This window comes from Paenibacillus polymyxa, assembly GCF_001719045.1.
In the GTDB taxonomy this organism is placed as follows: Bacteria; Bacillota; Bacilli; order Paenibacillales; family Paenibacillaceae; genus Paenibacillus; species Paenibacillus polymyxa_B.
Genome location: NZ_CP015423.1, coordinates 5,493,014 through 5,608,356 on the forward strand (window position 1 = coordinate 5,493,014; position 115,343 = coordinate 5,608,356).

General features: G+C 45.1%; 73 protein-coding genes, 6 rRNA genes and 7 pseudogenes (1 of these 86 cut by a window edge). 65 read left to right on the forward strand and 21 right to left on the reverse strand.

Annotated elements, in window-relative coordinates:
- The first annotated feature begins 173 nt into the window (after positions 1-173).
- From AOU00_RS24620 to AOU00_RS24655, 8 genes are all read left to right on the forward strand, one after another.
- Positions 174-764 carry a TetR/AcrR family transcriptional regulator gene (locus AOU00_RS24620; protein WP_069291897.1) on the forward strand — a complete coding sequence of 197 codons (591 nt, stop codon included), beginning with the start codon at positions 174-176 and terminating at the stop codon, positions 762-764.
- An 18-nt stretch (positions 765-782) separates the two neighbouring features.
- Positions 783-1,409 carry an HXXEE domain-containing protein gene (locus AOU00_RS24625; RefSeq protein WP_069291898.1) on the forward strand — a complete coding sequence of 209 codons (627 nt, stop codon included), beginning with the start codon at positions 783-785 and terminating at the stop codon, positions 1,407-1,409.
- A 120-nt stretch (positions 1,410-1,529) separates the two neighbouring features.
- A complete protein-coding gene (locus AOU00_RS24630) occupies positions 1,530-2,225 on the forward strand; it encodes a DUF4309 domain-containing protein (RefSeq protein ID WP_069291899.1) in 696 nt (231 codons plus the stop codon).
- A gap of 151 nt (positions 2,226-2,376) precedes the next feature.
- Positions 2,377-2,904 carry a TetR/AcrR family transcriptional regulator gene (locus tag AOU00_RS24635; RefSeq protein WP_069291900.1) on the forward strand — a complete coding sequence of 176 codons (528 nt, stop codon included), beginning with the start codon at positions 2,377-2,379 and terminating at the stop codon, positions 2,902-2,904.
- Positions 2,905-3,107: 203 nt separating this feature from the next.
- The gene (locus tag AOU00_RS24640) at positions 3,108-3,698 is read left to right on the forward strand and encodes a sulfurtransferase TusA family protein (RefSeq protein ID WP_069291901.1); all 591 of its coding nucleotides are present in this window, start codon (positions 3,108-3,110) and stop codon (positions 3,696-3,698) included.
- Entirely contained in the window at positions 3,695-4,210 is a 516-nt protein-coding gene (locus tag AOU00_RS24645) for a DsrE/DsrF/DrsH-like family protein (RefSeq protein ID WP_069291902.1), read from the forward strand. Before AOU00_RS24640 ends, AOU00_RS24645 begins: the two co-directional genes overlap by 4 nt.
- Before the next feature lie 76 nt (positions 4,211-4,286).
- Complete coding sequence (locus tag AOU00_RS24650) at positions 4,287-4,553, forward strand: metal-sensitive transcriptional regulator (protein WP_013310304.1); 267 nt, start codon at positions 4,287-4,289, stop codon at positions 4,551-4,553.
- A gap of 289 nt (positions 4,554-4,842) precedes the next feature.
- Complete coding sequence (locus tag AOU00_RS24655; RefSeq protein ID WP_069291903.1) at positions 4,843-5,523, forward strand: YetF domain-containing protein; 681 nt, start codon at positions 4,843-4,845, stop codon at positions 5,521-5,523.
- Positions 5,524-5,763: 240 nt separating this feature from the next.
- Here the strand turns inward: AOU00_RS24655 and AOU00_RS27280 are convergent, their stop codons facing one another.
- The 5 genes and pseudogenes from AOU00_RS27280 to AOU00_RS27295 all read right to left on the reverse strand — a co-directional run bounded on the left by AOU00_RS27280 (position 5,764) and on the right by AOU00_RS27295 (position 7,264).
- Complete coding sequence (locus tag AOU00_RS27280; protein WP_231109500.1) at positions 5,764-5,955, reverse strand: GerAB/ArcD/ProY family transporter; 192 nt, start codon at positions 5,953-5,955, stop codon at positions 5,764-5,766.
- Positions 5,879-6,484 carry a GerAB/ArcD/ProY family transporter gene (locus AOU00_RS27285; RefSeq protein ID WP_231109501.1) on the reverse strand — a complete coding sequence of 202 codons (606 nt, stop codon included), beginning with the start codon at positions 6,482-6,484 and terminating at the stop codon, positions 5,879-5,881. Before AOU00_RS27285 ends, AOU00_RS27280 begins: the two co-directional genes overlap by 77 nt.
- Positions 6,485-6,521: 37 nt before the next feature.
- Complete coding sequence (locus AOU00_RS24665; RefSeq protein ID WP_061831676.1) at positions 6,522-6,791, reverse strand: Ger(x)C family spore germination C-terminal domain-containing protein; 270 nt, start codon at positions 6,789-6,791, stop codon at positions 6,522-6,524.
- Positions 6,751-7,144, reverse strand: a pseudogene (locus AOU00_RS27290) (spore germination protein); the annotation flags it as partial. The pseudogene AOU00_RS27290 and the gene AOU00_RS24665, both read right to left, overlap by 41 nt.
- A gap of 15 nt (positions 7,145-7,159) precedes the next feature.
- Complete coding sequence (locus AOU00_RS27295; RefSeq protein ID WP_231109504.1) at positions 7,160-7,264, reverse strand: spore germination protein; 105 nt, start codon at positions 7,262-7,264, stop codon at positions 7,160-7,162.
- A 57-nt stretch (positions 7,265-7,321) separates the two neighbouring features.
- On the opposite strand from AOU00_RS27295, the gene AOU00_RS27300 reads away from it, so the two are divergent.
- From AOU00_RS27300 to AOU00_RS24750, 17 genes and pseudogenes are all read left to right on the forward strand, one after another.
- Positions 7,322-7,729, forward strand: a complete 408-nt coding sequence (locus AOU00_RS27300) for a hypothetical protein (RefSeq protein ID WP_237166233.1) — start codon at positions 7,322-7,324, stop codon at positions 7,727-7,729.
- A 71-nt stretch (positions 7,730-7,800) separates the two neighbouring features.
- A complete protein-coding gene (locus AOU00_RS24680) occupies positions 7,801-8,961 on the forward strand; it encodes a trans-sulfuration enzyme family protein (RefSeq protein WP_061831679.1) in 1,161 nt (386 codons plus the stop codon).
- A gap of 462 nt (positions 8,962-9,423) precedes the next feature.
- A 16S ribosomal RNA gene (locus AOU00_RS24685) occupies positions 9,424-10,979 on the forward strand.
- 403 nt (positions 10,980-11,382) lie between these two features.
- Positions 11,383-14,309, forward strand: a 23S ribosomal RNA gene (locus AOU00_RS24690).
- A 151-nt stretch (positions 14,310-14,460) separates the two neighbouring features.
- A 5S ribosomal RNA gene (gene rrf / locus AOU00_RS24695) occupies positions 14,461-14,577 on the forward strand.
- Together the 16S, 23S and 5S rRNA genes form the textbook arrangement of a ribosomal RNA operon.
- A 484-nt stretch (positions 14,578-15,061) precedes the next feature.
- Positions 15,062-15,316: pseudogene (locus AOU00_RS26055) on the forward strand (zinc ribbon domain-containing protein); the annotation flags it as partial.
- A 550-nt stretch (positions 15,317-15,866) separates the two neighbouring features.
- A pseudogene (locus tag AOU00_RS27630) lies at positions 15,867-16,143 on the forward strand (GNAT family N-acetyltransferase); the annotation flags it as partial.
- A gap of 772 nt (positions 16,144-16,915) precedes the next feature.
- Positions 16,916-18,139 carry an ACP S-malonyltransferase gene (fabD, locus tag AOU00_RS24705; protein ID WP_069292114.1) on the forward strand — a complete coding sequence of 408 codons (1,224 nt, stop codon included), beginning with the start codon at positions 16,916-16,918 and terminating at the stop codon, positions 18,137-18,139.
- Positions 18,114-30,788, forward strand: a complete 12,675-nt coding sequence (locus tag AOU00_RS24710) for a non-ribosomal peptide synthetase/type I polyketide synthase (RefSeq protein WP_069291905.1) — start codon at positions 18,114-18,116, stop codon at positions 30,786-30,788. Before fabD ends, AOU00_RS24710 begins: the two co-directional genes overlap by 26 nt.
- A gap of 24 nt (positions 30,789-30,812) precedes the next feature.
- Positions 30,813-40,175: a non-ribosomal peptide synthetase gene (locus AOU00_RS24715; RefSeq protein ID WP_069291906.1), complete on the forward strand. Its 9,363-nt coding sequence runs from the start codon at positions 30,813-30,815 to the stop codon at positions 40,173-40,175.
- A gap of 12 nt (positions 40,176-40,187) precedes the next feature.
- Positions 40,188-41,441, forward strand: a complete 1,254-nt coding sequence (locus AOU00_RS24720) for an MFS transporter (protein WP_069291907.1) — start codon at positions 40,188-40,190, stop codon at positions 41,439-41,441.
- 602 nt (positions 41,442-42,043) lie between these two features.
- Positions 42,044-43,598: ribosomal RNA gene (locus tag AOU00_RS24725) — 16S ribosomal RNA — on the forward strand.
- Between the two features lie 286 nt (positions 43,599-43,884).
- Positions 43,885-46,811, forward strand: a 23S ribosomal RNA gene (locus AOU00_RS24730).
- A 151-nt stretch (positions 46,812-46,962) separates the two neighbouring features.
- A 5S ribosomal RNA gene (gene rrf, locus AOU00_RS24735) occupies positions 46,963-47,079 on the forward strand.
- A gap of 274 nt (positions 47,080-47,353) precedes the next feature.
- Positions 47,354-48,205, forward strand: coding sequence for an alpha/beta fold hydrolase (locus tag AOU00_RS24740; protein WP_069291908.1), 852 nt, complete (start codon positions 47,354-47,356; stop codon positions 48,203-48,205).
- 273 nt (positions 48,206-48,478) lie between these two features.
- Positions 48,479-49,204 carry a YjjG family noncanonical pyrimidine nucleotidase gene (locus tag AOU00_RS24745; RefSeq protein WP_069291909.1) on the forward strand — a complete coding sequence of 242 codons (726 nt, stop codon included), beginning with the start codon at positions 48,479-48,481 and terminating at the stop codon, positions 49,202-49,204.
- Complete coding sequence (locus tag AOU00_RS24750) at positions 49,201-49,746, forward strand: GNAT family N-acetyltransferase (RefSeq protein WP_069291910.1); 546 nt, start codon at positions 49,201-49,203, stop codon at positions 49,744-49,746. The genes AOU00_RS24745 and AOU00_RS24750 overlap by 4 nt, the downstream gene beginning before the upstream one ends.
- 133 nt (positions 49,747-49,879) lie before the next feature.
- Here the strand turns inward: AOU00_RS24750 and AOU00_RS24755 are convergent, their stop codons facing one another.
- Together AOU00_RS24755 and AOU00_RS24760 are read right to left on the reverse strand one after the other, a co-directional pair.
- Positions 49,880-52,156 carry an alpha-galactosidase gene (locus AOU00_RS24755; RefSeq protein ID WP_069291911.1) on the reverse strand — a complete coding sequence of 759 codons (2,277 nt, stop codon included), beginning with the start codon at positions 52,154-52,156 and terminating at the stop codon, positions 49,880-49,882.
- Positions 52,157-52,238: 82 nt separating this feature from the next.
- On the reverse strand, positions 52,239-53,225 hold the full coding sequence (locus tag AOU00_RS24760) for a LacI family DNA-binding transcriptional regulator (protein WP_069291912.1): 987 nt from the start codon (positions 53,223-53,225) through the stop codon (positions 52,239-52,241).
- A 177-nt stretch (positions 53,226-53,402) separates the two neighbouring features.
- Here AOU00_RS24760 and AOU00_RS24765 point away from each other — a divergent pair, with 177 nt between their 5' ends.
- From AOU00_RS24765 to AOU00_RS24835, 15 genes are all read left to right on the forward strand, one after another.
- Entirely contained in the window at positions 53,403-55,211 is a 1,809-nt protein-coding gene (locus AOU00_RS24765) for a sensor histidine kinase (protein WP_069291913.1), read from the forward strand.
- Positions 55,204-56,310 (forward strand): response regulator transcription factor, encoded by a 1,107-nt coding sequence (locus AOU00_RS24770; protein WP_069291914.1) that lies wholly within the window; start codon positions 55,204-55,206, stop codon positions 56,308-56,310. Before AOU00_RS24765 ends, AOU00_RS24770 begins: the two co-directional genes overlap by 8 nt.
- Positions 56,311-56,508: 198 nt before the next feature.
- Positions 56,509-57,810, forward strand: a complete 1,302-nt coding sequence (locus tag AOU00_RS24775) for an ABC transporter substrate-binding protein (RefSeq protein ID WP_069291915.1) — start codon at positions 56,509-56,511, stop codon at positions 57,808-57,810.
- A 78-nt stretch (positions 57,811-57,888) separates the two neighbouring features.
- Positions 57,889-58,767 carry a carbohydrate ABC transporter permease gene (locus tag AOU00_RS24780; RefSeq protein ID WP_061830977.1) on the forward strand — a complete coding sequence of 293 codons (879 nt, stop codon included), beginning with the start codon at positions 57,889-57,891 and terminating at the stop codon, positions 58,765-58,767.
- Positions 58,768-58,795: 28 nt separating this feature from the next.
- Entirely contained in the window at positions 58,796-59,638 is an 843-nt protein-coding gene (locus tag AOU00_RS24785; RefSeq protein WP_061830975.1) for a carbohydrate ABC transporter permease, read from the forward strand.
- Between the two features lie 487 nt (positions 59,639-60,125).
- Positions 60,126-60,827, forward strand: a complete 702-nt coding sequence (locus tag AOU00_RS24790) for a response regulator transcription factor (protein WP_069291916.1) — start codon at positions 60,126-60,128, stop codon at positions 60,825-60,827.
- A complete protein-coding gene (locus tag AOU00_RS24795; protein ID WP_069291917.1) occupies positions 60,824-61,810 on the forward strand; it encodes a sensor histidine kinase in 987 nt (328 codons plus the stop codon). The genes AOU00_RS24790 and AOU00_RS24795 overlap by 4 nt, the downstream gene beginning before the upstream one ends.
- A 101-nt stretch (positions 61,811-61,911) precedes the next feature.
- Positions 61,912-62,691, forward strand: coding sequence for an ABC transporter ATP-binding protein (locus AOU00_RS24800; RefSeq protein ID WP_061830969.1), 780 nt, complete (start codon positions 61,912-61,914; stop codon positions 62,689-62,691).
- On the forward strand, positions 62,657-64,669 hold the full coding sequence (locus AOU00_RS24805; protein WP_069291918.1) for an ABC transporter permease: 2,013 nt from the start codon (positions 62,657-62,659) through the stop codon (positions 64,667-64,669). Before AOU00_RS24800 ends, AOU00_RS24805 begins: the two co-directional genes overlap by 35 nt.
- A 210-nt stretch (positions 64,670-64,879) precedes the next feature.
- Complete coding sequence (locus AOU00_RS24810; RefSeq protein WP_069291919.1) at positions 64,880-65,986, forward strand: TolC family protein; 1,107 nt, start codon at positions 64,880-64,882, stop codon at positions 65,984-65,986.
- A gap of 35 nt (positions 65,987-66,021) precedes the next feature.
- Positions 66,022-67,494, forward strand: a complete 1,473-nt coding sequence (locus AOU00_RS24815; RefSeq protein ID WP_069291920.1) for an efflux RND transporter periplasmic adaptor subunit — start codon at positions 66,022-66,024, stop codon at positions 67,492-67,494.
- Positions 67,491-68,228 carry an ABC transporter ATP-binding protein gene (locus AOU00_RS24820; protein ID WP_069291921.1) on the forward strand — a complete coding sequence of 246 codons (738 nt, stop codon included), beginning with the start codon at positions 67,491-67,493 and terminating at the stop codon, positions 68,226-68,228. Before AOU00_RS24815 ends, AOU00_RS24820 begins: the two co-directional genes overlap by 4 nt.
- Positions 68,225-69,439, forward strand: coding sequence for an ABC transporter permease (locus AOU00_RS24825; protein WP_069291922.1), 1,215 nt, complete (start codon positions 68,225-68,227; stop codon positions 69,437-69,439). Before AOU00_RS24820 ends, AOU00_RS24825 begins: the two co-directional genes overlap by 4 nt.
- Positions 69,440-69,513: 74 nt before the next feature.
- Complete coding sequence (locus tag AOU00_RS24830) at positions 69,514-69,990, forward strand: RNA polymerase sigma factor (protein ID WP_069291923.1); 477 nt, start codon at positions 69,514-69,516, stop codon at positions 69,988-69,990.
- 177 nt (positions 69,991-70,167) lie between these two features.
- Positions 70,168-71,769 carry an alpha-amylase family glycosyl hydrolase gene (locus AOU00_RS24835; protein WP_069291924.1) on the forward strand — a complete coding sequence of 534 codons (1,602 nt, stop codon included), beginning with the start codon at positions 70,168-70,170 and terminating at the stop codon, positions 71,767-71,769.
- 364 nt (positions 71,770-72,133) lie between these two features.
- Here the strand turns inward: AOU00_RS24835 and AOU00_RS24840 are convergent, their stop codons facing one another.
- The 4 genes from AOU00_RS24840 to AOU00_RS24855 form a co-directional block, all read right to left on the reverse strand.
- A complete protein-coding gene (locus tag AOU00_RS24840; RefSeq protein WP_081330754.1) occupies positions 72,134-72,886 on the reverse strand; it encodes an HAD family hydrolase in 753 nt (250 codons plus the stop codon).
- A gap of 30 nt (positions 72,887-72,916) precedes the next feature.
- Positions 72,917-73,966, reverse strand: a complete 1,050-nt coding sequence (gutB1, locus tag AOU00_RS24845; RefSeq protein WP_069291925.1) for a 2-amino-2-deoxy-D-mannitol dehydrogenase GutB1 — start codon at positions 73,964-73,966, stop codon at positions 72,917-72,919.
- Positions 73,967-74,000: 34 nt separating this feature from the next.
- Positions 74,001-75,242 carry an aspartate aminotransferase family protein gene (locus AOU00_RS24850; protein WP_069291926.1) on the reverse strand — a complete coding sequence of 414 codons (1,242 nt, stop codon included), beginning with the start codon at positions 75,240-75,242 and terminating at the stop codon, positions 74,001-74,003.
- A gap of 113 nt (positions 75,243-75,355) precedes the next feature.
- The gene (locus AOU00_RS24855) at positions 75,356-76,564 is read right to left on the reverse strand and encodes an MFS transporter (RefSeq protein WP_069291927.1); all 1,209 of its coding nucleotides are present in this window, start codon (positions 76,562-76,564) and stop codon (positions 75,356-75,358) included.
- A 486-nt stretch (positions 76,565-77,050) separates the two neighbouring features.
- Here AOU00_RS24855 and AOU00_RS24860 point away from each other — a divergent pair, with 486 nt between their 5' ends.
- From AOU00_RS24860 to AOU00_RS26060, 9 genes and pseudogenes are all read left to right on the forward strand, one after another.
- The gene (locus tag AOU00_RS24860) at positions 77,051-77,959 is read left to right on the forward strand and encodes an AraC family transcriptional regulator (RefSeq protein WP_069291928.1); all 909 of its coding nucleotides are present in this window, start codon (positions 77,051-77,053) and stop codon (positions 77,957-77,959) included.
- Positions 77,960-78,077: 118 nt separating this feature from the next.
- On the forward strand, positions 78,078-79,142 hold the full coding sequence (locus AOU00_RS24865; protein WP_069291929.1) for a Gfo/Idh/MocA family protein: 1,065 nt from the start codon (positions 78,078-78,080) through the stop codon (positions 79,140-79,142).
- A 1,051-nt stretch (positions 79,143-80,193) separates the two neighbouring features.
- Positions 80,194-81,222 (forward strand): helix-turn-helix transcriptional regulator, encoded by a 1,029-nt coding sequence (locus AOU00_RS24870; RefSeq protein ID WP_069291930.1) that lies wholly within the window; start codon positions 80,194-80,196, stop codon positions 81,220-81,222.
- A gap of 137 nt (positions 81,223-81,359) precedes the next feature.
- Positions 81,360-82,154: an SDR family NAD(P)-dependent oxidoreductase gene (locus tag AOU00_RS24875; RefSeq protein ID WP_061830939.1), complete on the forward strand. Its 795-nt coding sequence runs from the start codon at positions 81,360-81,362 to the stop codon at positions 82,152-82,154.
- A gap of 25 nt (positions 82,155-82,179) precedes the next feature.
- The gene (locus tag AOU00_RS24880; protein ID WP_231109471.1) at positions 82,180-82,455 is read left to right on the forward strand and encodes a putative quinol monooxygenase; all 276 of its coding nucleotides are present in this window, start codon (positions 82,180-82,182) and stop codon (positions 82,453-82,455) included.
- Between the two features lie 525 nt (positions 82,456-82,980).
- On the forward strand, positions 82,981-83,508 hold the full coding sequence (locus AOU00_RS24885) for a GNAT family N-acetyltransferase (RefSeq protein ID WP_061830935.1): 528 nt from the start codon (positions 82,981-82,983) through the stop codon (positions 83,506-83,508).
- The gene (locus AOU00_RS24890; protein WP_231109470.1) at positions 83,505-83,900 is read left to right on the forward strand and encodes an SAM-dependent methyltransferase; all 396 of its coding nucleotides are present in this window, start codon (positions 83,505-83,507) and stop codon (positions 83,898-83,900) included. The genes AOU00_RS24885 and AOU00_RS24890 overlap by 4 nt, the downstream gene beginning before the upstream one ends.
- A gap of 363 nt (positions 83,901-84,263) precedes the next feature.
- The gene (locus AOU00_RS24895) at positions 84,264-85,031 is read left to right on the forward strand and encodes an S-layer homology domain-containing protein (RefSeq protein ID WP_069291931.1); all 768 of its coding nucleotides are present in this window, start codon (positions 84,264-84,266) and stop codon (positions 85,029-85,031) included.
- Between the two features lie 669 nt (positions 85,032-85,700).
- Positions 85,701-85,814, forward strand: a pseudogene (locus AOU00_RS26060) (SAM-dependent methyltransferase); the annotation flags it as partial.
- A gap of 254 nt (positions 85,815-86,068) precedes the next feature.
- Here AOU00_RS26060 and AOU00_RS24900 read toward each other — a convergent pair.
- Positions 86,069-87,454 carry an MFS transporter gene (locus tag AOU00_RS24900; protein WP_069291932.1) on the reverse strand — a complete coding sequence of 462 codons (1,386 nt, stop codon included), beginning with the start codon at positions 87,452-87,454 and terminating at the stop codon, positions 86,069-86,071.
- Between the two features lie 111 nt (positions 87,455-87,565).
- On the opposite strand from AOU00_RS24900, the gene AOU00_RS24905 reads away from it, so the two are divergent.
- Positions 87,566-88,453, forward strand: a complete 888-nt coding sequence (locus AOU00_RS24905; RefSeq protein WP_061830929.1) for a LysR family transcriptional regulator — start codon at positions 87,566-87,568, stop codon at positions 88,451-88,453.
- 170 nt (positions 88,454-88,623) lie between these two features.
- On the opposite strand, the gene AOU00_RS26065 is transcribed toward AOU00_RS24905, so the two are convergent.
- Complete coding sequence (locus tag AOU00_RS26065; RefSeq protein ID WP_172828316.1) at positions 88,624-88,896, reverse strand: helix-turn-helix transcriptional regulator; 273 nt, start codon at positions 88,894-88,896, stop codon at positions 88,624-88,626.
- A 77-nt stretch (positions 88,897-88,973) separates the two neighbouring features.
- Between AOU00_RS26065 and AOU00_RS26070 the strand changes: the two are divergent.
- A pseudogene (locus AOU00_RS26070) lies at positions 88,974-90,257 on the forward strand (glycoside hydrolase family 2 TIM barrel-domain containing protein); the annotation flags it as partial.
- Positions 90,258-90,410: 153 nt separating this feature from the next.
- On the opposite strand, the gene AOU00_RS24925 reads toward AOU00_RS26070, so the two are convergent.
- Positions 90,411-90,752 (reverse strand): winged helix-turn-helix transcriptional regulator, encoded by a 342-nt coding sequence (locus AOU00_RS24925; protein ID WP_061830921.1) that lies wholly within the window; start codon positions 90,750-90,752, stop codon positions 90,411-90,413.
- Between the two features lie 106 nt (positions 90,753-90,858).
- Between AOU00_RS24925 and AOU00_RS24930 the strand changes: the two genes are divergently transcribed.
- Positions 90,859-91,773, forward strand: a complete 915-nt coding sequence (locus AOU00_RS24930) for an arginase family protein (protein ID WP_061830919.1) — start codon at positions 90,859-90,861, stop codon at positions 91,771-91,773.
- Positions 91,774-92,006: 233 nt separating this feature from the next.
- The gene (locus AOU00_RS27310; protein WP_023988604.1) at positions 92,007-92,111 is read left to right on the forward strand and encodes a DUF6254 family protein; all 105 of its coding nucleotides are present in this window, start codon (positions 92,007-92,009) and stop codon (positions 92,109-92,111) included.
- 487 nt (positions 92,112-92,598) lie between these two features.
- On the opposite strand, the gene dapA is transcribed toward AOU00_RS27310, so the two are convergent.
- Entirely contained in the window at positions 92,599-93,477 is an 879-nt protein-coding gene (gene dapA / locus AOU00_RS24935) for a 4-hydroxy-tetrahydrodipicolinate synthase (protein ID WP_335582233.1), read from the reverse strand.
- Between the two features lie 78 nt (positions 93,478-93,555).
- Here dapA and AOU00_RS24940 point away from each other — a divergent pair, with 78 nt between their 5' ends.
- Positions 93,556-94,464: a LysR family transcriptional regulator gene (locus AOU00_RS24940; RefSeq protein WP_420488433.1), complete on the forward strand. Its 909-nt coding sequence runs from the start codon at positions 93,556-93,558 to the stop codon at positions 94,462-94,464.
- 355 nt (positions 94,465-94,819) lie between these two features.
- Positions 94,820-94,942, forward strand: a pseudogene (locus tag AOU00_RS26415) (NAD(P)H-binding protein); the annotation flags it as partial.
- Positions 94,943-96,060: 1,118 nt separating this feature from the next.
- On the opposite strand, the gene AOU00_RS24950 reads toward AOU00_RS26415, so the two are convergent.
- The 6 genes from AOU00_RS24950 to AOU00_RS27315 all read right to left on the reverse strand — a co-directional run bounded on the left by AOU00_RS24950 (position 96,061) and on the right by AOU00_RS27315 (position 101,387).
- A complete protein-coding gene (locus AOU00_RS24950) occupies positions 96,061-96,669 on the reverse strand; it encodes a TetR/AcrR family transcriptional regulator (RefSeq protein WP_061830913.1) in 609 nt (202 codons plus the stop codon).
- A gap of 161 nt (positions 96,670-96,830) precedes the next feature.
- A complete protein-coding gene (locus AOU00_RS24955; RefSeq protein ID WP_029515917.1) occupies positions 96,831-97,022 on the reverse strand; it encodes a hypothetical protein in 192 nt (63 codons plus the stop codon).
- A 29-nt stretch (positions 97,023-97,051) separates the two neighbouring features.
- On the reverse strand, positions 97,052-98,440 hold the full coding sequence (locus AOU00_RS24960; protein ID WP_029515916.1) for an Asp-tRNA(Asn)/Glu-tRNA(Gln) amidotransferase GatCAB subunit A: 1,389 nt from the start codon (positions 98,438-98,440) through the stop codon (positions 97,052-97,054).
- Positions 98,441-98,485: 45 nt separating this feature from the next.
- Positions 98,486-99,808, reverse strand: coding sequence for an MFS transporter (locus tag AOU00_RS24965; RefSeq protein ID WP_061830911.1), 1,323 nt, complete (start codon positions 99,806-99,808; stop codon positions 98,486-98,488).
- A gap of 14 nt (positions 99,809-99,822) precedes the next feature.
- Entirely contained in the window at positions 99,823-100,581 is a 759-nt protein-coding gene (gene aiiA, locus AOU00_RS24970) for a quorum-quenching N-acyl homoserine lactonase AiiA (protein WP_061830909.1), read from the reverse strand.
- 455 nt (positions 100,582-101,036) lie between these two features.
- Positions 101,037-101,387, reverse strand: a complete 351-nt coding sequence (locus AOU00_RS27315; RefSeq protein WP_061830907.1) for a hypothetical protein — start codon at positions 101,385-101,387, stop codon at positions 101,037-101,039.
- Positions 101,388-101,581: 194 nt separating this feature from the next.
- Between AOU00_RS27315 and AOU00_RS24980 the strand changes: the two genes are divergently transcribed.
- The 10 genes and pseudogenes from AOU00_RS24980 to AOU00_RS25025 all read left to right on the forward strand — a co-directional run.
- Entirely contained in the window at positions 101,582-102,094 is a 513-nt protein-coding gene (locus tag AOU00_RS24980) for a hypothetical protein (RefSeq protein WP_155729746.1), read from the forward strand.
- A gap of 146 nt (positions 102,095-102,240) precedes the next feature.
- A complete protein-coding gene (locus tag AOU00_RS27520; RefSeq protein WP_257785358.1) occupies positions 102,241-102,363 on the forward strand; it encodes a hypothetical protein in 123 nt (40 codons plus the stop codon).
- A gap of 485 nt (positions 102,364-102,848) precedes the next feature.
- A pseudogene (locus AOU00_RS24985) lies at positions 102,849-103,076 on the forward strand (NAD(P)H-binding protein); the annotation flags it as partial.
- Positions 103,077-103,249: 173 nt separating this feature from the next.
- Complete coding sequence (locus tag AOU00_RS24990) at positions 103,250-104,272, forward strand: NADH:flavin oxidoreductase/NADH oxidase (RefSeq protein ID WP_069291934.1); 1,023 nt, start codon at positions 103,250-103,252, stop codon at positions 104,270-104,272.
- 568 nt (positions 104,273-104,840) lie between these two features.
- Complete coding sequence (locus AOU00_RS25000; protein WP_013310356.1) at positions 104,841-105,251, forward strand: MarR family winged helix-turn-helix transcriptional regulator; 411 nt, start codon at positions 104,841-104,843, stop codon at positions 105,249-105,251.
- 74 nt (positions 105,252-105,325) lie between these two features.
- Positions 105,326-107,089 (forward strand): ABC transporter ATP-binding protein, encoded by a 1,764-nt coding sequence (locus AOU00_RS25005; protein ID WP_069291936.1) that lies wholly within the window; start codon positions 105,326-105,328, stop codon positions 107,087-107,089.
- The gene (locus tag AOU00_RS25010; protein ID WP_069291937.1) at positions 107,082-108,932 is read left to right on the forward strand and encodes an ABC transporter ATP-binding protein; all 1,851 of its coding nucleotides are present in this window, start codon (positions 107,082-107,084) and stop codon (positions 108,930-108,932) included. The genes AOU00_RS25005 and AOU00_RS25010 overlap by 8 nt, the downstream gene beginning before the upstream one ends.
- A gap of 118 nt (positions 108,933-109,050) precedes the next feature.
- Positions 109,051-109,359, forward strand: coding sequence for a hypothetical protein (locus tag AOU00_RS25015; RefSeq protein ID WP_061830895.1), 309 nt, complete (start codon positions 109,051-109,053; stop codon positions 109,357-109,359).
- 299 nt (positions 109,360-109,658) lie between these two features.
- Positions 109,659-109,829, forward strand: a complete 171-nt coding sequence (locus AOU00_RS25020) for a hypothetical protein (protein WP_155765266.1) — start codon at positions 109,659-109,661, stop codon at positions 109,827-109,829.
- A 1,975-nt stretch (positions 109,830-111,804) separates the two neighbouring features.
- A protein-coding gene (locus AOU00_RS25025; protein WP_069291939.1) for a non-ribosomal peptide synthase/polyketide synthase crosses the window boundary here: on the forward strand, positions 111,805-115,343 show its 5' end (the start). The gene runs 38,629 nt beyond the window's last position; only the first 3,539 of its 42,168 coding nucleotides appear in the window; the start codon lies at positions 111,805-111,807; its stop codon lies off the right edge, out of view.

Consider the following 115,343-nt stretch of genomic DNA (forward strand, 5'->3'; position numbering starts at 1 on the left):
TTTTCTATTCCCTAAATCTCAAATTGCTCCTTGTTTTGTGAAATATAAAGTGCTAAACTGAGTTCAAACAGTAATTTAAACAACGTTTTAATTATTGTTTGAAAAGTCATTTACATAAAATCGTCCCATTTCATTCATCCGTTATGATTGGACGAAATAGGAGGAGGAAAAACATGAATCACCCAGACAAAAAACAACAAACCAAAGAAAAAATCTTAGACGCTACGCTGGAATTTATTCAAAAGGAAGGTTTTGAGGCGGTTACAATCCGGAAAATTGCCGAGCTGTCTGCTACTAATATTTCTTTAGTTAATTATTATTTTGGCTCTAAGGAAAATCTGCTCAGTGAAGCTATTGAAGTGATATTAAATGGCTTTCAACATACCTTTTCTATTTTGGACAATACAACGATGCCCCCCCAAGATAGACTGAAACAATTTTTACTTAACTATCTGCAGGTCATTCGTCAATATCCAGAGCTTCTTTCGCGAATTATTGCCATGGGCAGCACGTCCTTTACATCTCAACAGGAATACGGAAGGTTTTTAAACATAATGGGATTTCCAAAGGTTCAGAGCACGATCAAGGAGCTGACAGGTGAGCAACAGCCGGAGCGCTTGTTAGCAATGATGCTGCAAATATTTGGAGCTATTTTTCTGCCTGCACTGATGAGTCCAATTCTTGAATCAGGGGCAGTTGTGGAAATACCTTCAATAGAGGAACAATTAAATCTGCTGTTCGAAAGATATTTTGATCAAAAATAAATCATAGGAGTGACTAATATGAATTTTTTGAGAAAATATTGGCAAGATGCAGGGGCTATAATCGGTGTGGTTGTATGTATTGTTTTACTTATGAATCCAGCTATCCTTTCGGATATAACAGGCATGTTATGGTTGAGTTTTGTGGCTATATTGTTTCATCAATTTGAGGAGTACCGCTGGCCTGGATATTTTGCTGGTTTATTTAACAATGTTATGTTTAAAAGTGACACACCGGATCATTACCCTTTAAACACTCAATCAGCGATGATTATCAATGTGGCAATTGCCTATGTGTTTTATCTGCTTCCCGTATGGTTTCCGCAAGTAATCTGGCTTGGACTCGCACCAGTTTTTATGGGATTCTTTCAGGTCGTTTGGCACGGCATCGTTGTCAATATTAAAGCAAAAACCTTATATAATCCTGGCTTGTTTACGGCACTTCTCCTGCATGTTCCAGTCGGAATCTGGTATATTCATGAAATAGTACAGCGAGACATCCCAACGGCAATAGACTGGATTGCGAGTACGATCTACTTTGTTTTTGCTGTATACATCTTCATCATTAAAGGGAATATATGGTTGAAGAAGAGTGACTCTCCTTACTCCTTTTCTAAACAACAGCTGGGAGCTTATGGTCGTAAATAGGGTATGTTAGAAAATCATCAATGTCCTTGTTTACAAGTTGGAAACAAGTAGAGGTATTCCGGAAATGAGGTTCGGTTACACTTGGTTTGTACCCAAGAACAAGGAAAGAGTGATCTTATAATGAAGCATACACATCAATCTTATGATCGTAAAAAGTTGGCTTACAAGCTAATCACCACTAGTGCTTTATTGGCTATAGGTTTTGCTGTGACGACAGGATGCAGCAATAGCGGGGAGGAAAAATCAACTGCTCCTACTAGAGCAGAAACAGTCACACCCCCTGCTAGTTCTACAGATCAAAACACGGATCTCAATACTAATGGGCAAGGCTCAACCTCTACCCATCAAGAACCTGCCAGTAGTACAGCTTCATCTCACGGTAAACACAGCTCCGCAGCTGCTATACTCAGTGCAGCCAAGCAGGGGACCTTACCGAATTTGCCTAAAGGTCTTGGCTTGGGAACTAGTAGCGATTTGTTATTCGAGCTGTGGGGGAAATCCGAGTCAGGTTCTACAGGTCCTATGAGAAGCTATGCTAAGTATCATACAGACATCATGCTGGATGGAAGTGATAATGTTACAGAAATTACATCTTCCGATCCAGACTATAAGAAGTTGCTTATCAAACAAGTTGTTGACGAATTGGGCAAACCTACGGAAACCGTTGACACCTCTAGAGACATACCTGACACAGCAGAAGCTAATTATACGATCAATAACACATCAGGACTTAGTTATTATTTAGTATTTTCCTATCAAACCAAAACGCAAAAGATCAATTATATCCGATTATATTTTAACTCTAAAACACCATAATTGGATGTATATAACAGAGTCGTTTCCGTCAGAATTGCGGAGGCGACTTTGTTCAAACTCATTGCATTTTTAGGGTATGTCGTTTATACTGATTTGTAATTGATTAATCACTAATCAGAAAAACTGTGCTAAATAAAAGGATGAAAAAACCATGGCTAAAGCTACGTCAACATCTATAAATCGCCAAAAGGAAATCATATCTGCTGCTATTGAAGTGTTTGCAGAGATGGGCTACTACCGAGCTACAACAGCCAAAGTTGCGGAACGGGCCAATATTTCTCAGCCCTATGTCTTTCGTTTTTTCGCTACCAAGGAAGCGTTGCTTGTTGAAGCCTTGAAGGTTTCATTTGCACGTATCATAGAATCTTTTCACAGCGTCATTCATTCGGCCTCATCTGAACAGCTCGAGCAAGAGCTAATTGCAGCCTATTCGCAAATGATGATGGAATACCGCAATGAAACACTTTTGCAAATGCAGGCGCAGACGATCCGCGAGGATGAGGTAGTAAGCGTGATGCAGCAAGGATTCCGTGAAATTCATACGACGGTTTATGATGCTTTCCGACGGGCTGGTATTGAACAAGCAATGGAAAGAACGATGCTTTTTCTTGCCAGAGGTATGCTGTGCAATATTTCGATGTCGCTGGATCTGCCAGAACTGATGAAAAAAGACGATTAATTTGGGTTTATGCATTAGAGTCGCGTTTTTGCGCGGCTTTTTTGCTTTTAATTTTATTTTGTTCAAGACAATGCTTCTGAGAAAAAACGGCCAAATAAGTTGACAAGAGAAGCGAGTCTCGTTATTCTAATACCCATAGGGGTATATGTATAAATAAATTTAACTAAGCTAAGCCCCCTCAAAAAACAGACGGAGGTACTACAATGTCATCAACTAACAATATCCAAGCAGATCATATTCTTGATTGCAAAGGGCTAGCTTGTCCGATGCCTATAGTAAGAACAAAAAAGGCTATGAATGAGCTCGTTCCCGGAAAGATTATGGAGGTTCAGGCGACTGACAAAGGTTCATTAGCCGATTTTCAGAGCTGGGCCAAAAACACCGGACATCAATATTTGGGCACTCTCCAAGAAGGAGATGTAATGCGACATTATTTACGCAAAGCAAATCCGGCTGAAGTGAAGAAGGAGCAAATATTTTCTTCTACGATAAGCCATGAAGAGCTACAAGCAAAATGTTCTGGAAAAGAGAACTTCATTTTGCTCGATGTTCGTGAACCCGCTGAATTTGCGCTTAAACATATCCCTGGATCTAAGCACATCCCTCTTGGCGAACTGGAGAACAGACTCTCTGAACTGAACTTGGAAGAAGAGATAGCGGTGATTTGTCAAGCTGGAGCACGCAGTGAAAGGGCTTGTCAGTTATTAGTTTCCAAAGGCGCTAATAAAGTCAAATCTGTACTTTCAGGCATATCCGAATGGGCTGGAGAGACTAAGGGAAGCGAATCCATATGAATACGACAGCAGGAATTTATACAAATAATCAAGAATATGCTCAGCCCAAAACAACGATTGTATTATTCAGCGGGGAGCTAGATAAGGCGATTGCTGCATTCATTATTGCGAATGGAGCGGCAGCATATGATCATGAAGTAACTATTTTCTTTACTTTTTGGGGACTAAATACGTTACGCAAGGATGAAGTCGTGAGCACCAATAAGGGAATGCTCGAAAAAGCCTTTGGCTGGATCATGCCTCGTGGACCCAAAAAGCTTGCACTATCCAAAATGAATTTTGCTGGACTTGGTCCACAGATGATCAAGCATGTCATGAAAAAGCACAATGCGCTTTCCTTGCCGCAGCTTATAGAGTTGGCACGAGAGCAGGGGATCAAGCTCGTCGCCTGTACCATGACCATGGATTTGTTAGGGCTGCAGCAAGAAGAGCTAATCGACGGTTTGGAATATGCTGGTGTAGCCGCCTACTTGGGGGATGCTTCGCAGGGCAAGGTGAATCTATTTATTTAGGGTATCCTATTTATTTTTTTGGTTTATAATATACCTATACGTGTATATGGTAAGTCAAAAAAGGAGTGCATTACTTATGGATTACAATTACAGTGATGAACTGAAAACGCGCCTGAGGAGGATTGAGGGACAGGTGCGTGGGGTACTTCGTTTAATGGATGAAGGAAAATCGTGCAAAGACGTCGTTAGCCAGTTATCTGCCGTACGTAACGCATCAGATAAAGCGATTGCCCAAATTGTAGCAGAGAATCTGCAACGATGTATATTGGAAGAGCAAGAGGCTGGAGGAGACACGGATAAGCTGGTTAAAGAAGCGATTCAGCTTCTTGTGAAGAGTAGATAATCCTGACTCCAGAGTCCAAGCTAGCGGGCAATGATGTCACTATGCACAAAATTACGGGAGCTGGAATATTGCCTTTAACCAGCCACATATATTGGACGTGGTTAAGAGTTTTTTGATAAACATCTGAAAGATTAAGATTATATAATAGCCGTAATTAGTAAGTTCGCTGCCTCTAGTTGGTAGCGGGCTTTTTTAATCGGACAATTTTAGGAATACCCCTCTGTTTATGCTGAGGTAGACAGGTGTAAATAACACATAAGGAAAACAACTTCTTCCGGGAGGCATACTTATGGAGGTATTTGTTACGATTGGTGTCAAATTGACCATCAGCTTTTTTGGCTTGTGGATCATTACTTTTATTACAGGTCGGAAAACACTCAGTCAGTTAACACCACTCGATTTCCTAACATCATTGGTGTTAAGCGAAATTGTGGGAAATACGTTATATGACGATAAGGTAACCATTGGGCAGCTATTGTTTGCTTTGGCACTATGGTGCGTGCTGGCCTACTTTTTTGAAAAGGCAACGACCCGTTTTGTGAAATTTGGCTATATGGCAGAAGGTCGAACAGTGCTGCTCGTGGATAAGGGCCAGGTCAATCAAGAGATGCTTGAAAAATATGATATAGAATTCACACAGTTGCTCTCCATGCTGCGCCAGCAAAATATTTTTTCTCTACGTGAGGTCTGGTATGCCACGTTAGAGACGAACGGTTCATTGTCAGTCATGCGCAAACCCGAATACGAGCCACCCGCCGCTCAGGATATGGGAATAGATGCACAGCCTGATCTTTTTTCTGTTACAGTCATTGATAAAGGAAAATTCCTGAACGAATCTATGCGTGGGAAGTCAATCGATATTGAAGAGATTAAAGCAAAACTGCGAGAGCAGGGATATGATAGTATCGATGAGATTGCCTATGCAGAGTTTAGCGAGGATGGAACACTTCACATCGTGCCGATGAAATAGAAAAAGCACAATAAAAGAGGCTGAATTACGAATCGGGCTGTTTTTTTAGCTTCTTTCTTTTTCTAATAACTATTACTATAAGAAGCAATAATGGGAGGATAAACTGAAAAATAGGAAACCAAAAAGTAACCACAGTCTTCCGACCCGTCATAATGTGATGAGTGTAGTTAGGGGATAGAAATGAAAGCCCATAAATGAGAGCTCCGAGAGGCAAAACCCATTTTTTAAATCCAATTTTAGTTATTTTTCAAGCCCTATCACGGCACCATTAAAAAATGCGACCATTTTGATAATTAAGCCAAGAAAGAGGAGCAAGGTGAAAAGTGCATCCATGCGTTCGAACACTTCTGCCAATTCAATCAATTGTACAGTTTCCAAAAGAGGCAGCGTGCTGCTTGCGGCGATCTTGGAACCCAGAACAAAAATAACCATCGTATTCTAAAATAGGAAGTATAAACTCAAAGTGAAAAAGGCCGGTGGCCGGGATAAATACAGTAATTACAGTAAATGCAATCGCAAAAACAGGTAAAAGAATTAAGCTAAATGAAAACAATACTTTGTATCCGTAACGAACCGTATTTGATATAACCATGACTGTAATCAAGGTAATGACCCATATTGGTGTTTGGTTCAGCAAAGTCATCACTGTCACCTCGCCTAAATCGCGTAAATTCCGGGAAGTTTCATATGCAAAATATCCAACAAACAACAGGTTGAAGAGTGTACCCCAATATTTCCCCATGTATCGCCGAAACAACATGTACAAATCTAAATTAGGGTCCTGATGGTGAATGGCTAGATGAAGCAGAAGGACAAATAGTCCTGCTAAAGCTCCTATTAGCATAGCTAACCAAGCATCTTGCTTAGCTTCATCACCTATTAAATACAGGGTTGTACTTCCCAACTCAAACAATGAAATACAGGCGATCAACTCTGATACCCGGAGTGTATTTTTACTCATGGCCTACATTCACCCCTCCCATATTTATTTCATGCATTTAATTATCATTTTCAGATTCCAACAGTTCTTTAAAAGATTTTTGAAATAACCCTGGGCGTTTAATGTTTACTTTTACATCTAGCTCCATGTCCATGCTTGCCAACTCTTTAGGCCACGTATCCTTTATTTTTTTCCAATCTTGAGGATATTTTTGGTGGATTTTATTCCCGATTCCAACAAGATCGATATTCCGTTTCTGAGCTGCTTCCCATCCTTCCCGAATTTTAGGGCATAAAATAATTAATGCCGAACGACCTGAGTGATACAAGGTGAACCAAAAGGGGGATGATCCCCATCAGAATACCGAATAGACCCAGTGCTCCTGCTAGCAGCACTGAGAGCAAAACGCAACAACCGGACTGCTGAGGCCATACTAAAATACGGAATTACAAAGTTAGATATAGCTGTGAAGGCAACAACGATAACCACTGCACCTGAAACCAGTCCGGCTTGTACTGCTGCTTGCCCAATAACCAGAGCCCCTACGATTGAAACGGCTGGTCCGATGACCCGGGGCATCCGTACACCGGCTTCACGAATCACTTCAAACATTAATTCCATCATGAATGCTTCCAATAATGCAGGAAAAGGGGTTCCTTCCCGTTGAGCAACCAACGAGATTTCCTCTGTAAATCCTTATTTAGGCCCCCTAATGACGGTTTGGGAACTGGGCTCCTCAACAGCTCTTCTGGCCCCGCCTGTTATGGAAATGGCCAAAGCACATACATTACCGTCAATCACAATGACAGCACTTCCGGACAAGATAGCTTGATATATCTGATTTTGCGAATTGATGATTTGAAGCAAGTTTTGGTCAATCAGTCCTTCAATATAACAAACGGCAAATTGGCCGGCATGGGTAGGACTTCCGGGAAAATCACGAATAATAAAGTCAGAGCTTTCCCAAGTTTTAATTTGAGCAAAGATAGAGTATGTGCTAATGATGGATTTATGGGTTCTGAAGAGGCTTGCTGTTTGGATTTTTCGATATCCTGTGTGTACCTTTTTCCAGGTTTCAGAACATTTCTAATCCAACGTGTTGACACATGTGAACCCCCTCTTTTTTTGATAAAGCATATCTTTGCCCTGCAACCTAAAATATACGTTATTTTTATGAATTGGATACTTATTGAAAAACATTTGGCTCATAATTTTCCGAATTTCGCAAATCAACCACCACAGGGTCTAGAGGAGTTTACATTATAGAATATTTGAGTTCCGGATTGAGGAGACTACCTCATACGGGTTTGAAATTTTTTAGAAAGTGGTGATCAGGTTTGAGTTTCTCGGATGATCAGCTTATCTGTCTCAAATTTGAGGGCGAACTAGGGTATTTTGCTAAGGCTGCTGCTCCTCCTATTTATGAGACTGCTCCATTTTTCTTTGATACTTACGAAGATTATGCTGAAGCAGCTAATAATGAAAAGGAGCATTATGTCTATTCGAGGGGAACCAATCCTACCGTTCAGATTGCAGAGCAAATGATTGCTGCGCTGGAAGGTGGGGCGGACTGCAAGTGCTTTGCTTCCGGAATGGCTGCTATCAGTGCCTCGCTAATGTGTAGCTTGTCCGCAGGGGACCATCTGATTCTGGTCGGACACATATATGAAACCTCCGTCAGCCTAGCCCAATATTTAAAGAGGTTCCATATAGACTATACAATCGTACATTCGACTTCAACAGAAGCAGTCGCTGGTGCCATCAAACCGCAGACCCGAGCTATTCTTATGGAGTCTCCTACCTCATTCACATTCGATATGGTAAATATTCAGGAGGTAACTTCGCTTTCCAAAGCGAAGGGTATACGCACAATCGTAGATAATTCATGGGCTACACCCCTTTTCCAAAAACCATTGGAATGGGGAGTAGATATCGTTGTTCACTCCGCATCCAAGTACTTGGGTGGTCATAATGATTTAATTGCAGGGGCAGTGATCGCTTCTAAAGAGATAATAAACCGTATGTATGCTGAAGAGTATGAGTTGATTGGCGGCTCGTTGGGCCCTTTTGAAGCCTGGCTACTCATTCGGGGGCTAAGAACACTCCCGCTCCGAATGGAAGCCCATCAGAGAAACGCTTTGTTGGTTGCTCGTTTTCTATCAGATCATCCGGCCATTTCCAAAGTGAATCATCCCGGACTCCCTTCTCATCCACAACATGAGCTCGCATGTAGACAGCTCAAAGGCTATGCCGGATTATTCAGTTTTGAACTAAAGGATTCGACTTATGAGGATATATGTAGAGTGATCAATAAACTGCGACTGATCCGGATCGGTGTATCTTGGGGGTCCATGGAGAGTCAGGTGATCTCACCAAACTACGGCTTCAATAAACAGAGTCTAAAAAAACAACACATGCCTGAATCGCTTATCCGCTTGGCTGTAGGGCATGAGCCTGCTGAACTTTTGATACAGGATTTAGCTACAGCTTTAAGCTAAGCGAACACTTCAGGATTTTTATCATAAAAGCTAAAGTAGCAGCTCATACAATACATAAAGAGCTTCTGCTTTTCTGATTTATGGCGTTTATACCTGATCAACTTTGCACTTCAAGTAGGAGATAAGAGAGTTTCGGTTATTACAGGTAAATCATCGTGTGTTGGAGTATTTTAATAAAAACTACACCGTGTAGAAATGCAAATTAGTAAACTGGTAAATATTACAACTTGCCTGGTAGGTATACACGTGATAAATTATATATCCAGCCAGTTAAACGGCTGTTGATTTGATCTTTGAAAACTGAACAACGAGTGAGTACGGATTTTGCTTGCAAAATCCAACGCTGAAATTTTGGTACATGCCGTCAGGCTGTATGAAATGGAAGCGAAAATGAGATATTATTATCTCGTCAGTTTCAACATGAGCTTATCGCTCTTTCGATAAACCAACTTCGGTTGGTCTTTAATGGAGAGTTTGATCCTGGCTCAGGACGAACGCTGGCGGCGTGCCTAATACATGCAAGTCGAGCGGGGTTATGTAGAAGCTTGCTTCTACATAACCTAGCGGCGGACGGGTGAGTAACACGTAGGCAACCTGCCCACAAGACAGGGATAACTACCGGAAACGGTAGCTAATACCCGATATATCCTTTTCCTGCATGGGAGAAGGAGGAAAGACGGAGTTATCTGTCACTTGTGGATGGGCCTGCGGCGCATTAGCTAGTTGGTGGGGTAAAGGCCTACCAAGGCGACGATGCGTAGCCGACCTGAGAGGGTGATCGGCCACACTGGGACTGAGACACGGCCCAGACTCCTACGGGAGGCAGCAGTAGGGAATCTTCCGCAATGGGCGAAAGCCTGACGGAGCAACGCCGCGTGAGTGATGAAGGTTTTCGGATCGTAAAGCTCTGTTGCCAGGGAAGAACGTCTTGTAGAGTAACTGCTACAAGAGTGACGGTACCTGAGAAGAAAGCCCCGGCTAACTACGTGCCAGCAGCCGCGGTAATACGTAGGGGGCAAGCGTTGTCCGGAATTATTGGGCGTAAAGCGCGCGCAGGCGGCTCTTTAAGTCTGGTGTTTAATCCCGAGGCTCAACTTCGGGTCGCACTGGAAACTGGGGAGCTTGAGTGCAGAAGAGGAGAGTGGAATTCCACGTGTAGCGGTGAAATGCGTAGAGATGTGGAGGAACACCAGTGGCGAAGGCGACTCTCTGGGCTGTAACTGACGCTGAGGCGCGAAAGCGTGGGGAGCAAACAGGATTAGATACCCTGGTAGTCCACGCCGTAAACGATGAATGCTAGGTGTTAGGGGTTTCGATACCCTTGGTGCCGAAGTTAACACATTAAGCATTCCGCCTGGGGAGTACGGTCGCAAGACTGAAACTCAAAGGAATTGACGGGGACCCGCACAAGCAGTGGAGTATGTGGTTTAATTCGAAGCAACGCGAAGAACCTTACCAGGTCTTGACATCCCTCTGACCGGTCTAGAGATAGACCTTTCCTTCGGGACAGAGGAGACAGGTGGTGCATGGTTGTCGTCAGCTCGTGTCGTGAGATGTTGGGTTAAGTCCCGCAACGAGCGCAACCCTTATGCTTAGTTGCCAGCAGGTCAAGCTGGGCACTCTAAGCAGACTGCCGGTGACAAACCGGAGGAAGGTGGGGATGACGTCAAATCATCATGCCCCTTATGACCTGGGCTACACACGTACTACAATGGCCGGTACAACGGGAAGCGAAATCGCGAGGTGGAGCCAATCCTAGAAAAGCCGGTCTCAGTTCGGATTGTAGGCTGCAACTCGCCTACATGAAGTCGGAATTGCTAGTAATCGCGGATCAGCATGCCGCGGTGAATACGTTCCCGGGTCTTGTACACACCGCCCGTCACACCACGAGAGTTTACAACACCCGAAGTCGGTGGGGTAACCCGCAAGGGAGCCAGCCGCCGAAGGTGGGGTAGATGATTGGGGTGAAGTCGTAACAAGGTAGCCGTATCGGAAGGTGCGGCTGGATCACCTCCTTTCTATGGAGAATCGTTTCCTGCAATGGAAACATTCAATTCAGCAGGTACAACGTACCTGCGACCGGATATTCAATTCGGTTCATCACGTTCGTGTGAATGAAATGAATATCCTTAACTTACTCACTCGTTGTTCAGTTTTGAGAGTTCAAACTCTCACATCGGATTTCCAAAATATACTTGTATTCAAGTATTGAGGAATTTGATATGATGTTTTTCCGGGGTTAAAGCCGGAGAGAATATTGCACCTTGAAAACTGGATACCGAAACGAAATTGCGTTTTAGAATATTCCTTTAAGCTGATCTTGTGTAAACAAGTGAAATAAAGGTAGCTGCCTTGAATTTCATTCACACATTCGTGTTGAACCAAAATTCAGAGCAAATCGTATTTACGATGTAAATACTAGGTTAAGCTACAAAGAGCACACGGAGGATGCCTAGGCGCCAGGAGCCGACGAAGGACGTGGCGAACAACGATAAGGCCTCGGGGAGCTGTAAGCAAGCTTTGATCCGGGGATGTCCGAATGGGGAAACCCGGCTGTCTTCATCGACAGTCACTTTCTGCTGAATACATAGGCAGAATAGAGGCAGACCAGGGGAACTGAAACATCTAAGTACCCTGAGGAAGAGAAAACAATTGTGATTCCGTCAGTAGCGGCGAGCGAACGCGGATTAGCCCAAACCAAGGAGCTTGCTCCTTGGGGTTGTGGGACGTCTCACATGGAGTTACAAAGGAACCGGTTAGATGAAGAGGTCTGGAAAGGCCCGCCAGAGAAGGTAAAAGCCCTGTAGTTCAAAACTTGTTCCCTCCGAGACGGATCCCGAGTAGTGCGGGGCACGTGAAACCCCGTATGAATCCGGCAGGACCATCTGCCAAGGCTAAATACTCCCTGGCGACCGATAGTGAAGCAGTACCGTGAGGGAAAGGTGAAAAGCACCCCGGAAGGGGAGTGAAATAGATCCTGAAACCGTGTGCTTACAAGAAGTCAGAGCCCGATCTATGGGTGATGGCGTGCCTTTTGTAGAATGAACCGGCGAGTTACGTTCCCGTGCAAGGTTAAGGTGAAGAGCTGAAGCCGCAGCGAAAGCGAGTCTGAATAGGGCGAATGAGTACGTGGACGTAGACCCGAAACCGGGTGATCTACCCCTGTCCAGGGTGAAGGTGCGGTAACACGCACTGGAGGCCCGAACCCACGCATGTTGAAAAATGCGGGGATGAGGTGGGGTAGCGGAGAAATTCCAATCGAACCCGGAGATAGCTGGTTCTCCCCGAAATAGCTTTAGGGCTAGCCTCGGAAAGAAGAATCGTGGAGGTAGAGCACTGATTGGGTGCGGGGCCCGCAAGGGTTACCAAGCTCAGTCAAACTCCGAATGCCATAGATTTAGTTCCGGGAGTCAGACAGTGAGTGCTAAGATCCATTGTCGAAAGGGAAACAGCCCAGACCATCAGCTAAGGTCCCCAAGTGTGTGTTAAGTGGGAAAGGATGTGGAGTTGCACAGACAACCAGGATGTTGGCTTAGAAGCAGCCACCATTGAAAGAGTGCGTAATAGCTCACTGGTCGAGTGACTCTGCGCCGAAAATGTAACGGGGCTAAACACACCACCGAAGCTATGGCTTGATGCTTGCATCAGGGGTAGGGGAGCGTTGAATGCGGGTTGAAGGTGTACCGTAAGGAGCGCTGGACTGCATTCAAGTGAGAATGCCGGTATGAGTAACGAAAAGATCTGTGAGAATCAGATCCGCCGAAAGCCTAAGGGTTCCTGAGGAAGGTTCGTCCGCTCAGGGTAAGTCGGGACCTAAGGCGAGGCCGATAGGCGTAGTCGAAGGACAACAGGTCGAAATTCCTGTACCACCGTAATCCGTTATGAGCAATGGGGTGACGCAGTAGGGTAGTGACGCGGACTGATGGATGTCCGTCTAAGCAGTGAGGCTGATGTGTAGGCAAATCCGCACATCGTTAAGGCTGGGCTGTGATGGGGAGCGAAAATTATAGTAGCGAAGGTCATGATCTCAGACTGCCAAGAAAAGCCTCTAGCCAGGAGAAGGTGCCCGTACCGCAAACCGACACAGGTAGGCGAGAAGAGAATTCTAAGGCGCGCGGAAGAACTCTCGTTAAGGAACTCGGCAAAATGACCCCGTAACTTCGGGAGAAGGGGTGCCTCGGTAGGGTGAATAGCCCGAGGGGGCCGCAGTGAAAAGGCCCAAGCGACTGTTTAGCAAAAACACAGGTCTGTGCGAAGCCGCAAGGCGAAGTATACGGGCTGACGCCTGCCCGGTGCTGGAAGGTTAAGGGGAGTGGTGAGCCCTTCGGGGCGAAGCTATGAACCGAAGCCCCAGTAAACGGCGGCCGTAACTATAACGGTCCTAAGGTAGCGAAATTCCTTGTCAGGTAAATTCTGACCCGCACGAATGGCGTAACGACTTGGGCGCTGTCTCAACGAGAGATCCGGTGAAATTTTAATACCTGTGAAGATGCAGGTTACCCGCGACAAGACGGAAAGACCCCATGGAGCTTTACTGCAGCTTGATATTGAATTTGGGTACGATCTGTACAGGATAGGTGGGAGCCGTAGAACTTTGAGCGCCAGCTTGAAGGGAGGCATCCTTGGGATACCACCCTGATCGTATCTAGGTTCTAACTTGGTACCGTGATCCGGTGCGAGGACAGTGTCAGGTGGGCAGTTTGACTGGGGCGGTCGCCTCCTAAAGAGTAACGGAGGCGCCCCAAGGTTCCCTCAGAATGGTTGGAAATCATTCGAAGAGTGCAAAGGCAGAAGGGAGCTTGACTGCGAGACCTACAAGTCGAGCAGGGACGAAAGTCGGGCTTAGTGATCCGGTGGTACCGCATGGAAGGGCCATCGCTCAACGGATAAAAGCTACCCTGGGGATAACAGGCTTATCTCCCCCAAGAGTCCACATCGACGGGGAGGTTTGGCACCTCGATGTCGGCTCATCGCATCCTGGGGCTGAAGTAGGTCCCAAGGGTTGGGCTGTTCGCCCATTAAAGCGGTACGCGAGCTGGGTTCAGAACGTCGTGAGACAGTTCGGTCCCTATCTGTCGTGGGCGTAGGAAATTTGAGAGGAGCTGTCCTTAGTACGAGAGGACCGGGATGGACGTACCGCTGGTGTACCAGTTGTTCCGCCAGGAGCACCGCTGGGTAGCTATGTACGGAAGGGATAAGCGCTGAAAGCATCTAAGCGTGAAGCCCCCCTCAAGATGAGATTTCCCAATTAGTAAGACCCCTTGAAGACGACGAGGTAGATAGGTTGGGGGTGGAAGTGCAGTAATGCATGGAGCTGACCAATACTAATCGGTCGAGGGCTTATCCTAAGAATAAAACGCAAATAAGTTTCGGATCCAGTTTTCAGGGTGTAACCTTGAAGGTATGTAGAAATACATACAACAAGCGCATGGCTATTCATTCACACGATAAGTGATGAACTGAATAACCGTACGGTAGAATTTACGATGTAAATTCATGTTTGGTGGCGATAGCGGAGGGGTTCCACACGTACCCATCCCGAACACGACCGTTAAGCCCTCCAGCGCCGATGGTACTTGGACCGCAGGGTCCTGGGAGAGTAGGACGTCGCCAAGCACGATAAAAGAGAGCACAGCCTTAATGGGCTGTGCTCTCTTTTATCTTCTCGGAATTAGATATTTAAACAGTTTAAAAATAGGATATGGAAACTAAGAAGGAATAACATAGAAGTAACCTAGTCCTGACGAAGAGTAGGCTTGATGGATGACGTAGTTCTTACATTGAAATAACAAAAACGGAATATGTATTAAAAATGCTTCGGCCATACCCTGCTGGATTAATGAACTCGTATCCCGTTTCTAAAGCTGTAGGGAATGTTCGCCATACAGACGCAAGTTTAATTGAAGAAATTCCTCTTAACTCAAAGTTAACTGTTAGCCTAAAGAGTGCTATTATATGTATGAGCATGGATATGTACTACGTCCATATGAAATAGAAGTAATCATAACAGAATGCTGGATTATTATGCTTGTTCCTGAAGATTGTCTCTGAAAGGTTTTAAGATATTTATTTTATGGGTGCTAACAAGGACAAAGTGAGAAATCAGCTTGCTAAAGCCACGATAAGTGAAGTATCTTGGAGCTTGTTCCGTTCGATGCTTGAGTACAGGGCGAACTGGTAAGGACGTGATCTGATTATTGCACCCAAAGCTAGTAGACAATTATGCTCATGTTGCGGTTACAAAAATGCAGACGTGAAGAATCTTGGCTTGCGTGAATGGACTTGTCCCAGCTGTAATGTACATCATGATCGGGACGTGAACGCTGCCAATAATCTACTGAAACTCGCATTGTAATTGCATCTATTGGGTTAGAGACTAACCTGTAAATTTGGAGTGGCGTGTAGTTCACTAAGTCATTAGATGAACAAATATAATTTTAAAGATAAACTTGAACAAATGAAATGCCGCATATAGTGTAAAGTAACCCGCTGTATTAAGGATTCAGTTCGGTTTCTAAGGATAAAAATTACTTTGCATGTTGCTATTTATGAGCAAATTTATTTGCTCCGACTACGCGGATGAGACACTCGCGCGTACCCGCTTGGGGGCACTTACGGGTGGTGAATAATTCCATTCGTATCTCGCAGGGAGATGATCTCTGCCGTTGCCACTATTATGTTAATAACGTGAATCGGCCTTGATTATTCAAGGCCGATTCTTTAGTTTAGGGGAAATGTTATGTACTTATCTGTTCATGAACTCATAGATTTAGAAGAGCTTCCTTCAGAAGAGCAATTGACGCTGCAGACCATTGCACAATTTTATGAGGAACACCTTTGTAACTTAATTTTTCATTATAAAATTCGTCATAAAAAGCGTGCCATCAGGTTGCATTTTAGAACTTTTGATCTTCCTCATGTGGTTCGCTGTAGACCCGGCTGCACAGGGCAAGGGTACGGGAGAAAACGAATTGGATAGAACACACGATTATTCGTGATCAGTTGGGTGCCCCTACGGTGACACTAGCGACAGCGGAGAAGCATCCATATCTGCTATCCATGTACGAGCGTTGGGAATATGAACGTATCTATGCTTTTGATCACGGAACAGGGGATGGGACGATGCATTTACTGCGTAAAGTGGTGAATCCTGAATTATTTGATACCTACATTCGTGAACGGCTAACCATAAATAGACCCGATCACCAAGAACGGACGAAGCAGATTCGTTCGCCGAAAGGGGTTGTGGATAAAGCCACGAACTTTCACGAAAAGGACATCCGCAGCTTCGTGTGGAACGACTGCAACGCATTACAATTTGGTTTGTCAAGCACCAGATATAGCACAAATTCCGTTTCTTACACTTACTACACAGAAATTTTTACAAAAATTCATTAAAAATTACAAACAATGCCTGATTTTTAGACAAAAAAGGGCATGGTTTGTGTGTATAATATATTTATACATTATATCGACATACTTTAATTTACTTTTATGTTTATATTGAAATAAAACCATTCATATATCGCATTTTTTTCTTATTAAAGGAATTTAAAAATATATTGACATTTTTCGAGTCCATATCTATTATATAAATAAAATATTTCTCATTTAATACTTACATCGAAAAACATCCTGTATAACCCCAACAATTTCTCTCACATTCATCTATGATGCTGAATTTTAGGTTCCAAGCCTGAAATTCTAGTATACCTCAAGGTTTTTACACTTCCAAGTCTACTCACACACCTGACTTTTGATCACAATCACACCACGAACGGAACCCTATTACCAATTCACTGCCATATGTCGATTACTGTTTTTTGGCAATCGAGTTCGTTGTTTTTTTTACTGTATTTTTCTCTACTTCTTAATGTCACCATATATATGTATTCATACATAAAATGTGATTTTTTTTGTTTATCCATATTTTTTTTGTGGAAAGGGGTTTGATATGAATCGCATGGCTTTGGTTTTTCCTGGGCAAGGCTCTCAGTATGTAGGAATGGGGGCTACGTGGCATAGCGGCTTTGCAGAAGCGGATCGCTTGTTCGAAGAGGCTGCTGATATTTTGGGATATGATCTGAAAGCTTTATGCATGGCAGGTCCGATGACCCAGCTATCCAGAACATTCTATACTCAGCCCGCACTTCTCACGATCAGTGTCATTGCATTCGGGCGTTATATGCATGAAATCGGAATTATCCCTGAATTTTCAGCAGGTCATAGCCTGGGTGAATATTCAGCTCTGGTAAGTAGCGGTGTTCTATCCTTTAGCGACGCTTTACGACTGGTTCAAAAGCGAGGACGCATCATGGAAGAAGCCGCAGTGGCCGGACTGGGCAGCTTGATTGCCGTTCGCGGAGCTGAGCCAGGCGCTGTGGAAGAATTCTGTCGTCTGCATTCTACAGTCGATCAGCCTGCTGTCATTGCCTGTTACAATTCACCTAACCAGTACGTCGTTTCAGGTCATCTCACTTCTGTTGCTGTGGTAGCTGGCGAGTTAGAACAGCGAGGGGCCCAAATTACCCGCTTGCAGGTCAGCGGCCCTTTTCATAGTCCGCTGATGCAGCATGCTGCGGATAGACTGGCCGCAGAGCTGCAAAAATACACTTTAAATGAGGCGAAGTGGCCCGTGATCTCCAATGTGACCGCTCTGCCATACCCCGATGTTGACAGCATCCGTCAAGGATTGATTTTGCAAATGACTCACCCGGTTCGCTGGATTCAAACCATGCAGTATATGGCGAATCGTGGCGTGAAACAAGGCATCGAGTTAGGTCCACGAACGGTGCTGAAAAATTTGGCGAAGGAAATAGACACTACCATTGAATTTCTGTCCATGGATAGAGACTTGGATCGCGTTGAACTGGAACGCCGCTTCTCAATCCGTGATTGGGTTGCTCGTTCCCTTTCACTGGCGGTATCTACCCCCAATGCCAATTGGAATGAAGATGATTATCGAAAGGGTGTTATTTTACCTGTTCGAAGACTGGAAGAATTACTTCGAAGCTCTGAATCAGGGAGCGGTTCACCTCCTGCTTTTGAGCAAAGACAGGAGATTTTGGAGTGTATTCGCCTGGTGTTGCAAACCAAACAGGTCTCCGAAGGAGAGCAGAAAGTAATGCTAGAGCAATTGAGGAGGGATCAGGATGGAACAGTTTCAAACTTTAATTGAAATCATTCAAGACCGTGCAAGCCGGGATGAGAACGGAATCACCTTTATTTCTGGTGATAAACAAGAGGAATACGTATCCTACTGTAAACTTCTGGAGCAAGCATCACAGGTACTTTATGAATTACAGGAAAAAGGGATACAACCTGGCGATGAGCTGATCATGCAGATCGACGACAATCATACCTTTGTGAATGTATTTTGGGGTTGCCTACTTGGTGGAATCGTTCCTGTTCCTGTAAGCATAGGGAATAATGATGAGCATAAAATGAAATTGCTTAAAATCTGGAATACACTTTCCCGCCCTTATATGATTGCAGATGACAAGGTATTGGAACAGTTAGAAAAATACTCGCACCAGCACGAACTGCTGGATTCCTTTGAGCCCGTTAAAAAAGCGACTTTTTCAAGCCATATATTCGATTATTCCAATCAGAGTAGAGGTGTTGTCCATATACCCAAACCGGAGGATTTAGCTTTTATCCAATTTTCCTCAGGTTCTACAGGTGATCCCAAAGGAGTCATGCTGACGCATGAAAATTTGGTTTACAATATTCGGGATATCGCAAATCAAACGGGCATGAGCTCCAAGGATGCTTATTTGGGCTGGATGCCGCTTACGCATGACCTGGGATTGATCGCATTTCATTTAACCTGTGTGATCGCTAATGCCAAGCACTTGATTATGCCAACGGCACTTTTTATCAGACGCCCGTCTTTATGGCTAAAAAAAGTATCGGAGCATAAGGTGACTCAAATATGCTCTCCCAATTTTGGATATAAATTTTTTCTCGATCAGCATAAACCCGAAACAGCAGCTAACTGGGATTTGTCAAGTGTCCGTATGATCTTAAATGGAGCTGAGCCCGTATCTGTGGAGCTTTGTCATGTGTTTATGGATGCAATGAGTGTTCACGGTTTGAATAAAAATGCGATGTTGCCTGTCTACGGATTGGCAGAGGCGAGCGTGGGCGTTTCCTCTCCACCTCTGGACAAAAGTACCTTTATCCCCATTCATTTGAATCGGCAGCAGTTACACGTAGGTGAACCTATAGAAGAAGTGGACAAGTCCGACAAGCGCTGTCTTACTTTTGTGGATTTGGGGTATCCGCTGGCTAGTACCTCTGTCCGCATTTGCGATGAACAAAATCAGGTGCTCGAAGATGGGGTGATTGGACACACACAGATCCGCGGCAAAAATGTGACATCCGGATACTATAACAATCCAGAGGCTACCGCGAAGGTCAAAACAGAGGATGGCTGGCTTATCACCGGCGATTTAGGGTTTATGCGGAACGGCCGCCTGACTATTACCGGTAGAGCCAAGGATATCATTTTCGTGAACGGACAGAATGTCTACCCGCATGACATCGAGAGGATTGCCGAGGAACTGGATGGCGTGGATCTCGGGAAAGTAGCTGTGTGCGGTGTACATGATGCGCAGACCAGGCAGGATCGTATTGTTGCCTTTGTGATGCACACGAAAAAGATAGAGCATTTTGTACCGCTTGTCCAAAAGCTGAAGAGTCATCTAAATTACCGGGGAGGTTGGCATATTCAGGATGTGGTTCCGATCCGGCGTATTCCTAAAACAACCAGTGGCAAGGTTCAGCGCTTCAAATTAGCCCAGAGTTATGAGCAGGGCGAATTTAATGAAATATTGACAGCACTGGCTGAGGCTACTCGAGTCATGCAAGCAGCTGAGCGTGTAGTCTTACCTCAAGGAGAGATAGAACAGAAGCTGATTGGAATCTGCCAGGATATTTTAAATGTAAAGTCGATCGGGACGGACGATAGCTACTTTGATATCGGAGTGACTTCCTTGCAGCTCGTTCAAATTGTGGACCTGTTGGAGGATCAATTAGGGATTCATATTGAGGTGACGGACTTCTTTTCCTATCCGACCATCGCCAAGCTTGCTGCATATATCTCTAGTCAGGGCATGAGCAGCGACCCGGCTGCAACAGCACAGTCCGAGGCCAAGGAGGAAGCAAATGTCCGGGATATCGCCATCATCGGCATGTCAGGCAAGTTTCCTCAAGCGGAAACATTAGAGCAGTTTTGGGCGAATGTGGCATCAGGGGCTGACAATATCGGCCCGTACAGCGACGAAAGAAGAAAAGATGCCGAAGCTTTCATTTCCCGTCTGAATACGGAAGGACGGAATATACAAATTGCAGAAGGCGGCTATCTGGATGAAGTAGACAAATTCGATTACTCCTTCTTTAAGCTGACTCCACGGGAAGCCTCACTCATGGACCCGAATCAACGGTTATTTCTACAAACAGCCTGGAGCACGATTGAGGATGCGGGGTATGGGGGTAAGCAACTGGCAGGCCAAAAGGTCGGCGTGTATGTCGGCTTCTCCAAAACCAGCTTCGAATACGAGCGTTTGTTGTCTGAGGTGGAACCGGGCGCGCTGCCGAACTTTGCCATTGGTAATTTATCATCCATTATTTCCAGCAGGATTGCATATTTGCTCGATCTAAAAGGTCCGGCGCTAACAATTGATACAGCATGCTCTTCATCACTCGTGGCAGTGCATTTGGCCTGCAAGTCCATCCTTAGCGGAGACTGCGACATGGCCTTGGCAGGTGGAGTGAAGACGATTTTACTGCCGCTGAAAGCGGGCATTGGCATGGAATCCTCCGATGATCGAGCACGCGCCTTCGACGACCAGTCGGACGGAACGGGCTGGGGTGAAGGAGTTGGAGCCGTTTTACTGAAGCCGCTGCGCAAAGCGGAACAAGACGGTGACAACATTTTAGCCGTGATCAAGGGAAGTGCCATTAATCAGGACGGCAACACGATTGGTATTTCCGCGCCGAATGCGCTGGCTCAGGCAGAAGTGATTTCGCAGGCGTGGCGCGATGCACGGATTGATCCTGAAACGATAAGTTGTATCGAAGCACATGGCACCGGAACCAAACTGGGCGATCCGATTGAGATTGACGGCATTACCAAGGCTTTCCGCAAGCATACACAGCGTAAGCAGTTTGTGGCCATCAGCACGGTCAAAACGAATATCGGTCATTTATACGAAGCCGCTGGGATTGCGGGTTTGATCAAATCCGTGCTATCCATGAAGCACCAGCAAATTGCGCCGCTTGTTCATTTTCGTACACCAAACCAGAAGATCCATTTTGAGGAGTCCCCGGTATATGCCAATACGAAGCTGAGGAAATGGAAGACGAACGGCTTCCCGAGAAGAAGCGGGCTGAGTTCCTTTGGATTCAGCGGGACAAACTGCCATGTGGTACTGGAGGAATATATTGCAAAGACGGAATCGGATAAATCCTCCACGGGCAGCAATAATGGATCATCACCGCTGCTGCTGACCCTGTCAGCGCGGAGTGAATCCGCTTTACGCGAGCTGGTCGGGCGGTACGCAGAACGGTTTAGACGGGCGGAAGAACTCGTGATGAAGGATGTATGCTATACGGCTAACACGGGAAGAAGCCACCTGAATCACCGGATTGCGGTGACTGCGGCAGGAGCAGATGCGCTGAAAGCAAAGGTGCTTCAGTTGCACGAACAAGGCAGAGCCGTCGATGGTGTATACACCGGGAAAGCGGATAGCGCTGGTGGCACAGAGACGGTCACTGGAAGCTTGGACACGTTGCAATCACTGGAGCAACTGGCTGCCAAGTATGTGCAAGGAGCGCAGATCGATTGGAATGCCCTCTATGCAGGTAAGCACTATAAAAAGGTTTCTCTGCCTACGTATCCATTTGAACGGAAAAGATGCTGGATTAACGTACCCGAACAGGTTCGAACGGAACAGAAGGTACCAGTTCATGAAAACTCAACAGTAAAGGAGTCTGGAATGATGGGGAACGAGTATTCAGCGCCAGCATCTGCTATCGATCAGCACAAATCATCTATTCTTCAAAAGTTAGCGAAAATGATCGGTAACGTGTCCCAGCTCAGCCTGGAGGAACTGGAACCGCAGACACATTTTCTCGAACTTGGGCTAGATTCCATTAATTTGTCCCAGGTTCGCCACAGTATCAAGGATACCTTCGGACTGGACGTTCCAATGAACGAATTTTTCGAATCGTTGACCACGCTGGAGCTGTTGGCCAGCTACGTAGCCGAACGGGCGAGCATTTCCACTTCTGCTGAAACCCCGGTTCAATCTGTGGAAAATCGTCCAGAAACAACTCTGAATCAGGTTGATCATGCAGCTTTCCCGTTAACCCAACCGTCTCATGAATCCGCTGTTCCGGCATCCGTTTATGCCATAGACACGGCTGGGCAAACACGGGCTCAAAGCTTTCCAAACGCTACAACTCCTGCGGCTGTAGAGCGAATTTTGGAGCAACAGCTACATCTGATGTCACAGCAGCTCGATGTTCTCCGGCATCAGCCATCTGCATCCGTAATAGCTTCCGAGCCATTTAACCTGGAAACGGGCGTTTTGCTATCGGCATGTAGTGAAAGTGCGCAGATCATCCGTACCGAATCCAAGCAGAAAGTCGCGGCTGCATTAGCACCAGCACCATCCGTAAAGGCTGTTTTCAAGCAGACAGGCAATGAAGCCAAGCCGTATACGCCTTATAAAAAGCTGGATGTTAAAGCACGTGAATTGCTTTCGCTCCGTCAGGAACAACACCTGCAAGAACTGATTGAACGCTACACGGCCCGTACGCGTAGCACCAAACAGTACACCCAGCAGTATCGCTCCGTATACGCCAATAACCGCAATGTGGCTGGTTTCCGGCCTGTTTTGAAGGAAATGGTGTATCAAATTGTATCCCAGCGTGCAGACGGTTCAAAAATTTGGGATCTGGATGGCAATGAATATGTCGACTTGACGATGGGCTTTGGTGTAAATCTGTTTGGACATAATCCAGCCTTTATTCGTGAAAAAATTGAGAAAGAACTGAAGAACGGCATGTGTATTGGCCCCATGTCCAACATGGCTGGGCAAGTCGCCGAGCGAATATGCAAGATGACCGGTGTGGAACGGATTGCCCTGTATAATTCCGGCACGGAAGCCGTCATGGTCGCGCTCCGTTTGGCACGTGCTGCCACTGGACGAGCTAAAGTCGTCATTTTTGCTGGCTCGTATCACGGTACATTCGACGGGGTGCTGGCACAGGGGAGCGCGGGTGATGACAAGGAGCATTCGACACCTCTAGCTCCAGGTATCTTGCAGCATATGGTGGACGATGTCGTCGTGCTTCATTATGGGGCGGACGATTCTCTGGATTATATCCGCACCCATGCGCATGAACTGGCCGCGGTTATAGTGGAGCCGGTACAAAGCCGCCGACCAGATTTTCAGCCTAAAGCCTTTTTGCAGGAAATTCGCCAGATAACGGAGCAGTCGGGTACTGCCTTCATTTTTGATGAAGTCATTACAGGCTTCCGGATTCAGCCCGGAGGAGCCCAAGCGTGGTTTGGGGTACAAGCCGACCTCGTGACCTACGGTAAAATCATTGGCGGCGGGCTGCCCATCGGCATCGTAGCCGGAAAAGCCGCCTTTATGAACGGGATCGACGGAGGCACGTGGAGCTTCGGGGACGATTCCTATCCGCAGCATGAGCAGCAGCGAACCTTTGTGGCAGGAACCTTCTGCCATCATCCGCTGGCAATGGCTGCATCCTTAGCGGTGCTGGATCATTTGGAGAAGCATGGCGAGCAACTGCAAAATCGCTTGAACAGCCGCACCTTGGCGTTAGCAGCGGAGTTGAACAGCTATTTCACTGACGAACGCGTACCTATGAAGGTCGTTCACTTTGGCTCCCTATTCCGCTTCGTGCTCAAAGGCGATCTGGAGTTGTTCTTCTATCACATGCTGGATAAAGGCATCTATATCTGGGAGGGACGAAACTGCTTCTTGTCCACGGCCCATACCGAGGAAGATATTGCGCGAATCGTACAAGCGGTCAAGGATAGCGTGAACGAGCTGCGTAAAGGGGGATTTTTACCGGACCCGCCCCCAAATGGAAACGGCCCGGGACCGGGAAAGCAACCTGTACCTGTAACCGTACCTCCAGAGGCTGAAGCAGCAGAAACTATTATTGCGTTAACTCCAGAGCAAAAGCAGCTTTGGTTCGCTTCTGTTTCAGATCGAAGTGACTCTCAATCTTTACACGAAACCGCCTTGTTGCGGTTTCGTGGTCCACTTCAGCAGCAGGCGTTCAACCAAGCTGTCCAGACCATTGTAAATCGTCATGAAGCCTTACATATCTTTATGAGCGGCGATGGGGAAACTCAGGTGTTCGCTCCTGTGATGAAAGCGGAAATCCCGCTTCATGATTTTACCAGTTATCGCCCAGATGAACAGGAACAACATATCCGGGCATGGATGATCAAGGACAGTGAAACTCCATTTGCCATGACGCCAGGCAAGCCATTATTCCGAATTCATCTGCTGAAAATATCGGATGAAGAGCATCTGGGTGTTTTTACGTTTCATCATTTTATCGCGGATGGCTGGTCAATCAGTGTATTCATTCAGGAACTGGAACACATCTATTCTGCGCTTGTTCGACATGCTGACTACAACCTTCCCGATCCAGTACCTTTTCGGAATTACGTTGTTTGGCAGCAAGATCAATTGAAAGCAGGGAAAAAAGAGGCCCTTGCTTTTTGGTCAGCAGTGCTAGAAAAGCAGCAGCCTGTCCTCCATCTGCCATCTCCGGTAAGGGGAATACAAATTCCGTCTTCCAGAGGAAGCAGACATACCATAATGCTCGAAGCGAAGCTCGTTAAACAATTGAGATCCGCCAGCATAAAGCTAGGCAGCAGTCTTTTTATAACGCTGCTATCCGCCTTTCAGATTTTTCTACATCGGCTGACAGGGCAGCAGGAAGTAACGGTGGGGGTTCCCACCGCAGGACAATCCCATATGGACGCCTTCTCTCTGATCGGCAACTGTGTCAACTTGCTTCCGATGATCAGCGAAGTGCGTCCTGATGCTACTTTTACGGAGCATGTTCAAACAGTCAAAAAGCGCATGAATGAACTGGACAGCTTTCAAAAGTACAGCTTTGCCGGACTCGCTGAGCTGGGGCTGAGGCATTTGCCTGTCATTAACGCTGTATTCAATATGGATCGACCGATTCCGCGTTTTCAATTCCATGAACTGGAAGTGGGACTCGTTGAGAATGAGGTATCATTCAGCAAATACGAGTTGTTTTTGAACGTGACAGAGGCGCAGCGACAATTACGTTTTGATTTCGACTACAATTCGGATCTTTTTCAGCCAAACATTATCGAAGCCTGGTCAGGATATTTCCTGAATCTGCTGCATTCCATGGTAGAGGAAGAAGGGGCTCGCGTTTCTACGCTGACTTTACTCCGTGCGCCGGAGAACGAACAACTTCGAGCTGCATGGGCAGCAAATACCGATGCCAACGGAAACTATCTTTGCGTCCTCGATGTCTACAAGCATTTGGCACCTGTTGGGACAGCAGGGGAGGTGTATCAAGCCTCAGTAGCAGGCCTGTTGGGAACGACCCGAGAATGGGCTTACGTGGAAAACGATGGCAAGCTGCGGCATATTGGCAATTTAAATCGGGCCATCCACATTCGCGGACATCAGGTTAATCTGGAGCAGTTGGAGAAACATCTACTGCAAACTTTCCAATTGGAGTCCTGCGTCATTACACCGCAAACGGACGAAGCTGGAAAAGTCTCATATATAACCGCCTATGTGGTCGCAAACGCATCGAAGCCATGGGAAGAAGACGCACTGAAAAAGGCTGTAATCGAAATTCTTCCAGATTATACGCAGCCTCGTTTTTGGATTCCTATGGATCATATTCCTCTTCTGCCGGATGGTCAGCCTGATCTACAGGCTTTGCCAGAGCCGGGACAAGCAAGCATATTCACTAAAACAGACACCGCTTCTGAGAACCACGGCGTAGAAGATCAACTCGTGAACATTTGGAAGGACGTTCTGAATGTAACGGATATCAGCTATGACGATAACTTTTTTCAACTGGGCGGTGATTCACTAAAAGCGACGGTCATTCTGTCGAGAGTCAATAAGGAACTGGGTGTACACATTCCACTTAGCCACATTTTTGAGCTGCAAACGATTGCAGAGCTGGCTACATATATTGCGGGTGGAACAAAGAAGACCTACGAACCGATTGTATCTGTGAAATCGCAAGCCTTCTATCCGGTATCTTCTTCCCAAAAGAGAATGTACGTGCTGGATCAGTTGGGAGGTGGAAAGGCCTATCATGTATCAGGTCAGCTTTTCATAGAGGGAGATCTGGAGGTTCCCCGCTTCATTGAAGCCGTTAGGGAAGTTATTTTGCGTCATGAATCCTTTCGGACGTATTTCGATCTGGAAGACGGAGAAGTGGTACAAAAAGTTCGGGACACGATTCCATTCGACATCCCGTGTACCCGCATTTCCAAGGAAGAAGCAAAACAGGCTCGGACCTTGTTTGTTCAGCCTTTTCACCTAGGAACAGCTCCTTTATTCCGCGCCGAACTGTACGAATTTATCGAAGGTGGCTTCATACTGTTAGTGGATATGCATCACATCGTGTCCGATGGTTTCTCCATGGCCGTGCTGCTGGATGAAATCATTCAACGGTATCAGGGCAGACAGCTTGCGAACATTCAGCTTCATTACAAAGACTTTGTTGCTTGGCAGAAGCAGCAGATCACTGACGACGCATTGCAAGCGCATGAATCATATTGGCTCCAGACCTTGAATGGCGAGCTTCCTATACTGAATATACCTACGGACTTTTCACGTCCACAAACACAAAGCTTTGAAGGTGACAGCTTGACCGTCACCTTGGAATCCAAACTTACTAACAGACTCTACAAATTGGCCCAAGATACCGAATCTACGATCTTTATGGTACTTTTGGCGGCTTATAATGTCCTGCTGGGCAAGTATTCTGGTCAAGAGGACATTATCGTGGGTACACCTGTTGCCGGAAGACGGCATGTGGATACGCAAACGATGATTGGCATGTTCGTCAATACGCTGGTTCTTCGCAATCAGCCGCGATCTTTTTTAACGTTCCAATCCTTTTTGCAGAAGGTTAAGCAAAACTCGCTGCTGGCACTGGAGCATCAGGAATACCCGTTTGATGAGCTTGTAGACAAACTGGAACTGGTGCGCGACGTAAGTCGAAACCCGGTGTTCGATACGATGTTCAGTTTGCAAAATGTCGGCACAGATGTTTTGGAAACAGGAGGCATTCGTTTTAAACCGGAAGAATTCAACGCGGGTATCTCCAAGGTGGATTTTTCATTGCATGTGACCGAGGAAAAAGAATGTTTGTCCTTCACTTTGGAGTATGGCACAAAGCTGTTTAAACCGGAGACCATCCGACGGCTGGGAGAGCATTTTGTGCGAATTTTGGAAACGGTGACGCAGGATGTCGGGGTGCGGTTGGCCGATATTATGATCGTATCTGATGAAGAGAAGCAATTACTGCTAACCGAATTTAATCATACCGTCGTACCTTTCCCGCACAATGAGACAGTTCACGGGCAGTTTGAAAAGCAGGTCGTACAGACGCCGGGTCATATAGCATTGGTGTTCGGAAATCAGCGTCTGACCTACCGGGAGTTGAACGAACGTGCTAACTCACTGGCACGGATACTTCAAGCGCATGGTGTAGGACCCGATAAGCTAGTCGGCCTGATGGTGCAGCGTTCGGCGGAAATGATTATCGGTCTGCTCGCCGTGCTAAAAGCGGGTGGCGCTTATGTGCCTATCGATCCTGAATATCCGTCAGCCCGTATTGAGTATATGCTGAGTGACAGTGAGGCTGCCGTGCTCCTGACCAGTCGCGATCTGGTAGGAGAACACCATTACAGCGCCAACACCCTGTTTATCGAAGATGAGGAAGTATATCAAGGGGAAAGGACCAATCTGGAAGCCACTGCTCAGCCGGAGCATCTGGCTTACGTCATCTATACTTCTGGCTCAACCGGAAATCCGAAAGGAGTTATGCTCCAGCATCGCTCGGTGCTGAATTTTATTACAGGAATGCGTGAAGTGATTGACTTTGCAGCGAACAAAACGATTTTATCGCTAACCACCATTTCGTTCGATATTTTCGTTTTGGAAACGATTCTGCCGCTGCTGGGCGGAATGACCGTCGTGTTAGGCGACCGCCATCATCAGGTCGATCCTCAGGCACTTGGCGAGCTGATTACTGCACATCATATTGACATGCTGCAAATGACGCCATCTCGGCTGCACATGCTGCTGAGTCATGAAGAAGGCTCCCGTGCGCTGCAAGGTGTACAGGAAATTATGGTTGGGGGAGAAGCGCTTCCGCCCAGGCTGCTGGAGGCAATGCAGAAATTGAACGGCCCCCGTATTTATAACATGTACGGACCTACGGAAACGACGGTTTGGTCGGCAGTGCAGGAACTTACCGATGCCAATCAGATTGACATTGGACGCCCCATTGCGAATACGCACATTTATATCATGGATGCGCAGAACAGATTACAGCCAATCGGTATACCGGGCGAGCTATGCATTGCAGGGGAAGGGCTGGCCCGTGGCTATTGGAACCGCGAGGAGTTGACGGCGGAAAAATTTGTGATTAATCCATTCTCCACAGACACACGAATGTACAGAACGGGTGACCTGGCTCGCTGGAAAGCAGATGGGAACCTGGAGTTTATCGGCCGAATCGATCATCAGGTAAAAGTACGCGGATTCCGGATTGAGCTGGGCGAGGTTGAACATGCCTTGATGAGCCATTCTGCAATTCAGGAGGCTGTTGTCACTGCCAATGAAAGCCAAAATCATGAATCAGTACTATGTGCCTACATTGTACTGAATACAGAAGAAGCACCCAGCCTGACGGCAATTCATGAACATGTCGCCAAGCTGCTTCCCTATTACTCGGTTCCGTCTCACTTCGTGTTTCTGGATCAGATGCCGTTGACACCGAACGGCAAAACTGATCGAAAAGCATTGCCGGAGCCTGAAGAGCTATTCCGACCGGGGGTGGCCTATGCAGCGCCACGAAATGATGTGGAAGAGGCTTTGGCCGCCGTATGGCAAGATGTTTTGGGACGCGAGCAGGTAGGCATTCAGGATAACTTCTTCCTGCTCGGAGGCGACTCTGTTAAAGCCGTTCAAGTCATCGCGCGTATGCGTCTTCACGGGTATTCACTAGATATCCGGCACGTATTGGAGCACCCGTCCATTGAAATCCTGAGCGGCTATGCAGAAGCACTGGCCCGTCCGATTGAGCAAAGCCCAGTAGATGGGGAGGCGCCACTGACACCGATACAACGACATCTAATCGATTGGTTTGAACTTTATCCAGCATCCGAGGCACTTCCTGCCGCAATGTCGGTACTGCTGTTGGCAAAGTCGGGCTTTGACGAGCAGCCATTGCGAGCCGCATTGAAGAAAATCGCAGAGCACCACGATGCTCTGCGCCTTGGCTTATTACAACAGGCTGACGGGGCGGTTACGCAAGCTCACAAAGGACTGCATGAGGAGCTAATCACGCTGGAGGTACTGTCGCTTACGGGAACGGAAAGCGAAGCACGCAGCCAGATGGAAGCTGAATGTCAACGGATTCAAAGCAGCCTGCGGCTGTTTGAAGGACCACGAGTTCGGGCAGGGCTTTTCCGTCTGGATAGCGGAGATCATCTTTTCCTTGCTGTAGACCCGCTAGTGGCTGACGCCATTTCATGGAATATTTTGCTCGAAGATCTGGCAACAGGCTACGGACAAGCTCTGGATGGGGAAACGATTGTCTTACCGGACAAAACGAACGCTTACCAAACGTGGGCAGAGCATCTTGAGCATTATGCGAATAGTAAAGAGCTGCTCAAGGAGCAGGACTATTGGAACAAGATAGAGTTGTCAGAGTGGAGAACGCTTCCCAAAGACCATGAAGTCATTACGGATTCTGGATCGGAGAGACAAACACATCAGCTCCACCTGCAATTATCAACAGACGAAACCCAGCATCTGATGACACAGGTCAATCATGCCTATAATACCGTGCCGGAGGAAGTACTGCTGTCCGTACTGGGGCAAACAGTATCCGAATGGTCAGGACAAGAACGGATTGCACTCTACGTGGAGAACCCTGGCCGAGAACAGGCTGAAACAAATTCGCTGGATATCTCCAGAACGGTAGGGCAGTTTACGTCCGTGTATCCAGTTGTTCTGGACATCAAATCTGCGGATGATATAGCGCTGTTGCTCAAGCGTGTGAAGGAAACGGTTCGGCAGGTTCCAAATCACGGATTGGGCTACGGTGCATTGAGATATCTGACCGAAGCCAGCAATCCAACAGATTCTAAACGTTTTCGTCATCCGGAAATTGGTTTCCGTTATATAGACTCCCCACACCCGGAATCGGTTTATTTTTCTATATCGCCGCTGCAAGCTGAAATTGGACCAGGTACCAAGGATGTGATTAATGGTTCATCTTATGCTCTTTATATGGATAGCCGGTTGGAGGACGGAAAATTAAGTATCCGTATATCCTATGACAGGAATGCATATGAAGAGCGCACGATCAAACAACTTTTCTCCCGCTTCGAAACACACCTGTTGAATACCATTCGTCATTGCCTTGATCAGTCCGGTCAGGAACTGACACCAACAGACGTAGGGGCAGATGATCTGGATTTGGAAGAGTTCGAAGAGATGAAGCATTTTTATGAAAGCCTATAAATATTCGATTGAGGGGGAAATCCGATGAGTAAAAGGCTTGAAATCGAAAAAGTGGCCAATTTAACGCCTTTGCAGGAGGGGATGCTCTTTCATACAGTCATGGAGCCGGAATCACAGGCGTACTATGAGCAAGTACGAATGACCATCCGGGGTGAACTGAACCTGGAGGCTCTGCAAAAGAGCTTCGAGACTCTGGTGCAGCGTCACGAAACGCTTCGTTCGAATATTTATCATAAAAGTGCTTCCCGTTCGCGGCTCATCGTGTTTAAGGAGCGAAATCCAACGCTTCGTTACGAGAATCTGACGAATATTCCCGAGGCAGAGCAAGCAGAGGCCATTCGCAGCTACGCAGACGCAGACCGAAACCATCGTTACGATCTGAGCAAGGATTTGCTCATTCGTCTGGCTGTGCTTCAAACCCAAACGAACGCATATACGCTGCTTTTAAGCTTTCATCATATTATTATGGACGGCTGGTGCCTCGGCATCGTTATGGACGAGCTGTTCGCGGCTTATGAAGCACTGAAAGCGGGGAAGCCCGTACAACTGCCAACACCGCAGCCCTATACTGGCTATGCCCGCTGGCTGGATAAGCAGGATAAGGAGGCGGCGAAGGAATACTGGCGGTCCACTCTGAACGACTATGATCAGCCAGCTGTGCTGCCAACCCTGCCTGTAGCCCATCCGCTCCAGCCAGATACCGGGTACTTGCTGCATGAGCATAAAATAACACTCACGGATGAAACAACCCGTCAATTGCGGACGGTGGCTGAACGCAACGGAACAACCCTTAGCAGTCTGTTTCTGGCTGCATGGGGAGTGGTGCTTGGAGGATACAACCAAAGTGAAGACGTTGTCTTCGGCACCGTTGTTTCCGGTCGACCGCCGGAGCTTGAAGGTGTTGGACAGATGTTGGGACTTTTCATTAACACCATACCGGTACGAATCAAATTGGATGCAGATCTGCCATTCTCAGGTCTGCTTCGTGAAGTGCAGCGCAGCGCGGTTCAATCACGGGCATATGACTATTTTTCACTCGCTGAAATACAGTCCCAGTCAGCGCTCAAGCAGCAACTCATGGATCATTTTGTTGTATTTGAAAACTACCCGCTGCAGGATATGGTTGGCCGGCCTGATCTGAAGGAACGACTTGGATTCGTCGTGGAGGACGCTCAGCTGTCCGAAGAAACACCTTACCACTTCAACATCGAAGTGGAGGACGGAAAAGCGTTGAGCTTTATGCTGTCCTACAACAACTATGTCTATAGCGATGAAGCGATGACACGGTTAGCTGGGCATTTGGAGCATGTACTCGTCCAAATTGCACGTACACCAGAACTCCTGCTGCGGAACATTCGTCTGCTGACCGCTACAGAAGAGGCGGAACTCACCAATATATGGAGCGGGCCGATTGCCGACTATCCTGCTGAAACGTTCCATGGAATATTTGAAGCCCAGACAGAACGTATCCCGGAACAGACCGCCGTCATCTACGAAGACACCGCACTGACCTATCATGAGCTGAATGAGAAGGCCAATCTGCTTGCTCAAGCACTGCAAAACCGTGGGGGCAAGCGTGAGCATCTCGTCGCCGTGATGCTTGAGCGTTCAGCAGACATGATTATCGCTGTGTTAGGGATTATGAAGGCGGGAGCTGCCTACGTACCTGTCGATCCGACCTACCCGAAAGAAAGAATTGCTTACATGCTTCAGGACAGTGGAGCTACGATTATGCTCACGCAGTCTTCCTTGACTGAACTATTGGCCGATGTGGATTTTGCGGGGGAAGTGCTGGACTTGCCAGCGTTACTTCAACAGGCTTCACAAGCGGAGCATTCCCATCAACAAGCGCCTATCTACGCACCTATTCATGATCCCGAGGCTTTGGCCTATGTTATTTACACATCGGGAACGACGGGCAACGCCAAAGGCGTGATGATCGAGCATCGCCATTACGTAAATACGGCGTGGGGCTATAGAGAAGCTCACCAGTTAAAAGAGTTTCCCGTCAAGCTCCTTCAGATTGCCAGTATGTCGTTCGATGTCTTTGCCGGTGATCTGGCCAAGACATTTGTGAACGGAGGCACCATGGTCATTTGCCCACAGGATGTGCGCAACGATCCTCCAGCTTTGGCCCAGTTTCTCGAACAGCACGAAATTACGACGTTTGAAGTTCCGCCAGCCTTGTTGACGCTGCTTATGGACTATGTATATGAACACGGTACAGATGTCAGTGCCATGAAGCTGCTTACTACAGGCGCGGACAGCTTTGGCGTTGATAACTATCGGACACTTTTGAATCGCTTCGGTGATACGATGCGCATCATGAATACCTACGGTGTAACCGAAGCGGCTATTGATTCCAGCTTTTATGAAGAAGCAGCTGAACGTCTGCCTCCATCAGGTATCGTCCCGATTGGAAAGGCACTGCCCAATCATAAAGTATATATCCTGGATGAGGCTTTGCGTCCGCTCCCGATCGGCGTAGCCGGGGAGCTGTGCTTGGGCGGTGCCTCAGTAGCCCGCGGATATTTGCACCGTCCTGACTTAACGGCGGAGAAATTTGTACCGAATCCTTTTGTGAACGGAGAGCGTCTGTATCGCACCGGAGATCTGGCACGCTGGCTGCCGGATGGCAACATTGATTTCATCGGTCGGATTGACTTTCAGGTGAAAATTCGTGGCTACCGGATCGAACCTGGTGAAATTGAGTCGGCCTTACTCCAATTGGATGAGGTACGCCAAGCGGTGGTCACGGATAGAACGGATAAAACCGGACAAAAGTATTTGTGCGCCTACGTAGCAGGTACAACCGACAAATCCTTCTTGCGGACAGAGCTTGCCAAGCAGTTGCCAAGCTATATGGTGCCCGCACATATTATCGTGCTGGATCAATTGCCTTTGACCCATAACGGTAAAATGGATCGACGTGCGCTTCCAGAACCCGAAGATTTTGTGTTGACCGACGTCGAGTATGAAGCGCCGCAGAGCGAACTGGAGCAAACACTCGCTTCCATCTGGGAGGAAGTCATTGGTGTTAAGCCGATTGGTCTGCGCAACAACTTTTTCGAGCTTGGTGGCGATTCGATCAAAGCGTTGCAAATCGCAGCCCGATTGAACGCGAAGGGCCTCAAAATGGACATGAAGGATTTGTTCCGCCATCCGCAGATTGATTTGATTGCTCCTTATATAAAAAAAATAATTCGGACCATCCCGCAGGGGGCGGTACAAGGTACAGTGGAGTTGACACCGATCCAATGGGAATTTTTTGAGCATCATCGAACAGAACGTCATCATTACAGTCAGGCTGTCATGCTCCAGAACCCCGAAAGATGGAACGAAACCTGGCTGCGAAGCGCCGTGGACAAGCTGACCACGCACCATGATGCCTTGCGCATTACCTTTGATGAACGTGAAAAAAAACCTGTCGCCTATAACAGAGGCACAGCCGAAGGTGAACACTTTACATTGGAAAGCTACGATTTAATACATGCTGACCAGCCTGAGGAAGAAATCGCGCAGCTCACTGACGCGTTACAAAGCCGTTTTGATTTGCGTAACGGCCCGCTTGTGTGTTTGGCTTTAATCCGGCTACAGGAATCCGATCATTTGTTAATCGTCATTCATCATCTTGTCATAGACAGTGTGTCGTGGAGAATCCTGCTGGAAGACTTGGAAACAACCTACCAACAGTTAGCTAACGGTGAAAAGCTGCAGTTACCCGCCAAGACCGATTCCTACAAAGAATGGGCAACACGTCTGTCCAAGTATGCACAAAGCGAACTGGCGCGTCAGGAAATCAGCTATTGGAATACGGTAGAAGCTCGTGAAATACTTTCGCTGCCAAAAGATCATGAGGTTCCAGATAGCCTGATCCGTGACGGGCGCAGATCCGCAGTGACACTCAGCCGGGAAGAAACCGAAAACCTGCTGAAACACGCGCACCATGCTTACAATACAGAAACAAATGATATTTTACTGACGGCGCTAGGACTGGCTTACCGGGAATGGAGCGGACATGCTGAAATTGCAGTTCAGGTGGAAAGTCATAGCAGGATGGAATTGATTAAAGACATTGACGTATCCCGTACAGTTGGCAGGTTTACGTCCGTGTATCCGTTTGTGGTAAATGTGAGCAAGCCCGAAGATTTGGCCCATCAAATCAAGCTGGTTAAGGACAATTTGCGACGTGTACCCAACAAGGGTGTCGGCTATGGCATTTTACGTTACTTGACCGACAGGGAGCAGCAGGATAGGGCAGCTCTTTTTTCTGCCAAGCCACCTGAGATCAGCTTTAGCTTTGACGGAGAAGCCAGAGAAGGTACGACATGGCGTACCTCGCCACTATCCACGTTTGCTGGTACTGAAATCAACCCTCTGACTGAAAAAGCGTCCACCTTTGATATTCATGGTGCGGTGACTGACGAAAGACTCCGCATTGTATTCGAATACAACGGACGTGAATATGAAGCATCGACGGTGGAGCGACTTACAGCCAGCTTTAAGACTCATCTGATCGAACTTATTCGCCATTGCTGTGCCAAGGATACAGCAGAACAAAGCCCGACGGATTTTACATATGGGCAATTGTCTCTGGACCAGTTCGAAAATATTGCAAATCGCTTGTCAAATAAGCTGTTAAACCAGCAAGTGAAAATTAAAGACCTCTATCCGCTATCCCCGATGCAGGAGGGAATGCTATTTCATTCCATACTTGATGAAAAGTCAGAGGCTTATTTCGAACAAACGATTATTACCATTCATGAAGCTATGGATACCAACCTAATCAGCGGAAGCTTACAAAAGCTGATTGACCGATATGATATTTTCCGTACGGTATTCATGTATAAGGAGGCGGATCGTCCGCTTCAGGTTGTACTGAAGGAACGATTAGCTGCTCCTGTCCATACCGAAGATGTGCGTAGTTTACCGGATGCGGAAAAGCACAGACGACTTCAAGCCATTTTACAGGAAGAGCGGCAGAGAGGTTTTGATCTGGAAAAGGAGGTTCTCATCCGGTTAGCGCTTGTACAGTGGGATGAGGACACCTCAAAGCTCATCTGGATCTCTCATCATATTATTATGGACGGCTGGTGCCTGAGGGCGGTAGCCAAAGATTTTTTTGATATTTACACATCACTTCGGGACGATACTCCTTTAAAATTAGAGCCTGTCCATCCATTTAGCAGCTTTATTCAGTGGTTGGAAAGACAAAATAAAGAGGAAGCAGCAGCATACTGGAAACAATATGTGACTGATTTTGAAAATGAAACTGTCGTGCCCGGCTATACTCGATCCGTCGATCCTTCATTTCAGGTAGAGCAACTCATATGCACATGGGGAGAGCAGCTGACCCAAGGCATGGAACAAATCGCCAAGCAAAACCGTGTCACCGTCAGCACCTTATTTCAAACCGTTTGGGGCTTATTACTACAAACGTACAACAACAGTAAGGACGTCATTTTCGGGTCTGTCGTATCGGGCAGACCTGATGAAATCCCCGGTATTGAAAATATGGTCGGATTATTCATTAATACCCTACCTGTACGTGTTAAAAGCTCCGCTGACCTGCGGTTTTCCGACTTGCTTACGTCTATACAGGATTCCTTGATGGAGTCCAATCGGTATTCCTATTTTTCCTTGGCTGATATTCAAGCCCATAGTGTACTAAAACAAAACCTGATCCAGCATATTGTCGCCTTTGAAAACTTTCCCGTTTCGGAAGAACTTACGGGCCTGGAAAAAAATCCTAAATCCCTCCGTGTTGGTGAAATAGAGGATATTGAACAGACCAATTATGATTTGAATGTAATCGTCATGCCTGGCCGAGAGCTGGAAATCAAATTTAGCTATAACGCGTTGACGTATAACAAAAATGCGATCAAACAATTGGCTGCTCACCTCATCCAAATGATGGAGCAAGTTATTCAAAACCCAAATATCCGGGTTTCGGAGATTGATCTTTTGACAGCGGAGGAAAAACAGCAGCTCTTGTTTGATTTTAATGATACACGGAGACCGTATCCATCGGACCACACCATACATCACGGCTTTGAAATACAGGCAGAGAAAACACCAGATGCAGTAGCTATTGTATTTGAAAATCGTGAGCTAACTTACCGCGAATTAAATATAAAAGCTAATCAACTGGCCTCGAAGCTGAGGAAACTGGGTGTTACGCCGGATACCATCGTAGGCATTTTGACTGAACGTTCACCAGAAATGATTATCGGTATTCTTGGTATTTTGAAGGCGGGTGGAGCCTACTTGCCACTGGAGCCTTCTTATCCACAGGAACGGATTATGTTTATGCTTCAGGATAGCGGTAGCGAAATTCTGCTAACCCTATCCAACAAGGGAAAACAGATGAACACTTTCGATTTTTCCGGTACTGTTCTGGATCTGGCCGACATCAGCTCCTACGACTCCGACGACTTCATTTTTTCCGAATCGACAACGGCAGACGATCTGGCCTATGTCATGTATACATCCGGCTCGACCGGGCGTCCCAAGGGTGTCATGATTGAACACCGGAATGTCATACGGCTGGTGAAGAACACCAATTACATGCCATTTGCCGAGAACGAGCGCATTTTGCTGACCGGGGCGCTCGTGTTCGATGCCTGTACCTTTGAAATTTGGGGAGCTTTGCTGAACGGATTGCGCTTGTACATTGTACCGGAATCCGTAATCTTGGATGCTGTTCAGCTTGGTGAAGCGCTGAATCGATATCATATTACAACGATGTGGCTGACATCGCCCTTGTTTAACCAACTCACACAGCATAAACCAGATCTCTTTGCTTCGCTAAAGCACTTGCTGGTGGGCGGGGATGTGCTTTTACCTGGGATCATTAATACGGTTAGAGCACATTCTCCGGGAGTGAACGTTATCAACGTCTATGGCCCCACAGAAAACACAACATTCTCTACTTATTTCCCGATTGATAAGGAATATAACCGCATTCCTATTGGTCGCCCAATTGGCAATTCAACTGTTTATATTTTGGACTCTTCAAGCAGGCTGCTGCCTATTGGTGCTCAAGGGGAAATTTGTGTTGGTGGGGATGGACTGGCGCGCGGCTATCTAAACAGGGATGATCTGACCCAGCTAAATTTTGTCCCTAATCCATTCATTCCGGGCGAAAAAATATATCGGACAGGTGATTTGGGCAGATGGCTACCGGACGGCAATCTGGAGTATCTCGGACGGATAGACCAGCAGGTTAAAATCCGCGGATATCGTATTGAACCCGGCGAAATTGAAACCCAGCTCATGAAACATGATGCAGTTCGGGAGGCGCACGTAGCGGTAAAAAGCACGAAGGATGGTCAAAAAACGCTCTGTGCTTATATCTCAACCGACGTACCGCTATCCAAGAGTGATATGAAGACCCATTTGACTGGCCAGTTGCCGGATTATATGATTCCTGCCCAGTATGTGTTCCTGCCGGCGTTTCCCTTGACAACGAACGGTAAAATCGACCGCCAAGCATTGCCTGAGCCAGGAATGACCAGCGGTTCCGATATGGAATACGTTGCTCCAAGAAATGAAGTGGAACAACAGTTGGCGAACCTGTGGCAAGCGGTGCTTGGCGTTGAAAAGGTCGGCATTGACGACGGCTTTTTCGAGCTTGGAGGTCATTCACTGAAGGCCATTCAACTGGTATCGAAAGTACAGGAATCGAACATTCCGCTGGATATACATCAATTGCTTCAATATCAGACGATAAGAAGCTTGTCCGATCTTTTACAACGTGATGAAGAGGGCGGAGTGAACACGGATACGCTCATTGCCAAAGCTCAGGAGGTTGAGCGGGCTATTACAGAAGCATTTGGTGTACAGGTCTTGCTTCAGTCCGTATCCACCGATAAGCAAAACTATGTGTTCCTGCAAGTAGAGCCTTTTTGTGTAGAACAAGTTCAGGCAATCTCTGAATTTATCCAATCTTATATCCATCCAGACCTGCACCCGCATTATATCGTTCGCTGGGGAACCGACGAACCAGATAGAATTCTCGGAGCTATACCGACAAACGAAGAACAAGAAACCTTGCTTAAACAACAGGCCGATGTATGGCTTGCCAGCATTGCTAAGTTAAATACAGACTGGAATACCAATATACTAAGTCTGAATGCTATTGTACGCTATCCGCTTGCACCAGCTCAGCATTACCATTTGCAACATTTTACAGGCTCGGGTTTGGCTGTGCAGTTAGATAGCTACTTGAACACCGAGCGTTTGACTGTAACGATTCAGCGGCTTCTTCAACGCCATGAATTGCTAAGAAGCGTACTTGTTCAATCGTCCGGAGCATGGGAATGGGAGTTGCGTCCAGCTCCAGAGCATCTTTTTTTACCGACTGTTGATCTCTCCGGTCAGCCGGTACAAGCACAACGCAGGCTTCTTTCTTCCATTGCCTCTAAGCTATTTTTAGAACCTTATGAACTTACACAGTCGCTGCAGTACCGGATCGTCCTGATTCGCTTAAATTTGCGGGAACATCTGCTATTGTTTCCTTGCTCGCACATCATTTTTGATGCTACGAGCAGTGACATCCTGCGCAGACAACTCCTTGATGAATATCATCGTCCGCAGCAGACGGCACATGCGACAGAAGAGGTGCAATACCGGGAATATGTAAACCATATCCGCCAAGGCCCTCAAGGAATCGGGGATCAGGAAATCAGCGAGCAATTCAAACTCCAGACGTTTGGTGAGAATAATGATCGTATCCACGTGCTGACCGAAGAACGCAACTATGCGGACACTACCAGATATCGTTGGGAGCTGAATTTAAGCGACATTTCAGAGCAGCACGGCGCTGCGAATATGTGGGATATTTCGCTTCAAATGGCTGTACGTTTTTTCAGCAGCTATTTCCAACTCTCTGATGTTCCGCTTTGGATTACTAATTATGGAAGACAATATGGCGACCGAAACTATTTTGGAACCGTAGGCGAGTGTATTGATCATATACCCGTTGTGCTGCAGGAAGATGACACTGAATCCTATGAAAAGAGTATCCATACCCACCTGGACTTTGCTTCACGCTATCATTTGAACTTTTTCAATCTGATCTTCAATGCTGAAATGGAGAAAGCTTACCCGATATCCAGCAGCATTTTGATAAAAGGACTTGAACAGCTGCCTATCGTATTCAACTATTTGGGTGAGGGACGAGAGGATGCAGAATTGCTCGACAATCTGCATACCGAAGGCACACAGGCCAATGTTAACAAGGTTATTTTCTTTGAGTCAGAGCATGTAGGGGATATTCTGAAAATCTCACTTACCATTCCATATCATGAGAACGACCAGTATATCCATCAAATCTTCCAGACTGCTAGTGACAGGCTCTTGAATGCTTTGACCATTTTGCAGTAAGGAGATGAAGATGTGAATCCATTGTTTAAGGATAGCCGTTTTATCCGATTTTTTGCATCTCGTACTCTTGCCAATATCGCAGACAGCATTTATTCTATCGTCCTGCTGTATTTTGTTCAGCAATCGACACAGTCGGTGGCGATGACCAGCTTCACGTATACGGCCGTATCTGCGGCGTCGATTTTCAGCTTTCTCGTGGGTCCTGTGGTGGACCGTTATTCACCGCCTTTGTTAGCCAGCATCGCCTTGTTTACGCAGGCTGTGCTAATTTTGGCCGTCCCGTTTCTCATTCAGGACGGGATGGTCAATCTGGTCGCTATCCTTGTTATTGTATTCATTGCATCCTGCTTCTCAACACTGTTTTATCCGACCAATAGTAAAATGCTGCCGCAATTGATAGGCTCGCCGGATTTGATTGTCCGGGCGAATTCCATGATTTCGTCGACGGATCAGGTTATTAATATTGTCGGATATCTGGCTGGAGCCTCGCTCATCATCGCAATGGGGATGAAAAATACTTTTTTTCTAGCCGGCGCGTTGCTGCTTCTGGCAGGCTTTGTATATGTCAGGCTCAACAAGCAAATTGATGCTCCTCCGGTGGAAGACACGAACGGAAGGAGTTCGCTAAAGATCGTGTACTATCTGAACGAATTGAAAGAAGGGTATCTTTTTGTAAAACGGCACACCTTCCTGAGAATTATGCTTCCGTTCTTTGCGCTGACAAACTTTTCGATGGCGATCTTGGTCATTGCCATGCCTTCTATCGCAGTATCCTATGGCTCGCCGATCTATTACAGCTTGCTGTATGTAGCCTACTTTATCGGTATTTTCATCGGTTCCTTTCTGGTCAGTGTATTGAAAAAGAACGGCATTACCATCGCGGTTTCCTGGGTAGCCATGGGATTGGCAATCTATGTCTTTTCCCTGGTGCCCGAGATGTGGATGAAGCTGCTGGCAGCTCTGTTATTAGGCATTTTTACTGGCATCATCAATGTGCTGCAAACGTCTTTGATTCAAATTATTACACCGCTGCCGTTACTGGGACGTGTTACAGCCTTTTTAAACACCTTGTCGAATGCGGCTCTGCCATTAGGGGCCTTGATTGGAGGGGCGCTAGCTTTACGGTTTGCTCTGAGTGAGGTTCTTTTTTTCAGTGGACTGATTACTGTACTATGCGGATTGATTATGTTTCTGGTTAAGGATATCCGCCAGTATCAGATTCCTTCTGGAGAGATTGGAAGAGTTGCCCCTTCCCACAATTCATAAGCCATGCATGTCAGTGCCAGGTTCTCATCATAGAACCTGGCATTTTTAGTATGTCTGGCCTCACCATGATAAGGCTTTATCAAAGACAAAGGTAAAACTATCGTTACATTTGGACACCAAAGGAGATACAAGATGGCTGAGCCTTTAAAAAATATATACACAGCGAATTTTCTTCGCTCTTTCGATGAAAGAAGTATAAACAGCTTATAGCTGGTTTGATACCCAGGGATTTATTCTTCAAATCATGAACGAGACGTGAGATGGGCTGGAGCTAAAAGAACGAATAAATCGGTATAATTTACATGTAGTATTCAGCAAACCTAAATGATATATTATTCATCCGGCCGTAAGATAGGCTGCGATGTAATGGTTCAAAAATTCAAAGATCGTCTATGAGTTATTATTTACCAGTAGTATGAATCGCCAAAGTATGATATATTATTTGTCCGGCCCAAGAAAAGCCGAATGAGAAAATTGATCTTTGAAAACTGAACAACGAGTGAGTAAATGATTTTGTTCGCAAAATCAAACAAGAGATATTTTATCTCGTCAGTTTCAACATGAGCTTATCGCTCTTTCTATAAACCAACTTCGGTTGGTCTTTAATGGAGAGTTTGATCCTGGCTCAGGACGAACGCTGGCGGCGTGCCTAATACATGCAAGTCGAGCGGGGTTATGTAGAAGCTTGCTTCTACATAACCTAGCGGCGGACGGGTGAGTAACACGTAGGCAACCTGCCCACAAGACAGGGATAACTACCGGAAACGGTAGCTAATACCCGATACATCCTTTTCCTGCATGGGAGAGGGAGGAAAGACGGAGCAATCTGTCACTTGTGGATGGGCCTGCGGCGCATTAGCTAGTTGGTGGGGTAAAGGCCTACCAAGGCGACGATGCGTAGCCGACCTGAGAGGGTGATCGGCCACACTGGGACTGAGACACGGCCCAGACTCCTACGGGAGGCAGCAGTAGGGAATCTTCCGCAATGGGCGAAAGCCTGACGGAGCAACGCCGCGTGAGTGATGAAGGTTTTCGGATCGTAAAGCTCTGTTGCCAGGGAAGAACGTCTTGTAGAGTAACTGCTACAAGAGTGACGGTACCTGAGAAGAAAGCCCCGGCTAACTACGTGCCAGCAGCCGCGGTAATACGTAGGGGGCAAGCGTTGTCCGGAATTATTGGGCGTAAAGCGCGCGCAGGCGGCTCTTTAAGTCTGGTGTTTAATCCCGAGGCTCAACTTCGGGTCGCACTGGAAACTGGGGAGCTTGAGTGCAGAAGAGGAGAGTGGAATTCCACGTGTAGCGGTGAAATGCGTAGAGATGTGGAGGAACACCAGTGGCGAAGGCGACTCTCTGGGCTGTAACTGACGCTGAGGCGCGAAAGCGTGGGGAGCAAACAGGATTAGATACCCTGGTAGTCCACGCCGTAAACGATGAATGCTAGGTGTTAGGGGTTTCGATACCCTTGGTGCCGAAGTTAACACATTAAGCATTCCGCCTGGGGAGTACGGTCGCAAGACTGAAACTCAAAGGAATTGACGGGGACCCGCACAAGCAGTGGAGTATGTGGTTTAATTCGAAGCAACGCGAAGAACCTTACCAGGTCTTGACATCCCTCTGACCGGTCTAGAGATAGACTTTTCCTTCGGGACAGAGGAGACAGGTGGTGCATGGTTGTCGTCAGCTCGTGTCGTGAGATGTTGGGTTAAGTCCCGCAACGAGCGCAACCCTTATGCTTAGTTGCCAGCAGGTCAAGCTGGGCACTCTAAGCAGACTGCCGGTGACAAACCGGAGGAAGGTGGGGATGACGTCAAATCATCATGCCCTTATGACCTGGGCTACACACGTACTACAATGGCCGGTACAACGGGAAGCGAAATCGCGAGGTGGAGCCAATCCTAGAAAAGCCGGTCTCAGTTCGGATTGTAGGCTGCAACTCGCCTACATGAAGTCGGAATTGCTAGTAATCGCGGATCAGCATGCCGCGGTGAATACGTTCCCGGGTCTTGTACACACCGCCCGTCACACCACGAGAGTTTACAACACCCGAAGTCGGTGGGGTAACCCGCAAGGGAGCCAGCCGCCGAAGGTGGGGTAGATGATTGGGGTGAAGTCGTAACAAGGTAGCCGTATCGGAAGGTGCGGCTGGATCACCTCCTTTCTATGGAGAATCGTTTCCTGCAATGGAAACATTCAAATATGAAGCGTAAGCTTCAAAAACTACTCACTCGTTGCTCAGTTTTGAGAGCTCAAACTCTCAGAAAAAGCTGGTTGTTTACAGCTTTGCACCTTGAAAACTGGATACCGAAACGAAATTGCGTTTTAGAATATTCCTTTAAGCTGATCTTGTGTAAACAAGTGAAATAAAGGTAGCTGTCTTGAATTTCATTCACACGTAAGTGTTGAACCGAAATTCAGAGCAAATCGTATTTACAATGTAAATACTAGGTTAAGCTACAAAGAGCACACGGAGGATGCCTAGGCGCCAGGAGCCGACGAAGGACGTGGCGAACAACGATAAGGCCTCGGGGAGCTGTAAGCAAGCTTTGATCCGGGGATGTCCGAATGGGGAAACCCGGCTGTCTTCATCGACAGTCACTTTCTGCTGAATACATAGGCAGAATAGAGGCAGACCAGGGGAACTGAAACATCTAAGTACCCTGAGGAAGAGAAAACAATTGTGATTCCGTCAGTAGCGGCGAGCGAACGCGGATTAGCCCAAACCAAGGAGCTTGCTCCTTGGGGTTGTGGGACGTCTCACATGGAGTTACAAAGGAACCGGTTAGATGAAGAGGTCTGGAAAGGCCCGCCAGAGAAGGTAAAAGCCCTGTAGTTCAAAACTTGTTCTCTCCGAGACGGATCCCGAGTAGTGCGGGGCACGTGAAACCCCGTATGAATCCGGCAGGACCATCTGCCAAGGCTAAATACTCCCTGGCGACCGATAGTGAAGCAGTACCGTGAGGGAAAGGTGAAAAGCACCCCGGAAGGGGAGTGAAATAGATCCTGAAACCGTGTGCTTACAAGAAGTCAGAGCCCGATCTATGGGTGATGGCGTGCCTTTTGTAGAATGAACCGGCGAGTTACGTTCCCGTGCAAGGTTAAGGTGAAGAGCTGAAGCCGCAGCGAAAGCGAGTCTGAATAGGGCGAATGAGTACGTGGACGTAGACCCGAAACCGGGTGATCTACCCCTGTCCAGGGTGAAGGTGCGGTAACACGCACTGGAGGCCCGAACCCACGCATGTTGAAAAATGCGGGGATGAGGTGGGGGTAGCGGAGAAATTCCAATCGAACCCGGAGATAGCTGGTTCTCCCCGAAATAGCTTTAGGGCTAGCCTCGGAAAGAAGAATCGTGGAGGTAGAGCACTGATTGGGTGCGGGGCCCGCAAGGGTTACCAAGCTCAGTCAAACTCCGAATGCCATAGATTTAGTTCCGGGAGTCAGACAGTGAGTGCTAAGATCCATTGTCGAAAGGGAAACAGCCCAGACCATCAGCTAAGGTCCCCAAGTGTGTGTTAAGTGGGAAAGGATGTGGAGTTGCACAGACAACCAGGATGTTGGCTTAGAAGCAGCCACCATTGAAAGAGTGCGTAATAGCTCACTGGTCGAGTGACTCTGCGCCGAAAATGTAACGGGGCTAAACACACCACCGAAGCTATGGCTTGATGCTTGCATCAGGGGTAGGGGAGCGTTGAATGCGGGTTGAAGGTGTACCGTAAGGAGCGCTGGACTGCATTCAAGTGAGAATGCCGGTATGAGTAACGAAAAGATCTGTGAGAATCAGATCCGCCGAAAGCCTAAGGGTTCCTGAGGAAGGTTCGTCCGCTCAGGGTAAGTCGGGACCTAAGGCGAGGCCGATAGGCGTAGTCGAAGGACAACAGGTCGAAATTCCTGTACCACCGTAATCCGTTATGAGCAATGGGGTGACGCAGTAGGGTAGTGACGCGGACTGATGGATGTCCGTCTAAGCAGTGAGGCTGATGTGTAGGCAAATCCGCACATCGTTAAGGCTGGGCTGTGATGGGGAGCGAAAATTATAGTAGCGAAGGTCATGATCTCAGACTGCCAAGAAAAGCCTCTAGCCAGGAGAAGGTGCCCGTACCGCAAACCGACACAGGTAGGCGAGAAGAGAATTCTAAGGCGCGCGGAAGAACTCTCGTTAAGGAACTCGGCAAAATGACCCCGTAACTTCGGGAGAAGGGGTGCCTCGGTAGGGTGAATAGCCCGAGGGGGCCGCAGTGAAAAGGCCCAAGCGACTGTTTAGCAAAAACACAGGTCTGTGCGAAGCCGCAAGGCGAAGTATACGGGCTGACGCCTGCCCGGTGCTGGAAGGTTAAGGGGAGTGGTAAGCCCTTCGGGGCGAAGCTATGAACCGAAGCCCCAGTAAACGGCGGCCGTAACTATAACGGTCCTAAGGTAGCGAAATTCCTTGTCAGGTAAATTCTGACCCGCACGAATGGCGTAACGACTTGGGCGCTGTCTCAACGAGAGATCCGGTGAAATTTTAATACCTGTGAAGATGCAGGTTACCCGCGACAAGACGGAAAGACCCCATGGAGCTTTACTGCAGCTTGATATTGAATTTGGGTACGATCTGTACAGGATAGGTGGGAGCCGTAGAACTTTGAGCGCCAGCTTGAAGGGAGGCATCCTTGGGATACCACCCTGATCGTATCTAGGTTCTAACTTGGTACCGTGATCCGGTGCGAGGACAGTGTCAGGTGGGCAGTTTGACTGGGGCGGTCGCCTCCTAAAGAGTAACGGAGGCGCCCCAAGGTTCCCTCAGAATGGTTGGAAATCATTCGAAGAGTGCAAAGGCAGAAGGGAGCTTGACTGCGAGACCTACAAGTCGAGCAGGGACGAAAGTCGGGCTTAGTGATCCGGTGGTACCGCATGGAAGGGCCATCGCTCAACGGATAAAAGCTACCCTGGGGATAACAGGCTTATCTCCCCAAGAGTCCACATCGACGGGGAGGTTTGGCACCTCGATGTCGGCTCATCGCATCCTGGGGCTGAAGTAGGTCCCAAGGGTTGGGCTGTTCGCCCATTAAAGCGGTACGCGAGCTGGGTTCAGAACGTCGTGAGACAGTTCGGTCCCTATCTGTCGTGGGCGTAGGAAATTTGAGAGGAGCTGTCCTTAGTACGAGAGGACCGGGATGGACGTACCGCTGGTGTACCAGTTGTTCCGCCAGGAGCACCGCTGGGTAGCTATGTACGGAAGGGATAAGCGCTGAAAGCATCTAAGCGTGAAGCCCCCCTCAAGATGAGATTTCCCAATTCGTAAGACCCCTTGAAGACGACGAGGTAGATAGGTTGGGGGTGGAAGTGCAGTAATGCATGGAGCTGACCAATACTAATCGGTCGAGGGCTTATCCTAAGAATAAAACGCAAATAAGTTTCGGATCCAGTTTTCAGGGTGTAACCTTGAAGGTATGTAGAAATACATACAACAAGCGCATGGCTATTCATTCACACGATAAGTGATGAACCGAATAACCATACGGTAGAATTTGCACAGCAAATTCATGTTTGGTGGCGATAGCGGAGGGGTTCCACACGTACCCATCCCGAACACGACCGTTAAGCCCTCCAGCGCCGATGGTACTTGGACCGCAGGGTCCTGGGAGAGTAGGACGTCGCCAAGCAAATAAAAGTATGACCTCTACATAAAAAACCGCGATTATCGCGGTTTTTTTGTTTCCAAAAAGATATGCTTGTCAAAAATCCAGTATGAATCCCTTAAGTCAAGACAAGTAAGACAAAAGTAAACCAGTTTTGTTTTTGAAAAAAACATGTTAAACTTTTCTCATAAAAATTGTACTTTCTGAGGTGAGTTGAAGTGTTGGAACGTTCTATGGAGAATACAAGGGAATTACACAAAGGAAAGGGAGTGATTTAAAAAAGAAAAGGAGATTATAAATGAGCACTTATCAAGCAGTTATTAGTGATGGATTTGAGCTGAAATGTACTATAAGAGGTAACGGAAGACCGATATTGGTGATCGGCAGTAGTGTATATTATCCTCGCTTATTTTCAGACCATTTATATAAAAAGTTTCAGTTTATTTTTCTGGATCATAGAGGGTTTGCAAAACCGACTCGAGCTTTAAAACCAGAAGACTATACTTTGGATAAAGTTATTAATGATATAGAAACAGCAAGACAATGCCTTCATCTAAATGAATTTATCATATTAGGACATTCCGGGCATGCTTTTATGGCTTTAGAATATGCAAAACAATACCCGGACTATGTTCAAAAAGTGGTGCTTTTAAATTCAGCACCTACAAACAGCCAAGAAAGACAACGGCAAAGCTTTTCTTTCTTTAATGAAACGGCCAGTTCAGAAAGAAAGGAACGTTTTGAAAAGGACATTGTTTTATTAGAGGAAGATATCAAAAGAGACCCTGATAGAAGATTTGTTCACATGTGTATACGTATGGGAGCTCAAAGCTTTTATGATTATGCCTATGATGCGGCTTACACGTGGAATGATGTATATACGAACATGCCTATCATTGATTATTTATGGGGAGAAGTATTCGGAAACATGAATTTGATACAATCCTTAGCGGATATCCATAAATCCGTATTTATTGGTTTGGGAAGGTATGATTATTTGGTTGCGCCAGTTTCTTTATGGGATAGGGTCGATGACACCTACGAGAACGTGAAAAAAGTGGTTTTTGAATATAGTGGGCATAACCCGATGTTTGAAGAACCTCATTGTTTTCATCAAACATTAGCCGAATGGATTAATGAAGATCACTAGGATTCTTGCTAAATCATCTCTTAGATGCTCAGTGGCCCGTAAAATGAGAATCACCTTCATTTTACGGGCTTTCTTATTGAGCGTTATTTATCTTTTGCACCGATGACAAAATACTATGATTTTGTTATTAGTGACTTGACGGCTTAACTAGGTTCTGTATAATAACCGAAAGGAAATAATGTATTGTTAGTTTTTTGTTGTACTTCTATCTGGAACAGCTCAAAGGATCAAGCGGACTGAACAATTTAGTAAAGCAATGATATGGAGGTCGTTATGAAATACGAAATTATTTTGTTTGATGTTGATGACACGCTGTTTGATTTTAAAATGGCAGAGAGTCATGCGCTACATAATACGTTTGCCCAATTTGGATTGCCGCAAGGGGCCACGGAGTATAAATCCAGCTATGATGAAATCAACAGTTCGTTGTGGAGAGAGGCAGAGGAAGGACATATTACCTCGGCACAGCTACGGGTCGAGAGGTTTAAGCGATTATTTACTGTTCATGATCTAGACTTCAATCCAGATGCCTTTAGTGCTGCTTATTTACGTTATTTGGGTGAAGGTGCTTTTTTGATGGACGGAGCGATTGAATTATGTAATGTACTATCCGACTGTCGTTTGGCGATCATTACGAATGGAATCAAAGAGGTGCAAACCTCCAGAATTCAGCTTTCGCCGCTGCGTGATGTGTTTGAGCAGGTAATTATTTCAGAGGAAGTGGGTTGCCAAAAGCCACAAGCTGGTATTTTCGATTACGCATTTACCAAGTTGGCCATCTCTAATAAAAGTAAGGTTCTCATGGTCGGCGATTCTTTAACCTCTGATATTCAAGGAGGGAACAAATATGGAATTGATACCTGTTGGTTCAACCCTTCCAGAAAAACAAATACGTCTGGGATTCAACCTACTTATGAAATAACAAGTTTGATGGAGCTGCCGAATAGTGTACTTTCAAAGTATCCCGTACTGAATCATACATCGGCTGAAATTAGATGAATAATGTCGAAATCAGAAGGCCGGAAATTAAGGACATCGAAAAGTTAAATGAATTGTTTAGAGTTGTGATTACAGACACGTTTGCTAAAGAAGGCATTGGTCATATGCTGGAAGACATAGAGGAGGAAATTGATACTAAGAGGTTATATTTGGAAAGTGACTTGGAGAGTCACGGTGAGCAGCGATATTTCTTAATCGCTGTAGATGGGAATCAAATAATGGGTTCTATTGAATATGGACCAGTAAGTCAACTAATAAGTAAATCTACCAGTGATACATTTAAAAAGTTATGCGAGGTAGGAACTGTATTTGTTCACCCTGACTACCAGAAGATTGGGGTAGGGAATTTATTGTTGAAATCAATGTATTTGGAGCTGAAGAATAGAGGAGTAGAAGAATTTTGTTTAGATAGTGGATATTGTATTGCGCAGAAAATATGGAAAAAGAAATTTGGAACTCCTGATTATTTATTAAAAGATTATTGGGGAGCAGGCTCTGATCATATGATATGGAGAATCAAAGTCAAGGATGCTATTAAATGATCAATTGCTTGGCAATCTCTTGTGTGTCTTTAATCTACAGGGACCAAAGTTATAAAACAAGGCAGGCCGGAAAATCGGACTGCCTTGTTTTAATTTTTTCATCGATATTCACCGTTGCTAACTGCATTTGTTATTAGTTAGAGATAGCTTTAAGGCGGAAGGTAGAGCTGGCGAAATCTCCAGAGAGATCCGAGACAACAAGCCCAATTTTCATTAGGCGGTCACCTCCAAAAATTTCGCCATCAAATGCTACGCAGAAGGGGGAACCGCCATCTTCCACTAAGGTATTACCCGCATGGACTGCTGTGTTGCCCGTCGCTCCGTGTTCGATTATATACTTTTTATCTGGGTCAAGTCCTTTTAGAGTTAGTCGCCGGATGGGCCCATTCGGTTCAGCTAGTACGCGGAAGTAAGCGACAAAAGCTTCGGACTGGTCCTCGCTAACGAACATCCAGGCCGTATCGCCTCGGCCTTCAAATGGACTAAGGAGTCGATACATATCTCCCTGCTGTACGAGGGAACGAATTTCCTTATACTGGGCAATTTGTTTGGCAGCGAGCTCCTTTTCTTCATTTGTAAAGGCAGTTAAGTCAAGTTCGTAGCCAAAATTCCCGCTCATTGCCACGTCGCCGCGTATAGCGAGGGAGGTGATTCGTCCCACCTGGTGATTTGGTACGTTCGATACGTGTGCGCCCATGGTACTGGCTGGATACACGATGCTTGTGCCGTACTGGATAGCCAATCTTTCAATGGCATCGGTATCGTCACTGGTCCATGTCTGCGGCATATAGTAGAGCATTCCGGGATCGAATCGTCCACCGCCTCCGGAACAGCTTTCGAACAAGATGTCCGGGAACTGGGAAGTCAGACGTTCCATCAGATCGTAAAGTCCGAGCATATAACGGTGTGCAGTTTCCTTTTGACGTCCACTAGGAGCAGTAGCCGAAGCAATCTCTGTCATATTACGGTTCATGTCCCACTTGACATAAGTAATCGGAGCGATCGAGAATACGGAGCTAAGCGTCTCATACAAGTAGTCACATACTTCCTTGCGGGAGAGATCGAGCACCAGTTGGGATCGGCCTTCCGTCCGCCGCCGGCCTTCCGCATGCAGGCACCAGTCGGGATGGCTGCGGTACAGTTCACTATCCGGTGATACCATTTCCGGCTCAACCCACAAGCCAAACTGTAATCCTTGTTCATTAACCCGTTTTGCCAGGTCAGCAAGCCCACCAGGCAGCTTGCGACGGTCTTCAAACCAGTCTCCAAGCGAACTGTCATCGTTGTCGCGCTTACCAAACCAACCGTCATCTAGAACAAAGAGCTCAATTCCAAGGGGTCCTGCTTCCTTGGCAATCGCTTCGATTTTGTCGGCGTCGAAGTCGAAATACGTGGCTTCCCAATTGTTCACGAGAATCGGACGTTCTTTGTCACGGTAAGCCCCTCGGCACAGACGTGTGCGATAGAGTCGGTGATAGGTGCGTGACATGCCTCCAAGACCTTCTTCGGAAAAGACCAATACGGCTTCAGGGGTCTGGAATGACTGACCCGGCTCAAGCCGCCAGGAGAAGTCAAAAGGATTGATTCCGATACTTACACGAGTCTGATTGAACTGCTCTACTTCTGCCTGTGCGACGAAGTTGCTGCTGTAGATTAGACTGAAACCGTACACATCCCCACGATCTTCAGTCGCATCAGGACGAAGTAGTGCCAGAAAGGGGTTCATTTGGTGGCTGCTGGAACCCCGTCGGCTCTCGAGCCGAATGGAACCGGGTCCGAGATCACGGCGTTGGATATGTCTTTCCCGAACCCAGGCTCCAGATAAGTAGAGAGCTTGGTAGTTGGAATCGGCGAAGTCGACAGAGGCACTCATGGCATGTTCAATATTTATGGTAGCGCTTCCCTTTTGTTCAAAAAGAGCAGACCTAGCAATAGCACTGTGGTTCGCAAATACAGTATAGAGCAGTGTAGTCTTAAGCCCCGAGTATTGATCCTCAAGGATCAAAAAGAGGGTTGTGGCTTCATCATCCGATTCGGTATAGACGGAAGGAAGTCCCTCGAGCTTTGGTTTACCCGGTTCAATACGGTAACCACTATATTTCAGCTCCGTAGTCCGAGTTCCGTCCGCAAGTGCAACCTGGTAAGCTGGTTGACGAAAGTCGCTTGTTCCATACTGGGGGTATTCCTGAGGAAGCGTGTCCAAAGAAATTGTACGGCTGGAAGAAACGGGAGTGGGAGAGAAGGAGCAACGCTCCCTAAGCTCCAATATACTTGCGAGACTTTGGTCATGATGAAGTTGAGCTCCCCAATAGACATGTGCGGGATATCCTTCTACAAGCTGGATAATATAGCTGCAATCCTTGGACTGCAAATGAAACAAACCAAGCGCCTCGTTAACATGAATGTTCATGATATTCACTCCTTAGGGGGTTATCATTATTGTTTTACGTAAGGATACTGATCAATGACAACAAGACTCTCAAGTACTGATGTTAGCCTTTTTTGCATGAGCTCTCCCGAATGACAAGCTTAGTCCCGATCACGCTGTACGCAGGTGGTTCACGTCCCTCAAACCGTTCAGAGAGCAGTTGCACGGCCGCCTTTCCCATCTGTTCGGGATAAGCACGGACAGTGGTTAGCGGTGGCTGCACGAAGGCTGCCATCTCAATGTCGTCGAAGCCGACAACAGCCATATCTTCGGGTACCTTGACTCCATGTCCATGAAGGGCGCGGAGGGCGCCAATAGCGAGCGGATCGCTTGCAGCGAAGCAGGCTGTCGGTCGTTCCTGTTGGGTTAGGAGTTCGTTCATCATGAGATAACCATCCGCGGTACTCCAGGCACCTATGCGGACGAATTGAGGATTGTACAACCCCTGTTCCCGCATGAATCGTTCAAAATAATGCGCTCTTCGCTCACCGTCGCTCTTACCGCCGATAAATCCGATTTGTTGGTGGCCAAGCTCAAGTAGATGACCGAGTGCCTGATCAACAGCTTGCCGGAAATGAAGTCGTACAGAATCATACTCCAGCTGTTCATGGTACTGGTCGACAAGGACAATGGTGTTCTTGTCAGGATGAAGCTTGAATACCTCTTCAGGGTCAACGCCACCCACAACAATCAGACCGTCCGCCTTCTGCAGGGTGCCGATGGATGAGCGGCCTCGCAAGGTCTGGCCCAACGTCAGGCCAAGCTCTTCACAGCGCAGTTCGATTCCACGGCGGATCGAAGCGTAATACGGATCGTCTCTTTCCTCCTCAATAGAACACCACAGCAGGAGTGAGACCGTTTTCCCGGCACGTTCCGTATTCTGCTTTAATTGCCTCAGCCGAGTAGGCTTATACCCGAGTTGCTCGGCAACCCCAAAAATTCTGTTTTTAGTGTCTGGGCTTACGGACAGTGACAGATCGTTATTTAAAACCCTTGAAACGGTTGCGGCAGACACACCCGCTTCGCGGGCAATGTCTTTAATGGTTGCCAAAAGAGTTCACACCTTTTTAGTTAATAATTTTACTAAAAATCGACTTTATCCTAACACATCTCTAAAGCACTTTCAAGAAGAACGGTTGAATTTTTTTAACTTTATTTTTGATCTACTACTGTAGAGATTGTTTGTGTTAACATGATGAATATTCTCTTGATGACGGAGGGGTCCTAGTTGAATATTCTGTCACTAGCTCGTAAGTGGTTTGGCCGACTTCGCTTTAAAAGCAAGGTTATAACGGTGTTTCTTCCGCTAATTATTATTTCTCTGCTTGTTCTTGGACTGTTGTCCAACCAACTTTTCAGCCGTTCTTTGATAGAGCAAACCACCAGTAATGTGGTCGATGAGTCTCAGCTTATCTTGTCTAGGACCGATTACATATTCAGGAGTGTGGAAACGGCGGCCAATATTATGGTCACGAATATTAACCGGATGTATGATTCATACGGTGCCAAACCTGATACTGCCATGGAGCCTATTCAGTTTGGAAACTTGATGCAGAGCCGCTTATCCATTGATTTGTCAATCTTTCGTGAGGTGGATGCCGCTGTATTTATTGATAACGAAGGGACGATTTTCGCCTCTTATACCGAAAGCGGGGATGATCGCAAGATCTATAGCATGCTTAAGCAGGTAAGGGAATCTGAAAGTTATGGACAGGCCCTCTGGTTTGATATGGAGAAGAGGGATTTCCTAACACCAGATCGGAGCTCTCCCGTTTTGACGCTGGGGAAGATGGTCATTAATATAGACACCGGCGAACCCTATGGAACGCTTTTTCTGTTAGTGAAGGAAGAAGGTTTGTCTGATTACTTTCGTTCAAGCGATCCAGATGCACCCAAATCTTATTATTTTTTAGATAACGAAATGCGCGTGGCTGTGGCAGAAGACAATGAGATGTTGATGAATCTGGTGAATCCACAGCTGGGTGAGGCCATCCAACGTTGTGCACCTAATGCATCCCATGGAACGTGCTCATTCGAGTATGAGGGCAATCTGGTAACGGTCACGGATTATAACCGGATGGATTGGAAGTTGGTCAATATTGTTTCTCTTAGCCTGCTTACGGCTGATGTCCGGCAAAATGTTAGACTGTCGCTCTTAATCGGCGTGTTATGCCTTATTTTTTCCTGGCTGGGCGCTAGCTTTCTATCTAAAATGGTCGTTAGCCCTCTCGAACAACTAACTAGGGCCATGCGGACTGTTGTAACCGGTGACTTGCAATCGGTTACAACAGTCCGCACAGAGGATGAGATCGGTACCATTGCTGAAGCGTTTAATTTTATGATAAGACGAGTTCGGGAGCTGCTGGATGAGGTAAGGCAGGAACAGAACCGTAAGCGTGAATATGAACTTGCACTAATAAGTGCCCAAATTAAACCGCATTTTCTGTACAACACTTTGGATACCATTTATGCACTCAATGAGTTAGATCGTAATGAGGAGGCGAGAGATACTACAAAAGCGCTGGCAGATTTTTATCGAATGGTGCTGAACAAAGGACGGGAATTAATCACTTTAGAAAAGGAAGCTCAGATTACTGATGATTACCTGACGATTCTGCAAATCCGTTATCCCGATGTGTTTCGCTATGAAGTGGATATCCCTCCCGAGCTTGCAGGTACACCGATCCCGAAGCTCTCGCTTCAGCCGCTTGTCGAGAATTCGATTTATCATGGTCTTAAGAAGAAAGAAACAAAAGGTTTTATCCGTATTTTTGCCTTTAAACAGGGAGATAAGGTGGTCGTTCGAGTGCAGGACAACGGTGTGGGGATGGATGAATTCCAAGTTCAGACTATCATGTCCAGACATTTACCGAAAGAAGGAATACGATCAATCGGTACCTACAGTGTTCAGCAACGACTGAGCCTCTATTTTGGCGAAGAGTATGGGATATCCGTGCAAAGTGTGCTCACGGAGGGAACAACTGTTGACCTGATGCTGCCGATGCTGCCAAAGGGGAGTGAACACCAAGATGTATAAAGTAATGATTGTCGATGATGAACCGCTGTTCCGAGACTTTCTGCGTATTAAGATAGATTGGGAAAGTCATGGCTTTCGGGTTTGCTGCGAAGCAAGGAACGGCCAGGAAGCACTTCAGGAAGCCGAGCGGCATCAGCCGCATCTCGCCCTCGTAGATATCAATATGCCTTTTATTGACGGAATTGAATTAGCCGAGAGGTTGAAAGTCAAGTTCGAACGCATCGTTATTGTATTCATATCCGGACATAACGAATTTGAATACCTACAGAAGGCGGTTCGAACCGGAGTACAGGATTATTTGTTGAAGCCGTTCAATGCAGAAGAAATGCTCTCGATGTTGGAACGTATTAAGCCGAAACTACCGGTGTTTCCACAGGAGAGCGAAAGTACCGAGTGGGGTAAGCATGGTAGCGAAGCGTTGCACGGCAGAGCAGGTATGCCTGATTTGGGACATCTGCGTGATGCGGTCGTGCTAGACCTCCGAATGAAAGACAGTGAAACGTTAGAGGAGGTCCGTAAGGCAATCCGGCAGCTTAGTATATACAAGTGGGGGGATGAGTACGCAGATGCGATGCTTATGGGAATTGTATCTCTAGCACTTTCCTTTGCAAGTGAACGCGGTATTCCTTATGATCGGCTATGGGATGAAGGAGGGAACAAATCTCCTTACGACCGGCTGCGGGAGTTGGATTCCTGGGAGGCTGCTGAAGGTTGGATGCTCGCCTTATACCGCAAGCTGATCCAGCTGATGGAGAATATGCGTCCTACGAAGGCTTCCAATTTGTTTGCGGCGGCGATCAATTATATCGAGGAACATTATGCAGACACAGAGTTGTCTGCTGAGCAGGTTTCGTGCGGAGTTTTCGTCGATCCCAGCTATCTCCGGCGCGTTTTTCGCAAGGAGTCTGGCTTCTCCATAGTGGATCATATTACACACATCCGGATGAAAAAGGCCAAGGAGCTTTTGCTGTATGGAAATCGGAAGCTGTCAGAAATCGCTGAAAGTGTTGGATACAGTGACCCCAATTATTTTGGAAAATGCTTCAAGAAACGCTTTGGCATGACACCGACTGAATATGAGCAACTTAAAAAAAGGTAGCGCCTTTCCTACGAGGCAGGACAAATCGATTTAAGCCTGGCCGTTTTCCTATATATGGAGAACCGCAGCTCTTTTTGTCCCGTTTTTTACTGATTAAGCCCGTTTTATTCCTTAATCAAAAAAAGAAGCGGCAGTATACTGTAGTCATGCAAATGAAAGCGTAATCATAAAACACACTGCATGAGGGGGATTAAACACATGAAAAAAACTTACAGAAGTTGGAGTGCAGCTTTGCTAGTGCTCACCATGTCTATTGGATTGGTCGCTTGTGGCGAAGATAACTCGACCTCTTCCAAGAGCGAGGCAGGGGACGGTACGATCAAATTGAAGGTGTATGCGCAGCATTTTGATGACGATACCATAAAGCCGTTCGATTATGCGGTGGAAGAGCTCAAAAAGAAGATGCCAAACGTAGAGATTGAACTGGATCCTGCCGTGCAGGATGGAGGCCAGAAGCTGAAAACCTATGCGGCAACGGGAAACATGCCGGACATCTATTTAGCGGATTGGTCTGTTCTGCAAACTTTCGCAAAATCGAAAAATGTTGAGGTGCTGGACAACTATGACACAACGGCCGAATTCAAGAAGAATCTTAACCCGGGTGTTGAATCGCGTTTGGTAGCTCCAGACAATCATGTATATGCTTATCCCGAAACCGGTATAGAATTCCAAATGATCTATTATAACAAGTCAATTTTTGAGAAGGTCGGAATCAAAACACCGCTTAAGACGATTGACCAGATGGCGGATGCAGCGAAAAAGTTGAAAGCCGCAGGTTATGTGCCTATGTCAATCTTTGCCAAGGAAAAATGGATAACGACCGCTTTTTATAATGGACTGGTTACAAGGGAGCAGCCACATGGATTCGGAGCACTTGATCAGAAAGGTGTAATAGCATTGCCGAAAGCATTTGTAACAGCGGCTCAGCAGATGAAGCAATTGCAGAGAGCCGGATTGTTCGATGCCAACGCCACGAATACCAATTATGATCAGGCATCGTCCTTATTTTATCAAGGGAAGGCTGCTATGTTCGTGAACGGACAATGGGAAATTTACAGTTCACAAGAAAAGCTGGGTGACCAGGTTGACTGGATGTACTGGCCTGCAAAGGATGAAGCAACCTACGAGAATTCCAAATATTTCATAGACGGCTCGGGTTCACCACAAGGTTACGCAGTATCACCGAGTAGCAAGAACAAGGAAACAGCTGTAAAGGTAGCGGCCTTCCTTGCCACCAAGTCAGCCGAGTACAGATACACCCAACTTGGAAGTCCAATTGTTTCGCAGAAAGTGGATAAGCCAATGGCCTCTAATGTCCCAGCAATGATGCAGCGAGTCGTCAAAGAGTTGCTGCCAAACGCGCAGGAATATGCTCAACTTCTGAGCAATACAAAAATTCAGAACACTATTAATGACAATACTCAAAATTTAATGGTAGACAATTTCTCTGAACAGGATTTTGTGAACAATCTGAATAGCACATTGGAAAAAGAAAACTGAGAATTCAGGGATTCGGCAACCCTTGGCGGATAAGTCGCTGGGGGATGCTGTTCCAAAGATAAGGGGTGGAAGCAAGACATGAATAAATATTTGGGGAACAAATCGGCGCTCGCACTGTTTCTCCTCCCTGCTTTGATACTGTACAGTGTGATACTGATATATCCTGTTCTGCAAACTGTTCTTCGCAGCTTTTATGATTGGGATGGCCTGAGTACGCTGACCTTTTCGGGACTGAGTAATTATCGGGAACTGTTCTCCGATCCTCTACTTGCTACTTCGCTTAAGAACGGATTAATCTTTGCTATTGTACTGGCGGTCTTTCAGATCGGACTGGGGACACTATTAGCGCTAATCTGTGCGGACCCGCGCACACGCGGGCGAAAAATACTGAAAACGTCTTATTTTATCCCAGTTGTCTTATCGGTAACCGTGGTGTGCCAGCTGTGGATCGCAATCTATGACCCAACTAACGGATTGATCAACCGGCTGTTTGATCTCTTGAACATCCCTTATCAGCAAAATTGGCTAAGCTCCCCGACAGCATCGATTATTGCCATCGCCTTCGTTAATGCCTGGCAGTTTATGGGGTATCAATTTGCGCTGCTATATGCAGGAGTTAAGTCAGTACCCGAGGACTACTTTGAAGCCGCCACGATTGACGGCTGCAGCAAATGGAGAGCGCACTGGCATGTCACACTTCCTCTGATGAGGGAAACTTACAAATTCTGCTTTATTATTGCGATTACCTCTGGAATTGGGGCCTTTGTGCAGATGCTGATTATGACAAATGGTGGCCCCGGCACTACAAACTATACAATGACATTCATGATTTACCGCTATGCTTTCATGGAAAGCAACTATGGGTATGCATGTGCTGTATCCGTGCTGCTTGTACTAATCTCACTATTGGCAACTGTAGTCATCAATAAGCTGTTCGACCGCGGACAAACCGCCTGATAAGGCGTGTATCGAAAAGGAGAACGAAATGAGTAAAACCGCTTTGAGCAAGTTTAGACAAGCTGTTCTGCAGATACCGCTGTGGTTGTATTTTATTGTTTCGGTCTACCCGTTGTTCTGGATGGTTTCCTACTCGTTCAAGAACAACGATGAGATCTTTGTCTCTAATCCATTTGGATTGCCGACGCATTTTCGTTACGAAAATTACATTAATGCCTGGACGCAGTTTAATATTCCCCGTTACTTTCTGAACAGTCTAGTCGTATCAACGATTTCGACTCTGTTCATCCTTTTACTGGCTCTGATGTTTGCCTTCGCAGTGGCTCGTATGAGATGGAGGTTTCGTTCTGCCGTTCGGACTTATATGATCATAGGAATGTTTATGCCACTGCAGGTTATCATGATACCGCTGGCGATTCTGGTTCGCGATTTTCATCTTACCAATACGTATGGAGCTCTTATTCTTCCTTATATTGCAATTGGACTTCCTTTCTCGTCCATGATTTTTTACGGGTTTCTTATAGCAATTCCTAAGGAGATTGAAGAGGCGGCTTGCATGGATGGAGCTAATATTTATAGACTGTTCCTGAAAATCATTATGCCACTTGCATTGCCTGCAATTGCGACTGTAGCCATTTTTCAATTCTTGAACAACTGGAATGAGTTCACTTTGGCCTATATTCTAATTTCTGATGAAAATATGAAGACATTGCCACTCGGCTTGCTTTTCTTCCAAGGCTCTTACAGCACAGATTGGGGAGCCATGGGGGCTGTTATGACTATGGCCTCCTTACCGATGGTACTCGTCTATCTGTTCTTGAGTGAACAAGTGGAGCGGGCGATGACGGTAGGTTCGGCTGTAAAAGGATAGAAAGGATAGACTGCCCGGGGTTGAGAATCAGAAAAAGATTCTCAACCCCGGGCAGTTTTGTTATGTACATACGTTAGTTCAATCCGACGATGGTCTGTAGGTAATCAGAAACCTTACAGCAAAGAAATGTTTTTGTAAGATTCAACTGTTGTTCGTTATGTAGAAACTAATTATGCTGGTAAATAGCTAGGCAAGGAAAGAAGTGAGCAGACTTGAAAGATCCAAAGCAAAGTTTCAATGAAATATTAAAAAATCGTAAAAAAACCATTTTAACAGTAATAGTTGTCGTTACTATAATTATATTGTTAATCACTCTGGTATTTGGCACCATGCATATTATCCGGGGTTCTATATACACCACCACGAAAACCTCCTAAATCTACAACCCAAGGGGATTAGATTGTTGTTATTGCTTGAATGATCAAATAAAGGCATTATAGAGAAATCAGTTGTTAAAAATTCAAGCACTAAGAAGGTAGAAAACATAATGCAAAAGATATTAATAGTAGAGGATGACCCTCAAATCAGCTCCTTGCTCCAATCCTATCTTGAAAAGTATGGTTATCAAGGAGTTATTGTTTCAAATTTTGATCAAGTTTTAGTTGCCTTTCAAAAGGTGGAGCCTGATTTGGTACTACTTGATGTGAATCTTCCTCGTTTCGATGGATTTTATTGGTGTAGACAAATACGGACTCAATCTACATGTCCCATCCTTTTTGTGTCTGCACGCGATGATAAAATGGATCAGGTCATTGCTTTGCAAAATGGAGCAGATGATTACATTACGAAACCATTTTATCCCGAAGTACTGTTAGCCAAAGTAGAAAGTAATCTGCGACGTGCCTATGGTTCTTATGCCGTTGCTCCAAAATCACGTTCCTTAAAAGTGTCAGCTTTGACGCTATATCCCGATATTATGGAACTTGTGTTCCATGACAAGCAGGTCGAAATTAGCCAGAAAGAAGCAGCACTGTTAGAGCTATTGATGACGTATCCTAAACAGGTTGTGGGTAGAGTTCATCTCTTAGAGGCTTTATGGGATGATCACCAATATGTGGGCGAGAACACATTGAATGTTTATGTCACTCGGGTCCGTAAAAAGCTGAGCGAGCTGGGACTGGGGGATATCATAGAGACGGTTAGAGGGGCTGGCTATCGGCTTCACTTGACTGAGGAGGATGAACGGTGAAGCTTTTTTGGCGTGACCATTTTTCGCTGGTGATTTTTAATATCATCCAACTTTTTCTTGTGTTAAGTATCTATTGGTTGGATGGTTACCGTAACTGGTCGACGGCCCTGTATTCCGTCTTTTTTGGGGCTTCCATATTGCTGGTTTATTTGCTCTTCCGATATGTCTTGTACTCTGGTTTATATCGAATATTATCCACTGCAAACCTAAGAGATTTAGATGAGCTTATTCAGATGAAGGTACTTAATCCGTTAGCCTCTTCTTTGCAACATTTGCTTTTACAATATTACCGATTGTATCAGTCTCGAATTCATCAGTTAGAGCATCAGCAGCGTGACCATATTACATTTATCAATCAGTGGGTTCACCAGATGAAAACTCCACTTGCTGTTATTCATTTAATCCTCAAAGGAAAAATAGATCCTGAATCTGATCAGATTTACGATGAAATTGATCGAATGGGAAAAGGACTAGACATGATTTTATATATGTCACGGTTGGAATCCTTTGAACCTGATTTTCATGTGGAACCTGTTGTATTACGAAAACTGGTTAGTGATGTGATCTATGATAACAAAAGACTATTGATTCGTAACGAAATTTATCCTTCCAATGAAGTGGACGAGCAGTTGTGTGTGATAACCGATGCCAAGTGGCTAAGATTCATAATTAACCAATTGGTGACCAATGCGGTGAAGTATTCTTCAGGTCATGCCCACAGTCTGAAACTGATGTCTCACGTAAGAGATCATGTCATTGTGATGGAAGTACAGGATGAGGGAATTGGTATCCCTAAAAAAGACGTAGAACGGGTATTTGAGGCTTATTACACAGGTGAAAATGGGCGGAAGTATCGTGAATCAACCGGGATGGGTCTCTATTTGGTGTCTGAAATCTGCAAAAAACTGAATCATAACATTCAGTTAAAATCGACGGTTGGTGAAGGGACGACGGTTCAAATCCTGTTTCCAATTCGCAAATGAGAAACCTTACAACAGATTTAAGGTTTTTGTAATGTTAATCGATCGCTTCACTTGTCTGGATGGATTATGATCATGACATAGGAAAAAGAAAGGAATGAATTATGGAGATTGTACGAATGGATCAAGTCACCAAAATATACTATGGCAAGGTTCCCTACCGAGCCCTTAACAACATCCATTTAACGATCAAACAAGGCGAGTTTGTTGGCATTATGGGGCCGTCTGGTAGTGGGAAGACTACATTATTAAACATGATTTCAACTATTGATATGCCGACTTCTGGCGAGGTTTGCATTAAAGGAGAAAATCCACATCAGCTCAAGAAGGATAAGCTGGCTTTATTTCGTCGCAAAGAGCTGGGATTTGTATTTCAGGACTATAATTTGCTGGAAACTCTCACTTTGGGAGAGAACATATTGTTTCCTCTGATGCTGAATAAAAAAGGATTAAAGGAAATGGAGCACAAACTGGAAGAGGTAGCGAAGAAACTGGATATTATTGATATTTTGGATAAACGACCTTATGAGGTGTCAGGGGGACAAAAGCAAAGGGCAGCTATAGGCAGGGCTATTATTCACTCTCCTTCACTCTTGCTCGCAGATGAACCCACTGGAAATCTCGATTCCATGTCTTCACGTGTTGTGATGGAAATGCTGGGGCTTATCAGTCGTGTGGATCATTCCACAATCGTGCTGGTAACACACGGAGCCGTGGAAGCCAGTTATTGCGATCGGGTTATTTTTATAAAAGATGGTGAGTTATATAATGAAATCCATCGTAGTCATAGTCAGCAATTATTTTTTCAAGAAATTATAGATATACTCTCCTTTTTGGGGGGAAGTAGACATGCGCATGAGCTTTCGTCTGTTAGCATGGAATAATCTCAAGCACAATGTGCGTGCTTATGTACCTTACTATGTAAGCAGCTCATTGATGATTTCGATTTTTTTCGTATATGCGATATTTATTTTTCACCCGGATGTCTCAGATGCAATCACAGCAGCTAATGTAAAAAAGGGATTACAAGTTGCTGATCTGTTGATTTTTGTGTTTTCCTTTTTCTTCGTATTATACACAAACCATATTTTTGTTGCTGCACGGAAAAAAGAATTTGGTATACTGACCATTTTAGGGACACATCACAGGCAGATTTATTTTTTGGTCGCATATGAAAATCTAATTATAGGCTTTTTATCCTTAATTACCGGGATTATCGGAGGATTTGTTTCAGCGAAATTCTTTCTACTTTTGGGCTCGAATGTCATAAGAATGTATTTAACGTTTTATTTTCCTTGGAAAGCACTGGCTTTCACCGTGGTGGGCTTTATGTTTTTGTTTATATTGATCTCATTTGTGTCTGTTTTCTTCATACGCTATTTTAAATTGCAGCAGCCTTTTAGCAAGGTTTCACAGCTAAAAAAGGATTTAAAAGCTTCATGGAGCCTGTCCTTTCTTGCCATAGTATTAATAGGAGCGGCTGTATATTTGATGAGGATTGATTTTCCACCCTACATTTATCTGGCACCGTATCGTTTGGGGACTCTTTCTTTTTATATATTACACTATTCAGTTGGAGACACATTTAAATATACAATTGTAATGGGATTTATTGGTGTTTACTTATTTTACACTCAATTATGTGTACTATTCATTCAATTGCTTAGAGCTAACAGGAAATGGTCTTGGAGCGGAATACGCTTATTATGGTTATCTGAGATCACATACAAAATCAGGAATAATGCCGGGCTGTTTTCATTAATTACCCTAATTTCTATCATTTCCTGTGTAGGAGCAGCATCAACGTTTGACTCCATGCAGCAGCAAAAAAGATTTCTTAAGGAGCAATCTTATTCATTTGCACTTACTTCTGATGTTGTAAGTTCTATAGAGATTGAAAAAGAGATTGACCAAAATCTTCATACGGCTGGGGTAGATTATTCGAAAGGTGAAGTGTTGATCTTTCCCTTTCATGAACAGCTCGCGCCAGTGATGAAACAATCCAATTATGAGGCTCTTGCATCCAGGTTTAAGGAGCTAAAACAGGCAGTAGCGCTTCGGGATCATCAAGGCTTTTTCATTTTTGATTCAAACGGGATGTCTTTAGAAGAACAGAAAACCTTTTTTGAAAAAAAGCTAACTTACAATCAAGGAAAATCTCAGATTATGAATATTCAGATTATGGATACTCAGAAGTTGGACCATAACTTAAAGTCTGATGAAAACATCATCTCTGAACTAGCACGGTTACTTGTTGTTCCAGATCGAACTTACGACCATTTAATTGAACAACGGTATTTCAATGATCCATTGGCATACAAATCTGTTTACTACTTTGTGCCAAAATGGAAGAATGGTCAACTTTCTTTAGATACTTCAGAAACTCAACAGGAGATATGGTTGTATTCCGTGTTGGCCAACAAGGTGAATAAAGGGGTGCTTAACTCTAGAGCAGTGGATTATTTGACATCGGAGATGGATCTGAATATTAGCGAATTTATTGGCGGATTTATCGCCATTATTATGTTGGCAAGCACTGTAAGTCTATTGTATTTCAGATTGTATGTAGATCTTCAACGGGATGAGGAAATATACCGAGCTTTATCGAAAATCGGACTAAACTCAAGAGAAATGAGACGAGCTGCATCCAGACAAATTGCTTTCTTATTTCTTCTGCCATTAGTCGTATCATCCATAGGAATAGTGCTTTGTTTAGTTATGTCAGAACCATCTGGAATATATGTAGTGCCCTTTCGCATTACGCTTATTCAGATTATGCTGTGCTTTTGGGCAATCCAATTCTTTTCCTTTCTTATTGTACGGTTCCTGTACCTTCGTCAATTGGATTTGAAGATGTTATAAGGAACGATAAGCTGTGTGTAAAAAAGTTGCAGAAGGGGAGGAGTGGTTCCTCCTTTCTGGAATCTCCACGGATTATAGACGATGCAGCTCTCAATTCACGATTTCCTTGATGGGGAGTCATACAAAGAAATTGTAGTGTAGAGTAAGAATTGAAATTCATATAACAACGTATTTATTAGACTTAATAAACTTAGAAAGAGGGGGATATCTATGAAAAAAAGTGTGTTTATTTTATTGTTGTTGGCCTTATCAACCAGTTCTTTTTCAGGGTCCTTTGTTCAAGCAGAGGGGCAGCAATTGGCTTCCAATGCAAGTGTGAAACTAACATTGAGTCAAGCCCAGCTATGGGCACGGTCTAATAGCTTTAGTTTGAAAGAAGCCCAGCAAACGATAGAGCGTAACCGGATTAACCTAAAAAATGCAGGTAAGAATCTGGATTTCATTCCAGCAGGTGCAGGCAACGGTGAAGAGGACGCGGCTAGTAGTTCTGCTTGGAAGGGGTATGCCTCATCGACGGTTTCTTATTTGGAATCCAAGAAGCAAATCGAACTTGCTCAAGATCAGACAGACTACACCACAATGAAGGACTATTACGACGTACTTTTGGCTGACAACAAAGTGAAGAGTAGTGAGGATGCACTTTCGCTTGCGTTATTGGAGGAAAAAACTGCTGAGGCGAAAGCCAACCGTGGAAAAATTTCTCCAGGTGAACAAAGCACCATTATTCAGACTCGTTTAGAAGCTGAAAAGAATGTAGAGATTGCAAAATCTGCACTGCAAAAAGCGTTAGAGGTGCTAAACACCCAAATGGGGCAGCCGCAAGGTACGGTATATGAACTGGTTGATCGACCCGCTTACCGGAAAATGGATAACACGAATTTGGATACGCTTGTGACGCGTGCAATCTCGGCGAGTCCTTCGGTATGGAGACAGGAGGAGGCTGTCAAGCTGGCAAAAATGGAAGTTAAATATTACACATGGAACTCGGGAACGGACGATTATGAAATTAAACAGATTGATGTAGACTCAGCGGAAGGTGGACTCAAAAATACCAAGGATCAATTGGCAGAATCACTAAAGAGTCTCTACTTTAACTTACAGCAAAATGATGAACAATACGAACAAATGCAAAGTAATTTACAGAACGCTATTAAAGTGTTGGACATATCTCGTAAAAAAAGGGAACGTGGATTTGCCACAGGTACGGAGGTTGCCACGAATCAGTTAAAAGTGAAGCAAATTGAACGGAATAAGGATGAACTCATTATTCAAATGACAATGCTGCAACATGCTTTAAACAAACCGTGGAGCGTATAGGTTTTAGAAAAAATACATTTTAAGGGGATATAACATTGTCAGAAACAGAAAAGAAAGATGCATTGCAAGTGTTAAGAAGGAAAAAAAGATTGAAAGGGATCATAGGTATTCTTGTCTTGATTATTATAGCGGGAATTGGCAGTACTGTTTATAAGAATAGAAGTCAGGAAAAGCCCATGGAGGGTCCTGCGAACCAGATCGTACAGGTACAGAAAACAAACATGACCGAATCGCTTAAAGTAACTGGAACCGTTCAGGCTTCTAAGGAAGTCAATATCAATTTTACAAATGTTGAGGGTGCCAAGCTCATTGCCGTCAATGTTAAAGCAGGAGATAGTGTCAAAGCGGGTCAGGTGTTGGCTCGTTTGGATGATTCGGATTCCAAGTTACAAATTAAAAATGCTGAATCCAATGTAGCGATTGCCCGAGCCAAGGTGGAGGAAGCCAAGCGCGGACCAAAGTCTAGTGATATTGAGCTCCAGAAGGCAAATGTCCTAAAGGCGCAGATGGCGATTAAAACAGCCAAGGATTCCATGGAGCTGGAAGAAGTCGCAGCACAAAAAGTGGCGGCCAAGATGATTTTGGATAAAGCCCAGAAGGATTATGATGACCAGACTTATCTAGTCCAGAATGATGCAGCTGCAGAAAGTGACCTGGCGACGGCCAAGCAAAACCTGGATAAGGCAAAATTGGATATGAATAATGTCGAACTTCAATACAAGAAGGCAAAGAATCGACAAGTTCAGGCGATTGAGGATGCGGAAATGGGCTATAAAACAGCTTTAATACAATTAAAGGCAGCACAGTCCCCGCCTGATGCTTCCAATATTCAATCCGCACAGGCTTCTTTACAACAGGCTGAAACGGAATTGGAACAGAAGAAAAGTGTTCTGAACAAATTACAGGTTACGGCACCGTGGGATGGAATTATTTTGAAGGTTAATGGCGATGTGGGTACCAGTCCTACAGCACCTTTCATTGTTATGAACAACTCCAATACAGGCGTTATGAAGGTTAGTGCCAAGGTTAACGAAAGTGACATTGCTAAAATGAGGACTGGGCTCCAGGCTACGTTACACACGAATTCATTCCCTGACAAACAATTTAAAGGCGAAGTCCTCTTTGTTTCTCCAGAGCCGGTTACGGAATCCAATGTGACTACATACAAAATTGAATTGTCTTTGGATAGTCAAAAGATAAGACTACAACCAGGGATGAACATGGATGTATCACTCCTCTTGGCTGAACATAAAGATGCGTTGTCTGTTCCATTGTTCGCATTGAGATCCGAAGGTGGAGTGGATGGAGTATATGTAGCGAAGAACCCGGCTAACCCTGCAGATTATGAATTCAGACCAGTGAAGCTGGGGGTCTATACAGCGGATCAGGCCGAAATCAAGTCCGGTGTCAAGGAAGGCGAAACCATTGTTATTCCGCCCCAGGGTGGTAGTGCTGGTCCGAATGGCAGTCAAGAGGGTCAGGACCCTGATGGAGGTCAGGCACAATGAACGAAGCTCGTTTGAATAAAAGCGTTATTGAAATTAAAGAACTAAAAAAAATATATGAGGTGGGCGGTCAGGAGATTCAGGCTCTACGTGGTGTTGATTTATCTATTAGCGAAGGTGAGTTTGTTGCCATAATGGGCCCTTCTGGTTCGGGTAAGTCCACTATGATGAATGTCATTGGTTGCCTCGATCATCCTGATACGGGGAAGTATTATTTGGATGGGTATTCCATTTTGGATGCTCGTGAGAACGAGCTTTCCGAGATTCGAAATCAGAAACTGGGTTTTGTATTTCAGAAATTTTATCTACTTCCCCGAACTACAGCATTAGCCAATGTAGAGCTACCAATGATGTATGCAGGTATACCTGCCAAGGAACGCCGGGAACGAGCTGTGGAGGCGCTTCGAAGTGTTGGGCTTGCAGAACGGATGTACAACAAGCCTAATGAGCTATCTGGTGGTCAGCAGCAACGTGTCTCCATTGCGCGTGCGTTGGTGAATAATCCTGTTATTCTGCTGGCGGATGAGCCAACGGGGGCACTAGATACAAAGACGAGTGTCGAGATTATGGAGCTGTTTCAAGGTTTGAATGAACAGGGGAAAACCATTGTCTTGGTTACTCATGAGCTGGAAATTGCCGAATATGCCAAGCGCCTGATCAGCTTTCGAGATGGGAATATTGAGCGGGATGAGAGCATTATGAATAGAAGAATTTCATCAAGGATGGCAAGCCTATGAATTTAATGGAAACGATCCGTGTATCAATTAACAGTTTAACAACCAATAAGCTACGCTCCTTTTTAACAATACTCGGTATTATTATCGGGGTGGCAGCGGTTATTGCCATTATGGCGATTGGAAACGGCTCTACAACCCGCATAAAGGCGGAAATTAATAAATTAGGGAATAACGTATTGATGGTTGCGCCAGCTATGACAATGGTCGATGGTGAAATAGATTATGACAACACTCCATCGTTTACTTGGGCTGATGTCGAGGCGTTGGAACAAAAGAATTCCATAGATGCATTGATGCCAAATATAACGAGCAATTCAAAAGCTACGTGGGGGCGATACAACTATAACGCCACTATTGTAGGGACTTCCGCTTCATTCTATAAAGTCAAAAAGTTTTCCTTTGCCGAGGGCAGAACATTTACCAACGATGAGATGGACAAACGCATGAATGTCGCCATTCTTGAAAGTCAGGCGGTTCAACGTCTTTTTGGTGGAGATACCCAAAATGTATTGGGACGAACGTTTCAAATTAAACAGATCCCTTTCAAGGTAATTGGAGTATTAAATACTCAGCCAGTAACGAAATTAAGCTACAGCACTAATGAACAAATTTACATCCCTGCTACAACTATAATGAACCGTCTGGGTGAGAAGAACATTACAGGATTGGACGTATCCGCCAAGTCACCAGCTTTGATGGATCAGGCTCGTTCAGACATATTGGAAAGCTTGCGTTTAACGCACCAGCTAAAACCCTCGGAACCGGATCAATTTCAAATTATGAGTCTGTCAGAAGCAGCAGGTGCTGCTTCAGGTGTAGATAATATCATGACCAGCTTGCTAGGAGGTGTAGCCGCGATATCGCTCGTGGTAGGGGGAATCGGAATTATGAATATTATGATGGTGTCGGTTATAGAGCGTACAAGAGAAATCGGTATTCGAAAAGCTATTGGCGCCAAGCCGAGAGATATTATGATTCAATTCCTATCTGAAGCGGTCATCTTTGGTCTATTAGGAGGTACAATCGGGGTTGTAACAGGCATAGGGGCATCCAAAATACTTGAAGCAACTGCACATATGACCATTGAATTTACGATCTCGCCTATTATATATTCGTTTCTTAGCTCTGCAGGCACAGGCATCCTATTTGGAGTATACCCGGCTTATAAAGCAGCAAGTTTGAAGCCTATAGATGCATTGAGATACGAATAATAAGCAGGGATATGAATTTAAGACAATAAAGTGACTTGCCGATTCCAAACAAAACAGAAGGGACAAGCAATAATATGGATATTAAAGGTGTGGAGGATCTATATTTATCTTGCAAATCAGATCTCTTTGGATATCTATTGAGGATATTGCATAACAAACAGGATGCCGAAGATTTGTTGCATGAGTGCTTTATTCGGTTTATAAGAGCTTCACCTGACTTGCCTCAAGATCGTATTCGATTTTATCTTCTGAGAATTGCCAAAAATTTAGCTATAGATTTAATAAGAAAACGAAAAAAGATGGATGAATACAACTTACGTAAGGAGCTGCTCTACTATCACTGGGATACCGTCGATTTTGAAATTCAGGAGGAGGTCAATCGAATTCTTTTGATGGCAAGTAATACCGAGCAAAGGACGGTACTTGAATTGCGTGTAGTCCGAGGATACTCCATAAAAGAAACGGCTAGAATCTTAAACAAGAGTGAAAATTCGGTAAAGTCCTCGCTGCACAGAGCTTCAAAACGCATTAAATTAAGATATATTTCCTGAACTGATTTGGATGAAAAGCGGAGTAGACATAGAGTCTGCTCTTTTTTTGCTTGATACAGAGATATAACAATAAGATCGATATTTTCCACCATAATAGATAATAAATATCCCCTTTTTTTGGATTGTTTCTATTTATAATGAAAACGCACCCATAACAATCAAAGGAGCTGATTTGTTTTGACACGTAACAAACGCTTAAGAAGATTGTCCACCGCCATGTTAACGGTGCCTATGCTCACGATGTTCGCTTCAGGTGCAATGGCAGAGCAGGAATTGAACAGACATAAGCCTCCGGTTTCTACTGGAAGCGGCGTATTTTATGAAATTTATATCAATTCTTTTTATGATTCGAATGGAGACGGACACGGTGATTTGAAAGGAATCACACAAAAACTTGATTACTTAAACGATGGCAAACCCCATTCGGGTAAGGATTTGCAGGTTAGCGGCCTCTGGCTTATGCCCCTAAATCCATCTCCAAGCTATCATAAATATGATGTAACTGATTACTATCAGGTGGACCCGCAGTATGGGAGTCTAAATGATTTCCGCACCTTGATGAAAGAAGCGGACCGAAAGGGCGTCAAGGTGATCATGGACCTTGTTATCAATCATTCGAGCAGCGAGCACCCATGGTTTAAGGAGGCCAGTGCCAACCCACAAAGCAAATACCATAACTATTACGTATGGGCGGATGAGAACACAGATCTGGAAGAAAAGGGCTCGTGGGGTCAGCAGGTATGGCATAAGAATCCGAACGGCGAAGGATATTTCTACGGTACATTCTGGTCGGGCATGCCGGATCTGAACTTTGACAATCCCGAAGTCCGCAAAGAAATGATCAAAGTCGGCAAGTATTGGCTGCAGCAGGGTGCAGACGGGTTCCGGCTTGACGCGGCGATGCATATTTTTAGAGGACAGACGAAGGATGGTGCGGATAAGAACATCGCCTGGTGGAATGAATTCCGTTCCGAGATGGAGAAGGTGAATCCAAATGTATATCTGGCAGGAGAGGTATGGGACAAACCGGAGACCATAGCTCCTTATTTCGGACCACTCCACTCCCTATTTAATTTTGACCTGGGTGGAACGATTTTGAACTCCGTGAAAAACGGCCGAGATCAGGGTATCGCGACATTCGCCGAGAAAACGCTGCAACTGTACAAATCGTATAATAAGGCGGCACTCGATGCTCCGTTCCTGAGCAACCATGACCAGACCCGTGTCATGAGCGAACTGGGCGGGGATGTACGAAAAGCCAAGCTGGCCGCTTCCATTCTTTTGACGCTTCCGGGTCAGCCTTTCCTGTATTACGGGGAAGAAATCGGCATGAAGGGAGAGAAGCCTGATGAGTATCTTCGTGAGCCTATGCGCTGGTACAAGGGAGATGGCCCTGGTCAAACGACGTGGGAGAAACCCAAATACAACACAGGCGAGGTATCGGTGGAAGCGCAGCTGAGGGACGATGATTCCTTACTGGAAAGCTATCGCACACTCATCCGTTTGAGGGAAGAACATGAAGCTTTACGTAGCGACAGTCTGCAACCTATACAAGCAGGTTCTGCCAGCGTGACCGCGTTTAAACGTACTTCAGGCAAAGAAACAATGTATGTATATCATAACCTGTCTGGAGAGTCGGTTACCTTGCAGATAAAAGATTTCGATAAGGGTAAATGGAAAGTGATCTTTTCCACCTCAAAGGATGTAAAGGTGAAGAAAGGAACAGTTACAATTCCGGCTTACAGTTCTCTAATTACCGAAGAAGACAGAAAGAGCTGAATATAGGGCAAAATTACCGTTCAGATGAAGCAAGGATATATATCGATGAATCCAGTTTGGGGTGTTAACAGCACCCCATTTTTCTATATAAGTTTTGCTGCATACGAATAGAGGATTTAAAACCGTCAGGAGATCAGTTATATGCCAAAAAGACAGTTTTTACGACAGTTGTGTGTTGAACCGGGAAATTACTCGTTTCAACTAGACCACTTGGATGCAAAGCACGCCCCTTAGAGTACACACAGGGAAGGATAAATGACATTCTCCCGTGTATATTCCAAGGGGCATTATTTAATACCCTCAATCATAGTAAAGATCGGACGATTCCATATAATTATAAAGGGGGTATACCTTCCGGTACCTTTCAGCTCTTGCTCTTAGCAAGCAATTGCTCATCGAACGGTAGATTCTCTTTGATCGCCCACAGGTCGTCATAGCTGAGAATCCAGCGATCGGCTCTGGACAGATCCTGCCGGCCGGAGCCGGGGTTGTGAAAGCCGATGCAGTACATTCCTGCACTTTTGGCTGCCTGGACCCCGTTCTGTGAATCCTCAATAACGATGCAATGAGCCGGTGCAATGCCTAGCTGCTCGGCGGCGTATAAGAAGATGTCCGGTGCAGGCTTACCCTGCAATACCTCTTCACCGGTGATTCGAATGTCGAAGTAACGGCCAAGTCCTGTCTTTTCCATAATGAGATCAATCAGCGCCCGTGGAGAGGAAGAGGCCACCGCGACCGGAATCCCTTTCTCTTTCAGCCAGTCCAGCCACCGCTCCAGTCCGTCAATCGCCACAAGGCCCTCGTGCGCAATCATCGTCTGCATCACATTTTTTCGGTGATAGGACAGGGCCTCTTCCACCGTATTGGTGAGCTGATGCCTGTTCAGCACTTGACGCCACATGGATTCGAGTGTCACTCCGACATAGGTGTGATGCTCTTCTTCCGTCATGGGCGCACCGAAATGGGCAAAGGAGCTGCGTTCGACCTCAAAGTAAATCGGTTCGCTGTCTACTAACACCCCGTCCATGTCGAAAATGACCGCTTTGACCGGAACGGACGCTGATAGGTCTCCTGTGCATTCATTATTGGTCGGTGTAACATGATGGATGCTCGTCATGTCCATTCTCTCCCTTGTTAGTAGCTAAATTTAGTTGCCGGAGCCATTAGATTGCAGTACAATCTTGATCGCCTGAGACGAAGGCTGAAGTGTCCGCTCGCTGATATTGCATCCAAGCGTCTTAAAGGCTTCATGGTAGTCATCAAGCGGATACGAGTGGGTTATGATTTTTTTGGCGGGAATGATTTGTTGCTCAATCAGGTAATGCGCCGTGGAGAACGTGCCCAGAGAATCAATCGAGCCGATGATTTTAAGGCTACGGTCAACTACCTCTTTCGGATTAAACGAACTTATCCCATCTCTCAGCCCCACCAGCATCAAATACCCGCCGCTCGCAAGCTGGCTTAGTACCTCAGTGCCGACCACTCCTGTGGTATCCACAATCATGTCCACCTGATTTTTTAACGGAGCCAGCTCATGAATGGCCGACTCCAGTGTGGCGTGCGCGGACCACCGTTCGGGAGCAATAGAATCCGCTATAGCGAGCCGTTCCTCCGAGATGTCAACAAGGCAACCAGTTATGCCTTTCGAAGCAAGAGCATAACTGTACAGAATCCCGATCGGACCTGCGCCTAAAATAACGGTTGTGAAGTTCGGCAGCAAGTGAATCTGGTTGATTCCGGTCAGCATACAGCTCAGCGGTTCGGTCAGCGTCGCTTCTTCGTAGCTGATATGGTCCTTCAGCTTGTACAAAAAACGGTCCTCAGTCACATAATAATCGGTGAACGTACCGTCGGCGCTAACTCCGGTCTCGGTTACGGATTTGTGTGTGCAATGATTCTGTCTTCCTGTCCGGCACATTTCGCATTGGCCGCAGTAGTATGTTGGATCAATCACCACCCGGTCCCCAGGCTGCAGTGAACTGACGGCTGATCCTACAGCGATCACATCCCCCGCTGATTCGTGGCCCAAGATAGTGGACGGAACGGCATGATATTTGCCACTAATGATACCTAGGTCCGTACCGCATACGCCTGTCGCCCGAATTCGGACGAGTACATCGTTATCTTTTTTTATCTCCGGGATAGGTCTTTCCTCAAGTGCGACATCCCAAGCCGATTTGTATACCAGTGCAAGCATGAATAATTCCTCCTTTTGCCTGTTAGGCAGATAGTTAGTGAAGGGTGGTCAGAACAGTGTCAAGCCGCTTGGCAATTTCGACAATCTCATCTTCCGTAGCCGTGAGGGAAGGTCTCACTTTGACCACATTGCCGTAACCGTAACGGGAGCCTCTGAGAATCAGCTGCTGTTCGGCAAAAGCGCGGTCGATAATCGCATTGCTCTTAACTGCGTCTGGGGCATTATCCTCGTCGACAATTTCCAGTCCCCACATCAAGCCGACGCCGCGAGCCTCACCAATGATACAATCGTGCTTGTCGGCCATCTCCGTCAGCAGGGTTCCGAGCAGGCTTCCTTTGGACCGAACGGCTTCCAGAAAACCGGGTTCAGACACAACCTCTAGCGTGGCTTTAGCTGCCGTAACCGAGATTAGATTACTACCTGAGGTGAAGGAGTGCTCGTGCTTCTCGAGGACATTAAGACGAGACTGCATCAATACTGCTGCTACCGGTACACCAATGCCGCCGAGACCCTTGGCGAGAGTAATGATATCTGGCTGGATATCAAACAGTTCACTTGCAAACATATAGCCTGTCCGCCCAATCCCGGTCTGCACCTCATCAGCGATTAGGATCAGCCCGTACTCGTTGCACAGCTGACGGAGACGCTTAAAATATCCTGCAGGTGGGATGATATTGCCTCCGTTGCCCAGGATGGGTTCAATAATCATACAGGCCACAGAACCTGAGCTTGCATACTCAATAGCATCCGATATGGCTTCGACGCATTGATAGCCACACTTGTCAGGCGAAGAATTAAACGGGCAGCGATAGCAGTAGGGAGCAGGTACATGAAGGGAATTTGCTGCAGCCGAGTTGGGAAACTTCCTCCGCCGGAAGGCGTTGCCGGATATGCCTGTTGCGAACTGGGTCTGCCCATGATGGGATAGATACAGGCTGATTATATCGAGCGCTCCCGTATATTTCTGGGCTAGCTTCACAGCGCATTCGTTCGCCGTAGAGCCGGTAATATCTCTCATCCATCCCGCGTCAATGCCGTTCGGCGTATACTGGATCAAATGATCCAGGACTTCCTCGACATAGGGCTCGGTAAAGGATGAGGACATGTGGGCAAGATTGGCGACTTGTTCCTGTACTTTGGTGACGACATGAGGGTGATTGTAACCGAGTGAGAGATTGAAGGTGCCAGATACGCCATCTAAATATTCCTTACCCGAATCGTCAATCAGAGTAATGCCTTTTCCGTATCTGAAGCGTTCTTTGGTTAAGGTATGCACGATGTTCCCCTCCATATCAGAATATACATTCTCATTAAGTACATCCTTAAAAAATGTACTGCCCTGCTACTACATAAAGCGGTGGGCCTCACCTCCCCCAAGAATAAAGAATCTCATCCTTCCTTGCCCTGATGGACAAGGGAGTCAACTACCCGTCTGCTCCTGCCATTCCACAGATGCGAGAAAATGACCGCCAGCAGCAAAATTAGGCTGAAAGCCGCCAAAATCCAAAGGGTAGCCGTCACCGACCATTCGCTCATGCTCCAGCCTGTTACATATTGAAGCACTGCTCCGCCAATTCCGCCTGACGCAATTAGAATGCTGGTCGTTCTCTCGGTCATTCCCGGAATCAGCACGTTCGCATAGACGAGGGCAATACAGAAGAGACCGGACATGAATAACCCTGCACCAAAAATCAGAAGGTATGTAGCCCACTGACTGGAGACAAACGCCATTGCGACCAGAAAGCAGAAAGTTCCGATTCCGCTCCAAAGCAGGAAAGGAATATATCCTGCGGACTCTGCAATCTTCCCTGAGAACATGCGGCCGATGATCATCGCAATCCATAGTATGCTAACACCTAACGAAGCTACGGATTCCCGAATCTGCAGGGTCTCGATCAGAATAGAGGGCAGGAAGTTCATGAGCCCCAGTTCAAGCCCCATGTAAACAAAGAAGAATACAATGAATATTCCCAGTAACACACGGTGCTGTACAGAGTACCGGGCTTGTTCGACCGATCGCTCAGAGGTTTGGAGATCTGCTTGGATAAGGTGGGAAGAGGAGGAAGTAGGCATGGTAATCCAGAATAGCCCCAGAATAAACGTCAGAAGGGAGATGGTGTAGAAGGTCAAATACCACATTCCAAGCCAGATATACAGGCTTACCACTGCGGGAATGAGCAGTGCACCAAGTGCAAAATAGACATCCAGCTTGGACATGGCTACGGCTTTCTGCTCTTCGGTGAACTCAATCGTGAACGCTCCGATGGACGACTCAATGATGCCTGAGCCGAAGCCAACCCAGATGGTCATCACGATAACCCAGGTCCATGAGGGGAGTACACCCAAGATGGCATACCCTGCTACGATACTAACCAGGGCAATGGACAGCATAGACTTGCGACCGATGTGTAGAGCCATGAAGGGGGAGAACAGAACACCGACAAGAAATCCGAAAAACTGAAGGAACAACAATAATCCGCCATCGCTGTACCCCAGTCCATAGTAAGGCAGTAGGACCGGCAGTAATGCTCCAAGCACCACACTAGTAATGCCGATTAACAGATAGAAAGCACAACTTAAAGCGAATAGTCTCTTCAAGGTCCGTCCCTCCATAAGTCTATATTTTTTATATGGATTCTGTTGCTTTACTAGATTATACCTTTTTCTTGGAAATGTACATACGTATTTATATAAAAAATGTAAAAACAATCGTTCGATAATTTTACACGTATTTGCTTAATCCAGTTAAGGTGAAACCTGTTTATCTGAAGAAAGTGCATGCGGAAGGGAGAAATAAGATCAGCCCAAATTGTTTTCGGGCGCCAAACCGCTCATAATTGAGGCATAACTTTGTGTTTGCAAAATTAGGTTAGTAAGGATACCTAATAGTTATTTTCTTAATACAACTATGATTGATAGGGTAGGAAAAAGAATGTTAACCGCTTACAATTTAAAAGGGAGAGGGAATTTTTCGAAAGTCGAGAAGGAGAAAAATGAAGAAGAGAAGAAGGGATGCAGCAGCGTAATTATCAATAGTCATGTGTACGGCTTTTTTGAACTTTACAACAAAAGGAGTCTACCAAAATGAATTTTTATTTAGAAATCCCGGAGCTTGACCGACATTTTCCTTTCCGGAGTTTTATTAATAAAGGCGACGTGCTTTGCTATCCTCATTGGCATAAAGAAATTGAAATTGTTTATGTGACCCAGGGAACCTTGGATCTGGGAATTAACGATATTTCGATACGCATGAAACAAGGTGAAGTTCAGTTTATAAATGGGGGTGATGTTCATTATTTCTTGGCTTCTCCCGACAGCGAACGGGTGGTTATTCAATTTGATCTGAGCTTTTTTCAAGAGGTTTCCACATTAAGTGATCAGAAACGCCCTCTTAGAACTATATTTACGGAGATGGAGCAATCAAGCTGGAACTGGCCAGAAGAAACAGCAGCTAAAATGCTTCCTCTGATTCAAAGCATTTATGATGAGAACGTCAACCACCACGAAGGTCATGCCTATATGATCAAAGCGAAGTTGTTTGAGATGTTGACTCTTATTATGCGTGAAGTGCCGAGAAGCATGGCGCCAAGGCTTCCTGAAATCTCTGAAAGACCCTTAACACAATCAAAGGACACCCTTTATAAACTGGAACGTATTTTTGAGTATGTGGAATGTCATTATCATGAAACCATTTCGCTGAAGAATGTCGCTGATTATATGGGGTTCAGCCCCTATTATTTCGCCAGGCTATTTAAGAAGAATACGGGGATGACCTTTGTAGCATTTTTGAATGATTACAGACTGAATAAGGCAAAATGGATTTTGTTGAATGAAAACAATCCGATCACTGAGGTCGCAGAGGCAGCAGGGTTCAGTAGTGTAAAGACGTTTCATCATCTCTTTAAAGAAGCAACAGGAACATCACCATTGAAATACCGCAGGACAATATTCGGGAATAAAACAGCAAGAAATGAGGAGGAAAGCTTTTCATGAGATTTGTATGATAGAGCTATCCGATGAAGTGAAGGGAGAGTTACGCAGGACATTAAGATTTATTGATCTATGAGCAACCACTTGATATGCGGTGGGCTTAAATCAGGAGTGGAGGAAGATGAAAATGGGCAATCGTATATACAATGTAGTCATTATCGGTTATGGAGGCATGGGAAGCTACCATGTTCAATTGATCGAATCTAATCAGCAACTTGCCGTTGGCGGTGTATATGATATTGTCGATTACCGAATGGAACTGGCTGCGGCTGCCGGCTATAAAACCTATGCCAGCCTGGATGCCGTCCTTGCCGATCAGGCCGTGGATATTGTTTTGATAGCAACACCTAATGATGTTCATAAGGAAATCGCGATCCAGGCACTGCAAGCCGGAAAACATGTCATTTGTGAAAAGCCGGTTACGATAACGAGCGCGGATTTATTGGACATTGTTGAGGTGGCGAAGAAAGAAAATCGTGTGTTTACAGTACATCAGAACCGTAGATGGGATGAAGACTTCCGAATTATTAAAGATATAATTGGCAATAAGACCGTGGGTGATCTTTTCCACTTGGAATCGCGAGTTCAGGGGGCTAATGGCATCCCAGGTGACTGGCGGCAACTAAAGGCGTATGGAGGAGGAATGCTACTGGATTGGGGAGTACATCTGTTGGACCAGCTGCTTCAGATTACGGACAGCAAAATAGAAAGCGTAGCTGCTACCCTTAGCTATATTTTGGGGACTGAAGTGGATGACGGCTTTACCAGCTTTATTGAGTTCAAGGACGGTCTGACCGCAGTCATTGAAGTGGGTACAACCAATTACGTAAAGCTGCCGCGCTGGTATATTAAAGGAACTGAAGGAACCGCAATGATTAGAGATTGGGATTTGAGTGGAGAGATCGTCACCCGAAATCCAGATGTCGCTCACGTGGAACCCAAGCCGATTCAAGCAGGTCAAGGATTGACGAAAACGATGGCGCCGCCGTCTGAGGAATCCACCCTTAGGTTCCCGATTGAGAAAATACCTGCTGCTGCGGAAAGCTTTTATGAGAATTTTGTCTCCACCATCGAAGGAAAAGCGGAGATTGCGATCAAAAATGAAGAAGTACACCGTGTATTGGTGCTGATTGAGACGATTTTTGAGGCGGCAGCAACCAAAAGCGTGATTCGAAGAACTATTTAAATCCGCTCTATTTTTCGATCCGTCATAAGAGAGAGATATAGGATCCTGGAGAGAACCAAACAGTATTGATCTAATGAAATTTTGGGATGCATTTAAGTAATCAGTAAACCTTTGAAATGGTGAGCAAAATAATTTTGCCCACCATAAAACCAAGTGGGTATCGCTCCACAACCGAATTCTATTGCTTGATCATTTTTAAGTTGCTGAGATTTCGAATAGGTTTAATTTACACGTAAAGAGAAAAGAAGTTTTTACATAAAATCCGCTATTTCCTCCTTATAAATCAACATATTCTACTCTGAATTCTTCCATAAAAACATAAAATAATCCATGAGAGTGATAGAATAATCATTTGTACGAGAAAAGAGGAAGGGAGAGATCGTCACGGGGATACTTGTATTAACATCTGTAATTGTTGTAACGCCGATCAATGCTGATCAATGCAAAAAACGTTGATGCGGACCCTTCGAACAACCGAGGTGGTGCGAATCATGTTTCAAGCGGCAATGCAGCCAACAGTGATCCAATGAGAGTCACCAGGTGCAACCTACCAAGATTTGATTAATGCTGCACACGATAAAGATATAAAATCATACAGGATGTTGTGTACAACTACTCTAGCCGCTGGGGTGCAAAAGGTTTATTGTACTTGATCTCCCGGATAATCCTGCCTCCGGTAAGATCGGTGAAAACGGGCCTTTCTTGAAGCCTTAATTTTTAAATATAAGAAGCATGAAGGAATGACATTCCTAGGAGTGTCGTGATTTGAGGTTTTAAAAACACACTCATAAACATATGGGTGTGTTTTTTGGTGTTGAGGATGAGTCGTTCATGCCATTAACAGAATTTTATTATGATTAAGTAATTCGCCATATTCCTCTTCATTGATTGAAAGTATCACAGATAACAAGAAGATGTAACATTTTTCGCAGCTTAGTACGTTAATGTAGACACCTTAACGTACTTAAGAGTATTCTTATGTGTACTTAAGAGGGACCCCATCGCAACCAAAACTAATGAATATGCAAGTAGATAAAGGAGGCCCATATATATGAAGTCTCATACCTCTGACCGTATTAAAATCCCGCCAGGATTGTGGGCAGGATTATGTCAGTTAGGGTTTGGCGCCCACGACGTAGCTCGCAAAGCACGATTGCCGATCACCATTAGTACTGAAACAGTAGTCACCACCGCTCAATATTTCGCGATCTGGCAGGCATATTCTGATCTCATTGGTGACACTGCACAAGGAATTATCAAGCTTGCGACCGTCTTTGATACAGCGAAGTACCCACCGACTGTCTTAGCGACTTACCATGCTCGGGACTACCGCGACGCTCTAAACCGAATGGCTCGGTACAAACAACTGTGTCCCCCGGAAAACCTACATATCACTGAGAAGGGCGAGCACTGTACAATTGATCTGGAATGGCTGTCTCCCGAGCAATCTGGTCCGCCGATGCTGGTGGGTATTACGCTGGCTTGTCTTCTGGAGATTGGACGCCGGGGGACAGGTCAACCTTTGACAGCGCAGCTTGTTGAATTTCCGCACTCCATGGGCGATGTACAAGCCCTTGAAGCATACTTCGGCTGTCGCATTCGAATTGGTGCAAAATGTAACCGATTGACGCTACATCGAAGAGATCTGGACCGTCCCTTTGTCTCGTACAACAAAGAGTTGCTGGAAATCCTGACTCCTGCTCTGGACCGATCGTTGCATGAGCAGCAGCGCAGCCGCTCAATTACTGAGATGGTCAAATGGATCATGAAACGTAGCCTTACAGGAGGGCGTCCTGACATTCAGGCTGTGGCGAAGGAGCTCAGTATGAGCGATCGTACCTTGCAGCGCCGGCTTACTGACGAAAATACGAGCTTCAAGTTTCTATTGACACAAGCTAGGCATGAGCAGGCACGAGAGTACTTGGCAGACCCCTCGCTCGATATTAAAGAGGTGGCATTTTTGATTGGATATGAAGACCAGAATTCGTTTTACCGCGCCTTCCGCCAATGGGAGGGTGATACACCTTCAAATTGGCGGACTAAACACTTAGGTACAAACTCGATATCAGGAGCACGTTAGGACTGCCTAATGAGTTTTATTATTTGGCGTGTTAAACAAGAACTTTGGCGCAATATGCTAGTTACTGGACAATCCAGACAAGATAATATAATCACTATCCAGAGCTCAAGACTGTTTTAAAAAAGGAGAAGTGTATTATGGATATGGGATTAAAATATAAAACAGCTTTAGTTACAGGATCAACGAAAGGCATAGGTAAAGCAACTGCCATTGAACTAGCCAAAGAAGGTGTTAATGTACTAATTAATGGACGAAATTATGAAGAGGTAGAACGAACTGTAAATGAAATTAAGTCAAATTTCCCAGCTACCTCCCCTCAAAATGCGACAGCCGATATTGTGGATATTGGACAAAGAGAAGCTTTATTTGAAAAATACCCTAGTATTGATATTTTAGTTAACAATACGGGCATTTATGAAATTATGCAATATGAGGACGTAGACGATGAAGTATGGGAAAAATACTTCCGTACTAACGTTCTTGCTGCAAATGGATTATCAAAATTTTATTTACCTAAAATGTTGAAAAATGATTATGGCCGCATTATTTTTATTGCGAGTGAAGAAGCAATTATGCCTTCAGGACAAATGCCGCAGTATTGTATGACAAAATCTATGTTGTTATCATTGTCAAAAAGCTTATCTAAATTAACAATAGGGACAGAAGTTACAGTCAATACGATCATGCCAGGACCAACACTCTCTGAGAATGTGCACCAAATCATTGAGAGTATGTATCCTCATGAAGATATGACTTTTTCAGAAAAAGAGAAAGATTTTATGGTTACAAACCTGCCTCAATCTGAAATACAGCGATTTATCAAGCCTATTGAAATAGGTAGACTAGCTACATTTGTATGTAGTCCTTATGCATCTGCATTTAAAGGTTCTCCAATCCGTATGGATGGGGGAATGGTACCGACTATTTTTTAGCGTTTGTGGAGAGGCTTATGGAAAGTTGACGGCACGTCCAGGGCAAAGGGACGCTCTTGCAGACATCTTGCTAGAAGCGGCCGATCTGTTGAAGTCGAATAATGACTGCTATTTGTATATAGTCAATGTGTCAGACGACGACCCGAATGCGGTGTATGTGACCGAACTGTGGAAAGATGCAGATGCCCATGCAGCCAGCCTTAAGAACGAAGAGGTACTGGCGTCGATACAACGCGCCCGACCGTTGATTATTGGAGCGGAGCCCATTAAACTGCGTGCTCTAGGGGGAAAAGGCCTGTAGGGTCATGCTGCAGTTGCTGCTACCACAGCAGCCGATCACTCGGTTGCTTTTAAGCTAAGCAGCAGGATAGTCCTAATGAAACGCTTTTGTAATATGTGAAAGGTTGGCAGATAAAATTGGCCCTGGTATAATAAGGGTAATTCACTAAGGAGAGATTTTTTTGTCTGGAGCTGTTCTTTACTAATCCAATTCCATAAAAAGAGGTTTTCATGCACCTACTATTCGTCTGCCCAATTTTTGTATTACGGGTGGGGATTTGAAAGCTTCGGAATTAGTTAAGAACAACGGATACTACCAGATCCTTAGGGATACCTGTTATAATGAGTCCAATCCGTGCTGGTTCAGCGCGGATTTTTTTGTGGCTAAATAGCAGGTGATATGAGGGTAGGAATGACGTATGTTCATTCCTGCCCTTTTCTAATTTTAGCAAAGGGGGATAGAAGGGAATTACTCCAATTTGGTCAAATACAACCAGACTTCTTGAATGAAAGATTCAATCTAAGTAAGTAGAAAGGTGGACAATACATGAAACTTCAAACGAATCGGCTCATATTAAAAACACTTGATCTTAATTTAATCGAAGCAGCAGCCCAACGTGATATAGGTGCTATTGAAGCTTTGGGTTATAAAACCAGTGATGAATGGCCGGGTCCTGATTTCTTTGAAGCTTTACCTTATTTTCGAGAACTTTTGATAAAAAATAATGGCACTAGAGGTTTTGACTCTTGGATCATTGTGGAGAAGGATACCCAAGAAATTGTTGGAGGGATTGGTTTTTTAGGAGATCCTGATCAGAACGGTATGATTGAGATCGGTTTTGCAACGAATGAAAGTCATCGCCGCAAAGGCTATTGCTATGAAGCCGCTCAAAAATTAATAGAGTGGTCCTTAAATCATGAAGAAGTCCAAATCGTAACGGCAAGATGCGCACCTGACAATAACAGCTCTAAGAATTTGTTATTGAAGTTAGGATTTCAAATTGATCACAAAGATGAAGAATTGCTTTATTGGAAATATCAAATGAAGAAAGTAGGAGGGGGTCAGCAGAAATGATCCGGCGAGATCTAGATGACGTAGATTTCATAAGAGCAAATTTAATGGGGCCTAGTTCGATTATCATGCTCGAGGAGCTATCGAAAAATTTGACTTTGCAGAAAGGAATGCGAGTGTTGGATTTGGGCTGTGGGACCGGACTTACTTCTATCTATCTGGCGCAAAAGTTTGACATAACCGTATTTGCTGTCGATTTATGGATTAGTGCAACTGAAAACTATAGAAGATTCAGAGAGTTTGGTTTGGAAAGCCAAATTATCCCCATCCATGCAGATGCCTGCCACTTGCCTTTTGCAGAGCAATACTTCGATGCAGTCATAAGCGTAGATGCGTATCAATATTTTGGAGCGAATGAGCTTCCCAGTCCTATGGGGTGGAATTCGCTAAACTAACTAAAAAACGATAGTTCAACGCTACCAAAAAAACAGCCGAGCGCTCGGCTGTTTTTTAACTAACGGGCAGATTACACTAATGCAGATTCCTCATCGCATGAAGCGGTTAATCGATGCTAGGGTCGTACAGGCTTAGGTCAAAAGAGTAAAAAGCGAGAACGGGCCATGAAGGCCTCCACAAGCTTTCTCAATTCCCGACGGGTCTACACGAATATTTCAAACACTGATTGTCGATATTCCAAAATACTGTTTAACAGTGCTTTTTTCTCTCTAATATCATCATTTTCTTTTGAAATGCCGATATAAAATTGAGTCTAGAGAACTATTTTATACATAAATTTTACCTAAAGGAAGTGGAAAGAGATATTTAAAAAGAAATGGCTTATCACCCCGTTGGTTGCGACGACACTGTTTTTCGGTCAATCTGCATTCGCGGCAAACACGTTTCCTGATGTGGAAGGAACAAAATATGAATGGGCTGCCGAATCGATTCGTTCCATGGTCGACAAGGGCGTTGTCAAGGGCTATGCAGATGGGACCTTCAAGCCAAGCAAAACCATAACGAAAGCGGAATTTGTACATATGTTTCACAAGCTTTTTCCAGAAATCGATCATTCTTCCGGCGAACCTTCCGACTTTGTGGATGCGCGTAAACACTGGGCGAATAAAGATTTTGCAGCAATATTCAACGGGGACTACGTTTGGCCGTATGCTGAAAGTGTTGGCGGGAAATATCCAAACTATCAATTCTATGTCAAACCTGACAAACCATTGACCCGCTGGGATGTGATGATGATCGCCTCTCTTCGGACGGATTATACCAATCAGACGCTTCATCCTGAGATTGAGGAAGTGATTTCCGCAGCTGCGCAGTACAAGGATATAAAAGTTCGTCAGGCCAATTACAATGACAATTTCTCGGCCTACTATCCGGTGCTGTACATCGACAAGACTGGAGAAGAGTACAACTATGATGGAGATTCCCAGGATCAAAAGGCAGAAGCATTCTACACCCTAACCAAGATGGGAGTCCTTACTGCTAATGAAAGATACCTTCACCCAAAAGCGCTAGTCACACGGGCTGAAGCTGTTACCATTTTACAGCGTTTGTACGAAGCTACAACGAAGTAATTTTTAAATCAATGATGATCAGACAAAAGCAAAAAAGATCCAACAAATGGCTTCATTTACACCTCAAAGGGTAGGCTGTTAGGTTTTGATAATCCGAATTCAGAAAATAAACAAATCTAAAAGTATGTCAATGAATTTGTGGAAGAATTATTGAGATTTCAAACCGCTGATCTGAACAAATCAAATCAGCGGTTTTTTTTAGTATGAACGTGGGGGAAGATCAAGCTGCATTTTTTGGAAAGTTTTTTGACAGGTCGACGAAATCGAGGTTAATATAGATCCATTAAGTCCTTGATTAAAGTGGGGAATCTGAAGTATTCAAAAGCAATGAAGAATGCACTCCACACGATGCTTTATTTAATTGCCTTTGCGTCAGACAGACCGAAAGGGAATGGTTAGCTTTGATTAAAATATAGTTAGTATATATCTATTAAGTCTTTAATACTTGAAATTTTACCAAGTCGGTACATTCTATAAAGTACTGGTTTTTGTGAGAAAATGATGCACTACTATTGTGACCTGTAATCATACAAAAAGGAGACTGAACTTATGTGTAGCGAACGTTCTACTAATCCCTGGAATTCGGAAGGGTATAATGACAAGCTGGATTATGTCGCCAAGCCGGAACAAGGGTCTTGTCCTTGCTTCAGCGAGGGACGAAATCTGTAGTATTTTTCAAACATTGGCGAATATACCAGCCCGCTGGAGCAGACTGACTTCCGTGTTACGTTGGCTCAACACTTCGACAAGCCCACTCCGCTTAAGGGAAATACAGGGGCGCGATAATGATCAAACGACCACTGAATATGCTTTTGTTTTCTGAAAAATGGTATTATGGCAGTTATTAAAAAAATAGCTAATAAGGTTGCTTCACAGAGAGAAACATCAGAATCAATTAAAATAGTGTGCAAAGGTTCATGCAACCGACTTCATAAAACCGTTCGTTTAGGTGAAACGCCTTCTTTAATCCAAATAAATGACATTGGATGCATGATGATTGGTGCCGCGCAATGGTTTGAGATATGAACTTTGTGGGCCTACGACTCATACAATTGCGCTGACTTCCAGTGCTGCCGACTCATGAATACCAAAGACAATGCAATTACCGTGAGGATAATCCCAAGCATTTGAAATCCCTTGAAGCTAAACGTACCTCCCATTACGATAGCTATCAATAATGAAGAGATAATGGTTCCCAGATATCTTGATGTGTTAAATAATCCGGATGCTACACCGATTATTTCTTTTGGAGAACTTTGGAACAGGGCTGCTTGCATACCTACATTGTTCAAACCGTTGCTAATACCGAATGCAGCTAAAGCCAAACACACGCTGATAACCGGTGAAGTTGGATTCAATGTCACGAGCCACACTGACCCCAATGTCATCAGAATTGCGGACACCAGCAATGCCGGTCGGGGTCCTGATTTATCGATCCATTGTCCTGCAATTGGAGAAGTAATTAGCGAGCACAAGCCTAAGCTTAGCATGAGAATGCCTGTTTGGAACTCACTGACATGACGTACCATTTGCAAGTAGGACGGAAGCCCGAAAAAGAGCGAGTAATATAGTACATTAACGAGCATGAATTCAACATTAACCCAAGTCATCGCAGGGTACTTGGCAAATGTACGTAAAGGAATAAAGGGTGATGTCGCTTTTAACTCATGTCGTACGAATATCCCCAGCGCAACGAGACCTATCAGCCCGACAATGACATTTCCTAATAAGATATGTCCAGATGATTTTGCTGAGAGTAGTCCAACGAGCAGGGTAACCAAAGCCACTGTGAAGAGCAGAATCCCTAATGCATCAATCAGTTCAAACCATTTACGAAAGGACATGTTGCGTGCTACGGATGTTGGCAGTTCGTCCTTAGGAATATTCCTCCAAGCCAATACAAAGCTGGCCACCACAAACGGAATATTGATGAAAAAGATAGCAGGCCAATTCCACCAATGAATCAAGACCCCGCCAATAAAGGGGCCAATTGCTGCTGCTCCAGATAGGAATATGGACAAAACAGACAACGCAGTTGCTTGTTTCTCTGTAATATGAATTCGAACAATAGCCATTCCAACCCCAACCATCATGCTTGTTCCGATGGATTGCACAATGCGGAACATGATGAGCCACCCGAAATTTGGTGATAATGGAGCTAATAATGATGCAATGAAGGCTACAACAAGCCCGGTAAGAAAAATTTTCCTACGACCGAATAAATCGCTGGCTTTTCCCATGACAGGTTGAGCGATGCTACTTGCAATGTAGAAAGAAAAAATAATCCAGGAAACACCTGTAAAGTCAAGTTGGAACACATTTTGCAGACTTGGAATAGCAACAGAAACCATCGAAGAATTTAATGGGTTCAATAGTATCCCTAGACCAACTGAAATCAGTAACCACCAGCTGCGAACGCTCATTTCTGGTCCCCCCATAGCGAATTAATATCATCGTACTTGAAAGCGATTATTTATTCCAACGCATTTGATGTTATAATCTCATTGACTTGAGGGAATGAATGGGGGATCATAATGGAACTTCTTCAACTGCGATATTTTCTCGCGGTAGCTCGTTTGGAACATGTGACCGAAGCTGCACGAAGTCTGCACGTTACTCAATCGTCGCTGAGCAAAACGATTCAACGCCTGGAGGAAGATCTGGGGGTTCCTCTATTCGATCGAACAGGGAGGAAACTGCGATTGAATGAGTTCGGAAGCAGATTCCTTCACCGTGCAGAGAGGGCTTTATTTGAATTGGAGCAGGGGAAGCAGGAGCTTAGTGATTTATCCAGCCCGGAACATGGCACTCTCGAATTGGCAGTGACCACCGCAAGCACATTACCCAATATTCTGCGAGAGTTTCGGAAAAAGCGACCCTATATTCAATTTCATGTGCAAATGCTGACCACTCAGGAAATGGTAACGCTGCTTCATAGAGGAGAGGTCGATTTTTGCTTGTCCTCACCTCCAATAGAGGGAGATGACATCGAATGCCAAATCGTGTTTATCGATCCAATTCTTGTAGCTGTTCCAAAGAGGCATCGGCTGGCAGATCGAAGCAGTGTAACGTTGACAGATCTAAGGGATGAATGGTTTGTCGGTGTAAAGAGAGGCTACGGTACTCGCGATTTAGTGGACTCTGTATGCAAATCGGAAGGTTTTATACCTAAGTATGTGTATGAGGGGGATGAACCTGCAAGGCTTAGTACGCTTGTGGAAGCTGAAATTGGCATAGCCTTTATACCAAGCACGGCAAGAAATTCACGGGAACATCTTAAATATCTCCAAGTAGAAAATCACGAATTGGTACGGGAGATCGCTTTATTATGGCATAGGAGTCGGTATATTTCACGGGCTGCTCTGGAATTCCGTGAGGTAGTTGTAGAATATTTCGGAGCGATATCCAAACAGACAATTTAATCCTATATATAAGCGAAATAAAAAACATTAACAGAAGCGGTAGCGTAGGACATGTTAACCAAACGTCCTAAGCGGCCGCTTATTCTTTTATTCAACTGCAAAATTTGTAATTTCGATTTGTACGCTGCCATACACACATGCCCAGCTATTGAAGGAGTTATTAGATTGTACTAACCCATCCTTCTCAGCTGGCGAAACTGCTCTGGCGTGATGCCTGTATGCTCCCGAAATCTCTTGATAAAATAGCTGCTTTGATGAAAGCCAGTTTCCAGTGCAATCTGCTTTACAGTGAGTGCCGTGGATACAAGGAGATGTTTGGCCAGCGTTATTCGGCATTGGAGCAAATATTGAGCTGGGGTGCTGCCCATGATCTGATGGAAGAGTGGGCTAAAATGAAAGGAGCTATAACCTGACGTCGCAGCCATTGTCTTCAAATCTAGCATGTTCCGACAATGCATACGAATATATTCCGCCGTATGACGAATCCTCTCATGGACGGTGCCGCCGGGAGGGGTGCCGAAACTTTGAATGCTTTTATGTACAGAGCACCGGAATCTGGAAAAGTGTGTGGATTGAATATGTGAATGAGGTAAGAATCAATGAGGTCAAGATAACACCGGATATCGACCGTCATATGATCCGCTTTGACTTTCAGCTCATGGGTACCGAGGCTAAAGATAATTTACGCATGGAGACACGGATTGCGCTGAAAGGACAGCATGTGAAAAAGGTCAGCTTATCTGCCGACAGGCCCTGGATAACGGTGGAGGCCCATGTATTTCATGAAGCGTGTGGTCCATGGAAGCAGTGCTTGTGGTCACCGGAATCGCCCAACTTGTTCGATGTAGAGTTTGCTCTGTATGAGGATGAGAAAGAGAGTGACAGGGTGTATTCCTATTTTGGCATGCGGAAAATATGATTGAAAACGGACAGATTCTATTGAAATAATGGCCCTCTGTACCAGCGGCTGATTCTAGATCAGGGCTACTGGCCGGAAACTCATCTGACTCCCCCTTCTGAAGAAGCTCTTATCGAAGATATCGATAAAATAGCTGCGATGGGATATAACAGGGTTCGTAAATATATGAAGCTGGAAGACCCTCGCTTTTTATATTGGTGTGATGTGAAAGGCATGCTCGTCTGGTCAGAAATGGCGTCGACCTTTGAGTTCAATGATCAGGCGGTTAGCCGCTTTACGAAGGAATGGCTGGAAATCGTGCCGCAGCAGTACAATCATCCAAGCATCATAACTTGGGTCCCGTTCAATGAATCGTGGGGCATATCGACCATTGGACATGATGTAAGGCAGCAGCAGTTCACGCAAACCATCTATCATCTGACGAAGACGATTGATCCGTATCGTCCGGTGGTTACCAATGACGGTTGGGAGCATACGGTCTCGGATATTTTGACCCTTCATGATTATGTGGAGACGGGCGAAGAGTTTTTGGAGCGATATCAGGATAAGGAAAGCATCGTAAACAACAGCATCTCCTTTAACAATTGGAAATATGCTTTTGCAGAAGGATATGCCTACCGAGGACAACCGATTATCATAAGCGAATTCGGCGGCATTGCCTTCCAGACGGACAAGGGCTGGGGATACGGAAACCAGGTGGATTCAGTCGAAGCTTTTATCGAACGTTTCCGTGCAATCACCGGAGCAATTAAAGCGACCCCCTATCTCTCGGGCTATTGCTATACACAAGTAACCGATGTACAGCAGGAAGTCAACGGGTTGTTGACGGAAGACCGAAAACCGAAGGTTCCGCTTGAAGTGATTCGGGAAATAAATCTGGCTTGAAGCGATAATTAAGATAATAGAATTTGCAGAACGGTTGCATGCTGTTGTTCAGCCATTGCTGGATTCACTTAACTAGAGAGTTTAAACTTGGAATAGCAATGTTGGAAAACAGGACAACTTTTCGCATACAGGCTTTTTATTAGAAAACTGGATTTAATTTTTTTGGTTTTTTGTTCCCCACTCACATAACCCTTCCAAAACAGGTAATAACGTTTCTGCTTTATCTGTGAGACTGTACTCGACTTTAGGGGGGACTTGAGGATATTCTTTCCGATTCACCAGACCATCCGCTTCCAATTCTTTTAGTTGTGAACTCAATGTTTTATAAGTAATAGCCCCTATCTGTCTTTTCAGATCATTAAAGCGAACTGTTCGGTTTTCGGCTAGGAGATAAATAATAACCATTTTCCATTTACCACCAATCAGTGAAACTGTATAACCAAAAGGTGTATCTTGAATGTTTTTAACTTTACCTTTAAATTCAGCCATACTCATGTTTACAATATCCTTTCGGGTAGTACCTATCAAAATAGTGCGTACTACGTTTTTATTTGTGTTCAGTTTATACTAACCTTACTTTTGAAGTAAAGGAGAGAAAAACATGACTGAAAAAACAATACGTCTGTTAATGCCACAATGGCAAGGGGGAAACAATCCTAATTACTCTTTTGGAGCCGAACTGCTTGCTTGGCTAGCTCCGGATAATGATCAACCCCTTATTCATGTTCCCATTCAAGCTTATAACGGTACTCCGCTTGAAAACGAAAACGGTATGAATGGGAGAAAACAGCTACTTGAACAGTTAGAGGCTGCTCAGCATATCATTGATGCTCATAAGCCAGATCGTATTGTAATGTTTGGTGGTGACTGCTTAGTGGAACAAGCTCCATTTGCCTATTTGAACGAACGATACGGTGGGGAATTAGGTTTAATTTGGATCGATGCTCACAGTGATTTAGTTAGATATGTGGGCTATGATAACGGACATACATTACCGCTCGGAAATCTTTTGGGAGAAGGAGATGAGGAGTTCGCAAAACATGTGAAAATCCCACTAAAACCTGAAAATGTCTTTATCGCGGGATTAGCGGCTCCTACAGAACAAGAAACAGAAGCCATTTCAGAAGCGTTTCAAAGACTAGGTATAGCTCCTGCAGAATCAGACACAGAAGTGATTCAAAGACTAGGGATTAAAACTGCAGGAACCAAAGAGTTAACGAATAGTACTGAATCTATTAGAGAGTGGATTAAAGAAAGTGGCATTAAGCATCTAGCTATTCACCTTGATTTAGATGTGCTTGACCCAAAAGCATTTCGTTCTTTACTGTTCGCCAACCCTGAAGCGCCCTATAATTTTTCTCCTGCGGGAACAATGCAAATGCCTCAGCTACTTAATCTGATTAAAGAACTATCTGAAGAAACAGATGTAGTTGGATTAGGTATAACAGAGCATATGCCGTGGGATGCTATTAATTTAAAGAATCTGCTTGGAGAGATACCTATTTTAAATAAGTAAGTTCATACATGGATTATAATAGAACAATGATCTGCTTAATCACAAAAATACACCCCCGCAAACATAAAGTGCGTGAGTGCATTTTTATGATTAAGCGATTTTGACAGCCTATATTTGGGATTGTGATATGTAGGAGAAAATTCAACGAATTTAGTTTTATGAATGAACAGAGCTGAGAAATGACAACTTAAGAAAGTAGTATACATCACAATTTCCAAAGGAGGATATCTGTTATGGCTCACCAGAAGAAAAGGAAAGAAGCAGCCTGGAAGTCACGAAAGCAAGAGCAGCATCCCCATGGTAAAGTCAAATCGCTCAAGGAGCTGTCCAGCGAATAGGAGTGAGGAGTATACTGCTTGAAAGAGAAGGACTGTCGGTGAAATTCATCGGCAGTCCTCTTTTTGCAATAATTTCGCTTACAGGAAATAATCCCTTTAATGTTGCAGACCTCATTAGGATGAAAACGCTGAGTATGTAGTTATTCATAATATTCTCTTTGTATAACAACCCAATGCAGATAGCGGGACTTGTAAAAAATGTTTTCCTGATGACAGACAGTTGGAGTTGGTTGGGGATGAAGATGCGCAGTGATCTTTCGGACATTTTAAGCTCGATAAAAGACGCGTCTACAAACACCAAATTGCTATGCGTCACATACATCTTCACTTATTTTGGACCAGTAATTTACAGCGTTCTACTATAGAGGGTATCTTCTTAAATTCGTTTTTCTAAAGGCTGCCTGTTCCGGCTAAGAAATGAAGCATCTCCTGTCCAGGAGATGCTTCTTCTACGTTATGATTGGGGAGTCTGAGATAAGCTGATTTATCAGGATATGATTGAATTCAGGAGACCCTGCTTCACCTGATCCGACAGGGGCATAAGTGGCAGACGCAATTGCTCGGCGGCAATAATCTCTTGTTGGGTAAGCCACCACTTGATCGCGGCCGGGGCTGGCTCTGCAAATACATGCTGGATCATCGGTTCTAGTAGCATAAAACTGTCTCGCGACCCGTTCATGTCGCCAGCCACAAAACGTTGGTATATATCCACATACTTCTGGATATGGAGATGAGCGGATGCAAGCATACCACCGGTAGCCCCCTGGCATAGCATGGCATGGAAATAGGCATCCTCTCCACAGAGGACAGGCTTGGTCTCGTACTGGGTCAATTTTAAGAGCAGATCAAGACCGCCCGTGCTGTCCTTGAGCCCAATTATGCCATCCAGGTCCAGCACTTTGCGTATTGTATCTATTGTCATGCGACTACCCGTGCGAACCGGAATCTCATATACTAGCACAGGCAGGCCTACACGAGATACGACACGGAAATGCTCCAATATTCCTTCCTGCGTCGGCCGGTTGTAATACGGAGTGACCACCATGGCTGCATCCGCTCCTAATTCAGCCGCCATTTCCGTCCGATGCACCGTTGAATAGGTATCATTCGTTCCCGTGCCAATAACGATCGGAATGGTTTTGTTCATGCTCTTCAGAACATCCTGCGTCACATGTACCATCAGCTTCACTTCATCCCAGGATACGGTTGGCGACTCTCCTGTCGTACCGTTAACGACCAGACCCTGGATGTCATGGCCTGCAAGATAGGTAACATACTTCCGGTACGAATCGATGTCCAGCTTATAGTCACGCGTAAAAGGTGTAATCAGCGGTATGAAAATCCCATGAATATGTTGTTCGTTCATCATCATCAGTTATCCCTTCCCGTTGAATTAAATCTAATGTAACATAGGAAACAGCATCAGAGTTATCTATAATAAACGATGATTCTAATCAAAATTTTCGATGGGGTGGCCAGATTGGATTTCATTTATCTTCAAACATTTCGGGAAGTTGCCATTCGTGAAAGCTTTACAAGAGCAGCAGAAGTGCTCGGTTACGCACAATCCAGCGTCACGACCCAGATTCAAAAGCTGGAGAAAACATATCAAGTTAAATTGTTCGAGCGCTACAATAACAATAAGATTCGTCTTACCTCCGCCGGAGAAGAGCTGTTCAAGCTTGCTGGACAAATGCTGGAGCTTTTCGAGCAATCGAAAGAAAAATTGGCCAAGCAGGGCGGAGGCTCCATGACGATCGGTACTATGGATTCCATCGCTTCGTATTTTCTGCCGCCGTATATGCAGGCGACTCGCAAAGAATACCCAGATCTGAACATACGATTGCATACGGATCGCGAAGAGATGATTTTGCACCAGGTGAGGGAAGGGGAGGCCGATGTTGGGTTGATCCTCGCGGACGATTCAAGCAATCCTGCGTTGCAGTGGATTACCATTCGAGAAGAACCGCTTGTGCTGATTGTCCATCCGAACCATCCGCTTATCGCTAAAGAGCGAATCGACCTGAATGATCTGGTTGATGCGGAGTGGATCATGCCCGAGCATACGTGCAACTACAGACAACTGCTGGAGAGAGTGCTTCGAGCAAATGGAATCACCTATCGCGTGAGTCTGGAGCTGGGTAATCCGGAAGCGATCAAACGGAGCATCAAGACTGGAGAGGGTATATCCATTCTACCTCTAATGGCTGCGCTGGAAGAGATTGAACGGGAAGAGTTAAAGGTGTTACCCTTTGAGCATGCCGAGCTCAAGCTGGAAATTCAGCTTGTTCTTCATCCCAAAAAGTGGGTGTCCAACGCATTGAGCTTTTTTATGGAGAGCATGAGAATATAGATTTTCCTCCACATCAAAATTAATATACAATACGAGCGCTTCCTAGTAGATACCAGAAGCGCTCAAAGTTTAACGTGCCGAAAGATGAGAACTTAGAAAGCAAAGATGAACCAAAGTTTATTCAAATCATCGACGTATTTTTTCTGAAAAATAAGCAATCAATATTTGTATTCAAAACTTGACAGCAAGTCATTTTTCACTAAATTAAATGCATGCGCATGTTTTTTTATTTGGTAATGTGCTAAACCATTCGGTTACTTAATGTTTAATTAGAACAAGATGATCGACCTTACTGCCAAGAATGGTGATTTAAGTTAATGGGAAAGGAAAAAATATAATAATGAGGAGTGATTAGGTGAAGGTTTTGGTGGTAGGTTCAAATGGACAAATTGGACAACATCTTATCCATTTTTTGAAAGAAAACAAAGAACACACAGTCCGTGCGATGGTTAGGAAACAAGAACAAGCTAATGCTTATCATAATGGTTCCATATTCCTGATGTTTTGGTTTTTAGGCAAGGGCATATTCCATTACTTTATCAAATAAAACTGGAGCCCAAAGAAGAACGAAACAATGATCGAACAGAATTGGGTAATAAATATTGTAGAACATACGCATCAAAAAAGGATTGGGAATATCAAGTAGTTTTCCCAAAAACACCTCCGATATCTCTGTCCCGTAACCTTAAGTTTTTGAAAGGTTTTTTAAAAGAGAGAAAGTACTATTCACAATGGTATAACCCTGTTATCTATCGACTTCAGTGTATTTGGGTCTTGTCCAGTTGACCATCTTGCCTCCACATTCGTAAACAATACAGATCCCCTCTTAATTAAACCATTGATTTATCACCTCATCGCAAAAGGAACATTAATCACCAATCTCAACGAGCTTATTTCATCCCGTAGCATAATATCACTAAACACACAGGTGAACCCCCAAGTAGAAAAAATAGATGGAGGAATGTTGTATGCATTTAACCAAATCAGGATATATGCTTAGTGTTGTCTTTATGGGAAAAAGTTCAAGGTGGTTACCATAAATCCCCCTCATGTGTGGCTAAGGAGGCCTGATGGTGAGGATCTAGAGATATTTTTTACTGATTTAGTGAATCACCCGACTTTTGTACTGGAAGCCTCGATGAAACTTGAGAAGCCAACAAGAGAAGAAGTCATACGATAAAAGTGCTGTACAAATCTCTTCAACTGCAATTTTGGAATACATAAGATGAAAACCTGCTTGTTCTCCATGGATTCTCAGGCTACGAAGCCTACAGGAAGTAGACGAAAGAGCGCTGCTGATGATAAGAAGACCGAATAAGGAGAGCGTGCCATGGAAGTCCGATCCGGACAATTCGCATAGCAGCCATTGGCAGAAAAAAAAGGGTTGTCCCATAAGTCATAAAAATGACTAGGGACGTCCTGTTCTCCAATTGTAAAACAATAAGAAACCGTTCCTGGGTAAAATGGAGGTACCACCCGACCATTTGAAAGGATATGGTTTCTTTGTACATTCAATATACCATTATGAGATAAAAAGAGGAGTTGCGCAGGACTATCCCTCATCCATGTTATGTGGCTTTGTGGCCAGCCCCTCAATTAATGTCTATTAGCTCTTAAACCTTCAATAAATATGCGGTGTAATCCATCAAGAACTCGTTGGCTTGTAAAGCCTTCATCTTGGAGATGGTAATCGATATTGTGAAGCACGGCCAGCAGGGCTTCAATAGTATATGAAATGTCCACCCCGGATACGTCTCCCTGTTCAACGGCCTCATTTAGCAGATTTCTGCTTATATTGCGCATCCATTGACATAACGGAGATTGTAACGGACGATGCCCGGTTGAGGCCCGGCTGACCTCACAGAGCCAAGGAACTTTCGCTTCTAAAAAAGATACATATCTTACGATTACATGGTAAAGCCGGTCCAAGGCAGCGGTTTCTGGGGACTGATCAAGAAATGCTTGAACTTCATCAAACAAAGGTTGGTATTCTTCATACGCGATCTCCTGACATATGTCGCCCTTATCCGAGTAGCGGCGGTATAGGCTTGCTTGTCCTACTCCAGCAGTCTTCGCAATCTGATGCATATTGACATTGTCAACACCGTTTTTGATGAAAAGTTCTCTAGCCGCCGCCAAAATTCGTCTTCGGTTTAACTCCTCTCTGGGAATTTTCAGAGAGACAGATTGCGATTCTGAATTCATCATAAACATCTCCCTTCATCATTAATTTAACTGTTATTTAACACGAAAAACGGACAATATGTCCGTTTTTCGTGTATAGGACATGTTGTCCGTCTTCATATTATAATACATTTCGTGAAAAATTAAAAATACATTCATTTGGGTGACCGATGAGCTTTTTTTTATTTCTTGGTATAGTGCTTTTTGTAAATTGGAGGCAAATGCGGTTCAATGCCCGATAGGTCCAGTTCCTTTAAACTTGCGATCGTATGAATAAACTGCTCGTATGCTTTTTTCTTGTCGCTCGTCGTATCTGTTCCGGTTTCGGTTGATGCTTTCCTGCTAACTTCAGAGTTAAGTTGCTTTTGATCCATAGATTACCCTCCATCAAATATAGTCAGGCTTACAAATCCGGATGTCTCTTGTGCCAGTCTGTATTCATTTCATAAGTATTGCCGATACCTAGTACTGTCGCTTCTTCGAAGGGGCGGCCAATCAATTGCATATTAATCGGCAGACCGGAAGGTGAGAAGCCGCAAGGCATGCTCAGGCTAGGCAAGCCAGTCAAATTGGTCGGAACCGTAAATGAGTTCAATCTGAATACACTAGCATCATCATCTGCACGCGGCGCAGTGATCGGTGTTGCCGGCGTCAACAAGATGTCGATTCCGGACAATGCATTCAAAAAATCATTGACAATTAGTTGCCGGGCCCGCTGAGACTGAAGGTAAATGGAAGCCGGAATATCTCTACTGCTTTCAAGAAACATTCGGACGTCCGGTCCATACTGTTCCAATTCTGTCTCAAGCCACTTCTCGTGGTACGAGTACATTTCCGTCATCATAATGGCCATCGTCGCACTTCTAACATGTTTGATCAGGGGCAGGCTAACTTCGATGATTTCTGCTCCCAGTTCTCGGAATTTATTGATAGCGGCCTTCATCGCAGCTTCCACTTCCGGCATCAAATCCTCGTAATAGTAGCTTGTCGGCAATCCGATACGCACACCCCTGAGACCATTCGGATACATCTTGATACCTGGCGCAGGCAGATCGACAGTCGATTCATCCTTTGGATCGAAGCCAGACATCACATCCAAGCACAGGGACGCATCCATGACACAGCGGGTCAACGGACCCGAGTGGTCCAATGACCAGGCCATTGGAATGATACCATACCGACTGACCCGACCGTACGTCGGCTTCATCCCTACGACACCGCACAAAGCAGCGGGTATGCGGATCGAACCTCCGGTATCCGAGCCTGTGCCCAGATAAGTAAGTCCAGCCGCTAAAGCAGAAGCCGAGCCGCCGCTTGAACCTCCCGTTACAAGTTCAGTGTTCCACGGATTGAGGCAAGGACCGAAGTGCGGGCTAGTTGTTGTCAATCCCGCAGCGAACTCGTGAGTCTGTACTTTGCCTAGCAGAACTGTTCCAGCCTCATGTAGCTTAGCTGCAACCGTCGAATCGTAATCGGGGACGAAGCTGTTCAATATTTTTGAACCGGCAGTTGTTCGGATCCCTTTAGTGTAATATAGATCCTTATGAACGATGGGAATCCCGTGAAGGGGTCCTTTGTACCGACCATGCATAATATCGCGTTCCGATTGCTTCGCTTGTTCAATCGCCAGTTCGGACGTTTGGGTAACGAAAACGTTCAGTTTCGGATTCAAACGTTCGATGCGGTGAAGCGCATGTTCTGTAATCTCTACCGGGGATATTTCCCTTGTTCGGATCCCCTCGGCCAGCTCATGAATAGCAGCAAAGGACAGTTGGAAATTTAATTTACTCATCTATTCATCCTCCGTCTCTTTCGGACATGTCGTAAGTCTACCAAACTAATTACCATAGCTTCCGCTACGATTTGCTTTTCTTGCGAATAAGTATGTCAGGATTGCCAACAGGGAAATGGTAAAATAAACAACAGAAAAAGGCATCTTTAGATCAATCAGTCGGCCGACCAGCGCAGGGCCGAATGCTCCGCCTAGGAGATAGGCCAGTGTGAAAATACCCATCCCTACACCCAGCTCAGCCGAACGGAGTGTCGTCGAAACTAAATTGCTGCTAGAGGTGAGGACACCGTTGAATCCAATCATAAGGATAATGATCAATAAAGCGTCGATCCATGGCGGCAAATGTACGGATACCCCCAGTAGTATAAATCCGCTGATGACGAGACTTTGCGATATGACAAGCACGCGGGAGCTTCCGAAACGATCTGTCCAACCTCCGATCCGGGATCCGAGCAAGGCTGCACAGGCGGCACCGGGAAGCATCAGCAGACCGATTTTACTAGTTGGTAAATGAAAGGAATTCTTCATCATGACAGGAAGAGTAAAGGTTAACCCCGTGTTGCATACGAAGGTAAGGAATCCAATCCCTAGAATTCGTCGGTAAGGAGCATTTTTCATGAAAGATGCATCGATAAATGGATGTTCTTTTTTCTGAATATGAGTACCGAACCATAGAAGAACTGCTGCTCCTGCAATGAGCATAAACCAATAGTTCGTAACCCCTAGCAATACCAACGCCAGTCCCGCGGAGAACAAAACAGCTCCGAGAAAATCGAATGAACCGCGGTCGTGTTTCTTGTCAGGAACATACTTGAATATCAAAGGGATAACAAATAGGCTCAGACTGGACACGATGAACAAAGCACGCCAGCCAAAGTATTGCTCCACGAAACCGCCGAACACAGGCCCGAAGCCGGAAGCAAAGGCAATTGTGGCGGATAAGGTTCCCAGCACCCGTCCCTTGACTGTAGGCTTAAAATACAGGGTTACTGCCGCATAAGACAGGGGAGAGATGGATGAGGCCCCTGCTGCCTGCAGCAGTCTTCCAATGATGACTTGCAAGTATGAAGCTGCAAAAAAGCCGATCATAGAGCCGAAAGCTAAAAGGATTAAACCAATGACATACAGCTGGCGAAAGGAAAAGGACTCCGTTAACTTGCCGTAAGTACCGGCGCCGATAGCCATCAAAATGCTGTAACCGACCATAACCCAGCTCACCTGCGAGGAGGTCAGGGCAAAGTCAGCGGAAATCGAAGGTATAGACAAATTAAACATGGTCATATTGATGTTTCCGAAAATAATGAGCAAGCAAAGTGTCCCCATTAATTTCCGCTCATTGCCGGATAAAGCCATTGATTGAGTATCCATAGCCTGTCCCTCCATTACAGGAAGTCAGGAAAGGTGCGGCATTTTTGCGCCTGATCTCTATCGTGTCCCAAGAAAACATAGGACGGCCGAACATCCTGAATTAACTCCTGCATGCGAGTAATCGATTTGGCAGCCATCTCTTGATCGAATGTCAAGAACGGTACGCTATTCTCGAAGTTCTCCCGAGTATAAGCAACATCAATTGTCAGTAGCACTGGACCCGACTTTTCCGTTGTGACAAGGACTGATTGATGGCCAGGGGAATGACCCGGAGTGAATAAAGTTTGAACCCCCGGAATCAATTCATGGTCACCCTCAATGATTTGATATTGTAAATCGGGCAGCCTGCACTCTAATGGAGAGTAATCCTCATTGTTTATGGCCGCATCATACTCTGCCCTTTGAATAAGGATCGGCGTATTGCGGAAATGCCCGTTTCCCCCAGAATGATCCAAGTGTAAATGGGAGCTAATGACCATTTGAATATCGTCAGGTCGATAACCTACACGCTTTAACACATTTACGATCGAGTCGCCGTCAGACATGTTGGGGACGACGCGCCCTTCACGTCTAGTCCCCTTGTAGTAATCGGGATTGTTGATAAAAGCGTCGGGCATTCCCGTATCGATGAGTATCGGCCCGCTGGTCGTTTCCAATAGAAAAGACCACACAGGCATTCCGACTAATTTCCCGGGGGCAAGGGTTCGATTAACTGCCGATTGATCTAGGAAACATTCACCTACAGGTAAAAAATACAACTTTTTTATATTCATCCCAGTTTCACCCTTCATATTATAAATTCGGACAGTTTGTCCGTTTTGTTTTGATTATATCGGACAAATTGTCCGATGTCAATTTGTCATCGGCGGTTGGGCTTCGGCAAAAGCCTTACACCTGCAACAATACGCCAAGCTAAAGAATGTCGCCTAGGTGGAGTGCAAAGAAACAACGGGGCTGCGTTAAAGCCGCAGTGTACAAAAACCAAGGGGATCGCGATATCAAAGTGAGCAAGAGTATTTGCGGCTAAAGAGCCACGCAAGACAAAAGCCAAGGAGCTAAGCGAAAACAGACCGCTTAGTCCTTGGCTTTTTACGATTATCATTCTATTTTTCTGGTGAGGGCGTTCAAATGTTTAGTTTTGGGACAGCCTCTTTTAACAAACTACCCGTTTACCCCGTGGTTGAAAGGTACAACTGTTTCAGTAGGAGAAGTAATTGGAACGATAGCGCTAAAAAGCGCAACTGCTAGGCACATATCCGCCAATGCTTTTTTCATTTGTCAGCACTCCCTTTATAATATTTTCATATTGTTGTTGCTGCTCAGTTGTAGCTAATTTTCGCACTTTTTCATACATAGCAGTGGTTGTAATGAATTCCTTATATACATTCATATGAACTGCTATTGATAGATATTCCAGTATATAATTTATTGTGTCATGATAGGAACTTTGGTTGAGTTTATAAATTGCTAATTGATGCAACTTTCCATTCAGTGAACCAGAAGTGACCGTATGTCTGATCGTGATCGTTTTATTGAACAGATCAATGGAAGACCATTTTAGACCTACAACCTCACCCAATTAAAGATTTAGATATATTTTAGAAAAAAAGGAAAAATATGATTTGATCATCGTTGATGAAACACAGCGAATATACATCCACCAACTAGAGATTATCATTGATTATGTGAGACAAAACCAAGTTAAATGTGTTTTTTTCATACGACCCAGATCAAGTCTTTACTACTAAAACTAAAGAACTCTTAAACAATTCAGTGGAAAAGATTGAGCAATTAAATCATAAAAAATATAAACTCACTCAAAAGATAAGGACTAATAAGGAGATTGCAGCTTTTATTACCAATTTATTCAATACCAATAATATCAACAATAATATGGACTATAAAAATATTCATCTTCAGTACTTTGATTCTGCAAAATCTTTGCGATACTACTTAGAGCAGTTAAAAGAAAATAGTTGGGAAGTAATCGACTATACCAGTTCCAGCTATTACCTTTTATCAATTGATAAGTACTCAGTGGGAAATCGAAACGCTCATCATGTTATTGGACAAGAATTTGATAAAGTTGCCGTTGTAATAAACGAGCGTTTTTATTACAACGATTCTGGGCAGCTTTTGTCTACTAGAGAAGCGGGGGCACCTCCCTATTGTATGGACAAAATGCTGTACCAAATGCTAACGAGAGCACGACAGGAGATTACTGTTGTAATCTATAAAAACAAGGATATGCTGAATGCCTGTTTAAAGATAATGGGCTTAAAATGATTGATTGTAGTCAGGAGATAACAATGTTTCGGTTCAGCCATCAATCCAGCGGGAGAAAATTTTTAGAGGTAAAGATTGATTGAATAACTGCTACGGGCTGTGGAGTCGATCAGTTGGACTTAATTAATAAGGAAAGGATGAGTTTTATGAAACTAAGCCTAAGTCGAAAAGCTAATCTTGAAGGTATGCTGATAGGAGATCAAGTTACAATTGGAGGGCCGGCGGTAGAGGAGAACATCCGGTTTGAAGTATTGAGAAATGTGGGATAATACGATAGAAATTCATATCGGAAAGGTTAAATCACCAATGGAGTTTCAGCGTCGGATTAGAAACACAATCAAATATGCTCGTGAAAAAGGATATCTTATTGAATACACTTCCGGCATATTGACGCAGGTATGAGTTACGGTAATACATGAGACGAATTTAGCTATACTTTTTTTGATATATGTCTTAGACTTTTTTAGCCGGGCAGATTGCCTACAGTTTACTCAAACGGATGTTGTGTCGCTGTTGCGGTTCAGGTAGAACCAGTAGCTAAAAGGAATCTACTGGTTCTCATTTCTCTTCACAGTTATAGAATGACGAGTGATCATATTAGGGTGTGATTATGTTATTGTTGGAGGATAAGTCTCAGTTATAATCCAAAAAAACGTAAAAAGTCTCAGTTATAAAGCAAGAAAGTATCACTTATAACTAGAAATTTTAGGAATGTAAGAATAACTTTTGTCTCAAGTATAGCCATTACTCATAGCTGGAAAGCAGCAGTTTGAACTACACAATCATAAGACTGGGGATTCTTTTGAATGAAATCGGTACGGGAAAAGTGGCTGCCGCGGAGAATATCACCTATGGCAGTATCCCACGTGAGGATGTAGCCCGTGCCATTGTGGCAGCTTTAGATGAGGAGAACACATACAAGCGAGCATTTGATCTGATTACTGGTGACGATTCAGTTGTCGAAGCATTGCAAAAAATCTGAAGATGAGGATCAAGTGTGAATCCAAACAATAAAGAATTATTTGCACCAATTACTTTGAAGCTTTGAAATCATACCTAGAGTTGACAAATGAAACAAACATGTTAATGTATATGCTTGTGCATGCATTTTATTGATGCATTTCATAATATAAATTAGAGAGGAGTCTTTCTTACATGAAAGATTTATTTAGTCCCTATACAATTAAAGGTTTGGAATTGAAAAATCGCGTAGTTATGCCTCCAATGTGCCAATATTCGGTTGACAAAAAGGATGGGGTAGCCACAGATTGGCATTATATACACTACGTTAGCCGGGCGGTAGGCGGAGCTGGTTTTATCATAATTGAAATGACAGATGTAGAGCCAGATGGTCGTATCTCCGATTTTGATCTTGGTTTATGGTCAGATGAGCAGATTCCTGCTCTCAAACGGATTGTAGATGCTTGTCACAGCTACGGTGCCAAAGTGGGAATCCAGATCGCGCATGCCGGACGCAAGGCGGAAGATGCTGAAGTCCCTGTAGCACCATCTGCTATTGCATTTGATGAAAATTCAAAACAACCTCGCGCGCTTACAACAGAAGAGGTTAAAGGACTCGTTGAAAAATTTCGTGCTGCTGTAGCTCGCGCTGTTAAGGCTGGATTCGACAGCATTGAAATTCATGGTGCACATGGCTATTTGATTCATCAATTTCATTCGCCACTTACGAACAAACGGGAAGATGAATATGGTAAAGATCTTACCCTTTTTGGTCGGGAGATCATTCAGGCAGCGAAGGGCGAAATGCCGGAAGATATGCCACTGTTGATGCGTATTTCTGCCAAAGAATATGTAGAAGGTGGATATGGTATTAAGGAAAGCATTGCTTTTGCCAAGGAATATCAAAAGGCAGGAGTAGATATGTTTGATATTTCATCTGGCGGTGAGGGACCTATAGCTGCATGGGGCAGACCAGGAACTCACGCAGCGTATCAAGTCCCCTTGGCAAAAGATATCAAAGAAGCTCTGGATATTCCGGTGATGGCCGTTGGAAGACTGGAAGATCCAATTTTGGCGAATGCAGTTATCGGAAATGAAGAGGCCGATCTGGTTGCTGTGGGTAGAGGGATGTTGAGAAATCCTTATTGGTCACTGGAAGCAGCATCAAAATTGAAAAAAGAAACTGCAATCCCTACACAGTATACTACAGGGTTTTAAGATTGACTGTATACATTACTGATTGAGCCTGCTTGGGTCAGTAAAACGATTCGAATCGATTAAGCAAAAAAAGTACGTCCTTTAGACCTTCTGTAAAGTACTCTATCAAGGTACTCTACAAAAGGTCTAATTAATGAGCTCTGCGATCCCAGAGAGCATCCAGAATATTGTTGCTCAAACCAATTTGCTGGCTGCCTGGGCAGGAGCATGGAAGAAGGTTGCCGATTGTGGCGGGAGAACTACGTAAGATTGCCGAATATGCTTTGAATCTGTGGGCGGAATCGATGACCAGACGATTCATCAAAGTACGGCATGTAGAACTTGACCTTACAAACAATAATGAAGATGTTCAGAGGAAGATACATAAGAAGAGATTCAGTTTTAGCTCTGATGTCTTTACATTGGACTTTGTGTAGAAAAATTGGTAAAGATACAAGCTAGTTACGGAGGATTTTTTTGTATTCCATATTTTCTCTAATTGACTTTGTGACTCGACATTATTATTATCTTATACTATAAGATTAATTATCTCATACTATAAGGTATTAGCGAGAAGGTGTTGTGACCAATGGATTATAAAGCATTAGCGACAGAACTATTCGAGTATATCGTCAAATCGCGGAAACCGGCATTAGAGGAACGAGGGCACTTCTCACGTGGCGAAATGGGGATTCTCATTTGTCTGAATTTCAATAAGGACGGGGTTACCTCTGGCCACTTGAGCGAATACTTGTCCGTCAGTACGGGACGGGTAGCAACGGCACTGAAGAGTCTGGAGAAGAAAGGACTAGTTGTACGGCGTACTGATGTCAACGACAAACGTAAGGTGATTGTATTCATTACGGATTCAGGTAAGCAATTCATGATTGATAGGCATAATGAAGGAATTGCATGGACCGAGAATGTTCTTCGAAAGTTAGACGAAGAGGATGCTAAAGAACTGATTCGACTCATTAAGCTTATTGTCTCTAGAAGCTGAACTTCTATGCAGATGCAGGACGCACCATACTTCACCAAACATCAAAGACTATCAGATAAAAGGAGAGCAACAGAATGCTAAAGATATTCAAATATCTCAAGAAAAATGAATGGATGCTCGTACTTTGCAGCCTAGCTTTCATCGTTGTGCAGGTATGGCTTGATCTGAAGCTGCCTGATTATATGGCGGAAATTACGACCAAGCTGCAAACGGAAGGAACGCCTGTGTCCGAACTGCTGATTCCCGGCAGTTACATGTTGTTTTGTGCCGTCGGCAGTATGATTGCATCTATTATTGTGGGCTATTTCGCGGCAAAGGTGGCTGCTGGGCTGGCTATGCGTCTGCGTGCGATGGTCTTTGACAAGACCTTATCCTTTTCTATGGAAGAGATGAACAGCTTTTCGACGGCAAGCCTCATTACCCGCTCCACGAACGATGTTACGCAGATTCAAACGGTGGTTGCGCTGGGGCTGCAGGTGATCATCAAGGCACCTATTCTGGCCGTATGGGCTATTGTGAAGATTGCGGATAAAAACTGGCAGTGGACCGCCTCCACAGGAGCGGCCGTGGCTGTTCTGATTTTAATGCTAAGTGTCATTGTTGTTTTCGCTCTTCCAAGTTTTCAGAGAATCCAGCGTCTCACCGATAATCTGAACAGGGTAACACGTGAGCATCTGATCGGACTTCGGGTAGTACGCGCTTATAATGCAGATCAGTATCAGCAGGAGAAGTTCGAGCAGGCTAACGTTGAGTTGACGAATACAAACCTGTTCGCGAACCGATTAATGACGATGATTGGCCCCGGTATGACCTTTATTATGTCAGGTCTGAGTGTCTCTATCTATTGTATCGGCGCTTATCTGATTAACGGGGCGGCCGTACCAGACCGCATCACGCTGTTCTCCAATATGGTCGTATTCTCCTCTTATGCAATGCAGGTGGTTATGGCCTTTATGATGGTAAGTATGATATTCATTCTGATGCCTCGCGCCTCGATCTCTGCCAAACGGATCATAGAGGTTTTGAATACCGAATCCAGCATCGTTAACGGGCATGAGACGACTGGAGAAGAGAGCGTTATGGGGCAAGTGGAATTCCGTAATGTCAGCTTCAAATATCCAGACGCGGAGGAGGCCGTGCTTCGCAACATTAGCTTTACGGCGAAACGAGGCGAGACGGTTGCCTTTATTGGCGCTACAGGCAGCGGAAAAACCAGCGTGATCAATCTGATTCCCCGTTTCTATGATGTGACCGAGGGAGAGGTACTCGTGGATGGTGTGAATGTCAGGAACTATAATCAGCAGGCACTCCATAACAAAATCGGGTATGTCCCCCAGAGAGCTGTATTGTTCAACGGTACGGTTGTATCCAACGTTTCGTATGGCGATAACGGAAGAGCAGGAGCTTCGGAGAAACTCGTTAAAGAAGCCGTTGGTATTGCTCAAGGAACGGAGTTTGTCGAAAAGATGGATGGTCAATATCAGGGTAGAATTTCGCAAGGTGGAGCGAACGTGTCCGGTGGCCAAAAGCAGCGGCTGTCCATTGCGCGTGCCATCTACCGTCAGCCGGAAATTTATATTTTCGATGATTCCTTCTCGGCATTAGACTACAGAACAGACCGGATTCTGCGCTCCGCTCTCAAAAAAGAAACCGGCCACGCTACGACACTTATCGTTGGTCAGCGCATAGGTACTATCAAAGACGCTGATCGGATTATCGTGCTGGACCAGGGAGAGATTGTAGGGAGCGGCACGCATGAAGAGCTGATGACGAACTGCAGCACCTATCAGGAAATCGCATATTCGCAGCTTTCGAAGGAGGAACTCATACATGGATAAGAATGAACACACCGTCGACAGCCAGCAAATGAAAATGAATCAGCGAGGTCCCATGGGTAAAGGACCCACGGGGGGCAAGGGTACTGGTGAAAAAGCGAATAATTTTAAAAAGACCATCAGCCAGCTTGTATCCTACAGCAAGGCCTATGTGCCTATGATTATACTAGCTATGGTACTGGCCCTGGTCGGCTCCACCCTCAACGTGATTGGCCCCGATAAGCTCAGCGATATTGCCAACCTGATTCAGGAAGGAATCGTGACCGGGATTGATGTAAGTGCTGTTCAGAAGATTGTTCTTGTATTGGCGCTTTTATATGGATTTGGTCTTATCTTTAACTATTTCCAGGGCTTCATTACAGCAACCGTCTCACAGCGTCTTACAAAGAAGATGCGGACAGAACTGTCTCGAAAAATCGATCATATGCCTTTGAAGTATTTTGACTCTACGAGTTACGGTAATGTGCTTAGCCGTGTAACCAACGATGTCGATACCATTGGACAAACGTTAAACAACAGTCTCGGCACGCTTGTCAGTGCGCTGGCTACCTTCGTGGGCGCCTTGATTATGATGCTGTATACGAACTGGATCATGACCGTTACCGGAATTATAGCTACGCTGATCGGATTTTGCCTGATGAGCGTGATTATGAAGCATTCACAGAAATACTTTGTAGCACAGCAAGCGGAGCTTGGCCAGATCAACGGTCATATCGAAGAAACTTATGCTGGTCATAACGTAGTCAAGGTATATAACGGGGAACAAGCAGCCAAGGAAGTGTTTCATGGCATTAACAGCCGCTTATATACAAATGCATGGAAGTCCCAATTCATGTCTGGTCTGATGATGCCAGTCATGATGTTCATTGGAAATTTTGGTTATGTCGCGGTCTGTGTCGTGGGAGCTTTGCTGGTCAACCAACAGACTATAACTATTGGAACTATTGTCGCCTTCATGGTGTATATTCGTCTGTTTACACAGCCCTTGTCGCAGCTGGCACAGGCCGCAACCAATCTGCAGTCGGCGGCTGCCGCCAGTGAACGTGTATTCGAATTTCTGGGTGAAGAAGAATTGGCAGATGAGCGTCACAAGACCATAAAGCTGGACACTGCCAAAGGGGATGTCGAATTCAAACATGTCCGTTTCGGCTATAATGCAGATCGTATGATCATCAAGGACTTCTCCATGAAAGCTGAAGCTGGTCAGAAAATTGCCATTGTCGGTCCGACAGGCGCTGGTAAGACCACGCTCGTTAATTTGCTCATGCGGTTTTATGAGCTGAACGATGGAGAAATCTACATTGACGGCACCCCGATTAGCCAATTAACGCGCGAAAATATTCATGAATTATTCTGTATGGTGCTTCAGGATACCTGGCTGTTCGAAGGAACGATTCGTGACAATATCGTCTTTTCCAAAGATCATGTTACCGATGAGCAGGTGGAAGCTGCATGTAGAGCGGTGGGTCTGCACAGCTTCATTAAAACACTGCCGCAGGGCTATGATACAGTGCTGGATGACAAAGCCAATCTCTCTGCCGGTCAAAAGCAATTGATTACCATTGCAAGAGCGATGATTGAAGATTCACCCATGCTCATTCTGGATGAGGCCACAAGCTCGGTCGATACGCGTACGGAATTACTGATTCAACAAGCGATGGACCAGCTGACTGTGGGGAAAACCTCCTTTGTGATTGCTCACCGACTTTCGACGATCAAGAATGCGGATCTGATTCTGGTCATGAAGGACGGTGACATTATCGAAATGGGTAACCATGAGGAATTGTTGGCTAAAGGCGGCTTCTATGCCGATCTATACAATAGTCAGTTTGAACATGCATCTTAAAAGTAAATGCTTGAAAGCATTAAATATCCATATAATTCCAACGAAATTGACAGCAGCATGTGGACATTATAAGGTATGAAAGCCAGAATTTTTTAATCATAATTGTGGAGGCAGATCAATGAACCAGCGTTTTCGAATCACCCGTTCCATGCAGGAAAGTCCTGTGGAGCAATCCATTACCCTGGAGGAGTGCAAAGATTACTTTGCATCCCAGCCAGACTTTTCGTATTCACGAGTACTAATCATACAAGGTGCTGAGAGCACCATGTCGATCGAGGGAGACTTTTTCATGTGGAAGTATGCTGATGTAGAAATACCTTTTCGTCATTACATGGGTGATGTGTATGTGGCTATTTCCGATGAGGCTGTCGTGCCTAAGATGATTGAAATTGCAACAGATTTGCAAGCAGATGTGGTGGATGGGTGAAGAACTATTCACTATTCTTATTCTGCTGAAGGTAGTTGACTTCGTAGTATATCTTTACAGCAAATTGACAGTGCTGATTTCTGCCTGCTGACATCGAGTTACATAGATGTCAGCATTTTTGTTAATTATGTCAATACACTGGGAAGAATAATTCATACCACAAAATACATATTCCATTGGCTTGATGCTAAGAGACTTAACAGCTGGATCAACTAAAAGGGGAACGATGCTAGGTTAGAGATGTTTCGCTGTTTCTCATTACGGAGGCAGTGCAAGCTGGTAAATTAGTCGAACAACCATTGACGGTAAAAAGCGGCGATTTAATTATTGCTTTGGATGGCGCATTAATGGAGATCTCCAGTTCGGAACAGTTTGGATTGTCAGGATGGGCTGTCAGCGCTCGTTTGTATGGGATGTTTAGCGAGGAATACAGTAATGAGATTGTTTTGCGTAAAAAAACTGTCGGTTAATGTGAACAGCTGCGGCAAGCCCTTGTCATTTAAAAGACGTGATGTACGAGGATTTGTCTGGATTTCTGATGAGTGGTTTCAAAGGATTCGTTTCCTGTCTGGTCACAGGGCAGAAGCTCACTCGGTTGTGATGCGCTCGGCAACAAAAACGATTCGATTCGTACACAGTATACATCACACAACAAATGTTTCCGGTACGTTCGCTGTGAGAGTATTCACTTCATTCTTAAGGGTCAAGTCGCCAAAACCTTAAAATAGCAAGTCTCTTGCAACATGGAGACTTGCTATTTTGTATTTTCCGTTCATTAAATTTTGCGAAAAAAATAGTTCCAAAGTTATGAGTTTTCTAAAAATTTATATTTTTAAAGGGGAATCAAAACGTTTCTATTAATTAAAAAATAAAATTTATAGCTTAAATTAGACGGAATTTAAGCTGAACTAAAATTTCAGGAGAAAAATTAAAGAAAATTCCGCATGTAAATTGGTTCAAAAGATCTATTAAAAGTCACTATCTATTTAAAAAGTGAAGAGTTATTAATTTTGAATTATTCCAGCTTAATGCAAATAAATTCCATGATATAGGTAATTAAAGATTATTGCTGAAAAAGTTGAAATTTGTCGGATAATGTCAGGATTGATTTGTTATATTTGTGTTAATGGTATGTAACGTAAAATTTGTTTTGGCACAAGGGTTTTGGACTTTCTTGCAAACCTACATCATTTTGATTTTATCAATTTATAAAATCAAAAATTTTGTTTTGAATCACGTTAACGGGTCATGGTCAGTATTCAATTTAATAAAAAAGTAAAATTCTTGCATTTTAAGATATAAAAATAATAGAATAATATGGGTTATTTATTGATTTCATGAAATTCATCAATTTGGAACTTATGTCCCATGCTAATCGGTTTTAAAGTTTGTATATTTAAAATAGCTAGAAAGTATTGGGAGGAAAAAAGGGATATAAGGATTTATTGTGAGATTTTGGACAGTAAGAGGATATGAGAAATTTATATGTCGACTCGGTCATGTCTTGGTTTTAAAAACGTGATCCATCTGACTGAGAAGATCCAGTTATTTTGTTTTGCCCGACATGAGGGCTTTGCCTAAATGGCTTACAGAACATGACAGTTGTTCAACAGAAGCTCCATGGGTATCAAACAGAACAACATGCCCTCACGGCTTCCCGAAATGGCTTCATAAGTACATAAGCTGTTTTCTTTTTTAGACACTGTATGGGAGCACTGATTGTAATTGAAACAGCATGGCAGTTGTATAGGCAAAACTGCAAGATTCCCTGTCCATAGCATCATATCTGGTAAATCCGTCTCACATCATTTTCCGTATTCCAAAAGACAGCTCTATTATTTTTAAGGTATGCGAAATATATCCTTAACAGCCTGGGAAGCCCGTTGGCTCGTCCGATGACCATCATTTTTCATCCATGTACAAAATCAGGAAGTTATAAGCGCAGTCGTGAGTATTTTTTCGCTCCTTTCATCCTAGAATTACGCTCCTAACCACGCTGCAGCAGCTCATGCATCTCACAGCATCGATACCCTCCAGCCAAGACTCAAACAGCACACATCACGATACACTACGTTGTTAACACTGCGGTAACCATTCTACAACCCACCACCAAGATGTACTCTCAACATAATTCAAAAATGTTCTCACACCATACACATATTCATACATCCAGAGTCAGAGTTATTTCACTATGTCCGCCCAACTAAAAAAGCTTGCACTGCGAAAGTGTGAGTGATGAAAAAGAGAGATGTGCTTGTTTCTATTCAAATTCAGCTCTTCGAAGACACTCATATCTCAGTGGTATATCAGGAGTGGTCGCTTTTGCCGACTGCCATTGGCAATTTAATGCCGGTGAAAAGGTACGCATGACCAGTTCCTTGACAAGGACGGTCATTTATGAGGAGTTACTTTTTACCCACATCTATTTCGCGAGGAGAGATACGTATGACTCAGCACAATGTTCAATTGTTTGCATTAAGCCAACCACAGCAACGTATTTGGTACACGGAGCTTGTGTATCCCAATCGCAACACGTCCACGATTATTACCACTGTTAAAATCAAGGGAACAGTTCGAATAGATGCATTGCAGCAGGCAATGAACCGGGTGATTGCACAAAACGATTCTTTTCGTATCAAAATCACGGCTCGGGACGGCATCCCCTATCAATATGTGGAACCGTTTGCTGCTCAGAGCATAGAAACGCTTCAGGTTACCCCGGAGGAAGCTGAGCTATGGGTCAGCCATCATAACGCACAGCCGTTCCCCTTGTTGGATTCGCAGCTGTATCGGTTTGTTATTTTGCGGTTGGGGGCAGAAGACACCTGGTTTAGTTTCAAAATGCACCATATTATTTCGGACGGCGTAACCATGGAGCAGGCCATTAATGAAATTACGGGGCATTATATGAATATTGTGCATGGTACGGGTTCAGATGCGTCGGCTCCAGCGAATTCATATCTCGATTTTATTCAGGTGGAGCAAAGCTATGAGCAATCGGACCGCTATCAAAAGGACAAGACGTACTGGACGGAGAAATTTGCCGATTTGCCGGAGGTTACAGGTTTAAAATCATACAATCCACTTACGGTGAGTACGGCTGCACGCCGGGAGAACTATACACTGGAGCACGAATTATATCGTGGTGTCACGGCTTTTTGCGAGGCGAATAACATCAGTATTTTTACATTTTTCCTGGCTGCTCTGTATATTTATTTGCATAAAATGACAGGGGAACAGGATTTAACCGTGGGTACATTGTATGCTAACCGTACGTTGAAGAAGGAAAAAAATACAATGGGCATGTTCGTCAGCACTGTGGCTACACGTCAGCGGATTGAGCCGGAATCCGAGCTACTCACCTTCCTGCAGGGTGTTGGCAAGGAGCAGTCGTCCATTTTGCGGCATCAGCGTTATCCGTACAACAAAATCATGCAGGATTTGCGTGAACAGCAAAGCGGCACGGACATTCGCCGCCTGTTTGGCGTTACCATTCAATACCGTACACTGAGCTTCTCCCGTTTTGATGAAGCCGTTCAGCAGGTGCATACCGATTTCTGCGGAGATACGGTGAGTGACTTTGATATTGCCATGATAGACATGCTGGATGACGATAAACTTGTATTGCAGCTGGATTATCGGACCGAGTTGTTCAGCGAGCAGGAGATCGCCCGAATTATTCGCCAATTCCTGAGTGTGGTAGAGCATATGGTGAAAGGGCCACAGAAGCGGATTCAGGAGTTGTCACTGATGAGTGACGAAGAGCGGGCACAAATTATGGATGTATTTAATGCGACAGCAGTGCCCTATCCACACAATGTGGGGATTCATGAGCTATTCGAGGAACAGGCAGAACGTACACCGGATCAGACAGCGGTTATGTTTGGAAATCAGTGTCTGACCTATCGGGAGCTGAATGAACGGGCGAATTCATTGGCACGAATGCTTCAAGCACAAGGAGTAGGACCTGACAAACTGGTTGGTCTGATGGTGCAGCGCTCATTGGAAATGATCGTAGGTCTGCTGGCCGTTTTAAAAGCAGGTGGTGCATATGTGCCGATCGATCCCGAATTTCCGTCCTCTCGTATTGAATACATGCTGGAAGACAGCAAGGCCGAAGTGCTTCTGACCAGTCGTGATCTGGCAGAAGAACATCATTACATCGCCAATACCATGTTTCTTGAGGATGCAGCATTGTATCAGGGAGAAAGCGGCAACCTAGAGGCGATTGCCCGCCCAGAGCATCTGGCTTACGTCATCTATACCTCTGGTTCGACTGGAAATCCGAAAGGAGTTATGCTCCAGCATCGCTCGGTACTCAACTTTATTACCGGGATGCGTGAAATCATCGACTTTGAAGCGAACAAAACGATTTTGTCACTGACGACCATTTCATTCGATATTTTCGTATTGGAAACCATCCTGCCCCTGTTGAGCGGAATGACTGTTGTGCTTGGCGACCGCCAGCATCAGGTGAACCCTCAGGCGCTTGGTGAGTTGATTGCTCACCATCATATTGATATGTTGCAAATGACACCATCGCGGCTGCAGATGCTGATGGATCATGAATCAGGTTTCCGCGCGCTGCGAGACGTAAAGGAAATTATGGTCGGGGGTGAAGCCCTTCCGTCCAAGCTGCTCGCAGCACTGCAAGAAATAAACGGTCCCCGCATTTATAACATGTACGGACCTACAGAAACGACGGTTTGGTCGACCGTACAGGAACTGACTCATGCTCAAGACATTAATATCGGACGTCCCATCGCGAATACCCAAATCTATATCATGAATGCGAGTGGGGAATTGCAGCCAGTCGGTGTGCCGGGCGAGTTATGTATTGCAGGGGAAGGATTGGCCCGTGGATATTGGAATCGCGAAGAACTGACGGCCGAGAAATTTGTGGATAATCCGTTTGCCGGAGGCAAAGTCGGGTATGAACGTATGTACCGTACAGGCGATTTGGCGAGATGGTCGCTGGACGGCAACATTGAATATTTGGGACGGATGGACCACCAGGTGAAAATCCGGGGCTACCGGATCGAACTGGGCGAGATTGAATCGCAGCTATTGCAGGTGGAATCGGTACGAGAAGCGGTCGTCGTGGCCCATACGGACGAAACGGGTCAAAAACAACTCGTGGCGTACTATGTGGCGAGTCAAGAACTCGGAGCCAGCGAACTGAGAAGTGAGCTGGGGCGGGAGCTACCAAGCTATATGGTGCCGTCGTATTTCATTCAATTGGATCAGATGCCGCTGACACCGAACGGTAAAATTGATCGTAAGTCCTTGCCAGCACCGGAAGGCAGCCTGCAAAGCGGAGCGGATTATGTAGAGCCACGCACTGCAACGGAACGGGCACTCGCAGCCGTCTGGCAGTCAGTCCTGGGCGTGCCAACCGTCGGAATGTTGGACAATTTCTTTGATCTGGGCGGCGATTCGATCAAGGCGATTCAAATCGTATCTCGTGCGTTCCAGGCAGGCTACAAGCTGGACATGAAGGATCTGCTTCGATATCCAACCGTTGCAGCATTGGCACCGCACATGCACGAGGCAAGTCATATAGCAGATCAGGGAGAAGTGAGCGGGGAAACAGCGTTGCTTCCGATCCAGCACGGGTTCTTTGAACAAGAGCAAGTGGATGCGCATCATTTTAATCAGGCGGTTATGCTGCACCGGGAGCAGGGCTTTGACGAAGCTGCTTTGCGTCAGGCGCTTATCAAGCTGACGGAGCACCACGATGCACTGCGGATGGTGTTCAGGAAGACCGAGCAAGGCTTTCAAGCGTGGAACCGCGGAATACAGGAAGGCGAGCTGTATCATCTGGACGTGCTGGACTTTAGGGATTTGACAGATGCAGCCATTCTGAGCGCGACGATTGAGGCGAAAGCAACTGAAATTCAAAACAACATAAACCTGTCCGAAGGACCGCTGGTAAATCTGGGTCTGTTCCGTTGCATCGATGGAGACCATTTGTTGGTAGCGAT

Coding starts and splice junctions, on each gene's coding strand:
- AOU00_RS24650 (WP_013310304.1), top strand. CDS start 4,287: ATGGATTACAATTACAGTGATGAACTGAAAACGCGCCTGAGGAGGATT.
- AOU00_RS24890 (WP_231109470.1), top strand. CDS start 83,505: ATGATCCGGCGAGATCTAGATGACGTAGATTTCATAAGAGCAAATTTA.
- aiiA (WP_061830909.1), bottom strand. CDS start 100,581: ATGAATATAAAAAAGTTGTATTTTTTACCTGTAGGTGAATGTTTCCTA.
- AOU00_RS24785 (WP_061830975.1), top strand. CDS start 58,796: ATGAGTAAAACCGCTTTGAGCAAGTTTAGACAAGCTGTTCTGCAGATA.
- AOU00_RS24745 (WP_069291909.1), top strand. CDS start 48,479: ATGAAATACGAAATTATTTTGTTTGATGTTGATGACACGCTGTTTGAT.
- AOU00_RS24805 (WP_069291918.1), top strand. CDS start 62,657: ATGCGCATGAGCTTTCGTCTGTTAGCATGGAATAATCTCAAGCACAAT.
- AOU00_RS24965 (WP_061830911.1), bottom strand. CDS start 99,808: ATGGATACTCAATCAATGGCTTTATCCGGCAATGAGCGGAAATTAATG.
- AOU00_RS24635 (WP_069291900.1), top strand. CDS start 2,377: ATGGCTAAAGCTACGTCAACATCTATAAATCGCCAAAAGGAAATCATA.
- AOU00_RS24780 (WP_061830977.1), top strand. CDS start 57,889: ATGAATAAATATTTGGGGAACAAATCGGCGCTCGCACTGTTTCTCCTC.
- AOU00_RS24620 (WP_069291897.1), top strand. CDS start 174: ATGAATCACCCAGACAAAAAACAACAAACCAAAGAAAAAATCTTAGAC.
- AOU00_RS24940 (WP_420488433.1), top strand. CDS start 93,556: ATGATTCTAATCAAAATTTTCGATGGGGTGGCCAGATTGGATTTCATT.
- AOU00_RS24955 (WP_029515917.1), bottom strand. CDS start 97,022: ATGGATCAAAAGCAACTTAACTCTGAAGTTAGCAGGAAAGCATCAACC.
- AOU00_RS25010 (WP_069291937.1), top strand. CDS start 107,082: ATGGATAAGAATGAACACACCGTCGACAGCCAGCAAATGAAAATGAAT.
- AOU00_RS27285 (WP_231109501.1), bottom strand. CDS start 6,484: ATGAGTAAAAATACACTCCGGGTATCAGAGTTGATCGCCTGTATTTCA.
- AOU00_RS27310 (WP_023988604.1), top strand. CDS start 92,007: ATGGCTCACCAGAAGAAAAGGAAAGAAGCAGCCTGGAAGTCACGAAAG.
- AOU00_RS26065 (WP_172828316.1), bottom strand. CDS start 88,896: ATGCTAGATTTGAAGACAATGGCTGCGACGTCAGGTTATAGCTCCTTT.
- AOU00_RS24755 (WP_069291911.1), bottom strand. CDS start 52,156: ATGAACATTCATGTTAACGAGGCGCTTGGTTTGTTTCATTTGCAGTCC.
- AOU00_RS24905 (WP_061830929.1), top strand. CDS start 87,566: ATGGAACTTCTTCAACTGCGATATTTTCTCGCGGTAGCTCGTTTGGAA.
- AOU00_RS24740 (WP_069291908.1), top strand. CDS start 47,354: ATGAGCACTTATCAAGCAGTTATTAGTGATGGATTTGAGCTGAAATGT.
- AOU00_RS24950 (WP_061830913.1), bottom strand. CDS start 96,669: ATGAATTCAGAATCGCAATCTGTCTCTCTGAAAATTCCCAGAGAGGAG.
- AOU00_RS24715 (WP_069291906.1), top strand. CDS start 30,813: ATGAGTAAAAGGCTTGAAATCGAAAAAGTGGCCAATTTAACGCCTTTG.
- AOU00_RS24820 (WP_069291921.1), top strand. CDS start 67,491: ATGAACGAAGCTCGTTTGAATAAAAGCGTTATTGAAATTAAAGAACTA.
- gutB1 (WP_069291925.1), bottom strand. CDS start 73,966: ATGCTTGCACTGGTATACAAATCGGCTTGGGATGTCGCACTTGAGGAA.
- AOU00_RS25015 (WP_061830895.1), top strand. CDS start 109,051: ATGAACCAGCGTTTTCGAATCACCCGTTCCATGCAGGAAAGTCCTGTG.
- AOU00_RS27280 (WP_231109500.1), bottom strand. CDS start 5,955: ATGGTTATTTTTGTTCTGGGTTCCAAGATCGCCGCAAGCAGCACGCTG.
- dapA (WP_335582233.1), bottom strand. CDS start 93,477: ATGAACGAACAACATATTCATGGGATTTTCATACCGCTGATTACACCT.
- AOU00_RS24885 (WP_061830935.1), top strand. CDS start 82,981: ATGAAACTTCAAACGAATCGGCTCATATTAAAAACACTTGATCTTAAT.
- AOU00_RS24960 (WP_029515916.1), bottom strand. CDS start 98,440: ATGAGTAAATTAAATTTCCAACTGTCCTTTGCTGCTATTCATGAGCTG.
- AOU00_RS24990 (WP_069291934.1), top strand. CDS start 103,250: ATGAAAGATTTATTTAGTCCCTATACAATTAAAGGTTTGGAATTGAAA.
- AOU00_RS25000 (WP_013310356.1), top strand. CDS start 104,841: ATGGATTATAAAGCATTAGCGACAGAACTATTCGAGTATATCGTCAAA.
- AOU00_RS24750 (WP_069291910.1), top strand. CDS start 49,201: ATGAATAATGTCGAAATCAGAAGGCCGGAAATTAAGGACATCGAAAAG.
- AOU00_RS24900 (WP_069291932.1), bottom strand. CDS start 87,454: ATGAGCGTTCGCAGCTGGTGGTTACTGATTTCAGTTGGTCTAGGGATA.
- AOU00_RS24645 (WP_069291902.1), top strand. CDS start 3,695: ATGAATACGACAGCAGGAATTTATACAAATAATCAAGAATATGCTCAG.
- AOU00_RS24630 (WP_069291899.1), top strand. CDS start 1,530: ATGAAGCATACACATCAATCTTATGATCGTAAAAAGTTGGCTTACAAG.
- AOU00_RS24710 (WP_069291905.1), top strand. CDS start 18,114: ATGGAACAGTTTCAAACTTTAATTGAAATCATTCAAGACCGTGCAAGC.
- AOU00_RS27520 (WP_257785358.1), top strand. CDS start 102,241: ATGAAACTAAGCCTAAGTCGAAAAGCTAATCTTGAAGGTATGCTGATA.
- AOU00_RS24830 (WP_069291923.1), top strand. CDS start 69,514: ATGGATATTAAAGGTGTGGAGGATCTATATTTATCTTGCAAATCAGAT.
- AOU00_RS24775 (WP_069291915.1), top strand. CDS start 56,509: ATGAAAAAAACTTACAGAAGTTGGAGTGCAGCTTTGCTAGTGCTCACC.
- AOU00_RS24825 (WP_069291922.1), top strand. CDS start 68,225: ATGAATTTAATGGAAACGATCCGTGTATCAATTAACAGTTTAACAACC.
- AOU00_RS24865 (WP_069291929.1), top strand. CDS start 78,078: ATGAAAATGGGCAATCGTATATACAATGTAGTCATTATCGGTTATGGA.
- AOU00_RS24875 (WP_061830939.1), top strand. CDS start 81,360: ATGGATATGGGATTAAAATATAAAACAGCTTTAGTTACAGGATCAACG.
- AOU00_RS24840 (WP_081330754.1), bottom strand. CDS start 72,886: ATGACGAGCATCCATCATGTTACACCGACCAATAATGAATGCACAGGA.
- AOU00_RS24655 (WP_069291903.1), top strand. CDS start 4,843: ATGGAGGTATTTGTTACGATTGGTGTCAAATTGACCATCAGCTTTTTT.
- AOU00_RS24790 (WP_069291916.1), top strand. CDS start 60,126: ATGCAAAAGATATTAATAGTAGAGGATGACCCTCAAATCAGCTCCTTG.
- AOU00_RS24810 (WP_069291919.1), top strand. CDS start 64,880: ATGAAAAAAAGTGTGTTTATTTTATTGTTGTTGGCCTTATCAACCAGT.
- AOU00_RS25005 (WP_069291936.1), top strand. CDS start 105,326: ATGCTAAAGATATTCAAATATCTCAAGAAAAATGAATGGATGCTCGTA.
- AOU00_RS24800 (WP_061830969.1), top strand. CDS start 61,912: ATGGAGATTGTACGAATGGATCAAGTCACCAAAATATACTATGGCAAG.
- AOU00_RS24925 (WP_061830921.1), bottom strand. CDS start 90,752: ATGAGTATGGCTGAATTTAAAGGTAAAGTTAAAAACATTCAAGATACA.
- AOU00_RS24930 (WP_061830919.1), top strand. CDS start 90,859: ATGACTGAAAAAACAATACGTCTGTTAATGCCACAATGGCAAGGGGGA.
- AOU00_RS24640 (WP_069291901.1), top strand. CDS start 3,108: ATGTCATCAACTAACAATATCCAAGCAGATCATATTCTTGATTGCAAA.
- AOU00_RS24625 (WP_069291898.1), top strand. CDS start 783: ATGAATTTTTTGAGAAAATATTGGCAAGATGCAGGGGCTATAATCGGT.
- AOU00_RS24770 (WP_069291914.1), top strand. CDS start 55,204: ATGTATAAAGTAATGATTGTCGATGATGAACCGCTGTTCCGAGACTTT.
- AOU00_RS24870 (WP_069291930.1), top strand. CDS start 80,194: ATGAAGTCTCATACCTCTGACCGTATTAAAATCCCGCCAGGATTGTGG.
- fabD (WP_069292114.1), top strand. CDS start 16,916: ATGAATCGCATGGCTTTGGTTTTTCCTGGGCAAGGCTCTCAGTATGTA.
- AOU00_RS24860 (WP_069291928.1), top strand. CDS start 77,051: ATGAATTTTTATTTAGAAATCCCGGAGCTTGACCGACATTTTCCTTTC.